The organism is Streptomyces sp. NPDC002742 (genome assembly GCF_042888885.1).
In the GTDB taxonomy this organism is placed as follows: Bacteria; Actinomycetota; Actinomycetes; order Streptomycetales; family Streptomycetaceae; genus Streptomyces.
Genome location: NZ_JBIAQF010000003.1, coordinates 305,041 through 404,271, shown reverse-complemented (window position 1 = coordinate 404,271; position 99,231 = coordinate 305,041). Strand labels below are relative to the sequence as shown.

General features: G+C 71.4%; 76 protein-coding genes, 1 tRNA gene and 3 pseudogenes. 35 read left to right on the top strand and 45 right to left on the bottom strand.

What is annotated here, in order from left to right:
* The 4 genes from ACFYW8_RS07065 to ACFYW8_RS07050 all read left to right on the top strand — a co-directional run.
* A partial coding sequence (locus ACFYW8_RS07065; protein WP_389068682.1) for a tetratricopeptide repeat protein occupies positions 1-2,486 on the top strand: 2,486 nt, incomplete at its 5' end.
* On the top strand, positions 2,487-3,962 hold the full coding sequence (locus ACFYW8_RS07060) for a PP2C family serine/threonine-protein phosphatase (protein WP_389068681.1): 1,476 nt from the start codon (positions 2,487-2,489) through the stop codon (positions 3,960-3,962).
* Positions 3,963-4,062: 100 nt separating this feature from the next.
* Complete coding sequence (locus tag ACFYW8_RS07055) at positions 4,063-5,409, top strand: VWA domain-containing protein (protein ID WP_389068680.1); 1,347 nt, start codon at positions 4,063-4,065, stop codon at positions 5,407-5,409.
* Positions 5,410-5,482: 73 nt separating this feature from the next.
* On the top strand, positions 5,483-6,781 hold the full coding sequence (locus ACFYW8_RS07050) for an FHA domain-containing protein (RefSeq protein WP_389068679.1): 1,299 nt from the start codon (positions 5,483-5,485) through the stop codon (positions 6,779-6,781).
* A 211-nt stretch (positions 6,782-6,992) separates the two neighbouring features.
* Here the strand turns inward: ACFYW8_RS07050 and ACFYW8_RS07045 are convergent, their stop codons facing one another.
* Positions 6,993-7,991, bottom strand: a complete 999-nt coding sequence (locus ACFYW8_RS07045; protein WP_389068678.1) for a methyltransferase domain-containing protein — start codon at positions 7,989-7,991, stop codon at positions 6,993-6,995.
* Between the two features lie 142 nt (positions 7,992-8,133).
* Here ACFYW8_RS07045 and ACFYW8_RS07040 point away from each other — a divergent pair, with 142 nt between their 5' ends.
* Positions 8,134-8,538, top strand: a complete 405-nt coding sequence (locus tag ACFYW8_RS07040) for a globin (RefSeq protein ID WP_365870000.1) — start codon at positions 8,134-8,136, stop codon at positions 8,536-8,538.
* A 309-nt stretch (positions 8,539-8,847) separates the two neighbouring features.
* Here the strand turns inward: ACFYW8_RS07040 and ACFYW8_RS07035 are convergent, their stop codons facing one another.
* From ACFYW8_RS07035 to ACFYW8_RS07020, 4 genes are all read right to left on the bottom strand, one after another.
* Entirely contained in the window at positions 8,848-9,576 is a 729-nt protein-coding gene (locus tag ACFYW8_RS07035) for a hypothetical protein (protein ID WP_389068677.1), read from the bottom strand.
* Positions 9,573-9,983 carry a thioesterase family protein gene (locus tag ACFYW8_RS07030; RefSeq protein ID WP_261709025.1) on the bottom strand — a complete coding sequence of 137 codons (411 nt, stop codon included), beginning with the start codon at positions 9,981-9,983 and terminating at the stop codon, positions 9,573-9,575. The genes ACFYW8_RS07035 and ACFYW8_RS07030 overlap by 4 nt, the downstream gene beginning before the upstream one ends.
* Positions 9,984-9,989: 6 nt before the next feature.
* On the bottom strand, positions 9,990-11,654 hold the full coding sequence (gene ettA, locus ACFYW8_RS07025) for an energy-dependent translational throttle protein EttA (protein ID WP_365870002.1): 1,665 nt from the start codon (positions 11,652-11,654) through the stop codon (positions 9,990-9,992).
* A 255-nt stretch (positions 11,655-11,909) separates the two neighbouring features.
* Complete coding sequence (locus ACFYW8_RS07020) at positions 11,910-12,221, bottom strand: hypothetical protein (protein WP_389068676.1); 312 nt, start codon at positions 12,219-12,221, stop codon at positions 11,910-11,912.
* A 379-nt stretch (positions 12,222-12,600) separates the two neighbouring features.
* Here ACFYW8_RS07020 and ACFYW8_RS07015 point away from each other — a divergent pair.
* Together ACFYW8_RS07015 and ACFYW8_RS07010 are read left to right on the top strand one after the other, a co-directional pair.
* Positions 12,601-12,950 (top strand): annotated as a pseudogene (locus ACFYW8_RS07015) (hypothetical protein).
* A gap of 340 nt (positions 12,951-13,290) precedes the next feature.
* Positions 13,291-13,575, top strand: a complete 285-nt coding sequence (locus ACFYW8_RS07010) for a DUF1876 domain-containing protein (RefSeq protein WP_326790949.1) — start codon at positions 13,291-13,293, stop codon at positions 13,573-13,575.
* Between the two features lie 1,793 nt (positions 13,576-15,368).
* On the opposite strand, the gene ACFYW8_RS07005 is transcribed toward ACFYW8_RS07010, so the two are convergent.
* Positions 15,369-15,444 (bottom strand) — tRNA-Arg (locus ACFYW8_RS07005).
* A gap of 310 nt (positions 15,445-15,754) precedes the next feature.
* Here ACFYW8_RS07005 and ACFYW8_RS07000 point away from each other — a divergent pair.
* The 4 genes from ACFYW8_RS07000 (at position 15,755) to ACFYW8_RS06985 (ending at position 21,824) form a co-directional block, all read left to right on the top strand.
* Positions 15,755-17,362, top strand: coding sequence for a dynamin family protein (locus ACFYW8_RS07000; RefSeq protein ID WP_365870010.1), 1,608 nt, complete (start codon positions 15,755-15,757; stop codon positions 17,360-17,362).
* A 5-nt stretch (positions 17,363-17,367) separates the two neighbouring features.
* Positions 17,368-19,512: a GTPase gene (locus ACFYW8_RS06995; RefSeq protein WP_389068675.1), complete on the top strand. Its 2,145-nt coding sequence runs from the start codon at positions 17,368-17,370 to the stop codon at positions 19,510-19,512.
* 176 nt (positions 19,513-19,688) lie between these two features.
* Complete coding sequence (locus ACFYW8_RS06990) at positions 19,689-20,156, top strand: single-stranded DNA-binding protein (protein WP_365870012.1); 468 nt, start codon at positions 19,689-19,691, stop codon at positions 20,154-20,156.
* 258 nt (positions 20,157-20,414) lie between these two features.
* Positions 20,415-21,824: a Cys-Gln thioester bond-forming surface protein gene (locus ACFYW8_RS06985; RefSeq protein WP_389068674.1), complete on the top strand. Its 1,410-nt coding sequence runs from the start codon at positions 20,415-20,417 to the stop codon at positions 21,822-21,824.
* Between the two features lie 224 nt (positions 21,825-22,048).
* Here the strand turns inward: ACFYW8_RS06985 and ACFYW8_RS06980 are convergent, their stop codons facing one another.
* Both ACFYW8_RS06980 and ACFYW8_RS06975 read right to left on the bottom strand, forming a co-directional pair.
* A complete protein-coding gene (locus tag ACFYW8_RS06980; RefSeq protein ID WP_389068673.1) occupies positions 22,049-22,822 on the bottom strand; it encodes a YcnI family protein in 774 nt (257 codons plus the stop codon).
* A gap of 29 nt (positions 22,823-22,851) precedes the next feature.
* Complete coding sequence (locus tag ACFYW8_RS06975; RefSeq protein ID WP_365870015.1) at positions 22,852-23,439, bottom strand: hypothetical protein; 588 nt, start codon at positions 23,437-23,439, stop codon at positions 22,852-22,854.
* 130 nt (positions 23,440-23,569) lie between these two features.
* On the opposite strand from ACFYW8_RS06975, the gene ACFYW8_RS06970 reads away from it, so the two are divergent.
* Positions 23,570-24,529: a D-2-hydroxyacid dehydrogenase family protein gene (locus tag ACFYW8_RS06970; RefSeq protein WP_389068672.1), complete on the top strand. Its 960-nt coding sequence runs from the start codon at positions 23,570-23,572 to the stop codon at positions 24,527-24,529.
* Between the two features lie 254 nt (positions 24,530-24,783).
* Positions 24,784-25,107, top strand: a complete 324-nt coding sequence (locus ACFYW8_RS06965; RefSeq protein WP_389068836.1) for a chaplin — start codon at positions 24,784-24,786, stop codon at positions 25,105-25,107.
* Between the two features lie 227 nt (positions 25,108-25,334).
* On the opposite strand, the gene ACFYW8_RS06960 is transcribed toward ACFYW8_RS06965, so the two are convergent.
* From ACFYW8_RS06960 to chpG, 7 genes are all read right to left on the bottom strand, one after another.
* Positions 25,335-26,201, bottom strand: a complete 867-nt coding sequence (locus ACFYW8_RS06960) for a tyrosinase family protein (RefSeq protein WP_389068671.1) — start codon at positions 26,199-26,201, stop codon at positions 25,335-25,337.
* Positions 26,185-26,748, bottom strand: a complete 564-nt coding sequence (locus ACFYW8_RS06955; RefSeq protein ID WP_389068670.1) for a tyrosinase cofactor — start codon at positions 26,746-26,748, stop codon at positions 26,185-26,187. Before ACFYW8_RS06955 ends, ACFYW8_RS06960 begins: the two co-directional genes overlap by 17 nt.
* Before the next feature lie 175 nt (positions 26,749-26,923).
* Positions 26,924-27,556, bottom strand: coding sequence for a vitamin K epoxide reductase family protein (locus tag ACFYW8_RS06950; protein ID WP_389068669.1), 633 nt, complete (start codon positions 27,554-27,556; stop codon positions 26,924-26,926).
* Complete coding sequence (locus ACFYW8_RS06945) at positions 27,556-28,053, bottom strand: DUF5949 family protein (protein ID WP_389068668.1); 498 nt, start codon at positions 28,051-28,053, stop codon at positions 27,556-27,558. The genes ACFYW8_RS06950 and ACFYW8_RS06945 overlap by 1 nt, the downstream gene beginning before the upstream one ends.
* Positions 28,054-28,219: 166 nt before the next feature.
* The gene (locus tag ACFYW8_RS06940) at positions 28,220-28,459 is read right to left on the bottom strand and encodes a chaplin (protein ID WP_389068667.1); all 240 of its coding nucleotides are present in this window, start codon (positions 28,457-28,459) and stop codon (positions 28,220-28,222) included.
* A gap of 98 nt (positions 28,460-28,557) precedes the next feature.
* A complete protein-coding gene (locus ACFYW8_RS06935) occupies positions 28,558-28,860 on the bottom strand; it encodes a hypothetical protein (RefSeq protein WP_389068666.1) in 303 nt (100 codons plus the stop codon).
* Between the two features lie 246 nt (positions 28,861-29,106).
* Entirely contained in the window at positions 29,107-29,346 is a 240-nt protein-coding gene (gene chpG, locus ACFYW8_RS06930; RefSeq protein WP_389068665.1) for a chaplin ChpG, read from the bottom strand.
* Positions 29,347-29,716: 370 nt separating this feature from the next.
* Between chpG and ACFYW8_RS06925 the strand changes: the two are divergent.
* The 9 genes and pseudogenes from ACFYW8_RS06925 to ACFYW8_RS06885 form a co-directional block, all read left to right on the top strand.
* A pseudogene (locus ACFYW8_RS06925) lies at positions 29,717-30,187 on the top strand (hypothetical protein); the annotation flags it as partial.
* 40 nt (positions 30,188-30,227) lie between these two features.
* Positions 30,228-31,427, top strand: a complete 1,200-nt coding sequence (locus ACFYW8_RS06920; RefSeq protein ID WP_389068664.1) for a glycosyltransferase — start codon at positions 30,228-30,230, stop codon at positions 31,425-31,427.
* The gene (locus ACFYW8_RS06915; RefSeq protein WP_389068663.1) at positions 31,424-32,860 is read left to right on the top strand and encodes an exopolysaccharide biosynthesis polyprenyl glycosylphosphotransferase; all 1,437 of its coding nucleotides are present in this window, start codon (positions 31,424-31,426) and stop codon (positions 32,858-32,860) included. Before ACFYW8_RS06920 ends, ACFYW8_RS06915 begins: the two co-directional genes overlap by 4 nt.
* Before the next feature lie 4 nt (positions 32,861-32,864).
* Entirely contained in the window at positions 32,865-34,277 is a 1,413-nt protein-coding gene (locus tag ACFYW8_RS06910) for an O-antigen ligase family protein (RefSeq protein ID WP_389068662.1), read from the top strand.
* Positions 34,278-34,561: 284 nt separating this feature from the next.
* The gene (locus ACFYW8_RS06905) at positions 34,562-36,307 is read left to right on the top strand and encodes a lipid II flippase MurJ (protein WP_389068834.1); all 1,746 of its coding nucleotides are present in this window, start codon (positions 34,562-34,564) and stop codon (positions 36,305-36,307) included.
* Positions 36,291-37,055, top strand: coding sequence for a polysaccharide deacetylase family protein (locus ACFYW8_RS06900; RefSeq protein WP_389068661.1), 765 nt, complete (start codon positions 36,291-36,293; stop codon positions 37,053-37,055). The genes ACFYW8_RS06905 and ACFYW8_RS06900 overlap by 17 nt, the downstream gene beginning before the upstream one ends.
* Positions 37,052-38,164 (top strand): glycosyltransferase, encoded by a 1,113-nt coding sequence (locus tag ACFYW8_RS06895; protein WP_389068660.1) that lies wholly within the window; start codon positions 37,052-37,054, stop codon positions 38,162-38,164. Before ACFYW8_RS06900 ends, ACFYW8_RS06895 begins: the two co-directional genes overlap by 4 nt.
* A 16-nt stretch (positions 38,165-38,180) precedes the next feature.
* A complete protein-coding gene (locus ACFYW8_RS06890) occupies positions 38,181-38,837 on the top strand; it encodes a lipopolysaccharide biosynthesis protein (RefSeq protein ID WP_365870027.1) in 657 nt (218 codons plus the stop codon).
* Positions 38,834-39,970, top strand: a complete 1,137-nt coding sequence (locus tag ACFYW8_RS06885; protein ID WP_389068659.1) for a GNAT family N-acetyltransferase — start codon at positions 38,834-38,836, stop codon at positions 39,968-39,970. The genes ACFYW8_RS06890 and ACFYW8_RS06885 overlap by 4 nt, the downstream gene beginning before the upstream one ends.
* Before the next feature lie 646 nt (positions 39,971-40,616).
* On the opposite strand, the pseudogene ACFYW8_RS06880 reads toward ACFYW8_RS06885, so the two are convergent.
* Positions 40,617-41,987: pseudogene (locus tag ACFYW8_RS06880) on the bottom strand (glycoside hydrolase family 26 protein); the annotation flags it as partial.
* 464 nt (positions 41,988-42,451) lie between these two features.
* On the opposite strand from ACFYW8_RS06880, the gene ACFYW8_RS06875 reads away from it, so the two are divergent.
* A complete protein-coding gene (locus tag ACFYW8_RS06875) occupies positions 42,452-42,610 on the top strand; it encodes a hypothetical protein (protein ID WP_389068658.1) in 159 nt (52 codons plus the stop codon).
* 486 nt (positions 42,611-43,096) lie between these two features.
* On the opposite strand, the gene ACFYW8_RS06870 is transcribed toward ACFYW8_RS06875, so the two are convergent.
* The 6 genes from ACFYW8_RS06870 to ACFYW8_RS06845 form a co-directional block, all read right to left on the bottom strand.
* Positions 43,097-44,035, bottom strand: a complete 939-nt coding sequence (locus tag ACFYW8_RS06870) for a chaplin (protein ID WP_389068657.1) — start codon at positions 44,033-44,035, stop codon at positions 43,097-43,099.
* Positions 44,036-44,141: 106 nt separating this feature from the next.
* Positions 44,142-44,333 carry a chaplin gene (locus ACFYW8_RS06865; RefSeq protein WP_389068832.1) on the bottom strand — a complete coding sequence of 64 codons (192 nt, stop codon included), beginning with the start codon at positions 44,331-44,333 and terminating at the stop codon, positions 44,142-44,144.
* 552 nt (positions 44,334-44,885) lie between these two features.
* On the bottom strand, positions 44,886-46,805 hold the full coding sequence (locus ACFYW8_RS06860) for an AMP-dependent synthetase/ligase (protein WP_389068656.1): 1,920 nt from the start codon (positions 46,803-46,805) through the stop codon (positions 44,886-44,888).
* 421 nt (positions 46,806-47,226) lie between these two features.
* Positions 47,227-48,846 carry a von Willebrand factor type A domain-containing protein gene (locus tag ACFYW8_RS06855; RefSeq protein ID WP_389068655.1) on the bottom strand — a complete coding sequence of 540 codons (1,620 nt, stop codon included), beginning with the start codon at positions 48,844-48,846 and terminating at the stop codon, positions 47,227-47,229.
* Between the two features lie 159 nt (positions 48,847-49,005).
* A complete protein-coding gene (locus ACFYW8_RS06850) occupies positions 49,006-49,869 on the bottom strand; it encodes an ABC transporter permease (RefSeq protein ID WP_365870033.1) in 864 nt (287 codons plus the stop codon).
* Positions 49,866-52,550, bottom strand: coding sequence for an alpha/beta fold hydrolase (locus tag ACFYW8_RS06845; RefSeq protein WP_389068654.1), 2,685 nt, complete (start codon positions 52,548-52,550; stop codon positions 49,866-49,868). Before ACFYW8_RS06845 ends, ACFYW8_RS06850 begins: the two co-directional genes overlap by 4 nt.
* Before the next feature lie 116 nt (positions 52,551-52,666).
* Between ACFYW8_RS06845 and ACFYW8_RS06840 the strand changes: the two genes are divergently transcribed.
* Entirely contained in the window at positions 52,667-53,098 is a 432-nt protein-coding gene (locus ACFYW8_RS06840; protein WP_389068653.1) for a GNAT family N-acetyltransferase, read from the top strand.
* 52 nt (positions 53,099-53,150) lie between these two features.
* Here the strand turns inward: ACFYW8_RS06840 and ACFYW8_RS06835 are convergent, their stop codons facing one another.
* The 6 genes from ACFYW8_RS06835 to iolC all read right to left on the bottom strand — a co-directional run bounded on the left by ACFYW8_RS06835 (position 53,151) and on the right by iolC (position 61,221).
* On the bottom strand, positions 53,151-54,560 hold the full coding sequence (locus tag ACFYW8_RS06835) for an APC family permease (RefSeq protein ID WP_365870036.1): 1,410 nt from the start codon (positions 54,558-54,560) through the stop codon (positions 53,151-53,153).
* A 375-nt stretch (positions 54,561-54,935) separates the two neighbouring features.
* Positions 54,936-56,438, bottom strand: a complete 1,503-nt coding sequence (mmsA, locus tag ACFYW8_RS06830; RefSeq protein WP_389068652.1) for a CoA-acylating methylmalonate-semialdehyde dehydrogenase — start codon at positions 56,436-56,438, stop codon at positions 54,936-54,938.
* Positions 56,439-56,452: 14 nt separating this feature from the next.
* Entirely contained in the window at positions 56,453-58,336 is a 1,884-nt protein-coding gene (gene iolD / locus ACFYW8_RS06825) for a 3D-(3,5/4)-trihydroxycyclohexane-1,2-dione acylhydrolase (decyclizing) (RefSeq protein WP_389068651.1), read from the bottom strand.
* Positions 58,333-59,175: a 5-deoxy-glucuronate isomerase gene (iolB, locus tag ACFYW8_RS06820; RefSeq protein WP_389068650.1), complete on the bottom strand. Its 843-nt coding sequence runs from the start codon at positions 59,173-59,175 to the stop codon at positions 58,333-58,335. Before iolB ends, iolD begins: the two co-directional genes overlap by 4 nt.
* Positions 59,176-59,182: 7 nt before the next feature.
* Positions 59,183-60,079 carry a deoxyribose-phosphate aldolase gene (locus tag ACFYW8_RS06815; RefSeq protein ID WP_365870292.1) on the bottom strand — a complete coding sequence of 299 codons (897 nt, stop codon included), beginning with the start codon at positions 60,077-60,079 and terminating at the stop codon, positions 59,183-59,185.
* Positions 60,080-60,180: 101 nt separating this feature from the next.
* Positions 60,181-61,221, bottom strand: a complete 1,041-nt coding sequence (gene iolC / locus ACFYW8_RS06810; protein WP_389068649.1) for a 5-dehydro-2-deoxygluconokinase — start codon at positions 61,219-61,221, stop codon at positions 60,181-60,183.
* A 129-nt stretch (positions 61,222-61,350) separates the two neighbouring features.
* On the opposite strand from iolC, the gene ACFYW8_RS06805 reads away from it, so the two are divergent.
* A complete protein-coding gene (locus tag ACFYW8_RS06805) occupies positions 61,351-62,334 on the top strand; it encodes a sugar phosphate isomerase/epimerase (protein ID WP_365870041.1) in 984 nt (327 codons plus the stop codon).
* 457 nt (positions 62,335-62,791) lie between these two features.
* Complete coding sequence (locus ACFYW8_RS06800; protein WP_365870042.1) at positions 62,792-62,992, top strand: MerR family transcriptional regulator; 201 nt, start codon at positions 62,792-62,794, stop codon at positions 62,990-62,992.
* 103 nt (positions 62,993-63,095) lie between these two features.
* On the opposite strand, the gene ACFYW8_RS06795 is transcribed toward ACFYW8_RS06800, so the two are convergent.
* A complete protein-coding gene (locus ACFYW8_RS06795) occupies positions 63,096-64,139 on the bottom strand; it encodes a zinc-dependent alcohol dehydrogenase family protein (protein WP_389068648.1) in 1,044 nt (347 codons plus the stop codon).
* Between the two features lie 43 nt (positions 64,140-64,182).
* Positions 64,183-66,633, bottom strand: a complete 2,451-nt coding sequence (locus tag ACFYW8_RS06790) for an MMPL family transporter (RefSeq protein WP_389068647.1) — start codon at positions 66,631-66,633, stop codon at positions 64,183-64,185.
* A gap of 165 nt (positions 66,634-66,798) precedes the next feature.
* On the opposite strand from ACFYW8_RS06790, the gene ACFYW8_RS06785 reads away from it, so the two are divergent.
* The 3 genes from ACFYW8_RS06785 to ACFYW8_RS06775 all read left to right on the top strand — a co-directional run bounded on the left by ACFYW8_RS06785 (position 66,799) and on the right by ACFYW8_RS06775 (position 70,665).
* Positions 66,799-67,473, top strand: coding sequence for a TetR family transcriptional regulator (locus ACFYW8_RS06785; protein WP_389068646.1), 675 nt, complete (start codon positions 66,799-66,801; stop codon positions 67,471-67,473).
* Positions 67,474-68,079: 606 nt separating this feature from the next.
* A complete protein-coding gene (locus ACFYW8_RS06780; protein ID WP_389068645.1) occupies positions 68,080-68,319 on the top strand; it encodes a heavy-metal-associated domain-containing protein in 240 nt (79 codons plus the stop codon).
* A gap of 93 nt (positions 68,320-68,412) precedes the next feature.
* A complete protein-coding gene (locus tag ACFYW8_RS06775; RefSeq protein WP_389068644.1) occupies positions 68,413-70,665 on the top strand; it encodes a heavy metal translocating P-type ATPase in 2,253 nt (750 codons plus the stop codon).
* A gap of 579 nt (positions 70,666-71,244) precedes the next feature.
* On the opposite strand, the gene ACFYW8_RS06770 is transcribed toward ACFYW8_RS06775, so the two are convergent.
* The 5 genes from ACFYW8_RS06770 to ACFYW8_RS06750 all read right to left on the bottom strand — a co-directional run bounded on the left by ACFYW8_RS06770 (position 71,245) and on the right by ACFYW8_RS06750 (position 78,434).
* Entirely contained in the window at positions 71,245-72,534 is a 1,290-nt protein-coding gene (locus ACFYW8_RS06770; protein ID WP_261703533.1) for a citrate synthase, read from the bottom strand.
* 285 nt (positions 72,535-72,819) lie between these two features.
* Positions 72,820-75,075: an ATP-dependent RecD-like DNA helicase gene (locus ACFYW8_RS06765; RefSeq protein WP_389068643.1), complete on the bottom strand. Its 2,256-nt coding sequence runs from the start codon at positions 75,073-75,075 to the stop codon at positions 72,820-72,822.
* A 226-nt stretch (positions 75,076-75,301) separates the two neighbouring features.
* Positions 75,302-76,132 carry a sugar phosphate isomerase/epimerase family protein gene (locus ACFYW8_RS06760; protein ID WP_389068642.1) on the bottom strand — a complete coding sequence of 277 codons (831 nt, stop codon included), beginning with the start codon at positions 76,130-76,132 and terminating at the stop codon, positions 75,302-75,304.
* Positions 76,129-77,286 carry a dihydrodipicolinate synthase family protein gene (locus tag ACFYW8_RS06755; RefSeq protein ID WP_389068641.1) on the bottom strand — a complete coding sequence of 386 codons (1,158 nt, stop codon included), beginning with the start codon at positions 77,284-77,286 and terminating at the stop codon, positions 76,129-76,131. The genes ACFYW8_RS06760 and ACFYW8_RS06755 overlap by 4 nt, the downstream gene beginning before the upstream one ends.
* On the bottom strand, positions 77,283-78,434 hold the full coding sequence (locus tag ACFYW8_RS06750) for a Gfo/Idh/MocA family protein (protein WP_389068640.1): 1,152 nt from the start codon (positions 78,432-78,434) through the stop codon (positions 77,283-77,285). Before ACFYW8_RS06750 ends, ACFYW8_RS06755 begins: the two co-directional genes overlap by 4 nt.
* 309 nt (positions 78,435-78,743) lie before the next feature.
* On the opposite strand from ACFYW8_RS06750, the gene ACFYW8_RS06745 reads away from it, so the two are divergent.
* From ACFYW8_RS06745 to ACFYW8_RS06735, 3 genes are all read left to right on the top strand, one after another.
* Positions 78,744-79,823 (top strand): LacI family DNA-binding transcriptional regulator, encoded by a 1,080-nt coding sequence (locus ACFYW8_RS06745; RefSeq protein WP_389068639.1) that lies wholly within the window; start codon positions 78,744-78,746, stop codon positions 79,821-79,823.
* A gap of 478 nt (positions 79,824-80,301) precedes the next feature.
* Complete coding sequence (locus tag ACFYW8_RS06740) at positions 80,302-81,237, top strand: GNAT family N-acetyltransferase (RefSeq protein ID WP_389068638.1); 936 nt, start codon at positions 80,302-80,304, stop codon at positions 81,235-81,237.
* A gap of 291 nt (positions 81,238-81,528) precedes the next feature.
* A complete protein-coding gene (locus ACFYW8_RS06735) occupies positions 81,529-82,422 on the top strand; it encodes an MHYT domain-containing protein (RefSeq protein WP_389068637.1) in 894 nt (297 codons plus the stop codon).
* Here ACFYW8_RS06735 and ACFYW8_RS06730 read toward each other — a convergent pair.
* The 5 genes from ACFYW8_RS06730 to ACFYW8_RS06710 all read right to left on the bottom strand — a co-directional run bounded on the left by ACFYW8_RS06730 (position 82,403) and on the right by ACFYW8_RS06710 (position 87,404).
* The gene (locus ACFYW8_RS06730) at positions 82,403-83,026 is read right to left on the bottom strand and encodes an RBBP9/YdeN family alpha/beta hydrolase (RefSeq protein ID WP_389068636.1); all 624 of its coding nucleotides are present in this window, start codon (positions 83,024-83,026) and stop codon (positions 82,403-82,405) included. The two genes, ACFYW8_RS06735 and ACFYW8_RS06730, sit on opposite strands and share 20 nt — an antisense overlap.
* A 133-nt stretch (positions 83,027-83,159) precedes the next feature.
* Positions 83,160-83,804, bottom strand: a complete 645-nt coding sequence (locus ACFYW8_RS06725) for a GNAT family N-acetyltransferase (protein ID WP_389068635.1) — start codon at positions 83,802-83,804, stop codon at positions 83,160-83,162.
* Positions 83,805-83,876: 72 nt separating this feature from the next.
* Complete coding sequence (locus ACFYW8_RS06720; RefSeq protein ID WP_389068634.1) at positions 83,877-85,136, bottom strand: Gfo/Idh/MocA family protein; 1,260 nt, start codon at positions 85,134-85,136, stop codon at positions 83,877-83,879.
* A 110-nt stretch (positions 85,137-85,246) separates the two neighbouring features.
* Positions 85,247-86,494: a 3-phosphoshikimate 1-carboxyvinyltransferase gene (gene aroA, locus ACFYW8_RS06715; RefSeq protein ID WP_389068633.1), complete on the bottom strand. Its 1,248-nt coding sequence runs from the start codon at positions 86,492-86,494 to the stop codon at positions 85,247-85,249.
* Between the two features lie 4 nt (positions 86,495-86,498).
* Positions 86,499-87,404 (bottom strand): EamA family transporter, encoded by a 906-nt coding sequence (locus ACFYW8_RS06710; protein WP_389068632.1) that lies wholly within the window; start codon positions 87,402-87,404, stop codon positions 86,499-86,501.
* A gap of 116 nt (positions 87,405-87,520) precedes the next feature.
* Between ACFYW8_RS06710 and ACFYW8_RS06705 the strand changes: the two genes are divergently transcribed.
* A complete protein-coding gene (locus tag ACFYW8_RS06705; protein ID WP_389068631.1) occupies positions 87,521-88,432 on the top strand; it encodes a LysR family transcriptional regulator in 912 nt (303 codons plus the stop codon).
* Positions 88,433-88,756: 324 nt separating this feature from the next.
* Positions 88,757-90,625 carry a glycoside hydrolase family 3 protein gene (locus tag ACFYW8_RS06700; protein ID WP_389068630.1) on the top strand — a complete coding sequence of 623 codons (1,869 nt, stop codon included), beginning with the start codon at positions 88,757-88,759 and terminating at the stop codon, positions 90,623-90,625.
* Between the two features lie 106 nt (positions 90,626-90,731).
* Here the strand turns inward: ACFYW8_RS06700 and ACFYW8_RS06695 are convergent, their stop codons facing one another.
* A complete protein-coding gene (locus ACFYW8_RS06695) occupies positions 90,732-92,228 on the bottom strand; it encodes a S28 family serine protease (RefSeq protein ID WP_389068629.1) in 1,497 nt (498 codons plus the stop codon).
* Between the two features lie 87 nt (positions 92,229-92,315).
* Entirely contained in the window at positions 92,316-92,705 is a 390-nt protein-coding gene (locus ACFYW8_RS06690; protein WP_389068628.1) for a hypothetical protein, read from the bottom strand.
* A gap of 184 nt (positions 92,706-92,889) precedes the next feature.
* Between ACFYW8_RS06690 and ACFYW8_RS06685 the strand changes: the two genes are divergently transcribed.
* On the top strand, positions 92,890-93,366 hold the full coding sequence (locus ACFYW8_RS06685; protein ID WP_365870066.1) for a hypothetical protein: 477 nt from the start codon (positions 92,890-92,892) through the stop codon (positions 93,364-93,366).
* On the opposite strand, the gene ACFYW8_RS06680 is transcribed toward ACFYW8_RS06685, so the two are convergent.
* The 3 genes from ACFYW8_RS06680 to ACFYW8_RS06670 all read right to left on the bottom strand — a co-directional run.
* On the bottom strand, positions 93,350-97,078 hold the full coding sequence (locus ACFYW8_RS06680) for an ABC transporter ATP-binding protein (protein ID WP_389068627.1): 3,729 nt from the start codon (positions 97,076-97,078) through the stop codon (positions 93,350-93,352). The two genes, ACFYW8_RS06685 and ACFYW8_RS06680, sit on opposite strands and share 17 nt — an antisense overlap.
* 191 nt (positions 97,079-97,269) lie before the next feature.
* Positions 97,270-98,193, bottom strand: coding sequence for a serine hydrolase (locus tag ACFYW8_RS06675; protein WP_389068626.1), 924 nt, complete (start codon positions 98,191-98,193; stop codon positions 97,270-97,272).
* Between the two features lie 368 nt (positions 98,194-98,561).
* The coding region (locus ACFYW8_RS06670) for an FG-GAP repeat domain-containing protein (RefSeq protein WP_389068625.1) at positions 98,562-99,231 on the bottom strand (670 nt) is incomplete at its 5' end.

Below are 99,231 nucleotides of genomic sequence, written 5' to 3'. Positions count from 1 at the left end.
CGTGCGGGCTCGCCCCGGCCGGGTCCGCGCCGGGCTCCACCCGGTCCGGAAGCGGCCAGGAGGCCGGCGAGGGCATGGTGGGTTCGCCGTCGACCGGAGGCGGCGGGAGCTCGCGCGACAGCGGCAGTGCGCGCGGAAGTTCGCGTGCCAGCTCCCGTACGTCGTCGCGCTCCTCGCAGTCGCGGCGCTCGGTCTCCGGCCGGCTGTCGCGATCGCTGTCGTTGTCGGGCAGCCCGACGGGGCGTTCGGTGTCGGTGCGCAGCTCCGGTTCGACGGCGGCCTCCTCCGGGCGGGGCCGACTGGGTGCCGGGCTCGTGGAGGTCCCGGGCGTGCCGCGGCCCGACCCGCGCGAGATGGTCCTGGAGAACCCGGAGGTGCCCGAGCGCAAACGGTTCTGTTCGCGCTCCGACTGCGGTGCCCCGGTGGGGCGTTCACGCGGTGACCAGCCCGGTCGCACCGAGGGGTTCTGCACGAAGTGCGGCCACCCGTACTCGTTCGTGCCGAAGCTGCGCACCGGTGACATCGTGCGCGGCCAGTACGAGGTGATGGGCTGTCTGGCGCACGGCGGGCTCGGCTGGGTGTACCTCGCCGTCGACCGCGCGGTCTCCGACCGCTGGGTGGTCCTCAAGGGCCTGCTCGACACGGGCGACCAGGACGCGATGGCGGCCGCGATCTCCGAGCGGCGCTTCCTCGCGGAGATCGAGCACGCCAACATCGTGCGGATCTACAACTTCGTCGAGCACCTCGACCAGCGGACGGGTTCGCTGGACGGGTACATCGTCATGGAGTACGTGGGCGGCAAGTCGCTCAAAGAGCTCGCCAACGGGCGCCGCACGGCGGACGGCAAGCGCGACCCGCTGCCGGTGGAGCAGGCCTGCGCGTACGGCATCGAGGCCCTGGAGGCCCTCGGTCATCTGCACAGCCGCAACCTGCTGTACTGCGACTTCAAGGTCGACAACGCGATCCAGACCGAGGACCAGCTCAAGCTGATCGACATGGGTGCGGTGCGCAGGATGGACGACGAGGAGTCGGCCATCTACGGCACGGTGGGCTACCAGGCCCCCGAGGTGGCCGAGGTGGGCCCCTCGGTCGCCTCCGACCTCTACACGGTCGCCCGCACGCTCGCCGTCCTCGCCTTCGACTTCCAGGGCTATACGAACGTGTTCGTGGACTCCCTGCCCGACCCCGACAACATCGAGGTCTTCCGCCAGTACGAGTCCTTCTACCGGCTCCTCGTCCGGGCCACCGACCCGGACCCGGCCCGCCGGTTCGCCTCGGCGCAGGAGATGGCCGAGCAGCTGACCGGTGTACTGCGCGAGGTGGTGTCGCTCCAGACGGGGCGTGCCCGTCCTGCGCTGTCGACGCTGTTCGGCCCCGAGACCAAGGTCACGGACACGGAGTTGTTCGGGAAGCCGGCCGAGGACGTGTCGCGGCTGGGAGCCCGCGTGGTCCCCGTACGGGCGAGAAAGGTCGCGCCTTCGCTGCCGGCGGGGACGAACGGGGCCCGTCCGCTGCCTCCCGGACCGGCCTCCGCCGCCGTGGTCAGGCCCGTTCGGGCGGCCGCCACCGCGCTCGCGCTGCCCGTCCCCCGGGTGGACCCGGGCGACCCGAACGCCGGTTTCCTCGCGGGGCTCATCGCGTCCGCGCCCGCGGAGCTGATCGCCGCGCTGCGGGCGGCGCCTGCCGGTTCGCCCGAACTGCGGCTGCGCGAGCTGCGGGCCCGCCTGGAGATGGGTGAACTGAGCGGCGCGGGCACGGCCGTCGAGGCACTGGAGGCGGATCACCCGGACGACTGGCGGGTGGTCTGGTACCGCGGTGTCACGGCGCTGGCGACCGGCGAGAACGAGATCGCGGCGCTGTCCTTCGACGCGGTCTACGACGCGTTCCCCGGCGAACCCGCGCCCAAGCTGGCCCTCGGCGTGTGCGCGGAGGTGCTCGGCCAGCTGGACAACGCCGCCGAGTACTACCGCCTGGTGTGGACGACCGACCCCAGCTATGTGAGCGCGGCCTTCGGGCTGGCCCGGGTGCAGCTCGCGGCGGGTGACCGCCGTGGCGCCGTACGCACCCTGGAATCCGTACCGGAGTCGTCGATCCACTACACGGCGGCGCGGGTCGCCGCCGTGCGGGCGCGGCTGCGGCAGCGGCCGGTCACGGAAGCGGCGGCGCCGCCGTTCCTGGACGATCTGACGGCCGCCGCCGGGCAGGTGGAGGCGCTCGACGGATTCGGTCTGGACGCCGTGCGGCGCGAGCAGTTGTCGACGGAGGTCCTCGGCTGCGCGCTGGACTGGGTACTCTCCGGTAGCCAGGGTTCCGCTCCGGCCTCCGGCGGCGGACCTGCGCTGCTCGGCAGCGAGTTGGACGAACGCGGCCTCCGTTTCGGCCTCGAACGTTCGTACCGGACGCTGGCCCGGCTCGCGCGGGGCGGCGAGGAGAGGATCGACCTGGTGGAACGTGCCAACCGTTACCGCCCCCGGACGTGGGTGTGATTGATGTCCCAGATGCCCCAGCCGACGGCCCTTTCGCGGTGCCCCAGTTGCGAGGAGCCGCTGGAGGCGGCCGACCGTTTCTGCGGTGCGTGCGGCTACGACCTGTCAACGGTGTCCGCACCGCCGCGGGACCACCCCACGATCACCATGAACGGCGCGTCGGCCGGTCCTCCCCCGGCCGCCCCGTCCATGGACTGGCCCCTGGCGCCGGAGGTCGACAGCGCGGACGTGCCCGCGCCGGTGCACCGCGCCGCCGACATACAGGGCACCGATTCGGGTGGTTCCGAACTGCCGCATCCTGAGCACTCGGAGCACCCCGAGCACCCCGAGCACCCCGAGCACCCGCACGGGGATCCGGCGGGGATCCGGCCGTCCGTCGCCAAGAGGGCCGCCGGACAGCCGTCGGGCGTACGGTTCGACCGGCCGTCGGAGCCCGACGAGTACCCGCTCGCCCCTCCGGCCGGCGAGGCCCGGTCCGCGGAGGGCCGCCCGGCCGACGGCCCGGACCACGAGGTCCCCGCCGATCCCCGGACCGCCGACCTCCCGGCTCCCCCCGCGGGCGCCAAGGTGTGCGTGGCCTGCCGTTCGGGCCATGTCGACCCCGACGGCTACTGCGAGAACTGCGGGCACGCGCAGCCACGTGAACGGGACCACATGGAACAGGAGTTGGGCGCCGTCGCCGCGGTCAGCGACCGGGGTCTGCGCCATCACCGCAACGAGGACGCCTTCACGATCTCCTCGGCCGCGCTGCCGGACGGCTCCCCCGCGGTCGTCGCGGTCGTCTGCGACGGGGTCTCCTCCGCGACCCGTCCGGACGAGGCCTCGCTCGCCGCGTCCCGCGCGGCCAACGAGTCGCTCCTGGCGGCTCTTCCACTCGGCACACACCCGCAACAGGCCATGCACGAGGCGATCGTCGCGGCCTCGGAGGCGGTCAACGCGCTGGCGGATCCGTCCACCGCGCAGGGGGAGCACGCTCCGCACGTGAACGCGCCCGCCTGCACCATCGTCGGCGCCGTCGTCACACCCACTCTGCTGATCGTCGGCTGGGTCGGCGACAGCCGCGTCTACTGGGTCCCCGTCGACCGCTCCTCGCTGCCGGCCCGGCTCACCGAGGACGACTCGTGGGCCGCGCAGATGGTCGCCGCGGGCCTGATGAACGAGGCGGAGGCGTACGCCGACGAGCGCGCCCACGCGATCACCGGCTGGCTCGGCGCCGACGCCTACGAACTGGAGCCGCACACCGTCTCGTTCAAGCCGGACCGGCCGGGTGTGGTCGTGGTGTGCACCGACGGTCTGTGGAACTACGCGGAGGCGGCCGAGGACATGGCCGAGGTCCTCCCCCTCGACGCCGCCGAAAGGCCGCTGCACAGCGCCCAGGTTCTGGTGGGCCACGCCCTGGACGGCGGGGGCCACGACAACGTAACAGTGGCCGTCATGCCGTTCCCCGCCCCCTCGCAGGGGGCAGGATCGGCCTGAGGCCGCGAACGAACGGGGGCGGCCGCGGACCGGAGGGGACCGGTCCGCACACAGTCATCACCTCCGCCAGAGCCGGAGGCCCGAGGGGGACAGAGAAGGCATGGCCAATTTCTCGAAGTCGAACGTGCCGCAGTTCTCGGTCGACGTGTACCAGAACGAATACCTGCCGGAGGGCGGCCGCGAGGTCAACGCGATCGTCACGGTGAGCGCGACCGGCGGCGGCACCGTCGGAAACGCGGTCGCCGCGCCGCACCTGTACACGGCGGGGCAGGGCCCGGACGCCGCCGTGGCGATCATGGTCGACTGTTCGGGCTCGATGGACTATCCGCCGACCAAGATGCGCAACGCCCGCGACGCGACGGCAGCGGCGATCGACACCCTGCGCGACGGAGTCCACTTCGCGGTGATCGGCGGCACGCACGTCGCCAAGGAGGTCTATCCGGGCAACGGACGGCTCGCGGTGGCGGACACGGCCACGCGCGACCAGGCCAAGCAGGCACTGCGCAAGCTGAGCGCGGGCGGCGGGACGGCGATCGGCACCTGGCTGCGGCTCGCCGACCGGCTGCTGTCCTCGGCCGAGGTGTCGATCCGGCACGGCATCGTGCTCACCGACGGCCGCAACGAACACGAGTCCCCCGAGGACCTGCGGGCCGCGCTCGACTCCTGCGCCGGACGTTTCACCTGTGACGCGCGTGGAGTCGGCACCGACTGGGAGGTCAAGGAGGTCACCGGGATCGCCTCGGCGCTGCTCGGCACCGCCGACATCGTCGCCGACCCGGCCGCCCTCGCCGCCGACTTCACGCACATGATGGAGACGGCCATGGGCAAGGAGGTCGCCGACGTGGCCCTGCGGCTGTGGACGCCGGTCGGCACCGAGATCAAGTTCGTCAAGCAAGTGGCGCCCACGGTCGGGGAGTTGACGGACCGTCGCACCGAGGCGGGGCCACGCGCGGGCGACTACCCGACCGGCTCCTGGGGCGACGAGTCCCGCGACTACCACGTGTGCGTCCAGGTCCCGACGGCCGCGGTCGGCCAGGAGATGCTCGCCGCCCGGGTCTCGCTGGTGATCCCGCAGGGCGACGGCAGCGTGCGGAACCTCGGCGCGCAGGGACTCGTACGGGCCGTGTGGACCGACGACATGGCCGCCTCGACGTCCATCAACCCGCAGGTCGCGCACTACACGGGTCAGGCCGAACTGGCACAAGTCATCCAACAGGGTCTCGATCTTCGCAAAGCGGGTGATGTCGACGGAGCAACGGCCAAGCTGGGACGGGCCGTTCAGCTCGCCGGAGCCTCCGGAAACGCCGATACCGCGAAACTGCTCGCGAAGGTGGTGGACGTGGTCGACGTCGCGGCAGGTACTGTGCGATTGAAAGCAAGGGTCGCAGAAGCTGACGAGATGACCCTCGAGACACGGTCCACAAAGACTGTTCGTGTAAAGAAGTAGCGAGCCCGGTTCCCGTGGGGAGCCGGAGAAACCCGGTCACAACGGCCGGAAAAGGAAAGGGGGAAGCGCCGACATGCCGACATGCCCGAACGGACACCAGTCGGGTTCCGACGACTGGTGCGAGGTCTGCGGTCACCGCATGGCCGGTACCGTGCCCCCGCTCCCGCCCCCGCCGCCGCCCAGCGCCGGTTACGGCTACCCGACGCCCGGTTCGCCTCCGCCGGGACCCGGCGGCCGGTCCCACCGGTCCGGCGTGCCGGGCGCCGACCCGGAGCTCTGCCCGCAGTGCCGTACGCCCCGTGAGGGCGCGGCGCCGTTCTGCGAGGAGTGCCGGTGGAACTTCCTGACCAACACCGCGACGTCGTACACACCGGCGGCACCGCGTCCGCCCGTCGGCGGACCGGGCGGTCCCGGCGGGCAGTCACCGTACGGCGGCCCTGGCCCCGGCGGTCCTGGCGGTCCCGGTGGCCCGAATCCCGCGCTGCGGTTCCAGCAGCCGGGGCCGGGACAGCCGGGTGGTCCGGGTGCCGGCGGCCCCGGGCACGACCCGTTCGAGTACCAGAGCTCGCGGCCCTCGCAGATGAACCGGCCCGCCGAACCGATCCCTCCGGGCCCGGGGGCCCAGCCGTACGGCGGCCCCCAGGGCTTCGGCGGCGACCCGTCGCGCCCGGCTCCGCAGCAGGGCGGCCCCGGCGCCCAGCAACAGGCCTACACCCAGCAGCCCGCCCCGCCCTTCACTCAGGGCGGACCGCCGCAGCAGGGCGGACCGCAGCCCGGCGGCCCGGCCTTCGGCGGCGGTGACGACGACTGGGTGATCCCCCCGCCGTCGTCCGGTGCGCCCGGCGGCCCGGGTGGTCAGGGCGGCCCGAACGGCCCGGGTCAGGACGGCTACGGCTACCCGCGGCCCGGCGCCACCCAGGCCCCGCCCGGTCCCGGCTACCAGCAACAGCAACAGCAACAGCAGTCGCTGTCCTGGAGCGCGACCATCGCACCGGACCGCGAGTACTTCATGGCGATGATGCAGCGCTCCGGGCCCGAGGCCGCGGGCCTGAACCTGCCCGCCTACTCGCCGGAGCTCCAGCGCCCGCTCCTGGGCAACCAGATCACCATCGGCCGCCGCCGGCACTCCACCGGCGAATCCCCGGACATCGACCTGTCGGTGCCCCCGGAGGACCCGGGCGTCTCCCACCAGCACGCCATGCTGGTCCAGCAGCCGGACAGCACCTGGGCGGTCGTCGACCAGAACTCGACGAACGGGACCACGGTCAACGGCGGCGAGGAGCCCATCCAGCCGTTCGTCCCGGTGCAGCTGCAGGACGGCGACCGGGTGCACGTCGGCGCCTGGACGACGATCACCATCCGGCGGGGCTGAACCACCACCCCGGCGACCGGGGCCGAATCGTCACGGCGGCCCTCCGAGGGGGCTGAATCGCCCCTGCGGCCCCCAGGAAGCTCAACGGTCCCGCGATCCCCCTGGGGGCTGAAACCGCCCCCAGGGGGCTGATCAGGGCTTTCACGGCGGCTCGGAGCGGATCACAGCCGGGCCCGCTTCCGGGCCCCGTACGGAACCCGGTCGCGGACGCTCACGGCAGCGGCCAGGTGTACGGCCCCTCGGGGTCGTCCAGCCAGGCCCAGGCACCCTCTTCGCCGACCGTGATCCCGTACCGCTCGCGCTGCGGCTCCCCCTCGCGCTCCCACAGCGCGTAGGCGTCGTGCGGGTCGAGGCTGCCCGCCGTCAGGGCCAGCAGGAACCGGAACAGATCGTGGCCGCGGGCCCGGCGCGGCAGCCCTCCGAGCCGGGCCGGCTCCGGCTCCGGCCCGGACCGGGTGGCACCGCGCAGCGGCACGAAGAAGGCGGAGGTGTGCAGGAAGCGCCCCTCGGCGTGCCCGGAGTCCCGCACCCTCAGCACGATCAGGCCGGTGGCCAGCGGCGCGAGGATGCGGGCGCCGGGGCGGCACTGGGGGAGCCAGGGGCGCGGGATCGTGGTCAACGTGCAGGTGGCGATGATCCGGTCGAAGGGAGCGCGCTCGGGGACCCCCCGCGCGCCGTCGCCGGTGACGACCGTCGGGTGGTACCCGGCGATGGCCAGATGCCCTCGCGCGGCCTCGGTGATCTCCACGTCGAGGTCGACCGTGGTCACCAGGTCGTCACCGAGACGGTACGCGAGCAGGGCCGCGTTGTAGCCGGTCCCGGCGCCGATCTCCAGGACGGCGTCCCCGTCCCGCACCTCCAGCTCGGTCAGCATCGTCGCCATCAGCGACGGCTGGCTGCTGGAGGAGACCAGTTCCCCGTCCCTCACCCGGGTCGCCAGCGGGGCGTCCGCGTACGCGCCGCGCATCCAGCGGTTCCTGGCCCGCGGGTCCGGGTCCTCGCCCCACACGCGCTCGAAACCGCCGGCGACGCCGATGTAGTAGTACGGCACGAAGAGGTGGCGCGGAACGGCCTCGAAGGCCTCCCGCCAGACCGGGTCGCGCTCCCAGGCCCCGCTCCGGTCTATCTCGCGCACCAGGGACGCCCGCGCCACATCGGCGAGGTCTTCGGGTCCCGGGTCGGGACCGGTGTCGAGAGCGTGCGCGCCCATACCTCCACTGTGCTGCCGGACGGCCCGCGAGGCGAATGCCGGACCGACCGGACCGGCCGGACCGGCACCGTCGCGTCCGCTGCGCCGCGTGAGTGGTCCTAAGCCTTGAGTCCTCGGTCACCCCGTCTGAGAACATGGGGACGTGAAAGAGATTCGGCGCGGCACGCTTCAGGAGCAGACCTTCTACGAGCAGGTCGGCGGCGAGGAGACCTTCCGGCGCCTCGTGCACCGTTTCTACGAGGGTGTCGCCGGGGATCCGCTGCTGAAGCCCATGTATCCCGAGGAGGATCTGGGCCCGGCCGAGGAGCGCCTCACGCTGTTCCTGATCCAGTACTGGGGCGGCCCGACGACATACAGCGAGAACCGCGGCCACCCCCGGCTGCGGATGCGCCACGCCCCCTTCAAGGTCGACCAGGCCGCGCACGACGCCTGGCTCGAGCACATGCGCGTCGCCGTCGACGAGCTCGGCCTCTCCGAGGAGCACGAGCACACGCTCTGGAACTATCTGACCTACGCGGCCGCTTCGATGGTGAACACGGCGAGCTGACCGCCTGCTCGACGGTGAGCGGCGAACACCTCTCCGCGGAGATCCCGCGCCGCTCGGGGGCGGCCGCGGCGGCCGGTCGGGAACGGTCGTGGCCCGCGAGTACGCGATGCCCGACCGGGTCAGCCGTCTCCGGCCCTCCGCCGGGGGTTCACCCGGCCGTCGGCCATGAAGGACCGCGTGGCACTGGACCGAAGTCGGATCCGGAGCCGGATCCGGACCACGTCGGCACCTGGCCGGAGGGCGCGTCACGGGTGTGGACGGGAAGATCCGGCCCTTCCGGCTGCTCCGGCGGAAATGGGAGCGCGGGGGTCAGCGAACGCTGACGTCCAGTGCGCCGAGCCCCGCCCGGCGGACGGCGACCGACCCGAACGGCGTCCGCAGACGCAGCCAGGCGCCCGACGAGTACAGCGCCAACGGGCTGTCGCTCAACGAGCTCTCGCCCCGGGGGACTTGCCCTTCCGTGGACGCGGTCGCGGGCGGTACGGGCCGCAGGAATCCCAGCGACTGCGCGGCATGCGCGGCCCGCACCGGAAGCGCGGTGTCACCGATCGGCCGGGACCATATCTCCCGTCCGACACGGTCGAGTTCGGCACGCGTCCGCAGCTCGGGCGCCAACTCCTCGGTGCGCGAGCGGAATTCGGCAACCGCCTCGGACACCTTCGCCCGTACGGCGTCCGGGGCGGGCAGCCCCGGCTCCGGCCGCCAGCCGCTGCGGGGCGGCAGCACCCCGGCCCACGGGGGCCCGGTGACGGCGACGGGAACACCGGCGGTGGCCGCCGACTCCTCCACGGACTCCAGGAGTTCACCGGCGGAGACGGTCACGTCGAGGGTGACGTCGAGCCCGTTCTCGTACGGCTTGGCCAGCCGCGCCGTACGGATCGCGAGGACCTCGAACGACGGCGGCCGGCCGAAGACCGCGAGCGTGGTGCCGTGCGCCTGGAGGCGCACGGCGGCCGCGCGGTCGTAGTGGACGAGCCGGGAGAGGAAGGCGGCGAGATCGGCCGCCTCCCCCGCGTCGGCGAGATGCAGGACGGTCATGCCGCGACGGCCTCGTCCTCGTCGTCGCGGTACGACTCCAGGAAGTCGCGCTCCTCGGCCGTGATCCGGCGCGGGCGCTGCCGCTCGAAGTCGAACGGCACGATCACCGTGGCGGCCGTGACGTAGACCTGGTCCGGGTCCTTCACCTCGTAGGCGATCGTGAAGGACGCGGCCCGGATCTGCGTCACCCAGAGCTCGATGTCCACCGGCGCGTGCCGGTGGACCAGCTGCCGCTTGTAGTCGATCTCATGGCGCGCCACCACGGACCCCTGCTTGAAGTCCTTCTCCGGGCGGAACAGGAAGTCGATACGGGCTTCCTCCAGGTAGCGGAGGAAAACTACGTTGTTGACGTGGCCGTACGCGTCCATGTCCGCCCAGCGCAACGGGCAGCGGTAGATGTGGCGCAAGATCGATCAGCCCCGGGTCAGCTTCTTGTAGGTGGCGCGGTGCGGGCGCGCGGCGTCCGCACCGAGCCGCTCGACCTTGTTCTTCTCGTACGACTCGAAGTTGCCCTCGAACCAGTACCACTTCGACTCACCCTCGTACGCGAGGATGTGCGTCGCGACCCGGTCCAGGAACCAGCGGTCGTGGGAGATGACCACGGCCGCACCGGGGAACTCCAGCAGCGCGTTCTCGAGCGACGACAGGGTCTCCACGTCGAGGTCGTTGGTGGGCTCGTCGAGGAGCAGCAGGTTGCCGCCCTCCTTGAGGGTCAGCGCCAGGTTCAGCCGGTTGCGCTCACCACCGGAGAGGACACCCGCGGGCTTCTGCTGGTCCGGGCCCTTGAAGCCGAAGGCGGACACATAGGCCCGCGACGGCATCTCGACCTGACCGACGTTGATGTAGTCGAGCTCGTCGGAGACGACGGCCCACAGCGTCTTCTTGGGGTCGATGTTGGCGCGGCTCTGGTCGACGTAACTGATCTTGACCGTCTCGCCGACCTTGATCGCGCCGGTGTCCGGCGTCTCCAGGCCCTGGATCATCTTGAACAGCGTGGTCTTGCCGGCGCCGTTCGGGCCGATGACACCGACGATGCCGTTGCGCGGCAGCGTGAAGCTGAGGTCGTCGATGAGGACCTTGTCGCCGAACGCCTTGGAGAGGTTGTTGACCTCGACGACGATGGAGCCCAGGCGCGGGCCCGGCGGGATCTGGATCTCCTCGAAGTCCAGCTTCCGCATCTTGTCGGCCTCGGCCGCCATCTCCTCGTAACGGGCGAGGCGGGCCTTGGACTTGGCCTGACGGCCCTTGGCGTTGGACCGGACCCACTCCAGCTCTTCCTTGAGCCGCTTGGCGCGCTTCTCGTCCTTGCGGCCCTCGACCTTGAGGCGGGAGGCCTTCTTGTCGAGATACGTGGAGTAGTTGCCCTCGTAGGGAATCGCGCGGCCGCGGTCCAGTTCGAGGATCCACTCGGCGACGTTGTTCAGGAAGTACCGGTCGTGAGTGACGGCGACGACGGCGCCCGCGTACTTCGTGAGGTGCTGCTCCAGCCAGTTCACCGACTCGGCGTCGAGGTGGTTGGTGGGCTCGTCGAGGAGGAGCAGGTCCGGAGCCTCGATCAGCAGCTTGCAGAGCGCCACGCGGCGCTTCTCGCCACCGGAGAGGTTGGTGACCGGCCAGTCGCCGGGCGGGCAGCCCAGCGCGTCCATGGCCTGCTCGAGCTGCGCGTCGAGGTCCCAGGCGTTGGAGTGGTCCAGGTCGTCCTGGAGCTTCCCCATCTCCTCCATGAGCGCGTCGGAGTAGTCGGTCGCCATCAGCTCGGCGACCTCGTTGAAGCGGTTGAGCTTGCCCATCAGCTCGGCGGCACCGTCCTGGACGTTCTCCAGAACCGTCTTGGACTCGTCCAGCTCCGGTTCCTGCATGAGGATGCCGACGCTGTAGCCGGGCGACAGGAACGCGTCACCGTTGGAGGGCTGCTCGATGCCCGCCATGATCTTGAGAACGGTGGACTTACCGGCACCGTTGGGACCGACCACACCGATCTTGGCGCCAGGCAGGAAGCTCAAGGTGACGTCGTCGAGGATCACCTTGTCGCCGTGCGCCTTGCGCGTCTTGCGCATGGTGTAAATGTACTCAGCCAAGAGAAACCGTCCGGACGCTTGAAATCGGCAGTGGGCAGATACACCCCATCTTGCCTGACGGCTACCTCTCGGGGGAAACGCGTTCAGTCACGGGGCTGTGACCTGGCCGTTCACCACCTCTGTTCGTAGCTGACCTGTCACTGGTTGTCGCCCCTCGTCGTCCCTGGTCGTCCCTGGTCACTGTCGAGCGGCCTCGCACGGCCCAGGGAGCACGCAGCGACGACGCAGGGACGGCCCAGGGACGACCCGGCGCGATCACTCAGACCGGTCCCACTCGTCCAGCTTTATCTTGACCTGATGATTGTGGGCGTGCCAGACGACTTTCCCCGTGACTGACGCGCCCGCGGCGGGTAGCTCCATGGGATGAGGCATGGCGGTGATCTCCGCGAGCCCAACCGCATCGGGTACACCGTCGATCACGAGGAAGACACCGAACTGGGCTCGCACGAACACCTGTCCACTGACTCTGGATCCAATCGGCAGGGCGGCGACGGTTGCCGCCCAGCTCTGAACTACGCGGCCTGGATCTGGTGCGTCGGCGGGGACCGGCTGACAGTACTCGGACACCGGCTCATCATGGCGAGCACGCCAGCAACTGTCGAGGGACGGTCTCCCCGATTGCACGACCCCCGGACGCCGGCGTCCGCGACCAGCACGCTCTCGAACAACCCACGAGAGCGGCACGTCACCGATCAGGCTTCATGGAAACCGCTGTTCATCGGTGCGGTCATCACGGGTGACGACCGAGTGCGCCTCTATTTCCGCTCACCCGAGCGGAACCGTACGTACGGTGTGGACGTGCTGATCAGCCATGCGGGGCCCGGCCTGCTCGGCGCCATGATGTCCCCCGCGTTCCTGGCGAGCGAGCATCTGCATCAGCCTTCGGACGATCCGCACTGCGATGTGCGCTCCCGCCGGCGCACTCCTGCTGCGTCTCCGGCCGGCGATGCCCGAGTTGAGGCGACTGCATGTTCGCCACGCCCCGGCGGTCCTGGCCTTCGAGTTGGCGAATCGCGCCTGCTTCGCCGCCTCGGTCTCCGATCGCGGCGCCGATTGGCGGCGGCCCGGCACGGGCTGCGTACATTGCGAGCGGCCACGGCCCACCAGAACGTCGCGTCCCAAAAAGTGCTGTCCAAAGCCGGGTTCGTCCCCGTCGGCCCTGTCGACCCGGCCCATCTCGACGGTAAGCCAGGCACCTGGTATCAACGCGACCTGACGCTCCAGCCATTTACCGCGGCCTTGCCCGGGGACCGGCTGCGGGACGGCCGCCGGCCGCCGCTGGCCATCGGTGTGTGATCGCTGACGAGCTCGCGCCGACCGCAGGTCAGAGCAGTGGGCTGTCTGCCGACACGAGACGTTCGAGGGCCTGACGGACCGGACGGCCGTCGGGGTCAAGGCACCTGCACCCCCACTCCGTCACGTGTCCGTCCATGGCTGACCGGCCTCGCAGTTCCTCGAAGCGCGGGCCGGTCTGCCCGAGCGCCGTCAGGCCACCGGTCACCACCTGTCGGCACCACCCGGCCACGTCGCGTGACCCTCGGCGTCCTCGCCTCGTGCCCGGCCTGCCCGGGGAGCACAATTCTTTTAGGGGCTTCACCGGGGGGCGGCGGCTTCGGAGGTGATCGCGATGACACAGATGACAGCGATGCAGGCACGGACCACGGTCGGATGGCACGTCGAGATGGAATTCCAGGAGGACGACCACCGCACCCGCGCGGCCGCCCTCCTGCGACTCCCGGACGGGAGCGAAGTACGTGCCCACGGGTACGCCAGCCGCCACCCCTCCGACTCGAACCAGCCGAGGGTCGGCGAGGAGGTCGCGGGCGCGAGGGCCCTGAACGAACTCGCCATGCAACTTCTGACCAAGGCACACGACGAGATCGACGCGGCCTCGGGCAGGACATCACACACACTGAGGTGACCGGAACGACCGAGCAGTCCGGGTGATCCGGGCCACCTGGACCACCTGGACCACCTGGGTGATCGGGTGTCCGATCACCGTGCAGAGAACAGACCGCTGGACCGCCGAACACCTCGAAGATCGTGGTCTACGTGGTGAGCGCGGGGCCCGTCGAGGTGGCGCCGCGCCCGCCACGAACAGCAGGCCGACTTCGATCGGGCAGATGTCCGGCACGATCGTCCCCGCCGAAACAGCCCGCCGGACGAGCCGACGCGCCGCTACGGAAGGAGGGCTGGCCGCGAGGATCAGATGATCTTTGTCCACCCCACCGAGAGGCCCCAGGACCCACTCGTCCCGCTGGTAACCGAAACAGCCACGTTCTTGTGGCTTCGGTCCAGAGCTACTTCGTTGAACTGCCCCGGATCACCGTCTGCGCAGACGACGGTGAAGCTCACAAGAGAGCCGACCCGCACTTCGATGGTCCCGGAACCCGAACATGTCACCGCGACTTCCAGGGTTCCCCGCCGAATTTCGGGGATCGCCGGGAACGAGCGAGCACCGGTCCTTCCACCTGTTCTGATGAATGACTTCTGCGCGTCTGGAAGTCGGGGCGGAACGCGAGCGCCCGTGGCGGTGGAGGGTGTGGCGGAAGGCGCGGCGGAGGGCTTGCCGGAAGAAGGCGTTTCGACCGGCGCCTCACTCGGAGTCGCTCGACTGCCGGTTGACATCGCGCTCGTGCACCCGGCCAACGCAAGCAGGACCACCGGAACGAGTATCCCTGTCCGTCTCATATGCGCCCCCTGACACACACGGGACCGCCGCCCGCCACCTTGCTCCGTGTCAGGCAGCCGGCTTGATGCCGGTCGCAAGCGGTGCCGGTGAACTTGCGGCGCCACAGCCGGCGTTGCGCATGGACGGACTTGCGTGGAGGAACGGATACGGTTGGATGGGCAGCCGCTGCCGAGGTTGATATACCCAATACCTCGGAACTCGCGAACACCATTGAGCCTGCGCGTAGGCGCATTTGTCCCCCAGGTTTCCTGTAGGTGGAAACGGTTGGTCAGACCGTCGACCACGGAGCCTAAGGATCAAGAGGTACGCCGTGTGCCGAATTGAGCGAGCCTTGAGGCGGGAGCCCCGGCGATACCGGGCCTGCACAGCAACCAGCGCAACGGTAACCGACTGTCACCGGCCTCCAGTCGACCGGTCGAGGAGACCTCAACGGCGACCTCCCGGCCACGGCACCGCGCCCGGTCGGCGCGCCTGACGTTCGACGTTCGACGTTCGGCTCCAGAGTGACTCTCGGTGAAGTTCAGAAGCCCATGACGTGGGTGGCGAACGCCCACACGGCCTCGCCGCGGGTTCGGTCGTCCACCGGGCGTGGCACGGTGCGCGCAAGGCCTGCCCCCGCACGTCTTCGACTCGCCCACGGGAAGGCGGGTCTACGACAACCGGCACACGCGCGTGACCAAGTGGCTCACCGACGGGATCCCGCCCGCCCATGTGGCGGACTGGGCCGGGAACAGCGTCCCGGCCCTCCTGGCGCCCCACTCGCGATGCGTCGAGGGACGGCTGCCTGACCTGAAAAGGCGCCTCGAAGCCGCCGGAGATCTTCCCGAGCGGCCCGATCCGGGCTGAGGCCTCTCGCCGGAAACTTCGACACGTATTCGACAGGGCCACCCGCGAAAACCCGGTGCCAGCCGGACAGCTCTGGACCTTCCCCTTGATCATCAGGAAGGTGTTCGGGGCGTCGTCGTATCGAGTGAAACATGTCCTGACCAGCAAAAAGCCCTCCCCAAAGGGAGGGCGGAGACTGGCGCCCCCGGCAGGACTCGAACCTGCGGCCAAGCGCTTAGAAGGCGCCTGCTCTATCCACTGAGCTACGGGGGCCGGGTGTGTCGGCCTGTGTCCTGGTGCCCGGGTGTGGGCTGATCCGTGACCTTGCCGGGGACAAGAATAGGGCTCCCGCATCCCTGTCCCTCACGCTTCGCCTCCGTGGCTCATTGTGGAGGTTCAGTGAAGCGGTCCTGATAATCGCAGGCGGGTACGAATCGTGCACCGCTTTTGACGTCTCGCGCATCGGGTGTTGTGCACTCGTTATGCCTGCGCCCCAGTCATCCCTTCCGCCCCGTGTGTCCCGTCGGCGCGCAGACATACCCATATGCTTCAGAAAGACTCCAAAATTGGGCATTCTTCGCATGTGGTGACCTTGGACGTACGGCCTCAGCTGCTCGACGCACTTTCCGCCCTGCGCGACCGTGTCGCCGCCGCACGCTTTCCGCTGCCCCTGGCAGGGGCTCCACGCGCGCGTGCCAACCGCGACGAACTGCTCGCACAGCTCGACGACTATTTGGTGCCCCGGTTGAGAGAACCCGAAGCACCCCTTCTCGCCGTCATCGGAGGGTCCACCGGCGCCGGCAAGTCGACCCTCGTCAACTCCCTCGTGGGGCGCCGGGTCAGCGAAGCGGGGGTGCTGCGCCCGACGACCCGTACACCGGTGCTGGTGTGCCATCCGGAGGATCATCACTGGTTCAGCGGCATGCGTGTACTGCCCCAGCTCACGCGCGTGTGGGTGCCCCATCAGGAACCCGGCGACGATCTTCCCGCCCTCGCCGACAGCGGGGAGCGGGTGTTGCGTATCGAGACCGCCGACACGCTCCCCCGCGGCCTCGCCCTCCTCGACGCGCCCGACGTCGACTCCCTGGTGGCCGACAATCGGGTGCTGGCCGCCGAACTGATCTGCGCGGCCGACATCTGGGTGATGGTCACCACGGCCGCGCGGTACGCCGACGCCGTGCCGTGGCATCTGCTGCGCACCGCCAAGGAACAGAAGGCGACCCTGGTGACGGTCCTGGACCGGGTGCCGCACCAGGTGGTGTCCGAGGTCTCGCGGCAGTACGGCGCTCTGCTCGCCAAGGCGGGACTGGGCGAAGCACCCCGCTTCACCGTGCCCGAACTGCCCGAGTCCGCCTGGGGCGGCGGCCTGTTGCCCGCCACGGCCGTCGCACCGCTGCGTACGTGGCTCACGCACCAGGCCCAGGACCCGGGAGCCCGCCACGGGGCGATGGCGCGTACGGCCCATGGTGCCCTCGACTCCCTGAAGTCTCGGATGCCGGAACTGGCCAGTGCCGCCGCCGCTCAGTACGCCGCCTCGACGCGGCTCACCGCGGCCGTCGACGGGGCGTACGACAGCGAGCACACACGCGCGAAGGGGCGTCTGCAGGCCGGGGCCGTGCTCTCCGGGGACGCTCTCAAGCGCTGGCGTGTCTATCCCCTCGACTGCACCTCCGAGGAACTGCTGGACGCGCTCGTGGAGAGCCTGTGCGCCCTGCTGCTGTGCTCCGTCACGGCCGCCGACGAACGCGTGGACGACACCTGGCGCCGCGAACCGGCAGCGGACGCTCCGGGGCTGACGGATCGCGACCCGACGCTGGAGAGCGCCGAGCACCGGATCGGTCTGGCCGTACGACGGTGGCGGCGCGTCCTGGAGGAGTACGCCGAGGACGAGGTTCGCGACCTTGACAAGAGTGTGGCGCCGGACCCGGCGGTGGTGGCCGCGCTGGTCGCCACGGCACTCCTGGGCGGCCGGAGGGCGCGCAGCGCGGGCGAGGGGCTCGCCGAGCGGATCGGGGCGCACGGCGCGCTGCGGCTGCGCGACAAGGGCGGCCGCCTTCTCACAGACCTCATCGACAAGGCCCTGCAGGCCGAACGCGAGCGCCGTCTCGCGCCCCTTGAAGCGCTCGACGTTCATCCAGAACCCCAGGCCGAGCTCATCGCGGCGCTGTCCGTACTGCAGAAGGAGAGGTGACCGCGGTGACTGCCGTCACTGACCACACGGATCAGGCCGACCGCCCCGAAGACGATCGACCCGAAAACGGCCGTCCCGGAGATGGTCGTTCCACAGATGGCCGTCCCGGAGAGGCCCACTCCGAAAACGGCGCCCCCGAAAGCGCCCTCTCCGGGGAGGCCGTCCCAGGCACCGCGGGCGCCGAGAACGACAACCTTGCCGGAGACACCGAGACCACTTCGGAGAACCGTTCGGAGAACGGTCCGCCCGGCGCGCCGGGCCCCGGGGCCGGCTCCCCGGAGGACACCGCGGGAACCACCGGGGAAGCCAGGGGGGGCCGGAGCGGCAAGACCGCGCCGAGCCGCCGCGCGGCCGGACAGGGCACCCGGCACGACGGGTCCGAACCGGCGCCGCACGCGCGCGGAGAAGGCGACGACCCCACGCGCGCGGAGGACGGCCCCGTCTGGGACGACGGCCTCATCGCGCGACGCGTGACCGAGGCGGCTCCGGGCCGGTACCAGACGCCGTTGGCCGAGGCACAGGCCAGTGTCCCCGCGGTGCCGGCCCCCCTCGCGTACGACAGGCCGCTGCACTCGCGCCTGGACGCCCTCCGTGAACTGGTGGGCCTCTCCCGCGCCCGCCTCGACAGCAGGACGCTCGCCGAGGCCGGCCGGGTCCTGGACGAGGCGGCGGCCCGCCGCAGGCTCTCCGGGGAGCACACCGTCGTCGCCATCGCCGGGGCCACTGGCAGCGGCAAGTCACAGCTCTTCAACGCGCTCGCGGGCGTGGCCATTTCGGAGACCGGCGTGCGCAGGCCGACCACCGCGGCGCCCATCGCCTGCACCTGGAGCGACGGCGCCGCCACCCTCATCGACCGGCTCGGCATCCCAGGGCGGCTGCGCAGACGCCCGCTGCAGAGCGCGGAGGCGGAGGCACAACTGCGCGGCCTGGTCCTGGTCGACCTGCCCGACCACGACTCCGCGGCCGTCCAGCACCGCGAGCAGGTGGACCGGGTCCTGGCGCTGGTCGACGCGGTCATCTGGGTGGTGGATCCGGAGAAGTACGCGGACGCCGTCCTCCACGAGCGCTATCTGCGGCCGCTGGCCGGGCACGCGGAGGTCACCTTCGTGGTCCTCAACCAGGTGGACCGGCTCCCCGGGGAAGCCGCCGATCAGGTGCTCGACGATCTGCGGCGACTGCTCGACGAGGACGGCATCGCGCTCGGCGAGTACGGCGAACCGGGCGCGACCGTCCTCTCGCTGTCCGCGCTCACCGGGGCCGGAGTCCCCGAACTGCGGGAATCCCTGGGCCAGTTCGTGGCGGAGCGCGGCGCCGCGGCACGGCGGATCTCGGCCGACCTCGACGCGGCCGCCGCACGGCTGCGGCCCGTTTACGCGGCCGGTCGGCGGGTCGGACTCAGCGAGGAGGCGCGTGACGAGTTCGCGGACCGGCTCGCGGACGCGGTGGGTGCCGTGGCGACCGGTGAGGCCGCCGAGCGGGCCTGGCGCCGCAACGCCAACCGCGCCTGCGGCACGCCCTGGCTGCGGCTGTGGCGCTGGTATCTGGACCGGCGCGAACCCCAGACCGGACGCCTGCCCGTGCGCGCTCCAGCGGACGAGGAGGCCACCGCTCGCCAGCGCGTCGAGCAGGCGGTTCGGACGGTCGCGGACCGGGCCGCGTACGGACTTCCCGCGCCCTGGGCGCAGGCTGTGCGCGAGGCCGCTGTCCGCGGCGCGCAGGGGCTGCCCGAGGCGCTGGACGGCATGGCGGTGCGCGCGACGGCACCGGCGGGACGGCCGCCGCGGCCCGGCTGGTGGCCCGTCGCGGTGCTGGCGCAGGCCGCGATGACGATCCTCCAGGTCATCGGCGGGCTCTGGCTGGTGGGACAGATCATCGGGGTCATGTCACCGAACCTCGGGGTTCCGGTGCTGCTGATGGTTTCGGGGATCATCGGCGGCCCGGTCGTCGAGTGGGGCAGCAGAATGGCGGCCCGCGGACCGGCCCGGCGCTACGGCCTGGAAGCGGAACGCCGATTGCGCGAGGCGGCCGCCGGGTGCGGAAGAGCCCGGGTGCTGGATCCCGTGGCCGCGGAACTGCTGCGGTACCGCGAGGTGCGGGAGCAGTACGGGCGGGTCATGGGAGCGGCGACGGCGGGTGCCCCGGTCGGGTGAGGTGGTTGCCCAGGTCGGCTGAGGTGGGTACCCCGATCGGCTGACGCGGTTTTCCACAACCGGCCGGCTGCGCACAGGGCGCAGCGGGCCGGGCCCGGCGGAGGCAGTCTGATCCCGCGGCGATCGCAGCGCATGCGCTCGCCGCGGCAGACGTATTCGCACGGGAGGGATTCACGATGAACGAGACGATGGTGTGCGCGGTGGGCAACGTGGCGACACGGCCCGTGTACCGGGAATTGGCGAACGGCGCGTCGGCGCGGTTCCGGCTGGCGGTGACCTCGCGGTACTGGGACCGGGAGAAGAGCGGGTGGACGGACGGGCACACCAACTTCTTCACGGTGTGGGCCAATCGAGCGCTCGCGACGAACGTGGGGGCCTCGGTCTCGGTGGGCGATCCCGTCATCGTGCAGGGCAGGCTGAAGGTGCGCTCCGAGACACGTGACGGGGAGAGCCGGACGTCGGCGGACATCGACGCGGTGGCGATCGGCCACGACCTCTCCCGCGGTACGTCGGCCTTCCGGCGTCCGTCCAAGGAGGGTGAGCCGGCTCCGGTGCACCGCCCCGAGCCCAGTTGGGAATCGGCGCCGGACGCCCGGCCCGAGGACGCGCCCCAACAGCTTCCCGAACCGGCCGGGGTGACGTGATGTCAGAGAGAGGCACGATCTGACCGAACTGCGGCTTATCGACAAATACATAGCGAACGACCCTCATGGATTTGTCGATAGGCGCAGCTCAAGAACGTGATCGCGATAACGATTCCGAGTCGGATCGGTTATCGGATGACATGACCGAGGGGAGTGATGCGGCGCTTCTTTAGGATGCCGAACACAGCTCTCGGGGCTTCTGATTCTGCTGGCGGGACCGTCCCCCATGTCAAAGGGTCCTGCTCGAAGGGGAATTCTGTGTCTTCTGCGTTCTCTGTGTTGCCCACGCGCGGTCGAGGGGCGGCCCGCCTCGCCGCCGTGGCGTTGGTGTGGGGGCTCGCGGCCGCGGGGACCATCGCCGCGGCCGGTACGGCCACCGCCGACGAAGCCCCGCAGAGCCAGGGCGGAGCGACCGCCACCATAGGCGACCTGAAGACATACGGGTCGGCGGTCATTCATGAGAACGGCGAGGACTCCTGGGTCTCGGCCGGCCTGTTCGAGATGTCCGTCGACGACGGCGGCATGCTGCAGACCTACTGCGTCGACCTCCACAACCCGACGCAGCGGGACACCAAGTACCAGGAGACCTCCTGGAGCGGCACATCGCTGAACGGCAACAAGGACGCGGGCAGGATCCGCTGGATCCTGCAAAACTCCTACCCGCAGGTGAACGACCTGGCGGCGCTGGCCCAGAAGGCCGGCGTCACCGGCCTCACCGAGCAGGACGCCGCGGCCGGCACCCAGGTGGCGATCTGGCGGTACTCGGACGGCGCCGACGTGGACGCCGTGGACCCGCGGGCGGAGAAGCTCGCGGACTATCTGCAGAAGAACGCGCGGAACCTGCCGGAGCCCGAAGCCTCGCTGACGCTCGCCCCGACCGCGGTCTCCGGCCACCCGGGTGAGCGTCTGGGCCCGGTCACTGTGCACACCAACGCGAGCAGCGTGACGGTGACGCCACCCATGGACACCGCCGCCAGCGGGGTGAAGATCGTCGACAAGGACGGCAAGGCGGTCACTTCCGCGGTCGACGGCAGCCGCCTCTTCTTCGACGTGCCCAAGGACAGCGCGGACGGCTCCGCCTCACTCACCGTGCAGGCTTCCACGACCGTGCCGGTCGGCCGCGCCTTCATCTCGGAGACCCGCAGCCAGACGCAGATCCTCGCGGGCTCCAGCGAGTCCACCGTCTCCGCGTCGGCGACCGCGAACTGGGCGGCGCAGGGCGCGATACCGGCCCTGTCCGCCGGAAGGAACTGCGGCAAGGGCGGCGTGGACATCACGGCGGCCAACAGCGGCGACGCGGCGTTCACGTTCGAGCTGATGGGCGTCGAGCACACCGTCGCGGCGGGCGTGTCCCAGACGGTCACCATCCCGCTGCAGGAGGACCAGGCGTACGACTTCACGATCAGTGGCCCGAACGGCGTCGAGAAGCGGTTCAAGGGCGTGCTGGACTGCAAGACCCAGGGCACCGCGAGCGACGTCTCGGCGCAGACGCTCAGCGAGCCGAGCCCGGCGTCGGTGGGCGGCACCTCCGGCGGCGGGACCGACCTCGCCGAGACGGGCGGCTCCGGCACGACTCCGATCATCGCCGGTGCGGCCATCGCCCTCGTCGTGATCGGCGGAGCCGTAGTGGTCTTCGTCCGCAGGAAGCAGACACCGCCGCAGGTCTGAGCGGCCCGGCTACCTCGGCGCCACCCCGGTCGCCGGACACCCGGCCGCACAACCGCTCTGCCCCACGGAATCCGCGGGCCACCGGGCCACCGGGCCACCGGGCCACCGGGAGAGTGCGTCCGGGCAGAGCGCGCGGTGAAACGCGAGGTGCGGGAGTGTGGCCGTAGGGACCTTCCGCCCCGCCGACGGGAGTTGGCCACGACGGGGCGGCGTCCGCACAGCGGCTAGGAGCGGGGGCTCCGGCCGCGCACGACGGCGAATCCGGCCGCGATCAGGCCGAGGACACCGACGATCAGGCCCGTCGTGCCCAGGGCGCGCGCGGTGGAGTCACCACTCTTGTCGCTCGCGGTGGATTCCTTGGCAGCCGAAGAGGCGGAGGAGGACGAGGTCGAGGACGAGTCGGAGCCGGAGGCGCCCGTCTCTGTCCCGGCCGAAGAAGTGTCCTCTGCCGTGCCCTTGGCGGTGAGGGTCAGCACCGGAGCCGGGCTCTCCGGCTCCGCCGCGCCCTTCTGGGGCTCCTCGATCCAGCGGACCACTTTGCCGTCCGAGTAGGTCTGGAGGGTCTTGAAGCTCAACTGGTCGGTGTCGTCCGGAAGCTGACCGAAGGCGACCTCGAAGTCCTGGAACTCGCCGTGGCGGATCCTGCCCCCGGTCCAGGTGATCTCGGAGACGGCGTCGGTGATCGTGCCGTCGTCCGTCTTGATGGGCTTCTTCAGCTTGATCGTCGTCGCCCTCGCGGTCCAGCCCGCCTGCGGGGTGACCAGGACACCCACGACCGGGTGATCGGTGGGCAGGAAGACCTGCACCTTGGTGGTGCTGGCGGTGTCCTCCTCGTTGGGGACACGGAAGCTCAGGAGACCGTCCGTGGCTCCCTTGGCATAGCTCTCGGGGTGGACCGTCACATGCGCGAAGGCCAGCGGGGCGGCGGTCAGGAGGCCCGCGGTGGCGAGGGCGGCGACCGTGCCGGTGCGGCGCAGGATGGTGCTCATCGGGGACATCTGGGAACTCCGTACTGATGGGGACGTGGTCAGGGCGTGTACGCGAGCCCTGCCGGCGGTCCCCGACGCGACACGGCGTGACGCAGCAGTGCCTGTCGCAGCGGCGACGGCTCGGCCGCCGTCCCTCCCGAGAGATCCCCGTTCGGCCGTACGGGGGGCGGTCCCGTCCGCGCCCTCCACCACGCGGCGAGCCCCGGCACGAATGCCACGGCCCGGCGCAGCAGGGACCACAGGGCGGACTCTCCGCGCCGCAGCCACCAGGTCGTCAGCAGGGCGGCCGCGACATGCGCGGCCGTGGCATGGGGCGTCAGGGCGTGTGCCTGCGGGGACATCATGGACGCTCCGTGCATGTCCATCGCCATGCGCGGCCGGGCGGCCTCGAAGCCGAGGTGGAGTCCGGCCTGCGCGACCAGCATCGCGCCGCCTATCCCGAGCAGGGACCGTTCGCGGCCGCCCAGCGGACAACCGACGGCGAAGACGGTGAGGAGTCCCGCTCCGTCGGCCCAGCGCGGGGGCGCCTGCCCGGTGGCGAGCACATGCCCCCCGGCGGCCAGCAGCACGCACAGCACGGCGAACACCGCCGCGCGCAGACTCCGTACCGCCAGGGACGCACTCATGAAGCCCAGATACTGCCATGGGGAGCGAGTTGCCGTCGCTGCTCCCCCGGGGAGCCGTCCGTCAGAGGCTGTCCGGCTCCCCCGGTCACCGCTCGGATAGGCTCCGGCTGAGCCTGGGAGGAAACCCGACATGCCACTCCGCTGTGCCGTGCTGGACGACTATCAGAGCGTCGCGACCGAGATCGCCGACTGGTCGCCCGTCGCCGACACCGTGGAAGTCACCGGTTTCGACCGGCACTTCGCCGACGAGGACGCGTTGGCCGCCGCGCTGGCGGAGTTCGACATCGTCGTCACGCTGCGCGAACGCGTGCCCTTTCCGGCGTCCCTGCTGGCCCGGCTGCCCAGACTGAAGCTGCTGATCGCCTCCGGGATGCGCAACACGGTGATCGACTACGCCGCCGCCGAGGCGAACGGGGTGACCGTGTGCGGCACGCCGAGTTCCTCGACACCCCCGGTCGAACTGACCTGGGCGCTCCTGCTCGGCCTCGCGCGGGGAATCGTCACGGAGCACAACGCGCTGCGGGCGGGCGGCCCATGGCAGAGCACCGTCGGCGCCGATCTGCACGGCCGTCGGCTCGGTCTGCTCGGGCTGGGCAAGATCGGCGGCCTGGTGGCCCAGGTGGGCCTCGCCTTCGGCATGCGGGTCAGCGCGTGGAGCCAGAACCTCACCGAAAAGCGGGCCGAGGAGGTCGGGGTGGAGCTCGCCCCTTCCAAGGAAGAGCTGCTGGCGGGCAGCGACTTCGTCTCCGTCCACCTCGCGCTCGGCGACCGCACCCGAGGCCTTGTCGGCGACGCCGAACTGGCCCTCCTCAAGCCGACCGCCTTCCTCGTCAACACCTCGCGCTCGGCGATCGTCGACCAGGACGCCCTGCTGGCCGCGTTGCACGCCGGACGGATCGCCGGAGCGGGCCTCGACGTGTTCGACGTCGAGCCCCTGCCCGCCGCCCATCCGATGCGCTCGGCCCCCCGGCTGCTGACCACCCCGCACCTCGGCTACGTGTCGCGCTCCAACTACGAGACGTACTACGGCGCGGCGGTCGAGAACATCCAGGCGTTCCTGGCGGGCACACCACTGCGCCGCCTCGGCTGACCGGGGCCGCTCGGTCAGCCGCTCGGCCGCTCGCCGCCTGTCGGCCCGCCTGTCCGATGGCCCGACCGCCCGGCGTGCACGGTAAGTCCGTTGAGGGAGCGCGCGGCCCGGTCCGAATGAACAGCAGTTCGTCCGGACCCCGTTCGAAAAGGGATCTCCTGGTGAACGCCCGTGACCAGGTGTGGGTCGACGCGTTGAAGGGGGAGTGCGGTCGCGTCCCTGCCACCGCGCTCATCGAGTCGAAGGAGAACGTGATGTCTCGCATCGCGAAGGCCGCCGCAGTCGTCGTGGGCACGGGTGCCGTGGCGCTCAGCGGGGCCGGTCTGGCCATGGCTGACGCCGGCGCCCAGGGCGGGGCCGTCGGCTCCCCCGGTGTCCTGTCGGGCAACGTCATCCAGGCCCCGATCCACGTGCCGGTCAACGTGTGCGGCAACACGATCAACGTCGTCGGTCTGCTGAACCCGGCCTTCGGCAACACCTGCGTGAACGGCGGTGGTGACCACCACAAGGAGCGCCACGGCGCCCACGCCGGTGGTCACCACAAGGAGCGCCGCGGCGCCCACGGCTACGGCAGCTGAGCCCAGCACGCGAAAGGGCCCCCGGCAGGAAGTCACTGCCGGGGGCCTCGTCGTGCCCGGTGCGCGCACGGGGTGATGCCCGCTCGCCCGACCCTTGGGTGCCCGTCGTCCGTCGACGCCCGTAGCCGTCGACGCCGTATCCGTGGGTGCCCGGCATCCGTAGATCCCCCGCACCGGTGGATGTCTGTCATCCCTGGACGAGCGTCATCCGTACCGGTGGATGCCCGCTACGCGTACCGGTAGATGCCGCTGTGGTCCTCCATCTCGGCCGGCGTCACGCCCCACGGGGGCATCTTCTCGTGGCGGGCGACGACGCGGCGGTACTGGGAGTCACGTGGCCCGGGGGGCCGCTCGGGCAGATAGCGGGCACCTCCGTGCCGCTTCTGCCAGCGGGACCACTGGAGGTCGACGAAGGCGTGGTGGAGCCAGAAGGCGGGGTCGTTGACGGAGGCCCCGCCCAGCATGTGGCCGCCCACCCAGCGGTGGACGCGGTTGTGGTTCGCCCAGGTGGCGTTCCCGGGCCCCTGCCCCCACCCCTCCAGCCGGTTCCGGAAGCCGCGCGTGGAGGTGGAGTTGAAGGGGGCCGTGTCGTAGACGGGGTCCTCCAGGGCGGAGTTCAGCTCGCCTCGGGTGGGCAGTTGGAGCGGATGCCGCGGGCGGCCGAACTCGCGCATGAGGAACTCGCCGTCCGTGACCCCTTCCTTGATCTTCCAGTTGCCCTGCGCGTAGGCGAAGGGCCCGGTCATGACCTGCCGGTCCGAACGCCGCCCGTCGCCGCCGAGCAGATCCCTGGTCCACGGCGCGGTGGACGGCGTGCGGTCGCGGGTCCAGTCCCAGTACGGCACGCTCACCCCGGGGTCCACGCGGCGCAGCGCCCGTTCCAGGTCCAGCAGGAACCGCCGGTGCCAGGGCAGGAACGAGGGCGCCATGTGGGCCGAGCGCAGTCCGCCGTCGCCGTCCGAGACGTAGTACTGGATGTGCGTCCGGACGAAGTCGTCGTACTCCCCGCGGCGTTTGACCTCCAGCATCGCCGTGACGAAGCGGCGCCGCTCCGCGCTCGTGAGGGTGCTGACGTTCTTACGCGTGTACACCATGGTGGTGGCCGCTCCCTTCCGCGCCGCTCTCCCGCCCGCCGGTCCCCCGCACGCCACCCGGGGCCGCGCCGCCGGCCTTGCCGTCCATGGCTCTGAGGTGTTCGGCGGGGCCCAGCTCGTCGACGGCCGCACGCGTCGCCGCCAGCGGTGTCGGATACGACTCGTAGTGGTCCACCATGCTGAGATAGCTGCCGTCCGCGCGGCGCATCAGATGCAGCGGCTGTCCGTCCACCGTGACCTGCCACGCGCCGCCGGTGAGCGCGGCCCGGCCGTCCGAACCCCCCTTCCTGCCGAGGATGTGCCGGTCGCGGTACACCTCGTCGAAGGACAGGTCCTCGGGGCGGAGCCGACGCGGCGGCCACGAGGCCGCGACGACGGGGGCCAGCGCCACGCCGACAGCCGATACGAGCAGACCCCGCATGGCGCCACGCCGGGTCAACGCCATTCCACCCGCGACGCGCTCCGCCCCGCGGCCGCGCCCCCAGCCGACCGGCACCCGGCCCCGTCCGCGCCTCGGCAATCCGCTCGACACCCAGCCGATGAACATGCATCACTCCTCGACGAATTCAGGCTGCTTCGATCCGCTTCATCGAGATCAACGACGGCGGCGCCCGATGGTTCGGTCGGCAGGCCCGGTCCGGACTCCCGGACCCGCCCCCTCCCGGGAACGTCATCAGCTCAAGGCCTCTCCGACGGACTCCGCAGTCGTCCGACAGGGAGAATCAGCGTGTCCAGAAATCCCACCACCGGGTGAGGATCAGCATTCCGATGACGCCGATGTGCAGCACAGGAAGAACCCAGGTGAATTCCGCCAGGAATACCTTCAGCCACTCCGGTGCGGGCAGAAAGTCATTCCGTACATTGAAGGATGTGACGTACCAGAACATGATGATCGTGGCGACCCACGCCAGACAGCACCACAGGCACAGCGAGTTGATCCGGTAGAACGACTGGAACTGGAGCCAGGTACAGAATCCGACGCCGAAGAGCATTCCCGCGTTGAAGGTCAGCCAGTACCAGCGCGGAAATCCCGCACCCGTCAGCAGACTCACGCCTGCACAGATGACCATGCCGTACGCCACCAGGCCCAGCATCGGGTTGGGGAACCCGAAGGCCGAGGCCTGGGCGCTCTTCATGATGTTGCCGCAGGAGACGACCGGGTTCAGGCTGCACCCGGGCACGAAGTTCGGGTTCTCCAGCAGCTTGAACTTGTCGATCGTGATGACCCACGCGGCCAGCAGGCCGGCCGCCCCCGTGATCACGAGCAGCAGGGCGAGGGCACGACCGCTGCCGACGGCGCGCCCGTGCGCACCGCCGGCGTCGTCGCCCGCCCCCCGTCCCGCGGCGGCCGCCATCAGCCGCGCAGGCCGCGCGCGGGCAGCAGCACGTGCGCAGCGCTGAGCAGGGTCTCCTCGTCGCCCGCGAAAGCCGTCAGGTTCTCGGGCGCGACGGGCTCGCCGGGCACGGCCACGGGCCAGGCGCGGGTGGCGAACAGGAAGTAGGCGTAGCCGCGTTCCCCCACCGCGGCGAGCCACTCCGGCGGAGCCATGCACTGGGCATTGAGGTGCGGCATGCTGACGACGGCCTGGCCGGCCTCCACGAGCAGGGTGAGAGGCAGGCTCGGGTGCCGTGAACCGTCGATGAGCGTGTCGCCCACGGGCAGCCCGTTGTCGATCAGCAGCTGCCGGACGGCGGCCGCGGATCCCTCCGGGCCGCCCTCGCCGTCGCCCAGCGAATAGGCGAGGAGATAGGGCATGTCTCCGTCGGGGGCGTCACCGCTGAAGGCCATGACGGCGAGCGTGCCGAGATCGGCAACCCGAAGGGGCCGCATTTCGCTTGAGGTTGAAGTCACCGCGGAACCTTATCGATGCGCCCGTTCGGGTACTGACCCGAAATCACCCGACCGGGCGATGACCGAGAGCGTGACCACACGAACGAGGGACTTGGTTCGAACAGCACGAGGGGCCGATTCCCACGCCCGCGGAACCGGCCATTTTCACCGCATCGGATGCAAGACGTCAGTCGTTGACGCAGGCGTTGCCGAAAGCCGGGTTCAACAGGCCGACCACATCGACCGTGTTGCCGCAGACATTGACTGGAACGTGCACGGGAACCTGCACGACGTTGCCCGACAGGACGCCCGGGGAATTGACCGCGGCACCTTCGGCACCGGAGTCCGCGGCAGCACCCCCCGCGGCGGCACCCGCGGCCATTCCGGCGGTGGCGAAAATCAGCGCGGCCTTCTTGGCAGGGTTCATTGCCGGTCCTTTCCTCGGAGGCTTTCTCGGAGGTTTTCTCCAGAGCCTAGAGAAATGCCGACGGGCATTGCGGAAGGACACGCACGCAAAGAATACGACTAACCCTGAAGCGGAAGCCCGCCGAGAAGCCGCTGGTGGCCGCCGACCGTGTTGAGCTTCTTCGTCGCGCCGTTCACGCCGTTGAGCAGCGAGCTCTTGTTCTCGGTGTCGAGCGCGTTCGACTGGTGCTGCAGAGGCAGGACGTCCTGCGCGCTGAGCGAACGCTGACTGGTGACGGTCTCCAGGGCGCCGTTGAGACTGGAGGGCGTGAGGTCGGCGGCTCCGGCGGCGAACGCGGGCGCGGCGGCACCGGCGACGACCAGGGATCCGGCGACTACAGCGGCGGCCTTGAGGGACTTCATCGTGTTCCTTTCTTCGGCGGCTCATGCCACCGGAGGGAATTCCTCTTTGCGCTGCCTAACGAGCACCGGACGCGACGGAAACTCCGTGCGCGGAATATTCCCGCATCCCACCGAACGAACGGGGCGGCCCATCCTCGTCCAGGCCCCCTCCCCGTTCAGGACCCCTCCTTGTTCACCGTGCGGGAGAACGCGGACCGGCCGCCCTCCCTCCCGGGAGGACGGCCGGCCGGAAGGGTCCGGCTGACGTCAGTCGTTGACGCAGGTGTTGCCGAACGCGGGGTTCAGCAGACCGATCACGTTGATGGTGTTGCCGCAGACGTTGACCGGAACGTGAACGGGAACCTGCAGGACATTGCCCGACAGGACGCCCGGGGAGTGGGCGGCCGCGCCGTGCGCGCCGCTGTCGGCGGCGGCGATGCCGGCGGTGCCGGCCACAGCGGCAGCGGCAACGGAGGTCAGGGCCAGGCCCTTCGCGATACGCGACATGGAGAAGTGCTCCTTGGAAATCGACACAACATCCGGGCGGGATGCCCGGCTCTGGATTCAACGCGCGGCGCTCACGCGGGTTGTGCCTCCAAAGGGGTGATCTCGCAAGCGGTCGAAGTTCACGATTCAGACACACATGCCTACTTTCCCTGATAAATGCGGACACAAGCTAGAGTCGGGCTCCTCCAAGGGCGTCTGGAAGCAGGCGCCGTCGGGCGTCGGGAGCGGACGGGGAGCCGGCGCGCACCCATCTGATCCTCAGGTTTCCGTCCTTCCGCTGGTCCAGAACCTTTTCCCCGAAAGGGCACCGCCGGTCATGCGTACTTCCCCGGGCCTGCTGCCGCGCCGTGCGACCGTGGGCTGCTCCGTCCCCGCCACCCGCAACTCCAGTCGCGCGAAGGTCCGTCTGCCGAAGGTCGCGCAGGTCACGTACGCGCGGCTGCGCCGGGGCGGGAACCTCCGTGTCGGCGAGCAGAAGCCGCCGAAGGACAACGGGCTGGTGCCGGTCGCCGAGCCCCGCGGCGCGTACAAGGATCGAGAAGTGGGAGCCGCTCAGACGTCTGGCGGCGCGGGACGGCTTCGGGGCCGCGGGGCGCCGACGGCACTGGGCGACTCCGCCAACCCGCGTGACGACGTGCTGAATTCGGCCATCGGCGAGCCCGGACCCGGTGCGATCGAGCGGGTGCCCGCGTACGCGAACACGTTCGGTTACGACTCGGACGTCCTCGAACTCGGCAAGGGGATCCATGGCGGGGGTGACCAGTCGGCCTTCCGGATCGTTTCGCAGCGGGACACGGCCTGGGTCGGAGCACGGTTCGCCGCCGTCGACGCGAAGCAGTGACGCGCGCCCCGGTGCGCCGCCCGTGAGCAAGGAACCGCGCATGCATCTGCCAACAGACCCTCCGACGCGGGTCCTTCATGTCACGCAGCCGATCGACGGCGGCGTCGCCCGGGTGGTCACCGACCTCGTCAGGGCACAACTCGCCGCCGGAACGCGGGTGGCTCTCGCCTGCCCGGACGGCAACGGCTTCGCCCGGGAGGCAAGGGCACTCGGCGCGGACGTACGGCCCTGGCACGCGACGCGTGCGCCGGGGCCGCAGCTGGCTCAGGAGGTGCGGCGGCTCGGCCGTGTCCTGGCGCGGGTGCGGCCCGATGTGGTGCACGCGCACAGCGCCAAGGCGGGGCTCGCGGCCCGGCTCGCGCTGCGGGGACGGGTGCCGACGGTGTTCCAGCCGCACGCCTGGTCGTTCGAGGCCGTCGACGGCGCCGCCGCGGCGCTCGCGCTGCGGTGGGAGCGGTGGGGGGCGCGTTGGGCGTCCCGGGTGGTGTGCGTGAGCGAGGCGGAGCGCGCTACCGGCGTACGCGCGGGAGTGCGCGCCTCTTGGCGGGTGATCCCCAACGGCGTCGACCCGGAGCGTTTCCACCCCGCGTCCGTCGACACCGTACGAGCCGGCATTCCGCTGCTGGCGGGGATCGGCCCGGCGGCACCGCTGGTGGTGTGCGTGGGACGGCTGTGCCGGCAGAAGGGGCAGGACATCCTGCTGGAAGCGTGGCCCGCGGTGCTGCGGCGCGTGCCCACGGCCCGGCTCGTACTCGTCGGGGACGGTCCGGACGCCGTACGGCTGCGCGCCGGGGCACCTCGTGACGTGCTGTTCGCCGGCGCCGCCGTCGACGCGGTGCCCTGGTACCAGGCCGCCGACCTGGTGGTGCTGCCGTCCCGTTGGGAGGGCATGGCGCTGGCTCCGCTGGAGGCCATGGCCTGCGGGCGTCCGGTCGTCATGACGGACGTGGACGGCGCCCGCGAGAGCCTGCCGCCGGGACATGACGCCCGCTGTCTGGTTCCCGCGCCGGAACCCGGTCCGCTGGCGGAGGCGGTCGGCGCGCTGCTGTCCGATCCGCTGCTGCGCGAATCGCTCGGCCACCAGGGGCGCCGCCACGTACTGACCACGCACGACGTGCGCCTCACGGCCGACGCGGTCGCGGGGGTGTACCGCGAACTGCTGGCCGGCCGACAGCCGCAGCACGCCGGGAGCGTCATGTGCGCGGACCACACCGAGTGCAGGGAGTCCATCCACTCGTGACTGCGGAAAGCACCGTTCCCTCCCCCGGCGGACAGCCCCGGGAGTACGGATTCTCACCCGTCTCGGTCATGCCCTCGCGCGAGACCGACGGCGGCTTCAGGTTCCCTGCCGGACCGCGGACCGCACCCCGGCGCGCCTCCTGGCTGCCACTGGCCGCCATGGACGCCGTCGCGGCGCTGGCGGCCGGGCAGACGCTCACGGAGATCCAGCGGCACCCGCTGTTCGTCGTCGCGCTGCTGCTCGGCGTGGTCGCGCTGAACGCGCGGGCGGCACTGTACCGACCGGCGCCGCTGCCCGCCCTGCTCGACGAACTGCCCGCCGTCTGCGCGCGGATCGCGGTCACCTGGTGCACGCTGGCCGCCCTGCTCGCCGCGTTCGCCCCGGACCGCGCGCTCTCGGCCCAGACACTGGCCCTGGGGTGCGCCGCCCAGTCGGCGATCAGCTGCGCGGGCCGCGGCACGGTGCACTGGCGGCGGCGCCGGGCCCTCGTGCAGCGCCCCGGCGCCGCCCTGGTGATCGGTCCCGCGGGCACGGCGCAGCGGGTGGCCGCGGCCTTCCTGCGTCATCCGAACTGCGGGGTGCGGCCGGTCGGTGTCGTCTCCGACCAACCGGCCGGCTTCGACGGGCTGCCGGTCCTGACCACCGGTGAGGAAGTACAGCGGGCGCTCATCCAGAACAATGTGCGGGCCGTGCTCGTGGTGGAACCATCGAGCGAACGCGGGCCGATGCTGCGGGCGTTGGCCGTCGCGGGCTGCGAGCTGTGGGAGGTCGACCCGGACTCCCCGTCGTACGACCGGGAGGGCCGGCACACGCTGGCCGGGTTCGCCTGCCGCCGTCTGTCGATCGGCCGCAGGCGCACCGGCTTCGGCAAGCGGCTCCTCGACGTCGCCGTCTCCGGGACGCTGTTGCTGCTGGTCAGTCCACTGCTGCTGATGTGCGCGACCGTTCTGCGGCTGACCGACGGGCCCGGTGTGGTGTTCCGGCAGGAACGCATCGGCAAGGACGGACAGCCGTTCACGCTGCTGAAGTTCCGCACTCACCGGCCGGTCGACGCGCACGAGGCCGCGACCCGCTGGAGTGTGGCGGGCGAACAGGAGATGAGCCGCTTCTGCCACTTCCTCAGACGTACCTCGCTCGATGAACTGCTCCAGCTCCTGAACGTCCTCTGGGGCGACATGAGCATGGTCGGACCCCGCCCCGAACGGCCCTACTTCGTGGCCAAGTTCAGTCAGACCTACCCCGGCTACGCGGCTCGCCACCGGATGCAGACCGGAATCACCGGGCTCGCCCAGGTGCACGGGCTGCGCGGCGACACCTCGATCGAGGACCGTTGCCGGTTCGACAACGCGTACATCGACAACTGGTCGCTGTGGCAGGACATCTGCATCCTGCTGCGCACGGCCGTCGCTCTCGTGCGCCCGACGGGGAGCTGAGCCGATGAGCCACGCCCTGCCCGTCACTCCTCTGGACACCCTGACCGCCGCCCTCCGACGCGTGCTGCCGGTGCTGCCGGTCGTCGCCGTGATCGCGCTGCTCGGGCTGCCGCCCTCGCCGAGCGACGAGGGCGGCGCGAACATCGCGGACGCCGTGTCCGGTCTCTTGGTGGTCTGCTGCGCGATCCATCTCGTACGGGCCCGGCGGCGCCCCCTGTCCGTGACCGCCGCGCTGGTCCTCGGGCTCCCGGTGGTCGGCATCGCGGTCTCGGCGGCCGGGGCGGCGGACCCGGGGGCCGGGATCACCGGCCTCACCCGCTATCTGCAGATCTTCGTACTGGTACCGGCCGCGGTTCTGCTGCTCGTGCGCGACCGACGCGACTTCCGGCTGCTGGCCTGGTCGTTCGTCGCTCTGGCGCTGTGGCAGGGGGCGATCGGGGTGCGGCAGTACGTCACCGGGACCGGCGCCTCGTACCAGGGCGCGGACGTCCGGGCGGTCGGTACCTTCGGGCCGACCGACGTGATGGGCATGGCGACGGTGGTCGCGTTCGGGCTGGTGTGCGCGGTGGCGCTGGCGCTGGGGACGGGGGAGGCGCGGCAGCGCTCGGTCGCCGTGCTGTGCGCGCTGGCCCTGCTGCCGCCGCTCGCCCTGTCGTTCAGCCGGGGCGCGTGGATCGCCACGGCCGTGGCCTGCGGCGCGCAACTGGTACTGGCTGGGCTGCGGCGCGCGGTGAAGGTGGCCGCCGCGCTGGCCGCCACCGGAGTGATCCTCGTGGGCGGGCCGGGTGTCGGCACCGCGATGCTCCAGGAGCGCATCACCAGCATCACGCAGGTCACCGACGCACCGGACCAGTCGGTGACCGACCGGTACACGATGTGGGCGGCGGCCACCGACATGTGGCGCGAACACCCGCTGACGGGTGTCGGCTTGAAGGGCTTCCCGGACAACCGGGACGGTCATGCCTCGCTCGCCCTCTCCTCGGGCAGTGACATCTCGGGCGCGGGCGCCGCCTTCCACAAGCAGCCGCTGCTCTCGCCGCACAACATGTATCTCCTCGTCCTCAGCGAACAGGGCCTGATCGGACTGCTCGCCCTCGCGGGCAGCTGGCTCGCGCTCCTGGTGTGCGCGCTGCGCGGCCTCGTCCGCGTCCGCCGCACGCCGGCGGACGCCGCGGGGCCCGGCCTCGCCCCTGGCCGGACCCCGCAGGGCACGGACTGCGCACTCGTCGCGTGCGGGCTGATCGTGTGGCAGCTCGTCGACTTCGTGTACGCGGACATCGGCGGCCCCTCCACGGTCCTGACGGCCGTCGTCTTCGGCGTCATCGGCTGGTGGGCGCTGATGGACCCGTCGGCCCCGGCCGGCACCGTCGCGTCGGCTCCGGCCGCCTCCGTACGGGAAGAGGCCGCGGCGCGATGACGATGACGCCGCCCAGGGCGGGGGAAGACGCGGACACGGACGCGGACGCGGACTTCGGGTCGGACTCGGAAACGGACGCCAGGACGGGCACAGGCGCACAGGCGGACGCGGGGACAAGGGCGAGCACGGGCGTGGGGACGGGGACAGGGGGCGCGGGCATGAGTGCCGGGACATGGGCGGACACGGGGGCAGGGGCCGGCGCGGGGACAACGGCCGGAACAGGGGCAACGGCCGGAACAGGGACGGCCACTGGCATCGGCGCGGGTACGGGGGCCGGTGCCGAGATCGCCCTCCCCCTGCCCCCTGCCCGGACCTCCGGTTCACCCACCGGCTCTCCCACCGATTCACCCACCGGACCGCCGCCCGGCTCTCCCACCGGGACTCCCGGTGGGACCCTCGATGGGGCTCCCCCGGGCCCAGCGACCCCCGACGCCGCACGGCCCGCCGGCCTCCGGGAGCGTCAGGGCCGGGCCGGGCCGGCCTCCAGCCGGTTCCTGGCAAAGGCCGCCCTCGTCACCATCGCCCTCTCGATCGCCGGAGCCGTGCTGGGTCTCGGCCGGGATCAGGCGCTGGCACACCTGTTCGGGGCCGGGTCGGACACGGACGCGTTCCTCGTCGCGTGGACGCTGCCGGAGTTCGCCGCGACGCTGCTGATCGAGGACGGGCTGGCCTTCGTGCTGATCCCGGCGTTCAGCGTGGCCGTGACGCGGCGAGCGCAGGGGGCGGGCGGTGATCCCGTACGCGCCCTGGTCGCCGCCACCCTGCCCCGGCTGGCGCTCGCCTTCGCGGCCGTCGGGGCGCTGTTGATCGCGGGGGCACCGTACCTGGTCGAGGCGCTCGCGCCCGGTCTGCCCGATCCCCGGCTCGCGGTGGACTGCACCCGGCTGACCGCGACCTGTGTGTTCTCCTTCGGGCTCGCCGGGTACTGCAGCGCGGCCCTGCGGGCGCACCGCCGCTTCGTGGCGCCGGCGGCGATCTACGTGGCGTACAACGCCGGGATCATCGCGGCGATGTTCGTCCTCAGCGCCCGCTGGGGCGTGCGGTCGGCGGCTCTCGGTGTCGCGGTCGGCGGGGCACTGATGGTGGTGGCGCAGGGACCCTCGTTGTGGGGGCAACTGCGGCGCGGGGAGACGGCGGGCGAGGCACCTGGCGGTGAGCCGGCCCGTCCGATGGATCTGACCCTCGTCGGCACGGTCCTGCTCTTCGCGCTGTGCCGGCAGTCCCAGGTCCTCGTCGAACGCTTCCTGGCCTCGTCGCTGCCCGCCGGGGCCATCTCGCATCTGAACTACGCCCAGAAGGTGGCGCAGATGCCGATGGTGCTGTCGCTGATGCTGTGCACGGTCACCTTCCCGGTGGTCGCGCAGGCCATCGCCGAGGGCGACACCGAGCGGGCCCGCGACCGGGTGGAGCGCGATCTGACGCTCGTCTCCTGCACGGTGCTCCTCGGCGCGGCGGCGGTCATCGCGTGCGCCCCGCAGATCATCCAACTGCTTTTCCAGCGAGGCGCGTTCACCGCCCAGGACACGGCGGCGACGGCGGCGGTCATGCGTGTGTACGCCCTCGGGCTGCTGGGCCACACCCTGGTCGGCGCGCTGGTGCGCTCGTACTTCTCCTCGGGGCGGCCCACCTGGTACCCGCTGTTCGCGATGACCGCCGGGATCGTCGCGACCTGCTGGATCGGCGTGCTGGCCGTCGGTCCCTGGGGGGTGTGCGGGATCGCCGCCGCCAACGCGACCGGCATCACCCTCAGCGCCCTGCTCCTGCTGTACGGCATGGGACCGCGCAGTGTGCCGATCCGCACCTTCAAGGTGGTGACCGAGATCGGCAAACCGCTGCGGGCCGCGCTGGTCGCCGCGGCGGCCGGTGGCCTGTGCGCGAGCCGCGTGGACTCCCCGCTGCTCGGACTCGTCGTCGGCGGCACGGTTGTGACCGTCGTCTTCGCCCTGCTGGCCTGGGCCTTCCGGGTCGAGGGATTCGCATCCGCACTCCGTTCCGTCAAACGAAGGGTTCCGTATGCCCGTTTCCGCTGACAGCAGCAGACGTACCGGCACGAGCTCCCTCGACGCACCGCCCTGGGTGGCGATGTACCACTCGGTCGGAGACTGTTCCGACGACCCGTACCGCATCACGGTCTCCCCGGACCGACTCGACCAGCAGTTGGGCTGGCTGCGTCGGCATGGTCTGCGCGGGGTGCGCATGACGGACCTGCTCGCGGCCCGCGCCCGCGGCCAGGGGCACGATCTGGTGGGCCTCACCTTCGACGACGGGTACGCCGACTTCGTCGTGACCGCCCTCCCTCTGCTGCGGCGCCACGGCTTCGGCGCCACCCTCTTCGTGCTGCCCGGCCGGCTCGGCGGCGACAACGCCTGGGATTCGCCGGGTCCCCGCAAACCGCTGCTGAGCAAGCAGGGCATCCGGCTCGCCGCCGCCTCCGAGGGCATGGAGGTCGGCTCACACGGACTCACCCATGTCGATCTGACGAAGGCCGACGACGCCGTACTGCACGCCGAGGTCACGGAAAGCAGAGCGGTGCTCTCGGAGTTGATCGGTGCTCCCGTCGGCGGCTTCTGCTACCCGTACGGGACCATCGACCGCCGGGTCGTCGACGCCGTCCGCGAGGCCGGGTACAGCTACGGCTGCGCCATCGACCCCGGCCCGCTGACCGGCCCGTACGCCCTCCCCCGCGTGCACATCGGCGAGAACGACACCCCCGTACGCCTGTTCCTGAAGCACAAGCTGCACCGCCTGCGCCGCCGCCCGGTCGAGGTGGGCCGATGAGGGCCCTGCACATCATCACCGGTCTCGGCGTCGGCGGCGCCGAGCAGCAACTGCGGCTGCTGCTACGGCATCTGCCCGTCGAATGCGACGTCGTCACGCTCACCGACCCGGGCGCGGTCGCCGACGGGCTCGCCGACGACGGTGTGCGCGTCATCCATCTCGGTATGACCGGCAACCGCGACCTCGGTGCGCTCCCCCGTCTGGTGAAGCTGATCCGCGCGGGCCGCTACGACCTCGTGCACACCCACCTCTACCGGGCCTGCGTGTACGGAAGGCTCGCCGCCCGGCTGGCCGGGGTGAGGGCCGTCGTGGCCACCGAGCACTCGCTCGGCGACTCGCAGATGGAGGGCCGCCGGCTCAGTCCGGGCGTACGCGCCCTGTATCTGGCCAGTGAGCGGCTCGGCCGCGCCACCGTCGCCGTCTCGCCCACGGTCGCCGAACGACTGCGTCGCTGGGGCGTGCCCGGGCCCCGCATCGAGATCGTGCCGAACGGCGTCGACCTCGCCCGCTTCCGCTTCGACCCGGTGCAGCGCGAGCACACCCGCCGCCGGCTCGGGCTGCCGGAGGGCGCGTACGTCGTCGGCGGCGTCGGCCGACTCGCGGCGGGCAAACGGTTCGACGTCCTGATCCGCGCCCTGGCCGAACTGCCCGGCGACTGCTGGCTGTTGCTGGTCGGCGGCGGCACGGAGGAGAGCGTGCTGCGGCGGGCCGCGCACGACGCCGGGGTCGCGGACCGGGTCCTGTTCACCGGCGCGCGGCCCACCGGCGGCCTTCCCGGCGCCGATCTGCCGTCGCTGATAGGCGCCATGGACGTCCTCGCCTCACCCAGCCCCGAGGAGACGTTCGGGCTGGCCGTCGTGGAGGCGCTCGCGGCCGGACTGCCGACGCTCTATGTCTCCTGCCCGGCCGTCGAGGACCTGCCGCCCGAGGCGGCCCGCGGTGCCACCCGGGTCCGGGGCGGCGCGGACTCCTTCGCCCGTGCCCTGACCGGCGTCCGCGCCGAGGGTCCCGCCCCCCGCTCGGCCGCGGAGGCGGCCCATCACTACTGCATCACCCGCAGCGCCGCACAGCTCATGGACGTGTACGCGGCCGCTGTCTCGCGCACCTGACTGGAGAGAGTTCCACATGTCCGAAAACCTCACCAGGGGCCACCGCCCCTCGGGTTCGGCCCTTTCCCGGGCGAGGACCATGCCGCCGTGGTCGCTGCTCGCGGCCGGCGCCGTGCTCGGCGGCGTGCTCGGCGGCGCGTACGGCATGGTGAAGACCCCGACCTACACGGCCACGAGTTACGTCATCGCCGCACCGACGGACAAGGGTGATCCGTCGGCCGCGCTCGGCTTCGCCCAGGCGTACGGCCGGGTCGCCACGCAGCTCGCGGTGCTCGGGGACGCGCAGGTGTGGGCCGGTGTGCCGGTGAAGACCCTGGAGGCGAGCGTGCGGACGGCGACCTCCCCGGACGCGCCGATGGTCGCCGTCTCGGCCACCTCCTCGCGACCGGACCGGGCCGCCGACATGGCCAACGCCGTCACCCGCTCGCTGACGCAGCACGCCAACGCGAGCCAGAAGAGCACCCACGTCGAACTCCTGTCGTTCTCCCGCGCGATGAAGCCGACCTCGGCGTCCTCGGCGTCCCCGACAGTGACAGGTCTGGTCGGCGCGAGCGCGGGCGGACTCATCGGCGGCCTCGTGCTGCTGGTCCGTCCCCGGCGGTCCGGCGACACCGCCCGGCCGGCCTCGGTGCCGAGCCCGGCCACCGCCGCCGACGTACACGGCCAGCTGTGAGCGGGGCGCTCCACACCGGTGTACGGAGCACCGCACGCGCCGAACTCGTCACCGACGAGCTGGAGTTCGGCCGACTGGAGGCGGCCTGGGGGCGCCTGTACCGCCGGTGCGGCGCCGCCACCGCGTTCCAGAGTCACGCCTGGCTGCACTCCTGGTGGCTGTCGTACGGGACGCCGGGCCGACTGCGTCTGGTGGTCGTGCGCGAGGGCGACGAACTGCTCGCGGCCGCGCCCCTGATGCGGGCCCGCCGTCCACTGCCGATGCTCGTGCCGCTCGGCGGGGCGATCTCGGACTACGCGGACGTGCTGCTCGACGACGAGCACGCCGACCGGACGGTGGCGACACTCACCGAGGGCCTGTCGGCCGCGGCCCGCACCGCGCTGATCGACTTCCGCGAGGTCCGCCCCGGCGGCGCGGTGGAGCGGATCTACGAGCACTGGCACGGGCCGCGCCGCCGGCTCCAGGACTCCCTGTGTCTGGAACTGCCCGCCACCTCGATGGACGAGCTGGTGGAACGCCTCCCCTCGGCCAAGGCCCAGCGGGTCCGGGCCAAGCTGCGCAAACTCACCGCGCTCGGGGTCGAACAGCGGGTGGTGGCCCACCACGAGGTGGACGCGGCCCTCGGCAGGCTGCTCGAACTGCACCGGTTGCAGTGGGTGGGCCGGAAGGTGACGTCCGAGCACCTCCTTGAGCGGTTCTCGGAGCATCTGGTCCGCTCGGTGGGCCCGATGGTCCGGTCCGGGGACGCGGTGGTCACCGAGTTCCGGCTCGACGGCACCGTGATGGCCGTGGACCTCACCCTGCTGTCGCGGCGCCTGGCGGGCGGCTATCTGTACGGCGCCCATCCTCAGCTGCGTGAACGCAAGGCGGACGTGGCGGTGATACTGCTCGACGCCTGCTCCCGGCACACCGAGGCGGGCGGCCGCGGGACGCTGAGCCTGCTGCGCGGCGACGAGCCCTACAAGCACCACTGGCGCCCGGATACCGTCGTCAACCAGCGGCTCCTCCTCGCCCGCCGGACTACGGCGCCGCTGATGTCGGCGGTCGTCTGCGACGTCGCCGCGCGCCGACGGGGCAAGGAGTTGTTGCGGAGGTGGAAGGAGCGCGGTGAGCGCGGTGGCGGCAGGCCATGAACGACCCGCCGCCACCGGGGTGTCACCAGTCGAGCGACCACCAGTCGCTCGACAGGTCGACGGGCATGCACACCTTCCCGCCGATCCAGTACTCCACCCAGTCACCGAGCTCCAGCGACGAACAGGTGGCCGGGGCCATGGATGTGTCCGGCTCCTGATCAGGCGTCGCATTCGAGGCCGGCTCATGCGCCGGGGCCGGCTCGGCAGTCGGGACCGGCTCACGTGCCGGGGCCGGCTTGGGCGTCGGAGTCGGAGTCGGAGTCGTCGGAGTCGGAGTCGAAGCTGAAGCCGACTCCGACGTCGGGGTTTTGGCCGGGGCCGGCTCGGACGTCGGGGTCGGAGAGGGCTTGGGCGTAGAGGTAGGCGTCGAAGCGGGCTCGGGCGTCGGCGTAGAGGCCGGCTTGGGCGCTGAGGTCTGGGTCGGGGTCGGGGTCGGCATGGGCGTCGAAGCCGGTTCGGGTGTCGGGGTCGACGCTGGTTCGGGTGTCGGGGTCGAAACCGGCTCAGGAGTCGGCGTCGAAACCGGCTCAGGAGTGGAAGTTGGCTCGGGCGTCGGGGTCGGCGTCGAAACCGGGTCGGACGTCGGCGTCGCATCCGGGTCGGACGTCGTCGTCAGGTCCGGCTCCGGGACGGTCGTCGTCAGGTCCGGCTCCGGGACGGTCGTCGTCGCGTCCGGCTCCGGGACGGTCGTCGTCGCGTCCGGCTCCGGGACGGTCGTCGTCAGGTCCGGCTCCGGGACGGTCGTCGTCAGGTCCGTGAAGTGTGACAGCGCGGCACGGTAGGCCTGGGACGCCAGTGGATTGTCCTCGCACTGCCACACGCCGTGCGGGCAGTAGTCGGTGAGCGTGTTGTACAGCGGCTTGTGCTCGTCGATCCACGCGAGCATGTCCTTCATGTACGCCGCGTTGTCGCCGTTGCGGTAAAGACCCCACTCGGGATAGGAGATGGACTTGCCGTGGGCCTTCGCGAAATCCACCTGCTCCTGAAGCCCGTACGGCTCCTTCACCTGCTCGTCGAACGAGAGCCCCGACGGCTGGTCGTACGCATCCATGCCGATGATGTCGACCGTGTCGTCCCCCGGATAGCACTGGGTCCAGGGAATTTCGTCCCGGCCGCGGCTCGGGGCGAAGTCGAACCGGAACTTCTGTCCCGGCACCGCCCGCATGGCGGTGACGATTCTGTTCCAGTACCTCTTCCAGGCTTCCGGGTCGGGGCCACAGCGATGGGTGTACGTCATGCCGTTCATTTCCCAGCCGAGCACGATGACGGTGTCGGGCACCTTCAGCTCGACGAGCCGCTCGGCGAGCGCGCGGAAATGGTGGTCAAAGGCTCCGGCCTCGGCATCACGCAGCAACAGGCGGACCTGACCGTCGGAAAGCCCCTCCTCGTTCTGCTCCATCATCGGGACGTTGAGGACGAGCATCCGGTCGTCCCGTCGGAGGCGCCAGTCCGCCCAGGCGTCCAGGAATCCGGGCGCACCCTCGATGTTGCTCCAGCGGTCGCCGGGCAGATACGTGTGCCCGACCCGCAGTTCGGTACCGCCCAGCCACCGGCTGAGCTGCTCGATGCGGGCGATACCCCCGGTGCCGTAGTCGAGGTAGGCGCCGAAGGCGGGCGGCTCGCCGGGAGCCTGCTTGACGGACGGCACGGGCTTCGCCCCGGTCACGACGGACCGTGCGGGTGCGGCGACGGCCGTGGTCGGTCCTGTGGGCACCGACCCCGACGGCCGGATAGCGCTCGGGGTCGGAGTCGGAGTCCGAGTCGGAGTCGGAGTCGGAGTCGGAGTCGGAGTCGGAGTCGGAGTCGGAGTCGGAGTCGGAACGCCGCCGGTGGCAGAGGAGTTCGCGGGCGGTGTCGCAGCCGTGGGTGTGGGTGACGGAGCCGGCGGGTCACCGACCCGCACCGCCCCGGCGCCCACGGCGTATGCCGGTCCGGACGCAAGGGCCACCGACGTGACGATGCCGGCCGCGATGAACGCCAGTCTTCCGCTCCGGGGCCGCTGCTGCTGTGGGGCCATGCCTGCTCCTCTCTCCCTCTTGATCCTCGGATTTCCCTTTCCGATTACTGACACTCAGTCATATGAATGTCTATTCAGCCAACCGGGGTTCCGGCCTCCAATCCTGATGATCACTCGCAAGGGTGATCCGGCGGTCGCCGTGCCCGCCCCGCCCGATTTCCGGCCGACCGTGTTCCCGATCCGAAGGACAGTCCGTTCCGAACCTCGACAACAGGGTTCCCGCCGTCCTGCCGCGCATCGACCGGAATCCCTTTCACCACGGAACACTGGCAGTCGTACGCTCATCCGGCAGAGCCGGTGCGGAACTGCATCTCGTCGCCGGCCCCGCGGGAAGTCCCGTACGCAGATCGCGCTTTGTGAGCGAGACGCACACTCCGTCCCCGCCCGGTTCGTCCGTCGCGGACTTCGCCGCGGTATTGCGCCGAGTGGCCGCCCGGGTTTCCCGGCCTGCCCTACTGGTCCCGATGGATGACGCGAACGCCCTGTCGGTGAGCCGTCCGGGTGAGGAACTCGCCGCCGGGTACCCGCTGTCGCGGCAGTCCGGCGCCCTCGCCGAACGCGTCGTAGACAAGGCCGGACCGGCCACCCTCCGCGAGAGCGTGGGCGCGTTCCGCACCCGGTGACGCTGATTCCGCAGAGCCGGCGCAGGCGGCCGCGGCGGCCTGGCAACTCGGGCTGTCGCTCATGGCCAAGCGGAGCCGCCCCTGCCTGATCCCGGGGGGAGGGTTCTGCGCAGCTGAGTTCCGGCTCTCCGAGAACGGGGCGGGCCCGGGCGAGCTGCGCGCCCGTGTCGCGGCGGTGCCCGACGGTTCCCCGGAGACCGGCCGGGTCTTCGAGTCGTCGGTGCCGGGGCTCTTCATGGCGGGCCTGATCACCGCCTCCGGATTCGGTCCGGCATGCGTTTCGTGCAGGGCGTCGGCTTCATCGCAGACACGCTGGTGCACGGTGTACGACGGCGGCTGCGCACGGGGCCGGGCGCCGGACGGATTCCGGCGCCCGGGGAACGCCGTCGGCAGGCGCCGGGCGCCGACTCCGGCGGCGCACAGGACGGGCGCGCGGAGAGCTCCGGGCGCCGGCGCGGGGACGCGTCCGGCACCCGGAGCGGAGCGTCACGGACGGGACATGGCCCGGCTCCGCCGGTACAGCAGGGCGCCGCCGACCAGCAGGGCGGCACTGGCCGCCGTGTTGGCGAGCAGTCCCTCACTGCCGGTCTCCGCCATCGTCGCGGGCGGGGTGTGCCGCTGGTGCACCGTCCTGGGCGGGGTGTGCACGAGAGGCGTGTGCGGAGTCCGGGTCGGCGGGTGCTCGTGGACCGTCCGCGGGGGCGTGTGCGGAGGGGTCGACGGCGGAGTGCAGTGGTGCGGGGTCGTCGCGTGGCCCTCCGGCGCGTGGTGATGGCCGCATTCGTTGCCGAACACGGGGTTCAGCAGACCGATCACGTCCGCGCTGTTGCCGCAGAGCTCGACCGGGACGTCCACCGGAGCCGCGGTCTGGTCACCCGACAGGACACCGGGCGAACCGTGCGTGGCGCCGTACGACGAGGAGCCGCTCCAACCGCTGTGGTGCGCGCTCGAGTCGCCGTACCCCGAGTCCCCGTATCCGGAGTGGCCGTATCCCGAGTCGCCGTAGCCGGCGGCGTGTTCACCGCCGTGACCGCCGTAGCCACCGTGTTCACCGTCGTAGCCACGGTAGCCGCCGCCCGAGTGGTCGGCGCCGCTGTAGGCGCCGGCCGGGCCCGAGCCGTGTACGGAACTGGCCTCGTGCTGGGCGGCGCGCTGCGGCGCGATGTGCCGGCCGTGCGAACTCGACCCGTTGGCACAGGAGTTGTCGAACGCCGGATTGAGGGCGGCGACCACGTCGACCGTGTTGCCGCAGACGTTCAGCGGCACGTTCACCGGAACCTGGACGTTGTTTCCCGACAACACGCCGGGTGAGTCCGAAACGGTCGCGGTCGCGGTCGAGTCCGCGAAGGCCGGACTGGCGTACAGGGACATGATGCCCGTCGCAGCCGCGGCCAGGACCACTCCCCTACTCAGGTTCTGTCGCACTCTTGTTGTCTTCCTGCTGGTAGAAGTGAGGAAGCCGGCCTTGAGAGCCGAGAGGCGGTCCGAGGCCGGCCGTTGCACAGCCGGAGGCGGCTGAAGTGCCGAAACGTCAGTGGTTGGCGCAGTGGTTGCCGATCGCCGGGTTCAACAGGGCGATCACGTCGATCGAGTTGCCGCACACGTTGACGGGGATGTGGACGGGGATCTGGATCACGTTGCCGGAGAGGACACCGGGAGAGTGGACGGCGGCGGCCTCCGCACCCGAATCCGCGAAGGCCGGGGCACCCAGGCCCAGAGCCATGATCGCGCCGACGACGACAGCAGCGCCCTTCTTGTGCTTCACGCGCTTCCCCTTCTCCGAGTCATGCCCCTTTGTCGGCCGAAACCGAGCGAGCGCAACCTGATCGGCTCGCACCATGACCTGCAGGCTGCAAACGAGGGACAGCCGACCGAGGAAACTGCGGAGCGTACGCCGATTGGGAATTCACTCGAATCGCCCTGCACGAATTCGGCACCGGAAGCTGCGCAACAGGCGAAAAACTCCTCCTGATGGAGCGTTTCGCCCGGGGCGGGAAAGCCAACTCGACGGAAACAGAATTCATATGTACTACGAGAACACGCACCGGGGCCCGGACCGCCGCCCCGCCTGAAAGGACGACGTGCGGTCCGGGCCCCGGACGGAGGGTCAACTGCGGCCGGCACAGCTGAACCCCTTCGGCACCACGGACAGCGGGTCGCTCCTCGGAGCGGCCCGCTGTTCCCGTGTCCACCGCGAGTGCCTGCTCGCGGTCGGGTGCGGGGGTCTTCTCGGCGTCCGGTGCCAGGGTCCCCCCACCGTGCGGTGCCGGGGCGCTCAGCTCCGGTACAGCGCCTCGATCTCGGCCGCGTACGCCGCCGTCACCGCGTGCCGCCGCACCTTCAGGGACGGGGTGAGCAGGCCGTTGTCCTCGGCGAACTCGCCTTCCACCAAGGCGAACGCGCGAATGGACTCGGCCCGGGAGACCGCTTGGTTCGCGTGGTCCACGGCCTTCTGGACATCGGCTCGCATCCTGGGGTCACCGACGACCTCCGACAGCGCGGTGTCCGCGGGAAGTCCGCGAACGGCGAGCCAGTGGGCGACCGCCTCGGCGTCGAGGGTGATCAGGGCCGCCACGAACGGGCGGTTGTCGCCGACGACGAGGCACTGTCCGACGGGCGCGCGGCCGCGCAGCCGGTCCTCCAGGACGGCGGGCGAGACGTTCTTGCCGCCCGTGGTGATGAGGATGTCCTTCTTGCGGCCGGTGATCGTGAGATAGCCGTCCTGGTCCAGGGCGCCGAGATCGCCGGTGGCGAACCAGCCCTCGGTCAGCACGGCATCGGTCGCAGCCGGGTTGTTCCAGTAGGCGTCGAAGACGACACCCCCCTTGATCAGCACCTCTCCGTCGTCGGCGATACGGACTGCGGTGCCCGGGACCGGCAGGCCGACCGTTCCCGGGCGGGGCCCGAGCGGCGGGACGACGGTGGCGGCGGCGGTCGTCTCGGTCAGGCCGTAGCCCTCGTAGACGATGATTCCGGCGGCGTGGAAGAAGAGGTTGAGGTCGCGGTCGAGCGGGGAGCCGCCGCTGATGGCGTAGTGGGCACGGCCGCCGAGTTCCTTGCGGATACGGCGGTAGACCAGCAGGTCGTACAGCGCCCAGGCCGCGTACAGGCCGGGCCCGGGACCCTTGCCCGTGCCGAGGAACCGGTTCAGGTACGCCTCCCCGAAGCGCACGCCGACGCGGTGGGCGCGGTCGAAGGAGGCGGCGCGGCCCATCTTCTCGGCGGTCGCGCGCCCCGTGGCGTGGATCTTCTCGAAGAGGTACGGGACACCGACCAGGAAGGTCGGCCGGAACTCCCTCAGCGCGGGCCGGAGTTCGTCCGGCTTGATGCTCGGACAGTGGCCCAGCTCGATGCGGGCCATCAGGCAGGCGATCTGGAGGGTTCGGCCCATGATGTGGGCGAGCGGGAGGAAGAGGATCGTCGAAGCGGTCCGACCGGTGACCTGCTGGAAGACGGGGTGCAGCAGTTCGACGGTGTTGGCGGCCTCGGCGTACAGGTTGGCGTGGGTGAGGACGCAGCCCTTGGGCCGGCCGGTGGTGCCGGAGGTGTAGCAGATCGTCGCGACGGTCTCGGGAGTGAGCGCGGCGCGCCGCTCGGCGACCTCCTCGTCGGTGATGTCCCGCCCCAGGTCGGCGAGTTCGGCGAGGGCACCCGCGTCCAGCTGCCAGACGCGCGGGGGTTCGGGGTGGCGGGCGACGCCGGTGGAGACGGTCTCCGCGTTCGCGGGATTCTCGACGATCACGAAGCGGGCGCCCGAGTCCCGGACGATCCAGTCCACCTGTTCGGCGGAGGAGGTCGCGTAGACCGGGACGGTCCGGCCGCCGGCCGCCCAGACGGCGAAGTCGAGGACCGTCCATTCGTAGCGTGTACGGGACATCACCGCCACCCGGCCGCCCGGTTCGAGGCCCGCCGCGATCAACCCCTTGGCCGTGTCGGTGACTTCGTGGGCGAAGGCTGCTGCGGTCACCGGTGTCCAGCCGCCGTTCCCCGGCCGGCGCAGCACGACCGCGTCGGGTGCCTCGGCAGCGTTGGTGAACGGCAGGTCGGCCGTGCTGCCGGTGGCGGGAGTGGGTGCCAGGGCGGCGGTGCGCGCCTCGCGGACCGTACCGCTCTCGTCCCTGACCAGCTCCACCCGGCCGCGGCTCGCCAGGTCCGCTTGCCGCTTCGCCCGTCTCAGATCCTTGCGTACGCCCATCACGGCTCCCGGTCGCAGGGTCCTTACCGCCGAGTCAACTTACCCGCGCGTAACAGAAATTCAATGGGTCACGCGCGATCCGTACCCGGCGAACAGGTCCCGCACCGGAGGGGTGGCCGCCGGCGTTCGAAGCGGCACCCGAGGTCAGCCTGCCGAACGGCAGGCTGACCTCGCACGGGCCGCCATCGCGCAGGCCCCGGCCGACAGGCCGGTGCCGCACGGACCGCCGCCGCACGGACCGCCGCCGCGCGGGCGGCCGCCGCACGAACGGCCGACCGGCGGGCCGCAGCCGCGCAGGTCACCGCGCACAGACGTCCGCCACCGTGGAGATCACCGCCGCGCAGACGTCCGCCACCGTGAAGGTCACCGTCGCGCGAGCGTCTGCCACCGTGCCGGCCGCCGCCGCGCGGGCGGCGGCCGGCTACTGCGCGCAGTCCGCGGAGCAGATGTGCAGCTTGTCGGCCTGGCCGATGGCGGTGGCGAGCGACGCGATGTCCTTGTCCTCGGTGTCCTTCGCCAGAGCGCCGGCGCGAGAGGCGAGTTCGCCGAGCGGGGGGACACCGGGCAGCGAGCTCCAGCGGGCATCGCCCGAGCGCAGGACGTCGGCGAAGTAGGCGGCCACGGCGGTGACCTGGAAGGAGCGGGACGCGGTCCAGACACCGGACCGCAGGGAGCCGGTCTCCAGGCTGCCGGACTCCTCGTGCGGGGCACGGGAGTCGGGGTCGAGCCAGCGGACGGTCGCGGTGGCCAGATGGCCGGAAGCGCCGGGGCGGGTGCGGACGGCGTAGAGCGCGGTGACCGTGTGGCCGGGACCCACCTCGCCGCCGTCCACCCGGTCGTCGCGGAAGTCCTTGTCGGCGACCTTGCGGTTGTCGTAGCCGATCAGCCGGAACTGTTCGACCGTCTCGGGGTCGAAGGCGACCTGCGCCTTGGCGTCGCGTGCCGTGAGGTCGATGTTCTGCGGAAGCTGGTCGCAGAAGACGGTGAAGGCCTCGTCGCGGCTGGAGACGTACGTCGTGTGGCCGTCGCCCTTGTCGGCGAGGCGCTCCATGAGGGCGTCGCCGTAGTCGCTGCCGACGCCGACGCCGAAGAGGGTGATGCCGTGCTCGCGGCGGGCGGAGGAGATCCGTTCGAGGATGCTGTCCGCGTCCGTGTCGCCGGTGTTGGCGAGAGCGTCGGAGATCAGGACGACCCGGTTGGTGGCCCCCTCGCGCAGGCCCTCGACGGCGGTCGCGTATCCGGCCTTCACGCCCGCCGCGAGGTTGGTCGAGTCGGTCGGCTCCAGCCGGTCGATCGCCTGGTGGACCCGGTTGCGGTGGTCACCGAGCCGGGTCATCGGCAGCACGGTCTCGGCCTCGTCGCTGAAGGTGACCAGGGCGACCGAGTCGTCGTCGCGCAGCCGGTCCGTCATGACGTCGAGCGACTCCCGGGCCAGGTCGAGACGGCCCGGCTCGGACATGGAACCCGAGATGTCGATGACGAAGGTGAGGGCGGCGGGCGGGCGTTCGCTCTCGCTCCCGGCGGCCCGGGTGGCGAGGCCGACCCGGACGAGGGACCAGCGTCCGTCGTCCGTCCGGGCCCCGTCGACGGTGACCGAGAAGCCGTTGCCCTCGGGGCGTTCGTAGTCCTGGCGGAAGCTGTTGACGAACTCCTCGGGACGGATCGTCGCGGGGTCGGGGACACCGCCGCTCGCGAGGGTGCGGCGGGCGTAGCCGTACGACGCGGTGTCGACGTCGAGGGCGAAGGTGGAGAGGTAGTCGGGCGACGGCGCGACTTCGGGGGCGTCCGACTGCTCGCCCCGCTGGTCGCCCTTGGCCGTGCCGCCCGTGGGCTGGACGGGGGCGGGCAGCGGGAGGTTGCGGCCGCCGGACTTGTCCGCGCCGTCCGAGGAGTTGTTGCCGCCGCCCGCGCCGCATCCGGTGAGCAGGACCGCGCCCGCCACCGTCAGGGCGAGCAGAGAGCCGCCGATCCGCCGACGGGTCGCCGTCCGCCCGCCGTCGTCTGGGCGGCACGTGTCGGCCGCCGTTCGTATGTGGTTCATCCCCATCTTTGCCCCCTCGGTGCACGGCCCTTGTGTGGGCCGACATGTGTGACTGTGACGGCCGAGGGGGCCGGGACGAGCGCTCGGATGCGTTGCGGAAGGATTTCGAAGCGGCCACGGCGGGGGCCCGCCGAGACCGGTGGGTGATCTTCCGGAGACCTACGACACGATGTCCTTGCGCCCGAAACCACGGAAGGCCAGGGCGAACAGGACGAGCGCGTACGTTACCGAAATCGCCGCGCCCTGGATCATCCCTCCCCACTCCAACGTCGGCTGGACTGCGTCGGCCCAGGCGAACTGCCAGTGGGCGGGCAGGAAGTCGCGCCAGTGGCCGAGGGCGGTGACCGCGTCCAGCACATTGCCCACGATCGTCAGACCGACCGCTCCGCCGACCGCTCCGAGCGGGGCGTCCGTCTTCGTCGACAGCCAGAACGCGAGCCCCGCGGTGACCAGTTGGGACACGAAGATGTACACGATCACCACGAGCAGCCGCTGGGCTGCGGTGCCCGCGGAGAGCGCGCCGCCGGTGGGGATCTCCAGCGGGCCCCAGCCGTAGGCGGCGGTGCCCACCGCCAGTGCGACGACCGGCAGCAGGACCATCGCCGCGAGACTGAGCCCGAGCGCGACCGTGAGCTTGGACCACAGCAGCCGGGCTCTGGGCACGGGGGCGGCCAGCAGATAGCGCAGTGAGGACCAGCTCGCCTCGGAGGCGATGGTGTCACCGCAGAACAGCGCGACCGGGATCACCAGGAGGAAGCCCGCCGACACGAACAGGTTCACCGCGGCGAAGTTGGCGCCGGACGCGGTGGCCGTGTCCAGCAGGGTGATCCGGCCGTTCCGCGCGCCCGGTTGGCCGCCGATCGCGAACGCGACGAGCAGGACGAAGGGCAGGGCCGCGAGAACCGCCCCCATCACCAGGGTGCGGCGGCGCTTGAGCTGGCGGACGAGTTCGACGCGCAGCGGCAGGGTGCGGCGCGCCCGGTACCCGTCCGCCGTCTCGGTCCGCTGGAGGAGCGTGCTCATGCGGAGCCTCCGATCAGGGTGAGGAACGCGTCTTCCAGACGTCGGTGGGGGCCCACCGCCGCTACGGGTACTTCGAGCCGTACGAGCTCCACGACCAGGCGTTGTGCGCTGCCGTCGGCGTCGAGGCGGACCAGCAGCCCTTCCTCGGTCGCGACGGCCGAGAGCACGCCCGGCAGGGCACCCACCTTCTCGACGACCGGCTCGTCGACGGGCGACGCGGTGCCGACGAGCAGCGTGTCGCCGGAGCCGACGATCTCGGACACCTGGCCCGCCTGCACGAGCCGGCCGCGGTCCATGACCACGAGGTGGGTGCAGGTCTGCTCGACCTCGGCGAGGAGATGGCTGGAGACGATGACCGTGCGGCCCGCGGCGGCGTACCGGATCATCACCTCGCGCATCTCCCGGATCTGTGGCGGGTCGAGGCCGTTGGTCGGTTCGTCCAGGATCAGCAGGTCCGGGAGGCCGAGCATGGCCTGGGCGATGGCGAGGCGCTGGCGCATGCCCTGGGAGTAGGTGCGTACCGCGCGGGCTAGGGCGTCGCCGAGTCCGGCGATCTCCAGGGCCTCTTCCAGGTGGGCGTCCGCGGGGGGCCGTCCGGTGGCCAGCCAGTACAGCTCCAGGTTCTCGCGGCCGGAGAGGTGCGGGAGGAAGCCCGCGCCCTCGACGAACGCGCCGACCCGGGAGAGAACCGGCGCGCCGGGGCGGATCGCGTGCCCGAAGACGTGGATCTCGCCCTCGTCGGGCTTGATGAGGCCCATGAGCATGCGCAGGGTGGTCGTCTTGCCCGCGCCGTTCGGCCCGAGCAGGCCGAGGACCTGGCCCTTCTCCACGCGGAACGACAGCTCCCGTACCGCGTACCGGTCCGCCGACCTGGCGTAGCGCTTGCTCAGACCGGTGATCTGGAGCGGGACTTCGGCCAGTCCGGGATCGGGTGCCGGGGCGCTCGTGCGGCGGCGGCCGGTCACGAGCAGCGCCAGGGCGGCGAGCGCGCCGGCGAGGGGCAGCCACCACACCCAGGCGGGCAGCGGCGAGGCGGCGGTCTTCACCGCGGGAGCCGTCGGCACCTGGAGGGCGCTCTTCAGGGACACGGTGTACGTCGCCGGGGTCGCCGGGGAGGCGTAACCGAGGTCGGTCGAGGCGAGGACCAGCCGCAGCCGGTGGCCCTTCTGGACGTCGTGGTCGATGGCGGGAAGGGTGAGGGACACGTCCTTGCCGCTCTTCGCGCCCTCGACACGGACCGGGGTGACGAGCTGCGAGGGCAGCACCTGCTGGGTGCCGCCCGGACCGACGTCGTACACCTTCCCGAAGAGGACCGCGTCGTCGGTGCTCGACCGGACGTGCAAGGTGACGGTCGGCGAGCCGGTGATCCGCAGGCCGTTCCGCAAGGGCGCGGACTCGAAGCGGGCGTACTGGCCGGGGAAGTCGAGGGAGATTCCGACGCCGAGGGTGGAGAGCTGGGCGAGGCCGCCCGCGCCGCCGAGCCCCGGCAGGGCCGAGATGGCGGGCGGACTGGCGCCCGCCGGGTTCTGGAAGTCCTGCTCGCGGCCGGTCAGCGCGACGGTGTGCCGGTCGCTGTCCAGTCCGGGGTAGGTGTCGGCGCTCGCGCCGCGCAGCAGGGCGGCACCGTCGGTGGAGTCGATGCCTCCGGTACGGGTGACACGGAAGGCGGGACCGGTGTCGGCGCCCTTGTCGTCCTTCAGGTAGCGGTCGAACCAGGAGGTGACCCGGGAGGTGACGCGGCCCGCCTCCATGTCGCCGCCGTCGTGCCCGCCGGAGATCCAGTCGACGTCCACGGGTGCGCCGTTGGCCTTGATCGCCGCGGCCATCGCGTCGGCCTGGCCGAGCGTGAAGAGGGAGTCGGACTGGCCCTGCACGATGAGGGTGGGCACCTTGACGCGGTCGCCGACGGCGGAGGGGCTGCGCTCCTGGAGCAGCTTCGTCGCCGCCGCGTCCGGCTTCCCGGACTCCGCGACCCGGTTGTACATCGCGCACAGCTCGGGCTCGAAGCGGGCGCAGCCGCCGCCGGAGTTGATGAAGATGCCGGCCCAGAGCTTCTTGAACACGCCGTTCGGGAACAGGGCGTCCGCGAGGTTCCAGTACGTGATCGACGGGGCGATGGCGTCGACGCGCGGGTCGTTCGCGGCGGCCAGCAGGGAGATCGCCCCGCCGTACGAGGCGCCCGCCACGCCCACGCGCGGGTCGCCGCTCCGGTCGAGCCGGACCTCGGGGCGCCGGGCGAGCCAGTCGATGAGCCGGGAGACGTCGGCGACCTCGGCCTTGGGGTCGTTCAGCCCGATCTTTCCGGTGGACCTGCCGAAGCCGCGGGCCGACCAGGTCAGCACCGCGTATCCGTCGCCGGCGAGTTTCTCCGCCTCGTCGCGTACGTCCGCCTTGCTGCCGCCGAAGCCGTGCGCGAGGAGGACGGCGGGGCGGCGCCGCGAGGACGGGCCCGCGGTGAAGTACGAGGTGTCGAGCCGCACTCCGCCGTCCATGGTCATGACCCGGTCGGCGCGGTGCACGACGGGAGCGTCGTCGGAGGCGACGGCGGTCCAGGTGCCCGCGCCCGCGAGCAGCACGACGGCCGCGGCGGCGGCAGCCCATCTCCCGCGGGCTCGCGCCGTCGTGCGAGCGGGGAGTTGCCCCCTGCGCGGCCCGCGCGGCCGGGGCAGTCGAAGATCCATGCCTCAACGGTACGGGCGCCCACCGACAACCGGGGCAGCCGCCGGGGTGAACCCGCACCCCTCCCACGGGAGTACGGCACGGGTCCCGTGTACCGCGTCCGTGGTACGAACACCCCATGGAGATCCGCCGCGCCGCCACCGTAGGGGAACTGACCGCCGCCGAGTACCTCTTCGACCGTCCCGTGCGTCCCGACTGGGCCCGGCGGTTCCTGGACGCCCAGGGCCATCACCTGTACCTGGCCCACGAGGGCGAGGTCCCGGTCGGCTTCATCAGCGGCGTCGAGACGGTCCACCCGGACAAGGGCACCGAGATGTTCCTGTACGAACTGGCGGTGGCCGAGCCGTTCCGGCGGCGCGGCACCGGGCGGGCGCTGATCCGCGAACTCGCCGCGCTGGCCGGGGAACTCGGCTGCTACGGGATGTGGGTGGGAGTGGACACCGGGAACGACGTCGCCCTTGCCACCTACCGCAGTGCGGGTGGCAAGGACGACGGGACGTGCACGGTGGTGACGTGGGACTTCGGCCGAGGTTCTCGCGAGGGGGCGTAGGCCCGGCGCTACGGAGCCGGACCGGAACGGGCCCCGCAGGCGGACCGCGTGGTTACGCCTGCGCGTCCTCCGGGATCGACACCAGCCAGCGGGTGTCGCGGCGCGGCCGCAGATAGAAGGCCCAGTAGAGGGTGGCGACGGCGGTGATGCCGCCCGTCCACGCCAGGTAGACCGTCTCCTGCTGGGTGAGGACGTAGGCGAGGACGACGATCAGCAGGATCGGCATCGCGGGCCACAGCGGCATCCGCCAGGCGGGGGTGTGGCGGTGGTGGCCGCGCCGGGCGAGCAGGGCGGCGACGGCGACGAGCAGGTACATGGCGGTCACCGCCACGCCCGTGACGCCGTACAGGGTGTCGAGGTTGACGAAGCAGAGGGCGGCGCCGGGGACGCCCACCAGCAGGGTGGCGACCCAGGGGGAGCCGAACCGGCCGAGCTTGGACAGGCCGTTGTTGACCGGCTCGGGCCACGCCTTGTCACGGGCCGAGGCGAACAGGACGCGCGAGTTCTGGATGACCATGACGATGCCCGCGTTGATGATCGCGAGGGCGACGCAGAGGCTGACGAAGGTGCCGACGGCGGAGTTGGACCAGGCCGTGACCATGCTGCTGATGTCGCCGCCGGTGAGCTCCTTGATGTCGGAGGCGCCCATGGTGATGGCGACGACCGGGACCAGGATGACGACCGTGGAGATGGCGAGGGTGGCCAGCACCGTGCGGGCGACGTTGCGCCGCGGGTTCTCCAGCTCCTCGGAGAGGTAGACGGCGGTCGAGAAGCCCTGGGTGGCGAAGAGGGCGATGGCGAGCCCGGAGATGACGAGCATGGCCGTCACGGCGTCGGTGTGCCCGCCGGTACCGGCGACCTGCATGGAGGTGAGGCTGCCCAGGCCGCGGTGGCTGTGCGTGAAGCCCAGCACGGCCACCAGACCGGCGGCGATGACCTCGAGGACCAGGAAGATGCCGGTGATCCAGGCGTTGGCGCGCAGGTCGAGCAGTCCGGCGAGGGTGGCCAGCAGCATCACTCCGGCGCCGGTCATCGCCGGGTCGAGGTGCACCAACGGGGCGAGGTAGTCGGCTGTGCCGATGGCGATCACCGGCGGGACGATCATGACCACCAGCAGCGACATGACGAAGACGAGCCAGCCCGCGAGCCGTCCGGCCATCGTGGAGACCATGGCGTACTCGCCGCCGGCGCTGGGGATGAGGGTGCCCAGCTCCGAATAGCAGAACGCCACGGCGATGCAGAGCAGCGAGCCGATCGCGATCGTGAGGGCGGTCGCGGTGCCGAGTGAGCCGAAGAGGTCGGGTATGACCACGAACAGCGTCGAGGCCGGGGTCACGCAGGACAGCGTCAGCAGGGTGCCGCCGACGACACCGATGGAACGCTTGAGCGTCTTCGGGTTCCCTGTGGCCGTTGGGGCGGCGTCCAGGACGGCGGTCTCGACGGGGCGGAGCGTGTCGGTCATGAAGCGGTTCCGATCGACTCGTGCATCTGAGGTTCGGGCGGGAGCGATATCGCCTCCGGCGGATCGCGTCGTACTTCTTTCTCGTCCGCTCCCGCGCTGATGGAACCTTGACGGAAACCGTTGCGTCAATGGCCGTTTACCTACGGAATCCGCAACCGCGAAGCGACACACGTCACGTCACTTTCGCAGGCCGCGACGCCATCATGTTGCAATCATCAAGATCTAGTCGACTGTGACCATGCTTTCAAAGGCAACATCGATCAGTAACCTGCGTCACCCGGTTCATCCCGATGAACGGGAATCGTTGTGCGGGCGTCAAAAAAACGTGAAGCCGTCCGCATAGCGGACGGCTTCACGGGGTGGTTCCGCGGGGGCTCAGTGGTTGCGCGGGAAGCCCAGGTCGACGCCCGCCGGTGCCTCCGACGGGTCCGGCCAGCGGGTGGTGACGACCTTGCCGCGGGTGTAGAAGTGCGTGCCGTCGTTGCCGTAGATGTGGTGGTCCCCGAAGAGGGAGTCCTTCCAGCCGCCGAAGGAGTGGTAGCCGACGGGCACCGGGATCGGCACGTTCACGCCGACCATGCCCGCCTCGATCTCCAACTGGAAGCGGCGGGCGGCGCCGCCGTCCCGGGTGAAGATCGCGGTGCCGTTGCCGAAGGGGGACGCGTTGATCAGCGCCACGCCCTCGTCGTAGGTGTCCACGCGCAGCACGCACAGCACCGGGCCGAAGATCTCGTCCTTGTACGCGTCCGCCGTCACCGGCACGCGGTCCAGGAGCGAGAGACCGATCCAGTGGCCGTCCTCGTGCCCCTCGACCGTGTAGCCCGTGCCGTCGAGGACGACCTCGGAGCCCTGGTCGGCGGCGCCCTTCACGTATGAGGCGACCTTGTCGCGGTGGGCCGCGGTGATCAGCGGACCCATCTCGGACGTCGGGTCGTCGCCCGGACCGATCTTGATCTTCTCGGCGCGCTCACGGATCTTGGCCACCAGCTCGTCGCCGATGGAGCCGACCGCCACGACCGCGGAGATCGCCATGCAGCGCTCGCCGGCCGAGCCGTACGCGGCGGAGACGGCGGCGTCCGCGGCCGCGTCCAGGTCGGCGTCCGGCAGGACCAGCATGTGGTTCTTGGCGCCGCCCAGGGCCTGGACCCGCTTGTGGTTCGCGGCGGCGGTGGTGTGGATGTAGCGGGCGATCGGCGTCGAGCCGACGAAGGACACCGCCTTGACGTCCGGGTGCTCCAGGAGACGGTCGACGGCGACCTTGTCACCGTGCACGACGTTGAACACACCGTCGGGCAGACCGGCCTCGGCCAGCAGCTCGGCGAGCTTCATGGCGGCCGACGGGTCCTTCTCGGACGGCTTGAGGACGAAGGTGTTGCCGCACGCGATGGCGAGCGGGAACATCCACATCGGCACCATGGCCGGGAAGTTGAACGGCGTGATGCCCGCGACGACACCGAGCGGCTGCCGGATCGACGCCACGTCGACCTTGGAGGCCACCTCGGTCGACAGCTCGCCCTTGAGCTGCACGGTGATCCCGCAGGCCAGCTCGACGATCTCCAGACCGCGCGCGACCTCGCCCAGCGCGTCCGAGTGCACCTTGCCGTGCTCGGCGGTGATCAGCTCGGCGATCGCGTCCCGGTTGGCGTCGAGCAGCGCGCGGAACTTGAACAGGATCGTGGACCGCCTGGCCAGCGAGGACTGTCCCCAGGTCGCGTAGGCGTCCTTCGCGGCGGCGACCGCGGCGTCGACCTCGTCGACGCTCGCGAACGCGACCCTCGTGGTCACGGCGCCGGTCGCCGGGTCGGTGACCGGCCCGTACGTACCCGACGCACCCTCGACGGTCTTGCCGGCGATCCAGTGGTCGACGGTCTTCGTCATGGCCATGCACTCCTTCACAGATGGCGGCGTCGGGCGGCGACGTGCCGGTCGTACTCCTCACGTGCCTTGACCGCCGACGAGCGGGTCGCGGTCTCGGCCACAGGTACATCCCACCAGGCTTGGGCCGGAGGCGCGCCCGACACTGTGTCTGCCGTTTCGGTCTCCACGTAGACACAAGTGGGAGTGTCCGCCGCGCGCGCCTCGGCCAGGGCCGCCCGCAGGTCACGCACGGTCTTCGCGCGTAGGACCCGCATGCCCAGGCTGGCCGCGTTGGCCGCGAGATCCACCGGCAGCGGCGCCCCCGTGTACCTGCGGTCCTCGGCCCGGTAGCGGTACGCCGTTCCGTACCGCTCGCCGCCCACGGCCTCGGAGAGGCCGCCGATCGAGGCGTACCCGTGGTTCTGGAGGATGATCACCTTGATCGCGACGCCCTCCTGCACCGCGGTGACGATCTCCGTCGGCATCATCAGATACGTGCCGTCGCCGACCAGTGCCCACACCGGCCGGTCCGGGGCCGCCATCCGTACCCCGATCGCGGCCGGGATCTCGTAGCCCATGCACGAGTAGCCGTACTCGACGTGGTACTGGTCCCGCGACCGCGCCCGCCACAGCTTGTGCAGGTCGCCGGGGAGCGAGCCGGCCGCGTTGATCAGGATGTCGTCCTCGGTGACCAGCTCGTCCAGGACGCCGAGGACCTGCGGCTGGGTGGGCCGGATGTCGATGTCCTCGGCCTCGTAGGCCGCGTCGACGCGGTACTCCCAGCGCTCCTTGTCGTCCGTGTACTCGGTGACGTACGCGGGCTCCGCGCGGTGCTTGTGCATCAGCAGCGCTTCTGTGAGCGCCTCCAGACCGGCGCGCGCGTCGGCGATCAGCGGTATCCCGGCGAGTTTGTGGCCGTCGTACGGAGCGATGTTGAGGTTGAGGAAGCGGACGCCCGACGCCTCGAACAGGGTGCCGGAGGCGGTGGTGAAGTCGGTGTAGCGGGTGCCGACGCCGATCACCAGGTCGGCGGTGCGGGCGAGCTCGTCGGCGGTCGCCGTGCCGGTGTGGCCGACGCCGCCGACGTCCTGGGGATGGTCCCAGCGCAGCGAGCCCTTGCCCGCCTGGGTGGAGGCGACGGGGATACGGGTGGCGGAGGCGAGTTCGGCGAGCGCCTCCTCGGCGCGGCTGTGGTGGACGCCGCCGCCCGCGACGATCAGCGGACGCCGGGCCTCGCGGACCGCCGCGACGGCGCGGGCCAGCTCTCCGGAGTCGGCCGCCGGGCGCCGCACGGCCCAGGTCCGCTCGGCGAAGAACTCCTCGGGCCAGTCGTAGGCCTCGGCCTGCACGTCCTGGGGCAGCGCGAGCGTGACGGCGCCGGTGTCGACGGGGTCGGTGAGCACGCGCATCGCCTGGAGGGCCGCCGGGATCAGGGCCTCGGGGCGGTTGATCCGGTCGAAGTACTTCGACACCGGGCGCAGACAGTCGTTGACCGACACGTCCCCGGCGAAGGGGACCTCCAGCTGCTGGAGCACCGGGTCGGCGGGGCGGGTCGCGAAGACATCGCCGGGCAGGAGCAGCACCGGGAGGTGGTTGACGGTGGCGAGCGCGGCGCCGGTGACGAGGTTGGTGGCACCGGGCCCGATGGAGGTGGTCACGGCGTGCGCCGACAGCCTGCCGCACTGACGCGCGTAGCCGACCGCCGCGTGCACCATGGCCTGTTCGTTGCGCCCTTGGTGGTACGGCATCTCGTCGGCGTACTCGACGAGCGCCTGGCCGATCCCGGCGACGTTCCCGTGGCCGAAGATGCCCCAGGTGGCGCCGATCAGCCTGCGGCGCGCACCGTCCCGTTCGGTGTACTGCGCGGCCATGAACCGCACCAGCGCCTGCGCGACCGTCAGCCTCGTCGTCGAGGTCATCGGTATCCCCCTGTGCTCTCTGCGTGTCCCGGGTGGAAGCGGATCCGCCACTCCCTGTCCCCGCCCGGACCCGCCATGACGTTCAGGTAGTACATGTCGTGACCGGGCTGGGCGATGGACGGACCGTGCCATCCGTCGGGGACGAGGACGGCGTCGCCGGTGCGGACCTCCGCGAGGACGTCCGAACCGCCCTCGCGGGAAGGGAACACCCGCTGATAGCCGAAACCGTTCGGGCCGTCGATCTCGAAGTAGTAGATCTCCTCCAGCCGGGACTCGACGCCGGGCTCGTCCTCGTCGTGCTTGTGGGGCGGGTACGAGGACCAGTTGCCGCCGGGGGTGATCACCTCCACGGCGATGAGCCGGTCGCAGTCGAAGACGTCCGCGGCGGCGAAGTTGCGCACCTGGCGGGCGCAGTCGCCGCTGCCGCGGTCTTCGACGGGAACCTCCGGCGCGGGGCCGTAGCGGGCGGGGAGTCGGCGCTCGCACTTCGCTCCTGCCAGGGCGAAGCGGCCTCCCGCGCCGGAGGCGATCTGGGCCCGGGCCTCACGGGGAACGTACGCGAAGTCGGAGACTCCGTCGAACACACTCCGTCTGCCCAGGAGTTGGAACTCTTCCTCTTCCATGCCGTCTTTGGTGCGCACCGTGCAGCCGCCGCCGAGCGGGAGCACGATCCACTCGCTGTCCCCGGTGGTGAACATGTGGGTGCCGCCGGGTGCCAGCTCCACGATCCGCAGACTGCTGTACGTCCAACCGGCCCGTTCCGGGTCGATGTCGAGGGCGTAATGGGCGTCGGCGGTGGTGCCCTTGGGCACGTACAGCTCGTTCCTCGGACGACTCATGCGGCCCTCACAGAAGTCCTACGGCGGTGTCCACGGCCGCGGCGACATCGCCGTCCGCGGGATACAGCAGCGAACGACCCACCACCAGGCCCTGCACGGTGGGGAGTTGGAGCGCCCCGCGCCATTTCTCGTACGCACCCTCCTGGTCCTCGCCGACATCGCCGCCGAGCAGCACGGCGGGCAGCGTGGAGGTCTCCATGACACGGGCCATGTCGTCGGGGTTCTCGGTGACGGGGACCTTCAGCCAGGTGTACGCCGAACTGCCGCCCAGGCCGCCGGCGATGGCGATGGACTTGGTGACGGCCTCGGCACTCAGATCGTTGCGCAGGGTGCCGTCGTCCCGGCGACGGCAGAGGAACGGTTCGACGAAGACCGGAAGTTGCCGCCCGGCCATGTCGTCGATCACCCGGGCGGCGGACTCCAGGGTGCGCAGCGAGCCCGGGTCGTCGTAGTCGATGCGCAGCAGCAGCTTGCCCGCGTCGAAGCCGAACCGTTCGATGTCGGTCGGGCGGTACCCGGTGAAGCGGTCGTCCAGCTCGAAGGCGGAGCCCGCGAGTCCGCCCCGGTTCATCGACCCGATGACCACCTTGCCGTCGAGCGCGCCGAGCAGCAGCAGGTCGTCGAGTATGTCGGCGGTGGCGAGCACGCCGTCGACCCCTGGGCGGGAGAGTGCCAGACACAGCCGCTCCAGCAGATCGGCGCGCCCCGCCATGGCCAGTCTCCGGTCGCCGACGGCCAGCATGCCGCGCGCCGGGTGGTCCGCGGCGACGATCATCAGCCGTCCGGAGCCGTCGAGCAGCGGGCGGCGCACCCGGCGCGCGGCGGCCTCCGCGATCGCCTCGGGGTGACGGGCCCGGACCTGGACGAGGGCGAGGACGTCGACGCGGGGGGACGGTGGGCGCAGCCGGTCGTAGGCGGCGGGGGTGACGGGGGTCGCGGTGAGCGGTCCGGTCGACGGCGGGTCGCCGCCCTGTTCGTGGTGGGCTCCCCCGACGTGGCCCGCCCTCACCGCACCGCTCCGGCGGCGAGGGCCTGTTCGACCTCGTGCGGGGTCGGCATCGCGGAGGAGCACTCCAGGCGGGAGGCGACGATGGCGCCGGCCGCGTTCGCGTGGCGCATGATCCGTTCCAGATCCCAGCCGGCGAGCAGTCCGTGGCACAGGGAGCCGCCGAACGCGTCGCCCGCGCCGAGGCCGTTGAGAACCTCGACCAGGAGGGGCGGGACCTCGGCGGTGGTGCCGTCGCGGTGGACGGCGAGGACACCCTTGGGGCCCTGTTTCACCACGGCGAGTTCGACACCGGCTTCGAGGAGGGCGGCGGCAGCGGCGTGCGGCTCGCGCTCTCCGGTGGCGATCTCGACCTCGTCGACATTGCCGACGGCGACGGTGGCGTGACGCAGGGCCTCGGCGTAGAAGGGGCGCGCGGCCTCGGGATCGCTCCAGGCCGCGCTGTTCGGGGCCGGGGCGTTCGGGACCGGGTCGTTCCAGGCTGTGTCTTTCCAGGCCGCGTCGTTCCAGGCCGCGTCGTTCCAGAACATGGGGCGCCAGTCGAGGTCGAAGACCGTCGTACCGGACCGGGCCCGGTGGGCCAGGGCGGCGAGCGTGGCCGTACGGCTCGGCTCCGCGCAGAGCCCCGTGCCCGTCATCCAGAAGACGCGGGCGTCGCGCACGGCGTCGAGGTCGAGTTCGTGCGCCTCGATCTCCAGGTCGGGGGCCTTGGGCTGCCGGTAGAAGTAGAGCGGGAAGTCGTCCGGCGGGAAGATCTCGCAGAAGGTGACCGGGGTCGGCAGTCCGGGGACCGCGGTGACCCAGCGGTCATCGACGCCGAAGTCGCGCAGCGCCTCGCGCAGATAGGTCCCGAAGGGATCCGCACCCGTTCGGGTGATGACGGCCGTACGGAGTCCGAGCCGCGCGGCGGCGACCGCGACATTGGTCGCCGAGCCGCCGAGGAACTTGCCGAAGGAGGTCACCCGGGACAGCGGGACCCCCGTCTGCAACGGGTAGAGGTCCACACCGATCCGCCCCATGGTGATCAGCTCGTACGCCATCGAGTTCCCTTCCCTGCGGTCTCTACGGCTGCCCCCAGGTCTAGTGCCGCGCGCCGAGCCTGTCAACGTTTTGTCCAGACATTCGGACGACGCTTGACACCTCTGCGGGGCCGCCCGAAGCTGGCGCCCATGACGTCGTTGCCACCTCAGTCATCGCCGCGGTCACAGCCCGAGCCCTCGTCGAAGTCGTCACCGCGGTCGTCACCTCCGTCTCCGTCCCCACTGTCGCGCATTCGGATCGGTTCGGCTCCCGACTCCTGGGGGGTCTGGTTCCCCGACGACCCGCGGCAGGTCCCCTGGCAGCGCTTCCTCGACGAGGTCTCCGGATCCGGCTACGAGTGGATCGAGCTCGGCCCGTACGGCTATCTGCCCACCGATCCGGACATCCTCAAGGAGGAGACCGGGCGGCGCGGGCTCAGCGTCTCGGCGGGCACGGTCTTCACCGGGCTGCACCGGGGTCCCGACGTGTGGGAGTCCACCTGGGCGCACGTCTCGGACATCGCGGCGCTCGCCCAGGCGACCGGCGCCGGGCATCTCGTCGTCATCCCGGCCTTCTGGCGGGACGACAAGACCGGCGCGGTCCTGGAGGACAGCAGGCTGACGCCGACCCAGTGGCGCCATCTGACCGCCCAGACCGAGCGGCTCGCCCATGAGGTGCGCGAGCGCTACGGGCTGCGGATCGTCGTCCACCCGCACGCCGACACGCACATCGACAGCGAGGAGAACGTCACGCGCTTCCTCGACGCGACCGACTCCTCGCTGGTGTCGCTCTGCCTGGACACCGGCCACTACGCCTACTGCGGCGGCGACAGCGTCAAGCTCATCGAGACGTACGGCGAACGCGTCGGCTATCTCCACCTCAAGCAGGTGGACCCGCTGGTGCTGGCCGGCGTGCGGGCCGAGGAGCTGCCCTTCGGGCCCGCCGTCGCGCGCGGCGTGATGTGCGAACCGCCGTCCGGTGTACCGGCGCTGGAGCCCGTCCTCGCCGCGGCGCAGAACCTCGGCGTCGAGCTCTTCGCGATCGTCGAGCAGGACATGTATCCGTGCCCGCCGGACAAGCCGCTCCCGATCGCGCGGCGCACCCGGGCGTTCCTGAGGTCCTGCGGGGCGTGAGGGCCGCGCCCCGACGACCCGCCGGGCGCTCAGGGCCCGGCGGGCCGTTCGCCCCTCCCGCGCACGCCGGCCGGACGCCGGGCAAAGAGGCGGCCGACGCCCGGCATCCCCTCGCCACGAGCGCCGGAAACCCCCTCGCGGCGAGCGCCGGAAACCGCCTCTCGGGCGAGTACGGAATCCGCCGGACGGGCAACGGCAGAAACCGTCCTGCGGCGAACCGCAACCGCAACCCTCCGCCCCTGGGCGGCAAATGCGTCACTCGTGTCACAAAAACCACCCCCGTGTCACACATGTCGCGTATACGCGGGTCTTGCGTCACACCCGGTCGACAACCACAGCCCAGCGCTCACGCTGCGTCGTTCACGGGGCACACGCTTTGTGATCACCAGCGCAGCGCCCGGCTCCCCCGACGACCGCCCCAGGCCGCCGCCGCGGTGCGCGCAGGGAGGTGCCACTCATGACCGACCGCAGACTCTGGTCGTACAAGGAGATCGCCGCACACATCAAGGTGCAGCCGGACACCGTCCGGTCCTACCGCAAACACGGGCTGCTGCCGCCACCCGACCACGTCGAAGCCGGAAGACCCTACTGGTACGCCGACACCGTCCGTTCCTGGGTGGCCTCCCGCCCCGGAAACCGGGGCCGCAGAGACGTCTGACCCGATCCCGACGACCGGTGCCCCACCCCGGGGTGGGGCACCGCCCGACCGCCCTGTCCTCGACGGGGACCTGATTCCCGTCACCGCCGGGGCAGGCCGGACCTCACCCCCACGGCTCGATGACCGTCACCCCCGGCCCCGGCGCCGATCCCATGGCGGCCAGGGCGGAGGGGGCCTCGTCCAGGGTGATGGTGGACGTCACGAGCAGGTCGGGGCGCAGGACACCGGCCCGGACCAGCTCCAGCATCGCCGGGTAGGCGTGAGCCGCCATTCCATGGCTGCCGAGGAGTTCGAGTTCGAGGGCGATCACCCTGGCCATCGGCACCGGGGTGGCGCCGGTCGGCGAGGGCAGCAGGCCGACCTGGACGTGCCGGCCGCGACGGCGCAGGCCGTTGACGGAGGCCGCGCAGGTGGCGGGCGAACCGAGGGCGTCCAGCGACACGTGCGCGCCGCCGCCGGTCAGTTCGCGGACCACCCGCGCCGGGTCCGCCACGGCGGAGGCGTCCACGCAGTCCGCCGCCCCGAACTTCCGTGCCAGGTCGAGCGCCGCGGGTGACACGTCGACGGCCACGACCCGCGCACCGGACGCCGCAGCGATCATCACCGCAGAGAGACCGACGCCGCCACAGCCGTGCACCGCGACCCACTCCCCCGGGGCCGCTCTCCCCTGTGCGACCACCGCGCGGAACGCCGTGGCGAACCGGCAGCCCAGCGAGGCCGCCGTCGCGAAGGACAGCTCCGGCGGCACCGCGATCAGGTTCACCTCGGCGTGGTCGAGCGCCACGTACTGGGCGAAGGAGCCCCAGTGCGTGAATCCCGGCTGGGTCTGCCGCTCGCACACCTGCTGGTCGCCCGCCGCGCACGCGGGACAGCTTCCGCAGGCGCAGACGAACGGGACGGTGACCCGGTCGCCGGGGTGCCAGGCGGTCACCCCGGCACCCACCGCCTCGATCACCCCGGCGAGTTCGTGCCCCGGCACATGCGGCAGCGTGATGTCCGGGTCGTGACCCATCCAGCCGTGCCAGTCGCTCCGGCACAGCCCGGTGGCCTCCACCCGCACCACGACCCCGTGCCCCGCGGGCGCCGGGTCCGCCACGTCCCGTACCGCGGCCGGCTCCCCGTACCGCTCGAACACCACCGCACGCATCGGCTCCCGCCCTCCGCTCGGAGATCAGCTTGCGCGGGGAACGCTAGCCGCGCGCCTCGGCCTTGTCCCTGCCGGGCTCCGCCTCCGGGTCCGGCGCCGACTCGGCCGCCGCCGACTCACCGTCGGGCGCCGCCGTCGACACCGCGTCGGGCGCCGCCGTCGACTCACCGTCGGGTGCCGCCGCCTCCGCGGGCTCCCGTGCCTCCCCCTCGCTGAGTCCGAACCGGTCGTGGAAGCGCCGCAGCGGTCCGGGCGCCCACCAGGTGGCCTTGCCGGTCAGACGCATGACCGCCGGGACCAGCAGGCTGCGGACGACCATCGCGTCCATCAGCACGGCGAGCGCGACGCCCAGTCCGAGCATCTTGGTGTTGGCCACCCTGGAGGTGCCGATGGCGACCATCACCACCGCGAGGATGACCGCGGCGGCGGTGATCAGCCCGCCGGTGCGCTGGAGCCCGAAACGGACCGCCTCGCGGTGATCGCCCGTGTGGTCGTACTCCTCCTTGATGCGGGAGAGAAGGAAGACGCCGTAGTCCATGGAGAGGCCGAAGGCGACGCAGAACATCAGGACCGGGAGGGTCGTCTCGATCGAACCGGAACTGGTGAAGTCGAGGAGGCCGGAGAGGTGGCCGTCCTGGAAGACCCAGACCACCGCACCGAACATCGCGGTCAGGCTGAGCGCGTTGAGCAGCACCGCCTGGACCGGGATCAGCACGCTGCCGGTCAGCAGGAACACCAGGAACAGCGTGACGATCGCGATGAACGCGGCCGCCCACGGGAGCCGGTCGGCTATCGCGTGCTTGGAGTCGACCAGGACGGCCGCCGTGCCGGTCACGGAGGTGTCGAACGGGGCGTCCGCGGCCCGGAGTTCGCCCACCAGCCGCTGGGCACCCTCGTCCACGGCCTCGCCCTTCGGCAGCACCGAGAAGTACGCGGCGTCGCCCTTCACCAGGGGCCCGTCCACCCGCAGCACCTCGGGCAGCGCGGCGATCCGCTCCCTGTACCGGGCGTACTGGGTGTCGGTGGCCGCACCCTCGGCCAGGACCTCCAGAGCGCCGCCGGGGCTGCCCGGGAAGCCGTCCCGGATGTGCTGCTGGACGATGTGCGACTGCGCGCCCGAGGGCAGCTGGCGGTCGTCGGCCGTCCCGAACTTCACACCCAGGAACGGCAGTCCGAGGACGATGAGGCCGGCCGTGGTGGCCACCGCGAAGAGCGGCGCCCTGCGCATCACGAGGGAGGCCGTGCGCCCCCAGAGAGCTCCGCCGTCGCCCGGATCCGGCCTTCCCCGCCGGAACAGCCGCCGCAGGTCGAGGGAGTTCACCCGGTCTCCGAGGAGCACCAGCGCGGCGGGGAGCAGGATCAGGGCGGCGGCCGCGGCCAGCAGCACGACGGCGATGCCCGCGTAGGCGAAGGAACGCAGGAAGTACTGCGGGAAGACCAGCATCGCGGCGAGCGACACGGCGACCGTGAGGGAGGAGAACAGAACGGTCCGGCCCGCGGTGCGCAGGGTGGTGCCGACCGCGGTGCGCGGTGGGGCGCCGGTGGCCAGCTCCTCGCGGAACCTGCGGACGATGAACAGCGCGTAGTCGATGGCGAGACCGAGACCGAGCGCCGTGGTCAGGTTCATCGCGAAGACCGAGACGTCCGTGACCTCGGTGAGTCCGCGCAGCACGGCATTGGTGCCGAGGATCGCGATGATGCCGACGCCGAGCGGGAGCAGGGCGGCGACGGCGCTCCCGAAGACCATGACCAGCAGCAGGAGGGTCACCGGAAGGGCGATCATCTCGGCCCGGGTCAGGTCCTCCTTGATGGTCGTCTGCATCTCGTGCCGCACGGCGACCGGTCCGCCGATCTCGACCTCGACGGGACCGCTCTTCCCGCGGTAGGAGGGTGCGAGACGGTCCAGGGTGGCGGCCGCGGCCGTCTCGTCGCCGGTGATCCGGGCGGCGATCAGCGCCTCGTGGCCGTCGCGTGCCTTCAGCGCGGGTGAACCGGACTGCCAGTAGGAGCCGACGCCGGTGATTCCGGGCTCGGCGGCCAGGCGCGCCGCTGTCCGCTTGGCCTCGGCGGCGACCGAGGGGTCGTCGACCGAGGCTGCGCCCGCGTCGAGCAGGAGCAGCAGGTTGGGCTGCGAGGCGGGGAACTCCCGCTCCAGCGCCTTCGTCGCGTACGTCGACTCCGCGGTCGGGTCCTCCCAGCCGCCGCTGCCGAGCCGGTCCGCGACCCCGCTGCCGGCGACCACGGCGAGCGCGGTCAGCAGGAGGGCGACGAGCAGGGAGAGCCGTGGCCGTGCGGTCACGAACCGGGTCCAACCGCCGAGCCGCGCATCCCCGCCCGCGCCTCCGCCCGCACGCTCGACCGAGCCCTGGCTCCTGCCTCCACCCGAGCCCTGCCCCGAGCCGTGGCCTCCACCGCCGCCCGGACCCACACCCTCGCCCGCGCCCCCGCCAGGCCTCGCCCCGGGCCCGTCATCCGCGTCGTCGACTTCGGACATGATGCGGTGTCCCCTTCACCGTGACCCGATGACCCGCATCCGTGCAGGCATCATGGATCGCCCATTGCCATAGACTGGCAAACACGAGTCCTCGCTCGCGTTTTTCAAGAATGCGAGCGACCACTCGCGTTTGTCAATCGCGTCCCGAGAAGCTGGGGATAACCCGTGCCCGAGAAGCAGCAGACCGAGGAGTCGCCGACGCTGCAGCAGCGCGCCGAGGACAGGCCGCGCCGCCGTCAGGCCCGCGGCGAGCGCCGCATCGCCCAGCTGCTGGAAGCGGCGGCCTCGGTGTTCTGCCGGTCCGGTTACACGGGGGCGAGCACCAACGCCATCGCCCGCGAGGCCGGCGTCTCACCCGGCACGCTCTACCAGTTCTTCCCGAACAAGGAAGCCATCGCGGTCGGCCTCGGCGACCAGTTGCTGGAGCACTGGGCGCAGTCGCACGGACAGGCGCTCGCCCCGGAGAACATCGGCCTCCCGCTGGACCGGATGCTCGACGCGATCCTCGACCCGCTGATCGCGTTCAACGTCGAGAACCCGGCCTTCGCCGTTCTGATGCACGGCCCGGACACCCCGGGAGCGATCATCGAGGAGATCGGGACCGTGCACTGCACCCTCCTCGCCCGCGTCGAGGAGATGATCGCGACCCGCCTGCCGGACATGCCGTCCGAGCAGCGCACACGCACGGCGAACATGACGCTCCACCTCTTCAAGGCCGGCCTCACCCTGATCATGTCCCACGAGGGCGCCGAACGGGCCGCCTACGTCGCGGAGCTGAAAACGGTCATGCACCGCTATCTGGAGCCGCTGCTCGAAGGCGGGCCGCCGGCCGACCGCTGAGCCGCGCCGGACGGGGCGACGCCGAGATCCGGTCTGCGACATCGTGGACATCTGCCATAAGGTTCGGACAAATCGATCGGTGTTCCGCGGATCGATCCGTCCACGCGCCCCCGTGTCACGCATCCACGGGGCGCCCCGGGCGGGCCGGAACGCGGGTCCCCCTCCGAACCCGCGGGTCCGCCCCCGAAGGGACAAGGGATGACCGTGAGCCAGAATCAGCCGCCGGGCGCGCCCCCGGCCCGCATTCCAGGACCGCAGCAGCCCCCGCGGTCCCACCCCCGGATCCCGGCCGCCCCCACCCTGGAAGTGCCGCCCGGGCGTCGGACCGGCCCTCCGGGCGCCGACCGCGATCGTCACGTACGGGAGCGCCGGACCCGGGCGTGAACCTGATCCCCGGCCGCTTCCCGACCGGCGGCACCCTCGGCGGGCGGCCCGTTCCTCGTCGTGCTCGCGGGGGCGGCCCGGGCACCCTCGCCGACACATCGCGACCCTCGTTGGAGAAATACCCCCTAGGGGTATAATGTGGAGAGCGTCGAGGGAACCCTGGGTTCCCAGGGATCCCTCCGGCACACGCACACACCGGACGCCTCGACGAGGAGTAACGCCATGACCGCCCAGACCGGCACCCCGGGTTCCGTCACCACCGTCTACCAGGTGAGCGGCATGAGCTGCGGGCACTGTGAAGGCTCCATCAGCAGCGAGATCTCCGAGATCTCCGGCGTGAGCTCGGTGAAGGCCGTCGCCTCGACCGGCGAGGTCACCGTCGTCTCCGAGACCGCGCTCGACGAGAGCGCCGTGCGCGCCGCGGTGGACGAGGCGGGCTTCGAGCTCGTCGGCCCGGCCTGAGCGAGACCCCAGCAGCCCCTCTCCTCCACACCGGGCCGTGCCGACCGGCTGATACCGGCTCCGCGCGGTCCGGCTCATTCCTGGAGCCGGACCATGACCACCGCAGCACCCGAGACGCCCGTAGGCGCGACCTCGGACATCGAACTCTCCATCGGCGGCATGACCTGCGCCTCCTGCGCGGCCCGCGTCGAGAGGAAGCTCAACCGCATGGACGGGGTCACCGCCACCGTCAACTTCGCGACGGAGAAGGCCAAGGTCTCCTACCCCGAGGGGGTACGGGTCGCCGATCTGATCGCCACCGTGGTGAGGACGGGCTACACCGCCGAGGAGCCCCCGCCGCCCGCGGCGCCCGCCGCTCCCCAGGAAGCGGCCCCGCCGGCCGGCGACGACCCCGAGACGGCCTCGCTGCGCCAACGGCTGGCCGTCTCCGCGCTGCTCGCGCTGCCCGTCGTCCTCATGTCGATGGTCCCGGCCCTCCAGTTCGACAACTGGCAGTGGCTCTCACTGACACTCGCCGCGCCCGTCGTGGTCTGGGGCGGGCTGCCCTTCCACCGGGCCGCCCTGACGAACGCGCGGCACGGCGCGGCCACCATGGACACCCTGGTCTCGGTCGGCACCCTCGCCGCGTTCGGCTGGTCCCTGTGGGCGCTGTTCTTCGGCGACGCGGGGATGCCGGGCATGCGGCACGGCTTCGAGTTCACCGTCTCCCGTACGGACGGGGCGTCCACGATCTATCTGGAGGTCGCCGCGGGTGTCATCGCGTTCATCCTGCTCGGCCGCTTCCTGGAGGCCCGCTCCAAGCGGCGCGCGGGAGCGGCGCTGCGGGCGCTGATGGAGCTCGGCGCCAAGGACGTCCGGGTCCTGCGGGGCGGCCGTGAGGTCCGCCTCCCGGTGGCACAGCTGACGGCCGGCGACCGCTTCGTCGTACGCCCCGGCGAGAAGATCGCCACCGACGGGACCGTCGTCGAGGGAGCGTCGGCCGTGGACGCGTCCATGCTGACCGGCGAGTCGGTGCCGGTGGACGTGGGCGTCGGGGACGCCGTCACCGGTGCGACCGTGAACGCCGGGGGCCGGCTCGTCGTCGAGGCCACCCGGGTCGGCGCGGACACCCAGCTCGCGCGGATGGCCCGGCTCGTCGAGGACGCGCAGAACGGCAAGGCCGAGGTGCAGCGGCTCGCCGACCGGATCTCCGGGGTCTTCGTGCCCGTCGTGCTGGTCGTCGCTGTCGTTACCTTCGCGGCCTGGATCGCGGTCACCGGCGACACGGTCGCGGCCTTCACGGCCGCCGTCGCGGTGCTGATCATCGCCTGTCCGTGCGCGCTCGGCCTGGCCACCCCGACCGCCCTGATGGTCGGCACGGGCCGCGGCGCCCAGCTGGGCATCCTCATCAAGGGACCCGAGGTCCTGGAGTCCACGCGCCGAGTCGACACCGTCCTGCTGGACAAGACCGGCACGGTGACGACGGGCCGCATGAGCCTGCACGAGGTGTACGTCGTCGACGGCACCGCCGAGAAGGACCTCCTGCGGCTCGCCGGAGCCCTGGAGCACGCCTCGGAGCATCCGATTGCCCGAGCGATCGCGGCAGGCGCTCAGGAGCGCACAGGCGGCCTTCCCGCGCCGGAACACTTCGAGAACGTGCCCGGCCGCGGCGTACGCGGGCGGGTGGACGGCCACGACGTCACCGTCGGCCGCTTCCCGGGCTCACTCCCCGAACCGCTTGCGGACGCGAAGAGCGCGGCCGAGGCGGCGGGCCGCACGGCCGTCGTCGTCGCCCTGGACGGCGCGCCGGCGGGTGTCGTGACCGTCGCGGACACGGTCAAGGAGACCAGCGCCGAGGCCGTACGCGAACTGCGCGCCCTCGGGCTCACACCGATGCTGCTGACCGGTGACAACCGGGCGGTCGCCCAGGCCGTGGCGCGGGCGGTCGGCATCGACGCCGTCGACGTGATCGCCGAGGTGCTGCCCGAGGACAAGGTCGCCGTGGTGGAACGGCTTCAGCGCGAGGGGCGGACCGTCGCGATGGTCGGCGACGGGGTGAACGACGCGGCGGCGCTCGCCACCGCGGATCTGGGCCTGGCGATGGGGACGGGGACGGACGCGGCGATCGAGGCGAGCGACCTGACACTCGTGCGCGGGGACCTGCGGGTGGCCGCGGACGCGATCCGGCTGGCGCGCAGCACCCTGTCGACCATCAAGGGAAACCTGGTCTGGGCCTTCGGCTACAACGTGGCGGCGCTCCCGCTGGCCGCCGCCGGCCTGCTGAACCCCATGATCGCGGGAGCGGCGATGGCCTTCTCATCGGTCTTCGTGGTCACGAACAGCCTTCGACTGAGAGCATTCGCGTGACGACGGACCATGAGTCCCCCTAGAGTCCAACGCGAGCCTCACATAAGCTCTTCACAAGGCTCGCGCATCTTCCTTACGCTTGGTCCTCGATTCCCATACCGGGTCTCTTGCTTATCTTCAGGACATACGCAAGAGACTCAGATCACAGTGATGTGAACGTAACCACCGAAGGGGTTCGTCAGTCTAAGTTGGCGATGTCAGAAGCGTCTTGGGGGGCGTGACTGGCATCTGGGGATGTCTTGGGGGACGTTCCCGGAAATTGCGTCGCCGGGGCACGTACAGCGGGGAGCTTTGAGCGGCCCTCCCGATCCGTACGCGTCCCGGCAGATCGCAGCACCGCACTACGGCGAGCTCCGCTCGCCCGGCTACACCGCCGGCCTCGCGCCGGCACACAGCGATTCAGGCGCTGTCCCACAGACGCCCGGCCGGATCCCGTGGGGGGAATCCGCACCGGGACAAGGAAAGCGCCCTGACTGCCGGCCCGTGGGGGGACCAGTAGCAGGGCGCTTTCCGTTTTTTCGCCTTGATACGAGCTTCACCGGGCCCCTCGTACGGAGCCCGGTGGTCGTGTACGAGCCTCTAGCGGGCCTCGACCGGCACGAAGTCGCGCTCGACGACACCCGTGTAGATCTGCCGCGGGCGACCGATGCGGGAGCCGGGCTCCTTGATCATCTCGTGCCACTGGGCGATCCAGCCCGGCAGCCGGCCGAGGGCGAACAGGACCGTGAACATCTCGGTCGGGAAGCCCATGGCCCGGTAGATCAGACCCGTGTAGAAGTCGACGTTCGGGTAGAGGTTGCGCGAGACGAAGTACTCGTCGGAGAGCGCGTGCTCCTCCAGCTTGAGGGCGATGTCCAGCAGCTCGTCGGACTTGCCGAGAGCGGAGAGGACGTCGTGCGCCGCGGCCTTGATGATCTTCGCGCGCGGGTCGAACGACTTGTACACCCGGTGGCCGAAGCCCATCAGGCGGACGCCGTCCTCCTTGTTCTTCACCTTGCGGATGAAGGAGTCGACGTCGCCGCCGTTGGCCTTGATGCCCTCGAGCATCTCCAGGACGGACTGGTTGGCGCCGCCGTGCAGCGGGCCCCACAGCGCGGAGATGCCGGCGGAGATCGAGGCGAACATGTTCGCCTGCGAGGAGCCGACCAGACGCACGGTGGACGTCGAACAGTTCTGCTCGTGGTCCGCGTGCAGGATCAGCAGCTTGTCGAGCGCGGAGACGACCACCGGGTCGAGCTCGTACTCCTGCGCGGGGACCGAGAAGGTCATGCGCAGGAAGTTCTCGACGTACCCGAGGTCGTTGCGCGGGTAGACGAAGGGGTGGCCGATCGACTTCTTGTACGCGTACGCCGCGATCGTCGGAAGCTTGGCGAGCAGCCGGATCGTGGAGAGGTTGCGCTGCTTCTCGTCGAACGGGTTGTGGCTGTCCTGGTAGAAGGTCGACAGCGCCGAGACCACCGACGACAGCATCGCCATCGGGTGGGCGTCGCGCGGGAAGCCCCTGTAGAAGTTCTTGACGTCCTCGTGCAGCAGGGTGTGCTGCGTGATTTCGTTCTTGAAGGTGGAGAGCTCGTCGACGTTCGGGAGCTCGCCGTTGATCAGCAGGTAGGCCACCTCCAGGAAGGTGGAACGCTCGGCCAGCTGCTCGATCGGGTAACCGCGGTAGCGGAGGATGCCCTGCTCACCGTCGAGATAGGTGATCGCGGATTTGTAGGCGGCCGTATTGCCGTACCCACTGTCCAGCGTCACCAGACCGGTCTGGGCGCGGAGCTTGCCGATGTCGAAGCCCTTGTCGCCGACGGTGCTGTCGATCACCGGGTAGGTGTACTCGCCATCGCCGTACCGCAGTACTACAGAGTTGTCGCTCACGTCATCCCTCACCGACGTTGTGCCTCTTCTTCGAGGTGCCCTGACTGTCTCTACCATCCCCCATTTGGCCCTGGAGAGTGCACTCGGGGTCGACCATTGGGCCTATCGGCGGCACTCAGTGCCGCCAACCTGCTCATCCTGCCCCGTTCGTCGCGCAACCGGAAGTGCTCTGTGACCTTCATGACTCGTTTGATCGATCATTTTTTGTGACGGCCCGCGCGCCGCGCCCGAAAGGCCCCGTTCAGCGCCCGAACGGGCCGGTTCGCCTCGCGAGGAGGGGGTGGTTCACGAGCCGGACAGCCGGAAGTCCAGGGCCGTGCACCGGCGTCCCGCCGACACCGTACGCACCGCCTGGCCTATCGCCTTGCGCGAACCGACGAGGACGACCAGCTTCTTCGCCCGGGTGACCGCCGTGTAGAGCAGATTGCGCTGAAGCATCATCCAGGCGCCCGTGGTCACCGGGATCACCACCGCCGGGTACTCGCTGCCCTGGGAACGGTGGATGGTCACCGCGTAGGCGTGGGCCAGCTCGTCGAGTTCGTCGAAGTCGTACGGCACCTCCTCGTCCTCGTCCGTGCGCACCGTCAGGCGCTGTTCGACCGGATCGAGGGAGGTGACGACGCCCACGGTGCCGTTGAAGACGCCGTTCTCACCCTTGTCGTAGTTGTTGCGGATCTGGGTGACCTTGTCGCCGACCCGGAAGACCCGGCCGCCGAGCCGCTTCTCGGCGAGGTCCGGACGGCCGGGGGTGATGGCCTGCTGGAGCAGTCCGTTCAGGTGACCCGCGCCGGCCGGTCCCCGGTGCATGGGCGCGAGGACCTGGATGTCCCGGCGGGGGTCCAGACCGAATTTGGCCGGAATCCGCCGGGCCGCCACGTCGACGGTGAGCCGCCCGGCCTCCTCGGTGTCGTCCTCGACGAACAGGAAGAAGTCCTTCATGCCGTCGGTGAGCGGGTGCTGCCCGGAGTTGATCCGGTGCGCGTTGGTGACCACCCCGGACTGCTGGGCCTGGCGGAAGACCTTGGTGAGACGCACCGCCGGGACCGGGCCCCGGTCGGCGAGCAGATCGCGCAGCACCTCGCCCGCGCCGACGCTCGGCAGCTGGTCGACATCGCCGACGAAGAGCAGGTGGGCGCCCGGGGGAACCGCCTTGACCAGCTTGTTGGCGAGCAGCAGGTCGAGCATGGAGGCCTCGTCGACGACGACCAGGTCGGCGTCCAGCGGGCGGTCCCTGTCATAGGCCGCGTCGCCGCCCGGCTTGAGCTCCAGGAGCCGGTGCACCGTGGAGGCCTCGGCTCCGGTGAGCTCGGCGAGACGCTTGGCGGCCCGGCCGGTGGGCGCGGCGAGAACCACCTTGGCCCCCTTGGCGCGGGCCAGCTCCACGATCGAGCGGACCGTGAACGACTTGCCGCAGCCCGGACCTCCGGTGAGCACGGCGACCTTCTCGGTGAGCGCGAGCCGGACCGCCGCCTCCTGCTCGGGGGCCAGCTCCGCGCCCGTACGCCCCTTCAGCCAGGTCAGCGCCTTGTCCCAGACCACGTCGTGGAAGCCGGGCATCCGGTCCCGGTCGGTGCGCAGCAGGCGCAGCAGCTGCGCGGAGAGCGAGAGTTCGGCGCGGTGGAACGGGACGAGGTAGACGGCCGTCACCGGGTCGCCGCCTTCCGGGCCCGGAACCCTCTCCCGTACGACACCGGGGTCCTCGCCCTCCTCCGCGGGCGCCGCCAGCTCGGCCAGGCACTCGATGACCAGGCCCGTGTCGACCTGGAGCAGCTTCACCGCGTCCGCGATCAGCCGCTCCTCGGGGAGGTAGCAGTGGCCCTGGTCGGTGGACTGCGACAGGGCGTACTGAAGGCCGGCCTTGACGCGCTCCGGGCTGTCGTGCGGGATGCCGACGGACTGGGCGATCTTGTCGGCGGTGAGGAAGCCGATGCCCCAGACGTCGGACGCCAGGCGGTAGGGCTGGTTCTTCACGACCGAGATCGACGCGTCGCCGTACTTCTTGTAGATGCGGACCGCGATGGAGGTGGACACCTCGACGGTCTGGAGGAAGAGCATGACCTCCTTGATCGCCTTCTGCTCCTCCCAGGCGTCGGCGATCCTCCCGGTGCGCTTGGGGCCGAGTCCCGGGACCTCGATGAGCCGCTTCGGCTCCTCCTCGATGATCCGCAGGGTGTCAAGGCCGAAGTGCTGGGTGATGCGGTCGGCGAAGACCGGGCCGATGCCCTTGACCAGGCCGGAGCCGAGATAGCGGCGGATGCCCTGGACGGTGGCCGGGAGCACCGTCGTGTAGTTCTCCACGGTGAACTGCTTGCCGTACTGCGAATGAGAGCCCCAGCGGCCCTCCATGCGCAGGGACTCGCCGACCTGGGCGCCGAGAAGCGAGCCGACGACGGTGAGCAGATCGCCGGCTCCGCGGCCGGTGTCGACCCGGGCGACCGTGTATCCGTTCTCCTCGTTGGCGTACGTGATGCGTTCGAGCACGCCTTCCAGCGTGGCCAGTCGCCGCTCACCCGTCTGGGCGGCCCCCGCCTGATCGGTCATGATCCGAAGGTACCGCCCGCCTCCGACAGCGCCGTGGCACTGTGGACAACTCACCCCTCGGGGGCCCGCGGAAAATTTCGAGGGGCCCGGTCCTTCGACCGGGCCCCTCGGCTTTCCCCTCCGTGTCAGAACCCCCGCGATCCCCCCGGATCCCCCCTCCAAAGGTCCTGATGCCACGTACGACCCACGAGGCCGCGGAAGGGTTGCACGGACTTCCGAAGATTTTTTATCCGGCGTGCTCCAGGAACCGTCCCACCGTCTCCGCCAGCACCTCGCGCCCGCCCCGGGCCCACAGCCCGTCGTTGAAGAGTTCGACCTCGACGGGTCCCGTGTAACCCGCCGCCTCGACCATGCCCCGCCAGGCGCGGAAGTCGATCGAGCCGTCGCCGAGCTGGCCGCGGCCGTTGAGGACGCCCTCGGGAAGCGGGGTGGTCCAGTCGGCGAGCTGGAAGGCGTGGATGCGGCCCCCGGCCCCGGCGCGGACGACCTGGGCGGGGGCCGTGTCGTCCCACCAGAGGTGGTACGTGTCGACGGTGACGCCCACCTGGTCGGCGGGGAAGCGCTCCGCGAGGTCCAGCGCCTGGGCGAGCGTGGAGACCACGCAGCGGTCGGCCGCGTACATGGGGTGGAGCGGTTCGACGGCCAGCCGTACGCCGCGGGAGGCGGCGTACGGGCCCAGTTCGCCGAGCGCGTCGGCGATGCGCTCACGGGCGCCGCGCAGGTCCTTCGAGCCGGGCGGCAGGCCGCCGGAGACCAGGACGAGGGTGTCGGTTCCGAGCGTCGCGGCCTCGTCGACGGCCGCCCGGTTGTCGTCCAGGGCGAGCTTGCGCTCTCCCGGGTCGATCGCGGTGAGGAAGCCGCCCCGGCACAGGGTGGTGACGGCCAGACCCGCGTCGTGGACGAGTCTCGCGGTGGCGTCGAGGCCGTAGGACCGCACGGGTTCACGCCAGAGGCCGACGCCCGGGATCCCCGTCTCCAGGCAGGCTTCGACCAGTTCGGGCATCGACAGCTGTTTGACCGTCATCTGGTTGACGGAGAAGCGGGCCAGGCTGCTCATGCGGTCACTCCGTACAGGGCGAGCAGGGTCTTCATCCGGGTCTCGGCGCGTTCGGGGTTCGGGAACAGGCCCAGTCCGTCGGCCAGTTCGTAGGCGCGGGCGAGGTGCGGCAGTGAGCGCGCCGACTGGAGGCCGCCCACCATCGCGAAGTGCTCCTGGTGGCCCGCGAGCCAGGCCAGCAGGACGACGCCGGTCTTGTAGAAGCGGGTCGGGGGCTGGAAGAGGTGCCGGGACAACTCGACCGTGGGGTCGAGGAGTTCGCGGAAGCCCTTGACGTCACCGGTGTCCAGGACCCGTACGGCCCGCGCGGCGAGGGGGCCGAGCGGATCGAAGATGCCGAGCAGCGCGTGACTGAAGCCGCGTTCGTCGCCCGCGATCAGCTCGGGGTAGTTGAAGTCGTCGCCGGTGTAGCAGCGGACGCCGTCCGGCAGTCGGCGGCGCAGTTCGACCTCCCTGCGGGCGTCCAGCAGGGAGACCTTGACGCCGTCCACCTTGTCGGGGTGGGCGGCGATCACCTCCAGGAACACCTCCGTGGCCGCGTCCAGGTCGCCGTGGCCCCAGTAGCCCTCCAGGGCCGGGTCGAACATCGGGCCCAGCCAGTGCAGGATCACCGGGTCGGCGGCCTGGCGCAGGAGGTGGCCGTAGACGTCGAGGTAGTCCTCGGGTCCGGCGGCGGTCGCGGCGAGCGCGCGGGAGGCCATCAGGATCGCCCGCGCGCCCGACTCCTCGACGAGGGCGAGCTGTTCCTCGTAGGCGGCCCGCACCTCGTGGAGGGTGGCCGGGCCGGTGAGCTGGTCCGTTCCGACACCGCAGGCGATCGCGCCGCCGACGGCCCTGGCCTCGGCGGAGGACCGGCGCACGAGCTCGGCCGCCCCGGCCCAGTCCAGGCCCATCCCCCGCTGGGCGGTGTCCATCGCCTCGGCGACACCGAGGCCGTGCGACCACAGATGGCGCCGGAAGGCGAGCGTGGCGTCCCAGTCGACGGCGGCGGGCGTATCGGGCGAGACGTCCGCGTACGGGTCGGCGACGACATGCGCGGCCGAGAAGACCGTGCGGGAGGCGAGGGGTTCGCCGGCGGGGAGGAGGGCGAGGGGGTCGGTGCGCGGTTCGTAGGTCCGCAACCGGCCGTCGGTGCCGGGGAGTCGGATGGTCACAGCGAAATCTCCGGCACGTCGAGGCGGCGGCCCTCGGCCGAGGACTTCAGGCCCAGCTCGGCGAGTTGGACGCCGCGGGCGCCTGCGAGGAGGTCCCAGCGGTAGGGGGCGTCGGCGTAGACGTGCCGCAGGAACAGCTCCCACTGGGCCTTGAACCCGTTGTCGAACTCGGCGTTGTCGGGAACCTCCTGCCACTGGTCGCGGAAGGAGTAGGTGGCCGCGATGTCCGGGTTCCAGACCGGCTTGGGGGTGGAACCGCGGTGCTGGACACGGCAGTTGCGCAGCCCGGCGACGGCCGATCCCTCCGTGCCGTCGACCTGGAACTCGACCAGTTCGTCACGGTTGACGCGCACGGCCCAGGAGGAGTTGATCTGGGCGACCGCGCCGCCCTCCAGCTCGAAGATGCCGTAGGCGGCGTCGTCGGCCGTGGCGTCGTACGGCTTGTCGCGCTCGTCCCAGCGCTGCGGGATGTGGGTGGCGGTGAGCGCCTGCACCGAGGTGACCCGGCCGAACAGCTCGTGCAGGACGTACTCCCAGTGCGGGAACATGTCGACGACGATGCCGCCGCCGTCCTCGGCGCGGTAGTTCCAGGAGGGCCGCTGGGCCCGCTGCCAGTCGCCCTCGAAGACCCAGTAGCCGAACTCCCCGCGGACGGACAGGATCCGCCCGAAGAAGCCGCCGTCGACGAGCCGCTTCAGCTTGAGCAGGCCGGGGAGGAAGAGCTTGTCCTGCACGACGCCGTGCTTGACGCCGGCGGCGTGCGCGAGGCGGGCCAGGTCGAGAGCTCCGTCGAAACCCGTGGCGGTGGGCTTCTCGGTGTAGATGTGCTTGCCCGCGGCGACGGCCTTGCGAAGGGCCTCCTCGCGTGCGGACGTCACCTGGGCGTCGAAGTAGAGGTCGACGGACGGGTCGGCGAGGACCGCGTCCAGGTCCGTCGACCAGTGGTCGAGGCCGTGCCGCTCGGCGAGCGCCTTCACGGCGTGCTCCCGGCGGCCGACGAGGACGGGCTCGGGCCACAGCACGGTGCCGTCGCCGAGGTCGAGACCGCCCTGGTCGCGCAGGGCGAGGATCGAGCGGACCAGATGCTGGCGGTAGCCCATGCGTCCCGTCACGCCGTTCATGGCGATCCGCACCGTCTTGCGTGTCACGTCATTCCCTTCGTACGCGTCAGGCGCCGAGCGCGCTCACAGGTGAGCGTGGCAGCAAGCGCTTTCTATCCGTTGAGAAGCTAGCCTCTCTGCAGCGGTCCGGACAAGACCACCGTGAAGTCGAGTTGTTCGAGGGGGCGAACAACGGGGGCCGTTGGCCGTATGGTCTGCACGGACCCTGCCCACAGGAAGCGGCGTACCCGGCCTTCGGCTCCGTGTTCGACGCCGTACGACGAGGCATGACCAGGCACGACGACGTACGACACGTACGAAGTGGTACGACGAGACGCGCGACCGGAGGACGACGAGATGACGGTGACCCTGGCGGACGTGGCGGCCCGCGCGCAGGTCTCTCCCGCGACGGTGTCGCGCGTGCTGAACGGGAACTATCCCGTGGCCTCCTCCACCCGTGAGCGGGTACTGCGCGCGGTGGACGAGCTGGACTATGTGCTGAACGGTCCCGCGAGCTCGCTGGCCGCGGCGACCTCCGACCTCGTCGGCATCCTGGTCAACGACATCGCCGACCCCTTCTTCGGGATCATGGCGGCCGCGATCCAGTCGGAGATCGGCGGTCCCGGGGGGCGCGCGGGCGGGGAGCGGCTCGGGGTCGTCTGCAACACCGGCGGCTCCCCCGAGCGCGAACTCACCTATCTCACGCTCCTTCAGCGCCAACGCGCGGCCGCGGTCGTGCTCACCGGCGGCGCCATAGAGGACACCGCCCACGCCGGCGCCGTGGCGGCGAAGCTGCGCAGACTGGCGGAGGCGGGCACCCGGGTCGTGCTGTGCGGGCGGCCGCCCGCGCCCGAGGCACCCGATGCGATCGCGCTGACCTTCGACAACCGCGGCGGCGGCAAGCAGCTCACCGAGCATCTGATCGGACTCGGCCACCGGTGGCTCGGCTACATCGCGGGCCCCGAGGAACGCACGACGACCCGTCACCGGCTGGAGGGGCACCGCGCCGCGCTCGACGCCCACGGCATCGGGGACGACCCCAGGCGTACCGTGCACGGCCGCTACGACCGCCGCGCCGGTTACGAGGCGACGCTCGAACTCCTGCGCCGCGACCCCTCGTTGACGGCCGTCGTCGCCGCGAACGACACCGTGGCGCTGGGCGCGTGCGCCGCCCTGCGCGACTCCGGGCTGCGCATCCCGGACGACGTGTCCGTCGCGGGCTTCGACGATCTGCCGTTCAGCATCGACGCCGTACCCGCCCTCACGACCGTACGCCTGCCGCTCTCCGAGGCGGGCGCCCGCGCCGGGCGGATCGCCATGGGCCGCGAGGAGCCGCCGCCGGGCGGGATCGCGACGGTGCGGGGGGAGCTGATGGTGCGGGGGTCCACCGGGGTTCCCCGGGCCGACCTCTCCTTTCCCGGGGCACCCCGGGGCTGACCTTCCCTCGCCGGGGCGCCCCGGGACACCGGGAGATGATCACCGTTTCCGGGAGAACCCGGGCCGGACTCCTTGTCGGGACAACCCGGCCGGACTCCGTTCCCAGGCACCCCGAGACCGGCCTCTCCTCGCCGGGCTGCCCCGGACACCCGGGGCCGATCACCGTTGTCGGGACACCCCGGCCGGACTCCCCTCGCCCGAACACCCCCGACACCCAGGGCCGATCACCGTTGCCGGAACACCCCGGCCGGACTCCGTTCCCAGGCACCCCGAGACCGGCCTCTCCTCGCCGGGCTGCCCCCGACACCCGGGGCCGATCACCGTTGCGCGGCGAGAGCGGCGCGGAAGGAGGGTGCTGGGGGATAGGCGGCTCGATGTGGGGCGTTCTATGCTCGGGGCAGTTGCTTCTCTGACTGAGTCAGCTATCCGGGCAGAGCAGGCCACCGCGACCATCCTGAGCCGACCTCCGGGGCCGATCATGACCATTCAGGACATCCGTTCCTTCAACCGCTTCTACACGAACGTCATCGGCGCGCTCGACTACGGCCGCCATCTCTACGCGCCGTACACGCTGACCGAGTCCCGCGTCCTCTACGAGCTGGCGCACACGCCCCAGACCGACGCCGCCGATCTCCGGGCCGAACTCTCGCTGGACTCCGGCTATCTGAGCCGGATTCTGAACAAGTTCGAGCAGGACGGGCTGGTCGAGCGCGCCGCGTCCGAGAAGGACCCCCGGCGTCGCCGGATCACACTCACCGGGCCCGGCAGGGAGGCCGCCGGTCTGCTCGACGAGCGGGCGCGCCAGACCGTGGCTTCGCAGCTGGCGACCGTGGCCCCCGCCGACCGGCCACGGCTCGCGGAGGCGATGCGAACGGTGCGGACACTCCTGGGCGACGGGCGGGCCGCGCCCCGCCGCGAGGATGTCGTCCTGCGCGAACCGGGCCCCGGCGACCTCGGCTGGATCGTGCAGCGCAACGCGGCGCTGTACGCGGCCGAGTACGGCTGGAACGCCGACTACGAGGGTCTGGTCGCGAGGATCGTCGCCGACTTCGCCGAGGATCACGACCCCCACCTGGAGCGGGTGTGGATCGCCGAGCTCGACGGGCGGCCCGTCGGATGCGTGATGTGCGTACGGGACGACGCTCCCGGCACGGCCCGCCTCCGACTGCTGATCGTCGAGCCGGAGACGCGCGGGCTCGGCATCGGCGACCGTCTCGTCGGGGCCGTCATCGACTTCGCGCGCGGTGTCGGCTATCACGACCTCGTCCTGTGGACCAACGACATCCTGGCCGCCGCGCGCCGCGTCTACCAGCGTCACGGCTTCGTCCTGGTCGCCGAGAAACCGCACCGGTCCTTCGGGGCGGATCTGGTGGGCCAGGACTGGCGGCTGGACCTGCGCGCCGGACCGGAGTGACACGGACCGGGGCGACACGGACCGGAGTGACGCGGACCGGATGCCCGCCGAGGGGACTGGGCGGGCGTCCACGGGCGGGTTCGGGCCGACGTCCGCCAGGGGCGCGGGAGGAGGTCCGCCGAGGCGCGGGAAGGATCTGGCGGTCTCGACTGGTGAACAGCCCGTCCGCCCGCTGAGCGAAACCGCATCACAGAGTTAACTCAAATACCTACCGTACGTGACTGCTCACGCAACCTTGATACGAGACCGTACTCCCACCAAGTGGCCCGTTCTCAGGGGGAGTTGGCATATATGCAAGGCACCGTGGACGGCTTCGGATACGGGGTGGTGACTCCCGTGGCCTCCTACCTCATCGCCTGTCTGGGCAGCGCTCTGGGGCTGCGCTGCGTCGTCCGTTCCCTGAACAACCGGCAGTCGTGGAAGCCCGGTTGGCTGGCCCTCGGGGCGGCGACGATCGGCTGCGGCATCTGGACCATGCACTTCGTCGCGATGGTCGGCTTCCGGATCCAGGGGATCCAGATCGACTACGACGCGGGACTCACGGTTCTCAGCCTCGTCGTGGCGGTCGCGGTGGTCGGCGTCGGAGTCTTCGCCGTGGGATACCGCGGAGCCACCGCCACCACTCTGACCGCCGCCGGGATCTTCACGGGGCTCGGCGTAGCCGCGATGCACTACGTGGGCATGGCGGCGATCCACCTGAACGGGTCCCTCGAGTACGACTCGCTCACGGTCGGGGCCTCCGTGCTGATCGCGGTCGCCGCGGCGACCGCCGCCCTGTGGGCCGCCGCCTCGTACCGGGGCTTCCTCGCCGCCCTCGGCGCGAGTCTCCTCATGGGCGTCGCCCTGACCGGCATGCACTACACCGGCATGGCCGCCCTCGGAGTGCGCCTGCACGGCGCGACCGACGCCTCCTACATCACCGGGATGAACGGCGACGCGTCGCCGGCCTCGGTCCTGCTCCCCATGCTCATCGGACCGGTCGTCTTCCTGATCCTGGCCGGAGTGGTGGTCATGTTCGACCCCCAGCTCGTCCTCGGCGACGGGGACTGGAGCCGGGCCACCCCGCGTCGGCGCCGCGCCACGGCCGCCCTCCCCGAGCGCCCCGCGCACCCCCCGCACACCAGCTCGCTCTTCGACCCCCGGGACCAGCGGGCGGGGCGGCGCACTACCCCGCGCGGGCGGTGAGCTCCACCGTCCCGTCGAGGCACCACTCCAGCACGGCGGGCCACGGACCGTAGCCCGCGTCCATGTCGAGGTGCCCGGCTCCCGGCAGGATCCGGGCCGGTACGCCCAGCGGGTCGCCGTAGACCGTGTCGGCACCCTCGGGGCAGTACGGGTCGCCGTCGCCCGCGACCAGCCGGGTGTGCCCCGGAAGCGTGAAGTCCAGCTCGGCCAGGGCGAACCCGGCGATCTGCGGCAGCCCCGCGAGGACGGAGGCGGACGGCGGGGCGACGAGCAGCACCCTGTCGACGCCGGCCAGGCCCGGCAGCCCGCGCGCGGCGGCGTGCAGCCACAGCACGGCCGAGGCGCTGTGGGCGACGACCACGCGCTCGGCGCCGTCCAACGCGTCCAGATGGCGGGCCACTTCCGCCAGCCACACGTCCAGGTCCGGGTCGTCGGGGTCCGGCAGCTGCGGATAGACGACCCGCTGACCCAGCTCGCCGAGCCGACCGGCGAGCCAGTGCTGCCAGTGGCCCTCCGGGCGGTGGTTCTGCCAGCCGTGCAGGATCAGGAAGGCGCGCGGGGCTTCGGCGATGCCGTCGGTGCCGTCGATGTCGTACGAGGTCATGAGTTGATCGTTTCCGATCGCCGGCCTTTCGGTCCAGTCGGTCTTGCGTGGTGGACCGGGTGGACGGAACCGCGCGCCAGGACAGCCGACCCGGCCGGGTGAGCGCCGCGGCGGGGTGTCGCCCCGGGGCTCTCTAGCGGGCGGTCTCCGCGGCGGCGCGGGTCGCTCCGCGCACCCTCGCGGCCAACCGGTCCCGGCACTCGGGCCATTCCGCCGCCGTCACCGAATAGATCGCGGAGTCGCGCAGCAGGCCGTCCTCGCCCGGCGCCCAGGAGCGGGACCAGTTGCGCAGGACGCCTTCAAAGCGGGCCCCGGCACGCTCGATCGCGGCGCGGGAGCGGGAGTTGCGGGCGTCGGTCTTCAGGTCCACGCGGGAGACGCGCCACTCCTCGAAGGCGTGCCGGAAGAGCAGGAGCTTCGACTCGGCGTTCAGGCCCGTGCCCTGCGCGGAGGACGCGAGCCAGGTGAACCCGACCTCGACGGCGTCGATCCGGTCGTCCGTGAGCCAGCACCGCGGCTCCCAGTACGCCGTGGCGCCGACCGCCCGTCCGGAGGCCAGGGACACCTGGGCGTAGGGGGCGAGCATGCCCGTCGCGGCGCGGGCGAGCTGTGCGTCGACGTAGTCCTCGACCTGGTCGGCCCGGGGGACCCAGGTGAACGCGTAGGAGTCCCGGTGTTCCTCCGCGGCTTCGGCGAGGTCCGCCGCGTGCCGGTGTCCGAGCGGCTCCAGCCGTACCAACTCGCCTTCCAGTACCGGCCCCTTCATCTGGAAACCCACGCCCCGCACCCTTCGCCGCCCGAATGTGTCCGCTGCGATTCCTATGCCGTCCGGACGGCACGTGTCCAGCGGTTATACGTCCTCGACGGTGCCCGCGTGCCGGGCACGTTCGGCGGCCAGGACGGTGAGATGGCTGGTGAGGGACTCCCGCGGGCCGGACTTCACCAGGTCGGGGTTCCCGGTGGCGACGGCGGCGACGAACGCGTCCATCAGGCCGGCGTCGCCTCCCCCGTGGCCGCCCGCCGCGTCCATGGCGCCCGCGACGGCGAGGTCGACGGCCTCCTCGGTGCGGGTCAGGAAGTCGTAGACGCTCAGACTCCCGCCGTCGCCGCGCAGTTCGCCGCGCGTCCCGAAGATCCGGGTCTGCCGGTCGGCCTGTTCGGTGAAGGCGGTCATGGTGAACGTGGCGGTGGCCCCGGAGGCGAACTCCATCGACACCACCTGGTGGTCGACCACGTCGTTGTCGCAGGCGTACACGCAGCGCCCGTACGGGCCCTCGCGCAGAGCGGTCTCCAGCGCCCCGGGGGTGAAGTCGTCGAGCAGCACGCTGAGCGGCCAGTGGTGTTCGCCGCGGGCGAGCCGGTCGCCGTACTCACGCCGGGCGGAGTAGGGGCAGGTGTTCTCCACCGCGCAGTCCAGGCAGCGGTCGGCCGCGCCCTCGGGCCTGTTCTCGGGCCGGAAGTGCGAGAGGCGTCCGAAACTGGAGACACGGACGGGAGGTTGTCCGAGGACGTACTGCAACCAGTCAAGGTCGTGGCAGGACTTGGCCATCAGCATGGACGTCGCCCGGTCCGTACGGCCCCAGTTGCCGCGGACGAAGGAGTGGGCCTGGTGCCAGAAGCCGACGGGTTCCAGGTGCTGGACGTTGACGACGTCCCCGATCCGGCCGGAGTCCACGACCTCCTTCACGGCGCGGGTGTACCAGGTGTAGCGCAGGACGTGCCCGACCGCGAGGATCACCCCTGCCTTCTCCACCGCGTCGACGATCCGCCGGCACTCGTCCTCGGTCAGGGCCATCGGCTTCTCCAGCAGGATGTGGTAGCCGAGGGCCGCGAACTCCAGTACCGGTTCCAGGTGTTCGCGGTCGAGGGTGCAGATCAGCACGGCGTCCGCGATCCGGCCCCGGGCGGCCAGCACCCGCCAGTCGTCCACCGCCGCGTCCGGCTCCAGGGCGTGGGCGGCCGCGAACCGGCGCCGCCGGGTCTCCCGCGGTTCGGCCACGGCCACCACCTGGGCCCGGTCCGGACGGTTCAGGGCCCAGCGCGCGTGGCCGGTGCCCCGGTCTCCGGCACCGACGACGGCGAGTGTGACAACGGAGGCGACGGAAGACATCTGAGGACCGCTTTCCCAGTCGGGTCGCAGACGCGGTTGGCGCTGTCCGTCGGGAAGTTAACCGCCACGGGCCCCCGCGACAAGACGCCCGCGGCGCTCACCGCTCGGGCTCAGCCGTCCTCCCCGGCCGCTCCGGCGGCGGCCCACGCCCCGAACACCTCGTGGAAGGCCGGGAACGTCTTGCGCACGCATCCCGGGTCGTCGAAGCCGATGCCCGGGGTGCGCAGCGAGGTCACCGCGAAGGCCATGACGACGCGGTGGTCTCCGTACGTCCTGATCTCGGCCGGGGACGGGACGCCCGGGTGGATCTCGATCCAGTCGGGGCCGGTCTCCACCCGGACGCCGAGCCGCCGGAGGTTCTCGGCGCAGGCCTCAAGACGGTCGCACTCCTTGACCCGGGTGTTCGCGACGTCCTCGATGCGGACCGGACCGGTGGCGAAGGGCGCGATGGCCGCGAGCGTCGGCATGGTGTCGGAGATGTCCCGCATGTTGACGGTGAGGCCGCGCAGTTCACCGGTGCCCCGCACGGTCGTGCGGTCGGGCCCGGTCTCCACGTGCGCGCCCATCCGGCGCAGGACGTCCACGAAGCCGAGGTCGCCCTGGAGCGCCCGCGCGCCGAGGCCGTGGACGGTGACCTCCCGGCCGGTCAGGGCGGCCGCCGCGAAGAAGTAGCTCGCGGTGGAGGCGTCGGGCTCGACGGGGTAGGTGGTGGCCCGGTAGCCGCCGGGCGCCACCTCGAAGACGTCGCCCTCCACCCGTACGTCCGCCCCGAACGCGCGCATCATCGCGAGGGTGATCCCGACGTACGGGGCGGAGACGAGGTCGGTGACCTCGACGCGCAGGCCCTTGCGGGTCAGCGGGCCGAGCAGGAGCAGGGCGGTGAGGTACTGGGACGACTGGCCGGCGTCGAGGGTGACCGTGCCGCCCTCCACCCCTGACGCCTCGATGCGCAGCGGGTGGTGGCCCTCCGCCTCCTCGTGCCGCAGGTCCACGCCCAGGTCGCGCAGCGCCTTCGACAGGGGGCCCAGCGGGCGCCTGCGCATCTGGGCGGAGGCGTCGAAGCGGTAGGTGCCGTGGCCCGCGGCGACGAGCGTCGGCAGGAAACGGGCCGTGGTGGCGCCGTCCCGGCAGTACACGTCGGCCCGCGACACCGCCGGACCCTGCGGACGGCCGTCGATGTGCCAGCTGTCCGGGGTCCGGCCGACGCGGTAGCCGAGCCTGGTCAGGCCCTCCGCGAAGCCCTCGGTGTCGTCCGAGCGGAGCGGGCGGACGAGGCGGGTGACCCCGTCGGCCGCCGCTGCCAGGAAGAGCGCGCGGGCGGTGATGGACTTGGAACCGGGGATGTCGACGACGGCCATGGGGTCATGCTGGCGCCCCGGCCCGTTCCGGCGCCGGAACGTCCGCCGACTGGACCTTGCGTGGCGTCAGCGAGGTGAGCGCCACCCCGCCGACCAGCAGGGCCGCCGCCGCCCAGCGCAGCGGGCTGATCGACTCGTGCAGGAACAGCGCCGCCGACGACATCCCGAAGACCGGGACGAGCAGCGAGAAGGGCGCGACGGTGGACGCGGGGTGCCGGTGCAGCAGCCAGCCCCAGGCGCCGAAGCCGAAGACGGTCGTGACCCAGGCGACGTAACCGACCACGGCCGCGCCCTGCCAGTCCAGGGCGCGCAGGGCGTCGAGGTCGCGGGACGGGCCCTCGGTGAGCAGGGAGAGACCGAGCAGGGGGAGGACGGGGACGGTGCTCACCCACACCATGAAGTTCAGCGGGTCGGGCGGGGACGCCTTGCGGGTGAGGACGTTGGACAGGCCCCAGCAGGCCGCCGCCGTGATGACCAGGGCGAAGGCCCCGAGCGGACCGGTCGTGCCCTCGTCGACGGCGGCCAGCCCCACTCCGCACAGGGCCACCGCCATGCCCGCCAGCCGGACGCGGGTGGGCCGTTCGCCGAGGAAGACGAAGGCGAGGATCGCGGTGAAGACGGCCTGGACCTGTATCACCAGGGACGACAGTCCGGCGGGCATCCCGGCGTCCATGCCGATGAACAGCAGTCCGAACTTCGCGACGCCGAGGGCGAGTCCGACCGCCACGATCCATTTCCAGGCCACCTTGGGGCGGCCTACGAAGAAGACGGCGGGCAGGGCTGCCACCAGGAAGCGCAGGGCCGAGAAGAGCAGGGGCGGGAAGTGGTCGAGTCCGACCTCGATGACGGTGAAGTTCACACCCCAGACGGCGGTGACGAGAACGGCGAGGCTGATGTGGGTGGGTCGCATGCGTCGAGCATCGGACGCCCCCACCGTGTAGCACCAGCGCGAATATCTGCAGGGATGGATGAAGCGATGCTTACGTAAGCTGGAGCGCGAGCGAAACCGCGCCCCGGGAGGCCCCCATGCTCGATCTCCAGCGCCTGCGCGCCCTGCACGCCGTCTCGGTACACGGCACGGTCGGCGCCGCCGCGGCCGCCCTCGGTTACACCCCGTCCGCCGTGTCCCAGCAGATCGCGAAACTGGAGCGGGAGACCAGGACCGTCCTGCTGGAACGGCGCGGACGGGGTGTCAGACTCACCGAGCAGGCCGAACAACTCGCGGCCACCGCGCAGGAGTTGATGGTGATCGTGGAGCGGGCGGAGACCGAGCTGGAGGAGCGCCGGGGGCTGCCGGCGGGGCGGCTGACGGTGGCCGCGTTCGCCTCGGCGGCCCGCGGTCTGCTGCCCGCCGTCCTGGCCGATCTGGCCGGCCGGCACCCGGCCCTGGACACCCGGCTGACCGAGATCGACCCGCATCTGTCGGTCGACCTGGTCGCCAAGGGCGCGGTCGACCTGGCCGTCGCGCACGACTGGGACATCGCCCCGCTGCCCGCCCCGCCGGGAGTGGAGCAGGCGGTGATCGGGGACGACCTGTGCGATCTGCTCGTCCCCGCCGGGCACCCCTTCGCCGGACGAGCCGCCGTACGGCGGGAGGACCTGGGCGGCCAGCGCTGGATCTGCCAGCCGCCGGGACGGGTCTGCCACGACTGGCTCGTACGCACCCTGCGCGAGGCGGGCTGCGAGCCGGACATCGTCCACCAGGCCGACGAGAACCCCACCCTCGTCGCCCTCGTCGCCGCCGGGCTGGGCGTCGCCCTCATCCCGCGCCTCGGCCGCGGCACCCTTCCCGAGGGGGTGGTGGAGGTACCGCTCGACCCGCTGCCCGTCCGCCGGCTGTACGCGCTGTGGCGCTCGGGGGCCGCGCGCCGGCCGGCCATCGCCGAGACGGTCCGCACCCTCCGGGCGCACTGGCCGGCGGTCGCGGCACGCGGTTGAGCGGGACCGGGCACCTCATCCACCCCACCCGCACCGACCTGCGGCGTTCCGCCGGATCCCGGGAACCCGGGCCCCTGCCGCTTCGTCACATCCGCGTGCTGCCGGACGGGTCTCCGCGGTGCGGTGTCGGCTTCGCCGCCGACCTCGATCGCCGGCCGATCCTCTCCGCCGCCCGCGGCCGGCGGCACGCCGTCACCGGCGCGCCCCCCTCCAACTGCGCCGGTGACGGCCCCTTCCCGGATACTGTGCACAGCCTTGACTGGAAGAAACTTCCCGGATATTCGTGACTCCTCGGAAGTTTCCTTCACGAGGGAAGGAGCGCTTGTGCGCGACTCCAGCACGGGAAGCACCGCAAGACCGTCCGGACCGGCCGAGCCGGACAGACCGTCAAGACCCTCCCGGCGTACGGTTCTCGCCGCCACGGCGGGCGTCACCGCCGCGCTGGCCGCCGGTCCCCGCGCCCACGCGGCCGGCGCCCGGCCGGGCGCCGACAAGGCACTGCGCGCCCTGATCTCCCGTATGACACTGGAGGAGAAGGTCGGCCAGCTCTTCGTCATGCGGGTGTACGGCCATTCGGCCACCGCCCCCGACCAGGCCGACATCGACGCCAACCTCAAGGAGATCGGCGTCCGCACGGCCGCCGAACTGATCGCCGAGTACCGCGTCGGCGGCATCATCTACTTCGCCTGGGCGCACAACACCCGCGATCCGCACCAGATCGCCGATCTGTCGAACGGGATCCAGCGGGCCTCGCTTGAGCAGCCGCGCGGGCTGCCGCTGCTGATCTCCACCGACCAGGAACACGGGATAGTGGCTCGGGTGGGCAAGCCCGCGACGCTGTTCCCGGGCGCCATGGCCCTGGGCGCGGGCGGCTCGCGGGCCGACGCCCGGACGGTGGGCCGCATCAGCGGCGCCGAACTGCGCGCGATCGGCATCAGCCAGGACTACTCCCCCGACGCCGACGTGAACGTCAACCCGGCCAACCCGGTGATCGGCGTCCGCTCCTTCGGCGCCGACCCGGACGCGGTGGCGGGCCTGGTGGCCGCCGAGGTGAAGGGGTACCAGAGCTCCGGCGTCGCGGCCACGGCCAAGCACTTCCCCGGCCACGGCGACACCGCGGTCGACAGCCACTTCGGATTCCCCGTCATCACCCACAGCCGCGAGCTGTGGTCGGCGCTCGACGCGGTGCCCTTCCGGGCGGCGATCCGCGCCGGCATCGACTCGATCATGACCGCGCACATCATGGTCCCGGCGCTCGACCCGGCCGGCGATCCCGCCACCCTCTCCCACCCGATCCTCACCGGCATCCTGCGCGGCGAACTGGGCTACGACGGCGTCGTGGTGACGGACTCGCTGGGCATGGAGGGCGTCCGGACCAAGTACGGCGACGACCGCGTCCCCGTCCTCGCCCTCAAGGCCGGCGTCGACCAGCTCCTGAACCCGCCCGACCTGAGCGTCGCGTGGAACGCGGTGCTGAACGCCGTACGCGGCGGCGAGCTCACCGAGGCCCGCCTCGACGAATCGATCCTGCGCATCCTGCGGCTCAAGGCGAAGCACGGGCTGCTGAGCGACCCCTACGTCCGCGACGCGGGCGTCGACCGGGTGGTCGGCATCCCCTCGCATCTGAGGGCGGCCGACCGGATCGCCGAGCGCACCACCACGTTGCTGGTCAACAAGGAGGGGCTGCTCCCGCTGTCCCGGCGGCGCACCCCGAGGGTGCTGGTGGTGGGCGCCGATCCCGCCTCTCCTTCGCTGTCCGACGGGCCGCCCACCACCGTTCTCGCCGGGGCGCTGACCGGGCTGGGCTTCACGGCGACGGCTCTGTCCACGGGTACGGCACCCTCGGCGGCGACGATCGCCAAGGCCGTCACGGCGGCGGCCGACGCGGACGCGGTGGTCGCCCTGACGTACAACCTGACGGCGACCGGGTCCCAGAAGACCCTGGTCGAGCGTCTGCTCGCCACGGGTGTCCCGGTGATCGCCGTGGCCATCCGCAACCCGTACGACATCGCCCTGCTCCCCGGGGTCGGCGGCTGCCTGGCGTCGTATTCCTGGACCGACGTCGAAGTGCGCGCCGCCGCCCGGGTGATCGCCGGCCGGGTGGACCCGCGGGGCAGGCTGCCGGTGGCCGTCCGGCGAGCGGACGACCCGACGCAGGTTCTGTATCCGATCGGGTTCGGGCTGAGGTACTAGCGGTACGCGGCCCGCCCGGGCACCGCGCCGGTGCGCGCGAGCCCGGAAGAGGGACGGTGGGCCGCGCCCGCCCGTGTGAACGCGGGCGGGCGCGGCCCTGATCCGGTCAGGGGCGCAGGGTCATGTCCCGTTCGGTGTCACGGTGGTCCAGCTTCGCGTCGAACCGTGCGAGCGGCCGGGCCGCCGACGGGTCCGCCCGGACGGTCGCGGAGGCGACGCCCGCCCAGTCGAGGATGCGGGCGGTGGCGAGGGCCTTCTCGTCGGCGACGAGCCCCGCGACGTTGGCGCCGTGGTTGAGGCCCGGGGCCGTGAAGACGTAGGCGTCGCGCGCCCCGGAGCCGAGACGGAACCGCTCGGCGCCCCAGGGGTCGTTCTGGCCGTAGACGAACAGCATGTGGTGCGCGTGGTGGCGGACCCAGCCGTCCACGTCACGCATCGCCGAGGGCTGGAACCGCATCGGGACGGCGCGCGGCACGAAGTTGCGCGGGGGCTGGTAGCCGTAGCGGATGTACTTCTTCTCGATGTACGGGAAGTGGATGGTGGGCGCGCCCAGTTGGGTGCCCGCCTGGTAGTAGTACGGGGTGTACGTCTCCAGGCCCTGGTCGGTGTAGGCGGAGAAGCCGGAGATGGTGTCGACGGAGTTCCAGATGTCGTCGTCGCTCGCGTGGGCGGCGTCCGCCGGGATCGCGTCGCAGTCCTTCAGCAGGCTGTACTGCCAAAAGCCCCACACGTAGTCGAGCACGACAGCCTCGTACGCCTTGTCGAGGCTGCCGATCGTGGTGAAGGTGTAGCCGTTGTCCGCGGCGTACGCGGCGTACTTCTCCTCCAGCGGCTCGCGGCGCACGAGGGCCTCGCGCTGCACGGCGTCCAGCTTGTCGCGGCACTCCTTGGTGCCGACACCCGCGAAGAAGCGGTCGTACGCCGAGTCCTCGTCGTTCACCACGTCGTTGGGCGCGACGTAGGCGACGACGCCGTCCATGTCGCGCGGATAGAAGCGCTCGTAGTACGTGGCGGTCATGCCGCCCTTCGAGCCGCCGGTGGAGATCCACTTCTTGCCGTAGACCGGCTTGAGGGCCTGGAAGACGCGGTGCTGGTCGCTGGCCGCCTGCCAGATGTCGAGCTTGGACCAGTCTGCGGGGTCGGGCCGGGACGGAGTGAAGAAGCGGTACTCCATGGAGACCTGGTTGCCGTCCACGATCTGGGTCGGCTCGCGGCGGCTCGGAGTGGTGGAGACGTTGTAGCCGCCGGTGTAGAACACCGTCGGGCGCGCGGTGTCCTTGTGCAGCACGGTGATGCGCTGCTGGAACGTGCCCCTGGACGGGTGTCGGTGGTCGATCGGCTGCGTGTAGTTCAGGACGAAGAAGCGGTAGCCGGTGTACGGCTTCTCCTGGATCAGGCTCATGCCCGGGATCGCGAGAAGCCGCTCCAGGATGTCCCCGTCGATCGTGCCTGTCCTGCCGGTGGTGCCGTTGGCCTCCGGCGATGGGGGTCCCCCCTGCTCGAGCGAAGCCGAGAGCTTGGGGGCAGCGGTGGCCGCCCCGGCCGTGCTCAGCGTGCCTATGAGCACCGTGAGCGCGAGCAGCCATCTGAACGCCTTGCGCATGCACCCTCCCCTGGGATTACGCGGATGTCCGCCGGAACCTAACGGAGCAACTCCCGTGACACCAGGGGTTCTTGGGTCATGTACGGCTCAGCAGAGGATCCAGCCGGAACTCACCGATCCCGAACCGACCGAGCCCTTGATCCGGACGCAGCGATGGCCCGCGTACAGGGTCACCGGGCCCGCGTGATGTTCGAAGCGCCCGGAGTTCATGACCGGCCGGCCGCCGCGCGCCTGCACGCTGACGGTCATTCGCCTGCGGGAACCCCGCGCATCGGGGAAGGTCACGGCGCAGACGTAGCCACCGCGCCTGTACACCTGCACGGAACCGGTCGTGAAGGGCAGTGTGCGGACCTTGCGGCCGGAGCAGGAGGAGGGGGCCGCCTGGGCGCTGCCCGAACTCATGAGCGCGAGCAGTCCGGACGCGGTCAGCACCGCAAGGCCGAGCGCCAGCCGTCGACGTATCGCACCACTGTCCACTGTCGTCCCTCCTGCGGCAATCAGCGTACTGGTGTACGGACGCAGGACATACGGCGGATGGTTGCGTACCGCTACGACATCACTGCCGGCCCCGCCTCACCCGTGCGAGGTTTTTTCCTTTTTCAGGGCAACCGTGCCTCTTTACCCGGTGTCCAACTGGTCAGAAAACGAAAGGCGGTAGTCCATGTCCGGCATCAAGTCATCCCGCACCACCAGCCGCGCACTCGTCGCCGCGGCCCTTCTGATCACCGCCGGCGCCTCGGTGCCGGCCGTCGCGAGTTCCACCGCTCCAGCGCCCGCCCGCGGCGGGAGCAACGGTCCCGCCTACGACCGCGTGGCCGACTTCTACGGCGCCTACATCGACGCGGTGACCGACACGGGTTCCGGCCGGCTCAGCACCCAGCTGCGCTCCTTCTACCTGACCCCGGGGCTCCGAACCCGGCTGAACGGCTGGGAGCACCGGCAGCACGCCGACGGGGTGCTGCGCGCCCAGGACGTGCCGAGTGCCTGGAAGGTGACGCCGGGCGACAGCGGCGCCGGGCACACCTGGTCGACGGTCCGGCTGACCTGGGGCTCCGCGCAGCACCCGACGTACACCTATCTGACGGTGCAGTCGGATCTGGCGACGAAGAAGATCTCCGACATCAAGCCGAGGAGCTGACGGGCTCCTCGGGCTCCGGGGAACCCACGAAGGTCCGCCACAGCGCGGCGTAACGGCCGTCGAGGCGGAGCAGTTCGTCGTGGGTGCCGTCCTCGGTGACACGGCCGTGGTCCATGACCACGACCCGGTCGGCGCGGGCGGCCGTCGTCAGCCGGTGGGCGACCACCAGCGTCGTACGGCGGCCCGCCAGCCGGTCGGTGGCCTGGTTGACCAGGGCCTCCGTCCCCAGGTCCAGCGAGGCCGTCGCCTCGTCGAGGAGCAGCACGTCCGGATCGACCAGCTCCGCACGGGCCAGCGCGATCAACTGGCGCTGGCCCGCCGAGAGGTTGCGGCCGCGCTCGGCGACCTCGTGGAGGTAGCCGCCCTCCAGTGTGGCGATCATGTCGTGCGCGCCGACCGCACGGGCGGCGGCCTCCACCTCGGCGTCCCCGGCGCCGGGGCGGCCGTAGGCGATGGCGTCGCGCACGGTCCCCTGGAAGAGATAGGCCTCCTGGGGGACGACACCGAGCCGGTGCCGGTAGGCGGTGATGTCGAGGTCGCGCAGATCCAGGCCGTCGACCGTCACCCGCCCGCCCGTCGGGTCGTAGAACCGCGCGACCAGCTTCACGAGCGTCGACTTGCCCGCGCCGGTCTCGCCGACGAAGGCGACCGTCTGCCCGGCGGGGATCCGCAACGACACCGCGCTGAGCGCCTCTTCGGCCTCGTCCGCCGGTCCGTACGCGAAGTCGACGTCCTCGAACGCGATCTCGCCCCGCAGCGAGGGCACCGCCAGCGGCTCGGCGGCGGCCCTGGTCGAGGTCGGCTCCCGGAGGAGTTCCTGGATGCGGCCCAGCGAGACGGTGGCCTGCTGATAGCCGTCGAAGACCTGCGAGAGCTGCTGCACGGGCGCGAAGAACAGGTCGATGTAGAGGAGGTAGGCGACCAGCGCGCCGGTGGTGAGCGTGCCGGAGTCGATCCGGTGGGCGCCCACGACCAGCACGGCGGCCGCGGCCCCCGAGGCCAGCAGTTGGACGAACGGGAAGTAGACGGAGATCAGCCACTGCCCGCGGATCCGGGCCCTGCGGTAGCTGTCGCTGCCCTCGGTGAACCGCCGCGCGCTCGCGTCCTCGCGCCGGAACGCCTGGAGGATCCGCAGCCCGGACACCGACTCCTGGAGATCGGCGTTGACCAGCGACACCCGCTCGCGGGCCAGTTCGTACGCCTTGACGCTCGCCCGGCGGAAGAAGAACGTGCCGATGACGAGCGGCGGGAGCGTCACGAAGACGACCAGGGCGAGCTGTACGTCGATCACCAGCAGGGCGACCATGATGCCGAAGAAGGTGACGACGGAGACGAACGCGGTGACGAGCCCGGTCTGCAGGAACGTCGAGAGTGCGTCGACGTCGGTCGTCATCCGGGTCATGATCCGGCCCGTGAGCTCCCGCTCGTAGTAGTCGAGCCCGAGGCGCTGGAGCTGCGCGAAGATCTTCAGGCGCAGCGCGTACAGGACCCGCTCGCCGGTACGGCCCGTCATCCGGGTCTCGCCGATCTGTGCCGCCCACTGCACGAGCACGGTGACCAGCGCGAGCGCGGCCGCCGCCCACACCGCGCCGAGCGCGAGCCGGGTGACGCCCTGGTCGATGCCGTGCCGGATCAGGATGGGCAGCAGCAGCGTCATCACAGCGTCGACGGCGACCAGCGCGAGGCTGATGAGCAGCGGGGCCCCGAAGCCGCGCAGCAGTCTGCGCAGTCCGTAGGAGTCCTCGGCCCCGACCGCGCGGGCCTCGTCGACGTCCGGGACGTCGGCGGCCGGGGGCAGCGCCCCGACCTGGGCGAGGAGTCCGGGGGTGGCGGGCATTCCTTCGAGCGCGTTGTCCCTGGGCTCGCGGTCCCCGGACCACAGGCGCGGGGTCACCCCGCGCTCGGCGTCGAACTCGGCGTCCAGTTCGTCGCGTACGGAGGTGTCCTCGGGCGGTGCCGCCGGCAGGGCGTGTCCCGGGGACACGCCGCCCAGCTCGTCGGGGTCGGTGAGGAGCCGCCGGTAGAGCGCGGAGCGGTCCTGGAGCTCCTCGTGGGTGCCGATGTCGGCGAGCCTGCCGCCGTCGAGGACGGCGATGCGGTCGGCGAGGTTGAGAGTGGAGCGGCGGTGCGCGATCAGCAGGGTCGTGCGGCCCTGCATGACGTGCTTGAGAGCCTCGTGGATCTCGTGCTCGACCCGGGCGTCCACCGCGGAGGTGGCGTCGTCGAGGACGAGCAGCCTCGGGTCGGTGAGGATGGCGCGGGCCAGTGCGACACGCTGGCGCTGGCCTCCGGAGAGGGTGAGGCCGTGCTCGCCGACCTTGGTGTCGTAGCCGCCTGACAGCTCCGCGATGAAACGGTCCGCCTGGGCGGCGCGCGCCGCGGTCTCGATCTCGTCCTGGGTGGCGTCGGGGCGGCCGTAGGCGATGTTGGCGCGCACGGTGTCGGAGAAGAGGAAGGAGTCCTCGGGGACGAGCCCGATCGCGGCGCGCAGGGACTCGGTGGTGAGCTCGCGGACGTCGTGCCCGCCGATGAGGACGGCGCCGTGCGTCACGTCGTAGAAGCGGGGCAGCAGCAGCGAGACCGTCGACTTGCCGGAGCCGGACGACCCGACGACGGCGAGGGTCTCGCCGGGCCGGATCTCGAAGCTCAGTCCGTCCAGGACCGGCCGGCCCTCCGCGTAGCCGAAGGACACGTCGTCGAACTCGACGGTGGCGGGCGCGTCGGCCGGCAGGGTCTTGGTGCCGTCCTTGATCGACGGCTCGGTGTCGATCAGTTCGAGGACCCGCTCGGCGCCGGCGCGGGCCTGCTGTCCGACCGTGAGGACGACGGCCAGCATCCGTACCGGCCCGACGAGCTGCGCGAGGTAGGTGGAGAACGCCACGAAGGTGCCCAGCGTGATCTGGCCGCGCACGGCCAGCCAGCCGCCGAGCGCGAGCATCGCGACCTGGCCGAGGGCGGGCACCGCCTGGAGGGCCGGGGTGTACTTGGCGTTGAGCCGGATGGTCCGCAGCCGGCCCGCGAAGAGCCGCCGCCCGACCTCGCGCAGTTTGCCGGTCTCCTGGTCCTCCTGGCCGAAGCCCTTCACCACGCGGACGCCGCTGACGGCGCCGTCGACGACACCCGCCACGGCGGCGGCCTGGGCCTGCGCGTACCAGGTGGCCGGGTGCAGCTTGGAGCGGCTGCGCTTGGCGACGAACCAGAGGGCCGGGGCGACGGCCAGGGCGACCAGGGTGAGCGGCAGCGAGAGGGCGGCCATGATCCCGAGGGAGATCAGGAAGAGCAGGATGTTCCCGATGGTCATCGGGAGCATGAAGAGCAGGCCCTGGATCAGCTGGAGGTCACTGGTCGCGCGTCCCACGACCTGCCCGGTGGACAGCTCGTCCTGGCGCCGCCCGTCCAGCCGGGTGATCGTCTCGTACATGTCGGTGCGCAGATCGTGCTGGACGTCGAGGGCGAGCCGGCCGCCGTAGTAGCGGCGGATGTAGGTGAGGACGTAGACGAGGACGGCGGCTCCGAGCAGCGCGCCCGCCCAGGGGCCCATGCTCCTGCTGTGGCCGCCGATGACGTCGTCGATGATCACCTTGGTGATCAGTGGCACCACCGCCATGAGGGCCATGCCGCCCAGCGAGGAGCCGAGCGCGAGCACCACGTCCTTCGGGTACCGCCACGCGTACCCGGCGAGCCGCCGCGCCCATCCCCGTTCCGTCGCCACTCCGGCACCTTCCGTAGATCTCACTCCGCCGGAAGGCACCAACACCGGGCGAAGCGGATTTCATCCCTCCGCAACAATCATCCGCCCGCCGGGCGGGACGGCCGGGCGGGCGGATGACGGTTTTCGAGCGGACGGACGACGGAGCACGAGCGGGCGGACGCGGGAGTACGGACGCGGGAGTACGGCCCCGGTCAGCTCGCCGGAACGGCCGGGAAGGCTTCCTTCGGCGTCGCCGTCGGCGTGAACCGCTGGGCACTGACGGTGACCGGAACGAGGTCCTTGTGGATGGCCCTGGCGACGCCCTGAATCGTGGCGACGCCGTAGTCCATCGTGCTGCTGCCGACGGTGAGCACCGACATCATGTAGTCGTGGCCGCCGCCGTTGAAGGTGCCGAGGCTGTGCACCCGCCACGCGTTCGAGGAGCGCGAGAGCCAGCCGTTCTTGACGTGCACGGCGACGGTCGAGGGCGCCCCGGCCGGTGTTCCCCAGCGCTGCGAGGAGATGACCTGGCCCATGAGCTTCAGGGCGTAGGCACGGGAGCTGTCGCTCAGCACGCTGTTCTTGGCGGTGATGAGCTTGAGCAGCTTCTGCTCGTCGGTGACGTTGATCTGCGTCAGACCCCAGTAGCCGCCGGTGCCCGGCGTGGTCTTCGTCATCCCCGCCGCGGTGAGGAAGCCCTTGATCTTCGTCAGACCGAGCTGGTTCCACAGCTTGGTGGTCGAGGCGTTGTCCGACTGGGTGATCATCTTGGTGGCGAGCGACGTCTCGGTGCTCGTCAGATAGCGGTTGTGCTTCTTCGCGTCCCACAGCAGCGTGGCGAGGACGGTGACCTTCACCGTGCTGGCCGAGTCGAACGAGGTGGTGGCGCGGAGTGTGCAGGTGGTGTTGGTCGAGCGGTCGTAGAGGCCGACCGCGACAGTTCCCTTGCGGTTCGCGAGCGCCGCGGTGATGTCCTTCTGCAGCTTGGCGGCCAGACCGGCCTTGCCCGACGTACAGCTGACCGTCGGCGCCGGCGCGGCGGCGGCCGGGGTCGCGGCGACCGCGAGCGGCACGATGACCCCGGCGCCGAGGCTCACTGCGAGCACACGGGCACGCCGGGATATCCGGTGAATCATGGAGGCTTCCCATCCCCTTGAAGAGATACGAACGCGCCTCGGGCGCGCTCACCTCACATGACTCACGGGGGCGCCCGAAAGTTGTACGGGTGTTCTGGGGACGGGGGTTCGATCCGGGGGACTCCGGGCGTGGAGGCCCGGGGCACGGAAACCCGGGGTGCGGAGGCCCGGGCTACGGAACCCCGGACTCGGTGGTGACGGGCGGACGCACGCCGAGAGCGGGTGCGGAGCCTCCGCCAGGCCGGGTGGACCACTCATGGCCCACCCGGCCGGAGGCCGGTGTTCTCCTTGGACTCGCACCCGCAGGCGACCGTCACGCGCAGACGTCAGACGTCACGCGTCACCGTCACGCGTCAGACGTCGAGACGTCAGCCGATCTTCGTCTTGTCCCAGAACCAGGAACCGGTGTCGGAGTCCCACTTCTTCACCGGACCGCCGAAGCCCGTACCGGTGGAAGTGAAGGTCCACAGCGCCGAATGACCACGACCATCGGAGGTGTTGCCGTACTTGTACAGGGCGCCCACATCGGACTTGCCGTCGCCGTCGAAGTCACCCGCGACGAGCATGGAGTTGCCCCAGGTCCAGGAACCGGTGTCGGAGTCCCACTTCTTCACCGGACCGCCGAAGCCCGTACCGGTGGAAGTGAAGGTCCACAGCGCCGAATGACCACGACCGTCCGAGGTGTTGCCGTACTTGTACAGGGCGCCCACATCGGACTTGCCGTCGCCGTCGAAGTCACCCGCGACGAGCATGGAATTGTCCCAGGTCCAGGAACCGGTGTCGGAGTCCCACTTCTTCACCGGACCGCCGAAGCCCGTACCGGTGGAAGTGAAGGTCCACAGCGCCGAATGACCACGACCGTCCGAGGTATTGCCGTACTTGTACAGGGCGCCCACATCGGACTTGCCGTCGCCGTCGAAGTCACCCGCGACAAGCTTGGAGTTGTCCCAGGTCCAGGAACCGGTGTCGGAGTCCCACTTCTTCACCGGACCGCCGAAGCCCGTACCGGTGGAAGTGAAGGTCCACAGCGCCGAATGA

Coding starts and splice junctions, on each gene's coding strand:
- ACFYW8_RS07055 (WP_389068680.1), top strand. CDS start 4,063: ATGGCCAATTTCTCGAAGTCGAACGTGCCGCAGTTCTCGGTCGACGTG.
- ACFYW8_RS07050 (WP_389068679.1), top strand. CDS start 5,483: ATGCCGACATGCCCGAACGGACACCAGTCGGGTTCCGACGACTGGTGC.
- ACFYW8_RS07045 (WP_389068678.1), bottom strand. CDS start 7,991: ATGGGCGCGCACGCTCTCGACACCGGTCCCGACCCGGGACCCGAAGAC.
- ACFYW8_RS07035 (WP_389068677.1), bottom strand. CDS start 9,576: ATGACCGTCCTGCATCTCGCCGACGCGGGGGAGGCGGCCGATCTCGCC.
- ACFYW8_RS07010 (WP_326790949.1), top strand. CDS start 13,291: ATGACAGCGATGCAGGCACGGACCACGGTCGGATGGCACGTCGAGATG.
- ACFYW8_RS06990 (WP_365870012.1), top strand. CDS start 19,689: ATGAACGAGACGATGGTGTGCGCGGTGGGCAACGTGGCGACACGGCCC.
- ACFYW8_RS06980 (WP_389068673.1), bottom strand. CDS start 22,822: ATGTCCCCGATGAGCACCATCCTGCGCCGCACCGGCACGGTCGCCGCC.
- ACFYW8_RS06975 (WP_365870015.1), bottom strand. CDS start 23,439: ATGAGTGCGTCCCTGGCGGTACGGAGTCTGCGCGCGGCGGTGTTCGCC.
- ACFYW8_RS06970 (WP_389068672.1), top strand. CDS start 23,570: ATGCCACTCCGCTGTGCCGTGCTGGACGACTATCAGAGCGTCGCGACC.
- ACFYW8_RS06965 (WP_389068836.1), top strand. CDS start 24,784: ATGTCTCGCATCGCGAAGGCCGCCGCAGTCGTCGTGGGCACGGGTGCC.
- ACFYW8_RS06960 (WP_389068671.1), bottom strand. CDS start 26,201: ATGGTGTACACGCGTAAGAACGTCAGCACCCTCACGAGCGCGGAGCGG.
- ACFYW8_RS06955 (WP_389068670.1), bottom strand. CDS start 26,748: ATGTTCATCGGCTGGGTGTCGAGCGGATTGCCGAGGCGCGGACGGGGC.
- ACFYW8_RS06950 (WP_389068669.1), bottom strand. CDS start 27,556: ATGGCGGCCGCCGCGGGACGGGGGGCGGGCGACGACGCCGGCGGTGCG.
- ACFYW8_RS06940 (WP_389068667.1), bottom strand. CDS start 28,459: ATGAACCCTGCCAAGAAGGCCGCGCTGATTTTCGCCACCGCCGGAATG.
- ACFYW8_RS06935 (WP_389068666.1), bottom strand. CDS start 28,860: ATGAAGTCCCTCAAGGCCGCCGCTGTAGTCGCCGGATCCCTGGTCGTC.
- chpG (WP_389068665.1), bottom strand. CDS start 29,346: ATGTCGCGTATCGCGAAGGGCCTGGCCCTGACCTCCGTTGCCGCTGCC.
- ACFYW8_RS06920 (WP_389068664.1), top strand. CDS start 30,228: ATGCATCTGCCAACAGACCCTCCGACGCGGGTCCTTCATGTCACGCAG.
- ACFYW8_RS06910 (WP_389068662.1), top strand. CDS start 32,865: ATGAGCCACGCCCTGCCCGTCACTCCTCTGGACACCCTGACCGCCGCC.
- ACFYW8_RS06900 (WP_389068661.1), top strand. CDS start 36,291: ATGCCCGTTTCCGCTGACAGCAGCAGACGTACCGGCACGAGCTCCCTC.
- ACFYW8_RS06895 (WP_389068660.1), top strand. CDS start 37,052: ATGAGGGCCCTGCACATCATCACCGGTCTCGGCGTCGGCGGCGCCGAG.
- ACFYW8_RS06890 (WP_365870027.1), top strand. CDS start 38,181: ATGTCCGAAAACCTCACCAGGGGCCACCGCCCCTCGGGTTCGGCCCTT.
- ACFYW8_RS06875 (WP_389068658.1), top strand. CDS start 42,452: ATGGATGACGCGAACGCCCTGTCGGTGAGCCGTCCGGGTGAGGAACTC.
- ACFYW8_RS06865 (WP_389068832.1), bottom strand. CDS start 44,333: ATGGCTCTGGGCCTGGGTGCCCCGGCCTTCGCGGATTCGGGTGCGGAG.
- ACFYW8_RS06860 (WP_389068656.1), bottom strand. CDS start 46,805: ATGGGCGTACGCAAGGATCTGAGACGGGCGAAGCGGCAAGCGGACCTG.
- ACFYW8_RS06855 (WP_389068655.1), bottom strand. CDS start 48,846: ATGAACCACATACGAACGGCGGCCGACACGTGCCGCCCAGACGACGGC.
- ACFYW8_RS06850 (WP_365870033.1), bottom strand. CDS start 49,869: ATGAGCACGCTCCTCCAGCGGACCGAGACGGCGGACGGGTACCGGGCG.
- ACFYW8_RS06845 (WP_389068654.1), bottom strand. CDS start 52,550: ATGGATCTTCGACTGCCCCGGCCGCGCGGGCCGCGCAGGGGGCAACTC.
- ACFYW8_RS06840 (WP_389068653.1), top strand. CDS start 52,667: ATGGAGATCCGCCGCGCCGCCACCGTAGGGGAACTGACCGCCGCCGAG.
- ACFYW8_RS06835 (WP_365870036.1), bottom strand. CDS start 54,560: ATGACCGACACGCTCCGCCCCGTCGAGACCGCCGTCCTGGACGCCGCC.
- mmsA (WP_389068652.1), bottom strand. CDS start 56,438: ATGACGAAGACCGTCGACCACTGGATCGCCGGCAAGACCGTCGAGGGT.
- iolD (WP_389068651.1), bottom strand. CDS start 58,336: ATGACCTCGACGACGAGGCTGACGGTCGCGCAGGCGCTGGTGCGGTTC.
- iolB (WP_389068650.1), bottom strand. CDS start 59,175: ATGAGTCGTCCGAGGAACGAGCTGTACGTGCCCAAGGGCACCACCGCC.
- iolC (WP_389068649.1), bottom strand. CDS start 61,221: ATGGCGTACGAGCTGATCACCATGGGGCGGATCGGTGTGGACCTCTAC.
- ACFYW8_RS06805 (WP_365870041.1), top strand. CDS start 61,351: ATGACGTCGTTGCCACCTCAGTCATCGCCGCGGTCACAGCCCGAGCCC.
- ACFYW8_RS06800 (WP_365870042.1), top strand. CDS start 62,792: ATGACCGACCGCAGACTCTGGTCGTACAAGGAGATCGCCGCACACATC.
- ACFYW8_RS06795 (WP_389068648.1), bottom strand. CDS start 64,139: ATGCGTGCGGTGGTGTTCGAGCGGTACGGGGAGCCGGCCGCGGTACGG.
- ACFYW8_RS06790 (WP_389068647.1), bottom strand. CDS start 66,633: ATGTCCGAAGTCGACGACGCGGATGACGGGCCCGGGGCGAGGCCTGGC.
- ACFYW8_RS06780 (WP_389068645.1), top strand. CDS start 68,080: ATGACCGCCCAGACCGGCACCCCGGGTTCCGTCACCACCGTCTACCAG.
- ACFYW8_RS06775 (WP_389068644.1), top strand. CDS start 68,413: ATGACCACCGCAGCACCCGAGACGCCCGTAGGCGCGACCTCGGACATC.
- ACFYW8_RS06765 (WP_389068643.1), bottom strand. CDS start 75,075: ATGACCGATCAGGCGGGGGCCGCCCAGACGGGTGAGCGGCGACTGGCC.
- ACFYW8_RS06760 (WP_389068642.1), bottom strand. CDS start 76,132: ATGAGCAGCCTGGCCCGCTTCTCCGTCAACCAGATGACGGTCAAACAG.
- ACFYW8_RS06745 (WP_389068639.1), top strand. CDS start 78,744: ATGACGGTGACCCTGGCGGACGTGGCGGCCCGCGCGCAGGTCTCTCCC.
- ACFYW8_RS06740 (WP_389068638.1), top strand. CDS start 80,302: ATGACCATTCAGGACATCCGTTCCTTCAACCGCTTCTACACGAACGTC.
- ACFYW8_RS06735 (WP_389068637.1), top strand. CDS start 81,529: ATGCAAGGCACCGTGGACGGCTTCGGATACGGGGTGGTGACTCCCGTG.
- ACFYW8_RS06730 (WP_389068636.1), bottom strand. CDS start 83,026: ATGACCTCGTACGACATCGACGGCACCGACGGCATCGCCGAAGCCCCG.
- ACFYW8_RS06720 (WP_389068634.1), bottom strand. CDS start 85,136: ATGTCTTCCGTCGCCTCCGTTGTCACACTCGCCGTCGTCGGTGCCGGA.
- aroA (WP_389068633.1), bottom strand. CDS start 86,494: ATGGCCGTCGTCGACATCCCCGGTTCCAAGTCCATCACCGCCCGCGCG.
- ACFYW8_RS06710 (WP_389068632.1), bottom strand. CDS start 87,404: ATGCGACCCACCCACATCAGCCTCGCCGTTCTCGTCACCGCCGTCTGG.
- ACFYW8_RS06705 (WP_389068631.1), top strand. CDS start 87,521: ATGCTCGATCTCCAGCGCCTGCGCGCCCTGCACGCCGTCTCGGTACAC.
- ACFYW8_RS06695 (WP_389068629.1), bottom strand. CDS start 92,228: ATGCGCAAGGCGTTCAGATGGCTGCTCGCGCTCACGGTGCTCATAGGC.
- ACFYW8_RS06685 (WP_365870066.1), top strand. CDS start 92,890: ATGTCCGGCATCAAGTCATCCCGCACCACCAGCCGCGCACTCGTCGCC.
- ACFYW8_RS06675 (WP_389068626.1), bottom strand. CDS start 98,193: ATGATTCACCGGATATCCCGGCGTGCCCGTGTGCTCGCAGTGAGCCTC.